Origin of the sequence: Actinophytocola xinjiangensis (assembly GCF_001921215.1) — a bacterium.
In the GTDB taxonomy this organism is placed as follows: Bacteria; Actinomycetota; Actinomycetes; order Mycobacteriales; family Pseudonocardiaceae; genus Actinophytocola; species Actinophytocola xinjiangensis.
The window spans coordinates 1-113722 of record NZ_MSIF01000021.1 but is presented as its reverse complement, the minus strand read 5'-3'; the positions used below and the strand labels follow the sequence as shown (position 1 = coordinate 113722).

107 protein-coding genes and 1 pseudogene (1 of these 108 cut by a window edge) are annotated in these 113722 nt (G+C 72.2%); 51 read left to right on the top strand and 57 right to left on the bottom strand.

The window, feature by feature from the left end; all coding sequences use genetic code 11:
• The 5 genes in view from hutH to hutI are tightly spaced (each overlapping or abutting the next) and all read left to right on the top strand, a layout consistent with a single transcriptional unit that may run on beyond the window.
• Window positions 1–850, top strand: partial view of a histidine ammonia-lyase gene (gene hutH, locus BLA60_RS31680; RefSeq protein WP_075136706.1) — the 3' portion only. 647 nt of this gene lie to the left of the window's left edge; the window shows 850 of its 1497 coding nt (coding positions 648–1497); its start codon lies beyond the left edge, outside the window; it ends in the stop codon at window positions 848–850.
• The gene (gene hutU / locus BLA60_RS31675) at window positions 847–2502 is read left to right on the top strand and encodes a urocanate hydratase (protein WP_075136705.1); all 1656 of its coding nucleotides are present in this window, start codon (window positions 847–849) and stop codon (window positions 2500–2502) included. Before hutH ends, hutU begins: the two co-directional genes overlap by 4 nt.
• Complete coding sequence (locus BLA60_RS31670; RefSeq protein WP_075136704.1) at window positions 2499–3692, top strand: allantoate amidohydrolase; 1194 nt, start codon at window positions 2499–2501, stop codon at window positions 3690–3692. Before hutU ends, BLA60_RS31670 begins: the two co-directional genes overlap by 4 nt.
• Window positions 3689–4999 (top strand): formimidoylglutamate deiminase, encoded by a 1311-nt coding sequence (locus tag BLA60_RS31665; RefSeq protein ID WP_075136703.1) that lies wholly within the window; start codon window positions 3689–3691, stop codon window positions 4997–4999. Before BLA60_RS31670 ends, BLA60_RS31665 begins: the two co-directional genes overlap by 4 nt.
• Window positions 4993–6138 carry an imidazolonepropionase gene (hutI, locus tag BLA60_RS31660; protein ID WP_075136702.1) on the top strand — a complete coding sequence of 382 codons (1146 nt, stop codon included), beginning with the start codon at window positions 4993–4995 and terminating at the stop codon, window positions 6136–6138. Before BLA60_RS31665 ends, hutI begins: the two co-directional genes overlap by 7 nt.
• A gap of 7 nt (window positions 6139–6145) precedes the next feature.
• Here hutI and BLA60_RS31655 read toward each other — a convergent pair whose 3' ends face one another.
• The 3 genes from BLA60_RS31655 to BLA60_RS31645 are packed head-to-tail and all read right to left on the bottom strand — an operon-like array spanning window position 6146 to window position 8609.
• Window positions 6146–6352: a hypothetical protein gene (locus tag BLA60_RS31655; RefSeq protein WP_075136701.1), complete on the bottom strand. Its 207-nt coding sequence runs from the start codon at window positions 6350–6352 to the stop codon at window positions 6146–6148.
• Window positions 6353–6402: 50 nt separating this feature from the next.
• On the bottom strand, window positions 6403–6588 hold the full coding sequence (locus tag BLA60_RS31650; RefSeq protein ID WP_075136700.1) for a hypothetical protein: 186 nt from the start codon (window positions 6586–6588) through the stop codon (window positions 6403–6405).
• Between the two features lie 20 nt (window positions 6589–6608).
• Window positions 6609–8609 (bottom strand): glycogen debranching N-terminal domain-containing protein, encoded by a 2001-nt coding sequence (locus BLA60_RS31645; RefSeq protein WP_075136699.1) that lies wholly within the window; start codon window positions 8607–8609, stop codon window positions 6609–6611.
• Between the two features lie 47 nt (window positions 8610–8656).
• On the opposite strand from BLA60_RS31645, the gene BLA60_RS31640 reads away from it, so the two are divergent.
• Complete coding sequence (locus BLA60_RS31640) at window positions 8657–9649, top strand: aldo/keto reductase (RefSeq protein WP_075136698.1); 993 nt, start codon at window positions 8657–8659, stop codon at window positions 9647–9649.
• 38 nt (window positions 9650–9687) lie between these two features.
• Here BLA60_RS31640 and BLA60_RS44650 read toward each other — a convergent pair whose 3' ends face one another.
• The 16 genes from BLA60_RS44650 to BLA60_RS31565 all read right to left on the bottom strand — a co-directional run bounded on the left by BLA60_RS44650 (window position 9688) and on the right by BLA60_RS31565 (window position 33300).
• Window positions 9688–9864: a DUF6104 family protein gene (locus BLA60_RS44650; protein WP_170108424.1), complete on the bottom strand. Its 177-nt coding sequence runs from the start codon at window positions 9862–9864 to the stop codon at window positions 9688–9690.
• Window positions 9865–9867: 3 nt separating this feature from the next.
• Window positions 9868–13668, bottom strand: a complete 3801-nt coding sequence (locus BLA60_RS31635; protein WP_075136697.1) for a multifunctional oxoglutarate decarboxylase/oxoglutarate dehydrogenase thiamine pyrophosphate-binding subunit/dihydrolipoyllysine-residue succinyltransferase subunit — start codon at window positions 13666–13668, stop codon at window positions 9868–9870.
• Between the two features lie 63 nt (window positions 13669–13731).
• The gene (locus BLA60_RS31630) at window positions 13732–17790 is read right to left on the bottom strand and encodes an ABC transporter ATP-binding protein (protein WP_245812264.1); all 4059 of its coding nucleotides are present in this window, start codon (window positions 17788–17790) and stop codon (window positions 13732–13734) included.
• 80 nt (window positions 17791–17870) lie between these two features.
• Window positions 17871–18755 carry an ABC-2 transporter permease gene (locus BLA60_RS31625; RefSeq protein WP_075136696.1) on the bottom strand — a complete coding sequence of 295 codons (885 nt, stop codon included), beginning with the start codon at window positions 18753–18755 and terminating at the stop codon, window positions 17871–17873.
• Complete coding sequence (locus BLA60_RS31620) at window positions 18755–20053, bottom strand: ABC transporter ATP-binding protein (protein ID WP_075136695.1); 1299 nt, start codon at window positions 20051–20053, stop codon at window positions 18755–18757. Before BLA60_RS31620 ends, BLA60_RS31625 begins: the two co-directional genes overlap by 1 nt.
• Window positions 20054–20290: 237 nt before the next feature.
• Window positions 20291–20617 carry a hypothetical protein gene (locus tag BLA60_RS31615; protein ID WP_154814759.1) on the bottom strand — a complete coding sequence of 109 codons (327 nt, stop codon included), beginning with the start codon at window positions 20615–20617 and terminating at the stop codon, window positions 20291–20293.
• A gap of 3 nt (window positions 20618–20620) precedes the next feature.
• Window positions 20621–20824, bottom strand: coding sequence for a hypothetical protein (locus BLA60_RS31610; RefSeq protein WP_075136694.1), 204 nt, complete (start codon window positions 20822–20824; stop codon window positions 20621–20623).
• Between the two features lie 966 nt (window positions 20825–21790).
• Window positions 21791–22906, bottom strand: coding sequence for an alanine dehydrogenase (ald, locus tag BLA60_RS31605; RefSeq protein WP_075136693.1), 1116 nt, complete (start codon window positions 22904–22906; stop codon window positions 21791–21793).
• Window positions 22907–23036: 130 nt separating this feature from the next.
• Window positions 23037–24584: a PucR family transcriptional regulator gene (locus BLA60_RS31600; RefSeq protein ID WP_075136692.1), complete on the bottom strand. Its 1548-nt coding sequence runs from the start codon at window positions 24582–24584 to the stop codon at window positions 23037–23039.
• 4 nt (window positions 24585–24588) lie between these two features.
• Window positions 24589–27627: a S8 family peptidase gene (locus BLA60_RS31595; RefSeq protein WP_075136691.1), complete on the bottom strand. Its 3039-nt coding sequence runs from the start codon at window positions 27625–27627 to the stop codon at window positions 24589–24591.
• Window positions 27628–27644: 17 nt separating this feature from the next.
• Window positions 27645–27950 (bottom strand): transcriptional regulator, encoded by a 306-nt coding sequence (locus tag BLA60_RS31590; protein WP_075136690.1) that lies wholly within the window; start codon window positions 27948–27950, stop codon window positions 27645–27647.
• Complete coding sequence (locus BLA60_RS31585) at window positions 27947–28852, bottom strand: hypothetical protein (protein WP_075136689.1); 906 nt, start codon at window positions 28850–28852, stop codon at window positions 27947–27949. The genes BLA60_RS31590 and BLA60_RS31585 overlap by 4 nt, the downstream gene beginning before the upstream one ends.
• An 84-nt stretch (window positions 28853–28936) precedes the next feature.
• Window positions 28937–29467: a hypothetical protein gene (locus BLA60_RS31580; RefSeq protein WP_075136688.1), complete on the bottom strand. Its 531-nt coding sequence runs from the start codon at window positions 29465–29467 to the stop codon at window positions 28937–28939.
• A gap of 20 nt (window positions 29468–29487) precedes the next feature.
• Window positions 29488–31698, bottom strand: coding sequence for a GGDEF domain-containing protein (locus tag BLA60_RS31575; RefSeq protein ID WP_084735487.1), 2211 nt, complete (start codon window positions 31696–31698; stop codon window positions 29488–29490).
• 79 nt (window positions 31699–31777) lie between these two features.
• Window positions 31778–32578: an SAM-dependent methyltransferase gene (locus tag BLA60_RS31570; protein ID WP_075136686.1), complete on the bottom strand. Its 801-nt coding sequence runs from the start codon at window positions 32576–32578 to the stop codon at window positions 31778–31780.
• A gap of 134 nt (window positions 32579–32712) precedes the next feature.
• A complete protein-coding gene (locus tag BLA60_RS31565) occupies window positions 32713–33300 on the bottom strand; it encodes an SACE_7040 family transcriptional regulator (protein ID WP_075136685.1) in 588 nt (195 codons plus the stop codon).
• A 184-nt stretch (window positions 33301–33484) separates the two neighbouring features.
• Between BLA60_RS31565 and BLA60_RS31560 the strand changes: the two genes are divergently transcribed.
• The 4 genes from BLA60_RS31560 to BLA60_RS31545 all read left to right on the top strand — a co-directional run bounded on the left by BLA60_RS31560 (window position 33485) and on the right by BLA60_RS31545 (window position 39117).
• The gene (locus BLA60_RS31560; protein ID WP_084735484.1) at window positions 33485–34273 is read left to right on the top strand and encodes an SGNH/GDSL hydrolase family protein; all 789 of its coding nucleotides are present in this window, start codon (window positions 33485–33487) and stop codon (window positions 34271–34273) included.
• A 114-nt stretch (window positions 34274–34387) separates the two neighbouring features.
• The gene (locus BLA60_RS31555; RefSeq protein WP_075136683.1) at window positions 34388–36001 is read left to right on the top strand and encodes a carboxyl transferase domain-containing protein; all 1614 of its coding nucleotides are present in this window, start codon (window positions 34388–34390) and stop codon (window positions 35999–36001) included.
• A gap of 5 nt (window positions 36002–36006) precedes the next feature.
• Window positions 36007–37953, top strand: a complete 1947-nt coding sequence (locus tag BLA60_RS31550) for an ATP-binding protein (protein ID WP_075136761.1) — start codon at window positions 36007–36009, stop codon at window positions 37951–37953.
• 3 nt (window positions 37954–37956) lie between these two features.
• On the top strand, window positions 37957–39117 hold the full coding sequence (locus BLA60_RS31545) for an acyl-CoA dehydrogenase family protein (protein WP_075136682.1): 1161 nt from the start codon (window positions 37957–37959) through the stop codon (window positions 39115–39117).
• A gap of 54 nt (window positions 39118–39171) precedes the next feature.
• Here BLA60_RS31545 and BLA60_RS31540 read toward each other — a convergent pair whose 3' ends face one another.
• Window positions 39172–39795 (bottom strand): hypothetical protein, encoded by a 624-nt coding sequence (locus BLA60_RS31540; protein WP_075136681.1) that lies wholly within the window; start codon window positions 39793–39795, stop codon window positions 39172–39174.
• A gap of 211 nt (window positions 39796–40006) precedes the next feature.
• Between BLA60_RS31540 and BLA60_RS31535 the strand changes: the two genes are divergently transcribed.
• From BLA60_RS31535 to BLA60_RS31520, 4 genes are all read left to right on the top strand, one after another.
• Window positions 40007–41839: a Xaa-Pro dipeptidyl-peptidase gene (locus tag BLA60_RS31535; protein WP_154814758.1), complete on the top strand. Its 1833-nt coding sequence runs from the start codon at window positions 40007–40009 to the stop codon at window positions 41837–41839.
• A complete protein-coding gene (locus BLA60_RS31530) occupies window positions 41836–42687 on the top strand; it encodes a hypothetical protein (protein ID WP_075136679.1) in 852 nt (283 codons plus the stop codon). The genes BLA60_RS31535 and BLA60_RS31530 overlap by 4 nt, the downstream gene beginning before the upstream one ends.
• A gap of 141 nt (window positions 42688–42828) precedes the next feature.
• Window positions 42829–44139 (top strand): FAD-binding oxidoreductase, encoded by a 1311-nt coding sequence (locus tag BLA60_RS31525; RefSeq protein WP_084735482.1) that lies wholly within the window; start codon window positions 42829–42831, stop codon window positions 44137–44139.
• Window positions 44140–44155: 16 nt separating this feature from the next.
• Window positions 44156–45385, top strand: a complete 1230-nt coding sequence (locus tag BLA60_RS31520; RefSeq protein WP_075136677.1) for an SAM-dependent methyltransferase — start codon at window positions 44156–44158, stop codon at window positions 45383–45385.
• A gap of 65 nt (window positions 45386–45450) precedes the next feature.
• Here the strand turns inward: BLA60_RS31520 and BLA60_RS31515 are convergent, their stop codons facing one another.
• On the bottom strand, window positions 45451–46263 hold the full coding sequence (locus BLA60_RS31515) for an SAM-dependent methyltransferase (protein WP_075136676.1): 813 nt from the start codon (window positions 46261–46263) through the stop codon (window positions 45451–45453).
• Between the two features lie 42 nt (window positions 46264–46305).
• A complete protein-coding gene (locus BLA60_RS31510) occupies window positions 46306–46629 on the bottom strand; it encodes a DUF6191 domain-containing protein (RefSeq protein ID WP_075136675.1) in 324 nt (107 codons plus the stop codon).
• A gap of 264 nt (window positions 46630–46893) precedes the next feature.
• Between BLA60_RS31510 and BLA60_RS31505 the strand changes: the two genes are divergently transcribed.
• Window positions 46894–47727, top strand: a complete 834-nt coding sequence (locus tag BLA60_RS31505) for an APH(3'') family aminoglycoside O-phosphotransferase (protein WP_075136674.1) — start codon at window positions 46894–46896, stop codon at window positions 47725–47727.
• On the opposite strand, the gene BLA60_RS31500 is transcribed toward BLA60_RS31505, so the two are convergent.
• Window positions 47689–48096, bottom strand: a complete 408-nt coding sequence (locus BLA60_RS31500; protein WP_075136673.1) for a RidA family protein — start codon at window positions 48094–48096, stop codon at window positions 47689–47691. The two genes, BLA60_RS31505 and BLA60_RS31500, sit on opposite strands and share 39 nt — an antisense overlap.
• A 42-nt stretch (window positions 48097–48138) precedes the next feature.
• Here BLA60_RS31500 and BLA60_RS31495 point away from each other — a divergent pair, with 42 nt between their 5' ends.
• Entirely contained in the window at window positions 48139–48774 is a 636-nt protein-coding gene (locus tag BLA60_RS31495) for a TetR/AcrR family transcriptional regulator (RefSeq protein ID WP_075136672.1), read from the top strand.
• Window positions 48775–49206: 432 nt separating this feature from the next.
• Window positions 49207–49692, top strand: coding sequence for a hypothetical protein (locus BLA60_RS31490; RefSeq protein ID WP_245812262.1), 486 nt, complete (start codon window positions 49207–49209; stop codon window positions 49690–49692).
• On the opposite strand, the gene BLA60_RS43805 is transcribed toward BLA60_RS31490, so the two are convergent.
• The gene (locus tag BLA60_RS43805; RefSeq protein WP_162293040.1) at window positions 49680–50279 is read right to left on the bottom strand and encodes a TetR/AcrR family transcriptional regulator; all 600 of its coding nucleotides are present in this window, start codon (window positions 50277–50279) and stop codon (window positions 49680–49682) included. The genes BLA60_RS31490 and BLA60_RS43805 overlap by 13 nt on opposite strands.
• A gap of 64 nt (window positions 50280–50343) precedes the next feature.
• Between BLA60_RS43805 and BLA60_RS44355 the strand changes: the two genes are divergently transcribed.
• The gene (locus BLA60_RS44355) at window positions 50344–50637 is read left to right on the top strand and encodes a hypothetical protein (protein ID WP_075136670.1); all 294 of its coding nucleotides are present in this window, start codon (window positions 50344–50346) and stop codon (window positions 50635–50637) included.
• Between the two features lie 17 nt (window positions 50638–50654).
• The gene (locus tag BLA60_RS31475) at window positions 50655–51188 is read left to right on the top strand and encodes a sugar O-acetyltransferase (RefSeq protein ID WP_211288916.1); all 534 of its coding nucleotides are present in this window, start codon (window positions 50655–50657) and stop codon (window positions 51186–51188) included.
• Window positions 51189–51191: 3 nt separating this feature from the next.
• On the opposite strand, the gene BLA60_RS31470 is transcribed toward BLA60_RS31475, so the two are convergent.
• The 6 genes from BLA60_RS31470 to BLA60_RS31445 all read right to left on the bottom strand — a co-directional run bounded on the left by BLA60_RS31470 (window position 51192) and on the right by BLA60_RS31445 (window position 56973).
• Complete coding sequence (locus BLA60_RS31470; protein WP_075136668.1) at window positions 51192–51710, bottom strand: AAA family ATPase; 519 nt, start codon at window positions 51708–51710, stop codon at window positions 51192–51194.
• The gene (locus BLA60_RS31465) at window positions 51707–51949 is read right to left on the bottom strand and encodes a hypothetical protein (protein ID WP_075136667.1); all 243 of its coding nucleotides are present in this window, start codon (window positions 51947–51949) and stop codon (window positions 51707–51709) included. The genes BLA60_RS31470 and BLA60_RS31465 overlap by 4 nt, the downstream gene beginning before the upstream one ends.
• Window positions 51950–51992: 43 nt before the next feature.
• The gene (locus BLA60_RS31460) at window positions 51993–53195 is read right to left on the bottom strand and encodes an acyl-CoA dehydrogenase family protein (protein ID WP_075136666.1); all 1203 of its coding nucleotides are present in this window, start codon (window positions 53193–53195) and stop codon (window positions 51993–51995) included.
• Window positions 53192–54472: an acyl-CoA dehydrogenase family protein gene (locus BLA60_RS31455; protein ID WP_075136759.1), complete on the bottom strand. Its 1281-nt coding sequence runs from the start codon at window positions 54470–54472 to the stop codon at window positions 53192–53194. Before BLA60_RS31455 ends, BLA60_RS31460 begins: the two co-directional genes overlap by 4 nt.
• 105 nt (window positions 54473–54577) lie before the next feature.
• Window positions 54578–55984 carry an amidase gene (locus BLA60_RS31450; protein WP_075136665.1) on the bottom strand — a complete coding sequence of 469 codons (1407 nt, stop codon included), beginning with the start codon at window positions 55982–55984 and terminating at the stop codon, window positions 54578–54580.
• Window positions 55981–56973, bottom strand: coding sequence for a D-2-hydroxyacid dehydrogenase (locus tag BLA60_RS31445; protein ID WP_075136664.1), 993 nt, complete (start codon window positions 56971–56973; stop codon window positions 55981–55983). Before BLA60_RS31445 ends, BLA60_RS31450 begins: the two co-directional genes overlap by 4 nt.
• Before the next feature lie 162 nt (window positions 56974–57135).
• Between BLA60_RS31445 and BLA60_RS31440 the strand changes: the two genes are divergently transcribed.
• From BLA60_RS31440 to BLA60_RS31425, 4 genes are read left to right on the top strand one after another with little or no spacing between them, the layout of a single operon-like run.
• Window positions 57136–57645: a DUF3830 family protein gene (locus tag BLA60_RS31440; protein ID WP_075136758.1), complete on the top strand. Its 510-nt coding sequence runs from the start codon at window positions 57136–57138 to the stop codon at window positions 57643–57645.
• A gap of 12 nt (window positions 57646–57657) precedes the next feature.
• Window positions 57658–58425, top strand: a complete 768-nt coding sequence (locus tag BLA60_RS31435) for a maleate cis-trans isomerase family protein (RefSeq protein WP_075136663.1) — start codon at window positions 57658–57660, stop codon at window positions 58423–58425.
• Window positions 58426–58445: 20 nt separating this feature from the next.
• Window positions 58446–59168, top strand: a complete 723-nt coding sequence (locus tag BLA60_RS31430; protein ID WP_075136662.1) for a maleate cis-trans isomerase family protein — start codon at window positions 58446–58448, stop codon at window positions 59166–59168.
• Window positions 59169–59185: 17 nt separating this feature from the next.
• The gene (locus BLA60_RS31425) at window positions 59186–59845 is read left to right on the top strand and encodes a GntR family transcriptional regulator (protein ID WP_075136661.1); all 660 of its coding nucleotides are present in this window, start codon (window positions 59186–59188) and stop codon (window positions 59843–59845) included.
• Here BLA60_RS31425 and BLA60_RS31420 read toward each other — a convergent pair.
• Complete coding sequence (locus BLA60_RS31420; protein WP_245812260.1) at window positions 59842–60564, bottom strand: GAF and ANTAR domain-containing protein; 723 nt, start codon at window positions 60562–60564, stop codon at window positions 59842–59844. The genes BLA60_RS31425 and BLA60_RS31420 overlap by 4 nt on opposite strands.
• A 21-nt stretch (window positions 60565–60585) precedes the next feature.
• Window positions 60586–61311 carry a GAF and ANTAR domain-containing protein gene (locus tag BLA60_RS31415; RefSeq protein ID WP_154814756.1) on the bottom strand — a complete coding sequence of 242 codons (726 nt, stop codon included), beginning with the start codon at window positions 61309–61311 and terminating at the stop codon, window positions 60586–60588.
• 218 nt (window positions 61312–61529) lie between these two features.
• Between BLA60_RS31415 and shbA the strand changes: the two genes are divergently transcribed.
• Window positions 61530–62057 (top strand): RNA polymerase sigma factor ShbA, encoded by a 528-nt coding sequence (gene shbA, locus BLA60_RS31410; protein ID WP_245812268.1) that lies wholly within the window; start codon window positions 61530–61532, stop codon window positions 62055–62057.
• Window positions 62058–62077: 20 nt separating this feature from the next.
• Here shbA and BLA60_RS31405 read toward each other — a convergent pair whose 3' ends face one another.
• Together BLA60_RS31405 and kstR are read right to left on the bottom strand one after the other, a co-directional pair.
• Window positions 62078–62695: a class I SAM-dependent DNA methyltransferase gene (locus BLA60_RS31405; RefSeq protein WP_075136657.1), complete on the bottom strand. Its 618-nt coding sequence runs from the start codon at window positions 62693–62695 to the stop codon at window positions 62078–62080.
• 56 nt (window positions 62696–62751) lie between these two features.
• Window positions 62752–63381, bottom strand: a complete 630-nt coding sequence (gene kstR, locus BLA60_RS31400) for a cholesterol catabolism transcriptional regulator KstR (protein WP_075136656.1) — start codon at window positions 63379–63381, stop codon at window positions 62752–62754.
• 144 nt (window positions 63382–63525) lie between these two features.
• Between kstR and BLA60_RS31395 the strand changes: the two genes are divergently transcribed.
• Genes BLA60_RS31395 through BLA60_RS31370 form a run of 6 tightly spaced genes read left to right on the top strand, consistent with a single transcriptional unit; the run spans window position 63526 to window position 70142 of the window.
• Window positions 63526–65601, top strand: a complete 2076-nt coding sequence (locus BLA60_RS31395) for an acyl-CoA dehydrogenase family protein (RefSeq protein WP_075136655.1) — start codon at window positions 63526–63528, stop codon at window positions 65599–65601.
• On the top strand, window positions 65601–66611 hold the full coding sequence (locus BLA60_RS31390; RefSeq protein WP_075136654.1) for an acyl-CoA dehydrogenase family protein: 1011 nt from the start codon (window positions 65601–65603) through the stop codon (window positions 66609–66611). The genes BLA60_RS31395 and BLA60_RS31390 overlap by 1 nt, the downstream gene beginning before the upstream one ends.
• A 3-nt stretch (window positions 66612–66614) precedes the next feature.
• On the top strand, window positions 66615–67763 hold the full coding sequence (locus BLA60_RS31385) for an acyl-CoA dehydrogenase family protein (RefSeq protein ID WP_075136653.1): 1149 nt from the start codon (window positions 66615–66617) through the stop codon (window positions 67761–67763).
• Entirely contained in the window at window positions 67760–68620 is an 861-nt protein-coding gene (locus BLA60_RS31380; RefSeq protein ID WP_075136652.1) for a bifunctional MaoC family dehydratase N-terminal/OB-fold nucleic acid binding domain-containing protein, read from the top strand. The genes BLA60_RS31385 and BLA60_RS31380 overlap by 4 nt, the downstream gene beginning before the upstream one ends.
• A complete protein-coding gene (locus tag BLA60_RS31375) occupies window positions 68617–69012 on the top strand; it encodes a hotdog family protein (RefSeq protein WP_075136651.1) in 396 nt (131 codons plus the stop codon). The genes BLA60_RS31380 and BLA60_RS31375 overlap by 4 nt, the downstream gene beginning before the upstream one ends.
• Window positions 69009–70142 (top strand): lipid-transfer protein, encoded by a 1134-nt coding sequence (locus BLA60_RS31370; protein WP_075136757.1) that lies wholly within the window; start codon window positions 69009–69011, stop codon window positions 70140–70142. Before BLA60_RS31375 ends, BLA60_RS31370 begins: the two co-directional genes overlap by 4 nt.
• On the opposite strand, the gene BLA60_RS31365 is transcribed toward BLA60_RS31370, so the two are convergent.
• The 12 genes from BLA60_RS31365 to BLA60_RS31310 are packed head-to-tail and all read right to left on the bottom strand — an operon-like array spanning window position 70131 to window position 82946.
• Window positions 70131–71366 carry an MCE family protein gene (locus BLA60_RS31365; protein WP_075136650.1) on the bottom strand — a complete coding sequence of 412 codons (1236 nt, stop codon included), beginning with the start codon at window positions 71364–71366 and terminating at the stop codon, window positions 70131–70133. The genes BLA60_RS31370 and BLA60_RS31365 overlap by 12 nt on opposite strands.
• On the bottom strand, window positions 71366–72487 hold the full coding sequence (locus BLA60_RS31360) for an MCE family protein (protein ID WP_075136649.1): 1122 nt from the start codon (window positions 72485–72487) through the stop codon (window positions 71366–71368). Before BLA60_RS31360 ends, BLA60_RS31365 begins: the two co-directional genes overlap by 1 nt.
• Window positions 72484–73671 (bottom strand): MCE family protein, encoded by a 1188-nt coding sequence (locus BLA60_RS31355; protein ID WP_075136648.1) that lies wholly within the window; start codon window positions 73669–73671, stop codon window positions 72484–72486. Before BLA60_RS31355 ends, BLA60_RS31360 begins: the two co-directional genes overlap by 4 nt.
• On the bottom strand, window positions 73668–74690 hold the full coding sequence (locus BLA60_RS31350) for an MCE family protein (protein WP_075136756.1): 1023 nt from the start codon (window positions 74688–74690) through the stop codon (window positions 73668–73670). The genes BLA60_RS31355 and BLA60_RS31350 overlap by 4 nt, the downstream gene beginning before the upstream one ends.
• Window positions 74687–75727, bottom strand: a complete 1041-nt coding sequence (locus BLA60_RS31345; protein WP_075136647.1) for an MCE family protein — start codon at window positions 75725–75727, stop codon at window positions 74687–74689. Before BLA60_RS31345 ends, BLA60_RS31350 begins: the two co-directional genes overlap by 4 nt.
• Window positions 75724–77034: an MCE family protein gene (locus BLA60_RS31340; protein WP_075136646.1), complete on the bottom strand. Its 1311-nt coding sequence runs from the start codon at window positions 77032–77034 to the stop codon at window positions 75724–75726. The genes BLA60_RS31345 and BLA60_RS31340 overlap by 4 nt, the downstream gene beginning before the upstream one ends.
• Complete coding sequence (locus tag BLA60_RS31335) at window positions 77031–77819, bottom strand: MlaE family ABC transporter permease (protein WP_084735512.1); 789 nt, start codon at window positions 77817–77819, stop codon at window positions 77031–77033. Before BLA60_RS31335 ends, BLA60_RS31340 begins: the two co-directional genes overlap by 4 nt.
• A gap of 46 nt (window positions 77820–77865) precedes the next feature.
• On the bottom strand, window positions 77866–78651 hold the full coding sequence (locus tag BLA60_RS31330) for an MlaE family ABC transporter permease (RefSeq protein WP_075136755.1): 786 nt from the start codon (window positions 78649–78651) through the stop codon (window positions 77866–77868).
• Window positions 78652–78692: 41 nt separating this feature from the next.
• A complete protein-coding gene (locus BLA60_RS31325) occupies window positions 78693–79454 on the bottom strand; it encodes an SDR family oxidoreductase (RefSeq protein ID WP_075136644.1) in 762 nt (253 codons plus the stop codon).
• Between the two features lie 8 nt (window positions 79455–79462).
• Entirely contained in the window at window positions 79463–80971 is a 1509-nt protein-coding gene (locus BLA60_RS31320) for an aldehyde dehydrogenase family protein (RefSeq protein WP_075136643.1), read from the bottom strand.
• A complete protein-coding gene (locus BLA60_RS31315) occupies window positions 80968–81846 on the bottom strand; it encodes a 3-oxoacyl-ACP reductase (protein WP_075136754.1) in 879 nt (292 codons plus the stop codon). Before BLA60_RS31315 ends, BLA60_RS31320 begins: the two co-directional genes overlap by 4 nt.
• 14 nt (window positions 81847–81860) lie before the next feature.
• Window positions 81861–82946, bottom strand: a complete 1086-nt coding sequence (locus tag BLA60_RS31310) for a Zn-dependent alcohol dehydrogenase (protein WP_075136642.1) — start codon at window positions 82944–82946, stop codon at window positions 81861–81863.
• 73 nt (window positions 82947–83019) lie between these two features.
• On the opposite strand from BLA60_RS31310, the gene BLA60_RS31305 reads away from it, so the two are divergent.
• The 4 genes from BLA60_RS31305 to BLA60_RS31290 are packed head-to-tail and all read left to right on the top strand — an operon-like array spanning window position 83020 to window position 87203.
• Window positions 83020–84210 carry an acyl-CoA dehydrogenase family protein gene (locus BLA60_RS31305; RefSeq protein WP_075136641.1) on the top strand — a complete coding sequence of 397 codons (1191 nt, stop codon included), beginning with the start codon at window positions 83020–83022 and terminating at the stop codon, window positions 84208–84210.
• A gap of 19 nt (window positions 84211–84229) precedes the next feature.
• Window positions 84230–85342 (top strand): acyl-CoA dehydrogenase family protein, encoded by a 1113-nt coding sequence (locus tag BLA60_RS31300; protein WP_075136640.1) that lies wholly within the window; start codon window positions 84230–84232, stop codon window positions 85340–85342.
• Between the two features lie 15 nt (window positions 85343–85357).
• Window positions 85358–87001, top strand: coding sequence for an AMP-binding protein (locus BLA60_RS31295; RefSeq protein ID WP_075136639.1), 1644 nt, complete (start codon window positions 85358–85360; stop codon window positions 86999–87001).
• A 4-nt stretch (window positions 87002–87005) separates the two neighbouring features.
• Window positions 87006–87203 carry a DUF5302 domain-containing protein gene (locus BLA60_RS31290; RefSeq protein ID WP_075136638.1) on the top strand — a complete coding sequence of 66 codons (198 nt, stop codon included), beginning with the start codon at window positions 87006–87008 and terminating at the stop codon, window positions 87201–87203.
• A 4-nt stretch (window positions 87204–87207) separates the two neighbouring features.
• Here the strand turns inward: BLA60_RS31290 and BLA60_RS31285 are convergent, their stop codons facing one another.
• From BLA60_RS31285 to BLA60_RS31275, 3 genes are read right to left on the bottom strand one after another with little or no spacing between them, the layout of a single operon-like run.
• Entirely contained in the window at window positions 87208–87765 is a 558-nt protein-coding gene (locus tag BLA60_RS31285; protein WP_245812259.1) for an NUDIX domain-containing protein, read from the bottom strand.
• The gene (locus tag BLA60_RS31280) at window positions 87758–88867 is read right to left on the bottom strand and encodes an NAD(P)H-dependent flavin oxidoreductase (protein ID WP_075136752.1); all 1110 of its coding nucleotides are present in this window, start codon (window positions 88865–88867) and stop codon (window positions 87758–87760) included. The genes BLA60_RS31285 and BLA60_RS31280 overlap by 8 nt, the downstream gene beginning before the upstream one ends.
• Window positions 88848–90494 (bottom strand): acyl-CoA synthetase, encoded by a 1647-nt coding sequence (locus tag BLA60_RS31275; protein ID WP_075136637.1) that lies wholly within the window; start codon window positions 90492–90494, stop codon window positions 88848–88850. The genes BLA60_RS31280 and BLA60_RS31275 overlap by 20 nt, the downstream gene beginning before the upstream one ends.
• A gap of 56 nt (window positions 90495–90550) precedes the next feature.
• On the opposite strand from BLA60_RS31275, the gene BLA60_RS31270 reads away from it, so the two are divergent.
• A complete protein-coding gene (locus BLA60_RS31270; RefSeq protein ID WP_075136636.1) occupies window positions 90551–91327 on the top strand; it encodes a crotonase/enoyl-CoA hydratase family protein in 777 nt (258 codons plus the stop codon).
• A 435-nt stretch (window positions 91328–91762) separates the two neighbouring features.
• On the opposite strand, the gene BLA60_RS31265 is transcribed toward BLA60_RS31270, so the two are convergent.
• Entirely contained in the window at window positions 91763–93277 is a 1515-nt protein-coding gene (locus BLA60_RS31265) for an acyl-CoA synthetase (RefSeq protein WP_084735476.1), read from the bottom strand.
• Window positions 93278–93298: 21 nt separating this feature from the next.
• Window positions 93299–94339: an LLM class F420-dependent oxidoreductase gene (locus BLA60_RS31260; protein ID WP_075136634.1), complete on the bottom strand. Its 1041-nt coding sequence runs from the start codon at window positions 94337–94339 to the stop codon at window positions 93299–93301.
• A gap of 89 nt (window positions 94340–94428) precedes the next feature.
• Between BLA60_RS31260 and BLA60_RS31255 the strand changes: the two genes are divergently transcribed.
• From BLA60_RS31255 to BLA60_RS31225, 7 genes are read left to right on the top strand one after another with little or no spacing between them, the layout of a single operon-like run.
• Window positions 94429–94695, top strand: coding sequence for a hypothetical protein (locus BLA60_RS31255; protein WP_154814754.1), 267 nt, complete (start codon window positions 94429–94431; stop codon window positions 94693–94695).
• On the top strand, window positions 94695–94991 hold the full coding sequence (locus BLA60_RS31250) for a DUF6247 family protein (protein WP_281257492.1): 297 nt from the start codon (window positions 94695–94697) through the stop codon (window positions 94989–94991). Before BLA60_RS31255 ends, BLA60_RS31250 begins: the two co-directional genes overlap by 1 nt.
• A 50-nt stretch (window positions 94992–95041) precedes the next feature.
• On the top strand, window positions 95042–96049 hold the full coding sequence (locus BLA60_RS31245; RefSeq protein ID WP_075136631.1) for a Zn-ribbon domain-containing OB-fold protein: 1008 nt from the start codon (window positions 95042–95044) through the stop codon (window positions 96047–96049).
• Window positions 96046–97083 carry a thiolase domain-containing protein gene (locus BLA60_RS31240; RefSeq protein ID WP_075136630.1) on the top strand — a complete coding sequence of 346 codons (1038 nt, stop codon included), beginning with the start codon at window positions 96046–96048 and terminating at the stop codon, window positions 97081–97083. Before BLA60_RS31245 ends, BLA60_RS31240 begins: the two co-directional genes overlap by 4 nt.
• Entirely contained in the window at window positions 97084–98238 is a 1155-nt protein-coding gene (locus BLA60_RS31235) for a thiolase domain-containing protein (protein ID WP_075136629.1), read from the top strand.
• Window positions 98235–99104 (top strand): TIGR03619 family F420-dependent LLM class oxidoreductase, encoded by an 870-nt coding sequence (locus BLA60_RS31230; protein ID WP_075136628.1) that lies wholly within the window; start codon window positions 98235–98237, stop codon window positions 99102–99104. Before BLA60_RS31235 ends, BLA60_RS31230 begins: the two co-directional genes overlap by 4 nt.
• Window positions 99105–99139: 35 nt before the next feature.
• The gene (locus BLA60_RS31225; protein ID WP_075136627.1) at window positions 99140–99568 is read left to right on the top strand and encodes a nuclear transport factor 2 family protein; all 429 of its coding nucleotides are present in this window, start codon (window positions 99140–99142) and stop codon (window positions 99566–99568) included.
• On the opposite strand, the gene BLA60_RS31220 is transcribed toward BLA60_RS31225, so the two are convergent.
• Window positions 99569–100210, bottom strand: a complete 642-nt coding sequence (locus BLA60_RS31220; protein ID WP_075136626.1) for an NAD(P)-dependent oxidoreductase — start codon at window positions 100208–100210, stop codon at window positions 99569–99571.
• A gap of 61 nt (window positions 100211–100271) precedes the next feature.
• Between BLA60_RS31220 and BLA60_RS31215 the strand changes: the two genes are divergently transcribed.
• Window positions 100272–100742, top strand: coding sequence for a MarR family transcriptional regulator (locus tag BLA60_RS31215; RefSeq protein ID WP_075136625.1), 471 nt, complete (start codon window positions 100272–100274; stop codon window positions 100740–100742).
• Here BLA60_RS31215 and BLA60_RS31210 read toward each other — a convergent pair.
• Window positions 100736–101959 carry a cytochrome P450 gene (locus tag BLA60_RS31210; RefSeq protein ID WP_075136624.1) on the bottom strand — a complete coding sequence of 408 codons (1224 nt, stop codon included), beginning with the start codon at window positions 101957–101959 and terminating at the stop codon, window positions 100736–100738. The genes BLA60_RS31215 and BLA60_RS31210 overlap by 7 nt on opposite strands.
• A 107-nt stretch (window positions 101960–102066) precedes the next feature.
• On the opposite strand from BLA60_RS31210, the gene BLA60_RS31205 reads away from it, so the two are divergent.
• The 5 genes from BLA60_RS31205 to BLA60_RS31185 are packed head-to-tail and all read left to right on the top strand — an operon-like array spanning window position 102067 to window position 106570.
• A complete protein-coding gene (locus tag BLA60_RS31205; RefSeq protein WP_075136623.1) occupies window positions 102067–103185 on the top strand; it encodes a steroid 3-ketoacyl-CoA thiolase in 1119 nt (372 codons plus the stop codon).
• A 47-nt stretch (window positions 103186–103232) separates the two neighbouring features.
• Window positions 103233–103967: an enoyl-CoA hydratase family protein gene (locus tag BLA60_RS31200; RefSeq protein ID WP_075136622.1), complete on the top strand. Its 735-nt coding sequence runs from the start codon at window positions 103233–103235 to the stop codon at window positions 103965–103967.
• A 10-nt stretch (window positions 103968–103977) separates the two neighbouring features.
• Entirely contained in the window at window positions 103978–104811 is an 834-nt protein-coding gene (locus BLA60_RS31195; RefSeq protein WP_075136621.1) for a CoA transferase subunit A, read from the top strand.
• The gene (locus BLA60_RS31190) at window positions 104808–105509 is read left to right on the top strand and encodes a CoA-transferase subunit beta (protein ID WP_075136620.1); all 702 of its coding nucleotides are present in this window, start codon (window positions 104808–104810) and stop codon (window positions 105507–105509) included. The genes BLA60_RS31195 and BLA60_RS31190 overlap by 4 nt, the downstream gene beginning before the upstream one ends.
• A complete protein-coding gene (locus BLA60_RS31185) occupies window positions 105509–106570 on the top strand; it encodes an NAD(P)H-dependent flavin oxidoreductase (protein WP_075136619.1) in 1062 nt (353 codons plus the stop codon). The genes BLA60_RS31190 and BLA60_RS31185 overlap by 1 nt, the downstream gene beginning before the upstream one ends.
• Here the strand turns inward: BLA60_RS31185 and BLA60_RS31180 are convergent.
• The 3 genes from BLA60_RS31180 to BLA60_RS31170 are packed head-to-tail and all read right to left on the bottom strand — an operon-like array spanning window position 106542 to window position 109875.
• Entirely contained in the window at window positions 106542–107927 is a 1386-nt protein-coding gene (locus BLA60_RS31180; protein ID WP_075136618.1) for a WS/DGAT/MGAT family O-acyltransferase, read from the bottom strand. The genes BLA60_RS31185 and BLA60_RS31180 overlap by 29 nt on opposite strands.
• 38 nt (window positions 107928–107965) lie before the next feature.
• Window positions 107966–108736, bottom strand: coding sequence for an SDR family oxidoreductase (locus tag BLA60_RS31175; protein ID WP_075136617.1), 771 nt, complete (start codon window positions 108734–108736; stop codon window positions 107966–107968).
• Window positions 108733–109875: an acyl-CoA dehydrogenase family protein gene (locus tag BLA60_RS31170; protein WP_075136616.1), complete on the bottom strand. Its 1143-nt coding sequence runs from the start codon at window positions 109873–109875 to the stop codon at window positions 108733–108735. Before BLA60_RS31170 ends, BLA60_RS31175 begins: the two co-directional genes overlap by 4 nt.
• 41 nt (window positions 109876–109916) lie before the next feature.
• Here BLA60_RS31170 and BLA60_RS31165 point away from each other — a divergent pair, with 41 nt between their 5' ends.
• Genes BLA60_RS31165 through BLA60_RS45830 form a run of 3 tightly spaced genes read left to right on the top strand, consistent with a single transcriptional unit; the run spans window position 109917 to window position 113121 of the window.
• Window positions 109917–110753, top strand: coding sequence for an enoyl-CoA hydratase (locus tag BLA60_RS31165; protein ID WP_075136751.1), 837 nt, complete (start codon window positions 109917–109919; stop codon window positions 110751–110753).
• Complete coding sequence (locus BLA60_RS31160; RefSeq protein ID WP_075136615.1) at window positions 110750–111832, top strand: acyl-CoA dehydrogenase family protein; 1083 nt, start codon at window positions 110750–110752, stop codon at window positions 111830–111832. The genes BLA60_RS31165 and BLA60_RS31160 overlap by 4 nt, the downstream gene beginning before the upstream one ends.
• Window positions 111829–113121, top strand: a complete 1293-nt coding sequence (locus BLA60_RS45830; protein ID WP_075136614.1) for an acyl-CoA dehydrogenase family protein — start codon at window positions 111829–111831, stop codon at window positions 113119–113121. The genes BLA60_RS31160 and BLA60_RS45830 overlap by 4 nt, the downstream gene beginning before the upstream one ends.
• On the opposite strand, the pseudogene BLA60_RS44350 reads toward BLA60_RS45830, so the two are convergent.
• Window positions 113099–113722 (bottom strand): annotated as a pseudogene (locus BLA60_RS44350) (hypothetical protein); the annotation flags it as partial. The gene BLA60_RS45830 and the pseudogene BLA60_RS44350 overlap by 23 nt on opposite strands.

The window sequence follows — 113722 nt, the reverse complement described above, 5'->3', positions numbered from 1 at the left end:
CGCCGACCTCACCGCCGCGATGAGCGTCGAGGCCCTGCTGGGCACCGACCGCGCGTTCGGGGACGACCTCCAACGGCTGCGGCCCCACCCCGGCCAGGCCACCAGCGCCCGGCGGATGACCGACCTGCTCGCCGGGTCGGCGATCGTCGCCTCGCACCGGGGGCCGGACTGCAACCGGGTGCAGGACGCCTACTCGCTGCGGTGCGCGCCGCAGGTGCACGGGGCCGCGCGGGACACGGTCGCGTTCGCGCAGGTCGTGGCGGACCGGGAGCTCGCGTCGGCGATCGACAACCCCGTGGTGCTCGGCGACGGGCGGGTGGAGTCGAACGGCAACTTCCACGGGGCGCCGGTCGCCTACCCGCTGGACTTCCTGGCCATCCCGGTCGCCGACCTGGCCAGCATGGCCGAACGGCGCACCGACCGTATGCTCGACGCCACCCGCAGTCACGGGCTGCCCCCGTTCCTGGCCGACGACCCCGGTGTCGACTCCGGACACATGATCGCCCAGTACACCCAGGCCGCCATCGTCTCCGAGCTCAAGCGCCTGGCCGTCCCGGCCAGCGTGGACTCCATCCCCAGCTCGGCCATGCAGGAGGACCACGTCTCCATGGGCTGGTCGGCCGCCCGCAAACTCCGCACCGCCATCGACGGGCTGACCACCGTCCTGGCCGTCGAACTGCTCACCGCCGCCCGCGCGCTGGACCTGCGGGCACCGCTGACCCCCGCGCCGGCCACCGCGCGGGTCGTCGCCGCACTCCGGGAGCGGGTGCCGGGGCCGGGACCCGACCGGCACCTCGCCCCCGAGATCGCCGCCGCCGAGGACCTCATCCGAGAGGGGAACCTGCCGTGACCACGCCAGGACCACGACCCGTCCGCGCCGCCAGGGGCACCGCCAGGACCGCGAAGTCCTGGCAGACCGAGGCCGCGCTGCGGATGTTCCACAACAACCTCGACCCGGACGTGGCCGAACGCCCCGACGACCTGGTCGTCTACGGCGGCACCGGCCGCGCCGCCCGCGACTGGGGCAGCTTCGAGGCCATCACCCGCGAGCTGACCACACTCAGTGAGGACGAGACGCTGCTGGTGCAGTCCGGCAAACCCGTCGGTGTGATGCGGACCCACGAGTGGGCGCCGCGCGTGCTCATCGCCAACTCGAACCTGGTCGGCGACTGGGCGACCTGGCCGGAGTTCCGCCGCCTGGAGTCGCTCGGCCTGACCATGTACGGGCAGATGACCGCCGGCTCGTGGATCTACATCGGCACCCAGGGCATCCTGCAGGGCACCTACGAGACCTTCGCCGCCGTCGCCGCCAAACGCTTCGGCGGCAGCCTCAAGGGCACGCTCACGCTGACCGCCGGCCTCGGCGGCATGGGCGGCGCGCAACCGCTGGCCATCACCATGAACGAGGGCGTCGCGCTGTGTGTCGAGGTCGACCCGGCGCGGGCGCACCGACGGGTGGCGACCCGCTACCTCGACGAGGTCGCCGACGACCTCGACGACGCCGTGCGCCGCGTCGAGCAGGCGAAACAGGCCGGGCGGGCGCTGTCGGTCGCGGTCATCGGCAACGCCGCCGAGGTGCTGCCGGAACTGCTGCGCCGAGGCGTGGAGATCGACGTCGTGACCGACCAGACCTCCGCGCACGACCCGCTCGCCTACCTGCCCAAGGGCGTGGGCCTCGACGACTGGCACGACTACGCCGCGCGCAAGCCCGACGAGTTCACCGACCGGGCCCGCGACTCGATGGCCGAGCACGTCGACGCCATGATCGGCTTCCTGGACGCGGGTGCGGAGGTGTTCGACTACGGCAACTCGATCCGGGGCGAGGCCAAGCTCGGCGGCTGCGAGCGCGCGTTCGACTTCCCCGGGTTCGTGCCCGCCTACATCCGCCCGATGTTCTGCGAGGGCCGGGGGCCGTTCCGCTGGGCGGCGCTGTCCGGCGACCCGGCCGACATCGCGGCGACCGACCGGGCGATCCTGGACCTGTTCCCGGACAACGACTCCCTCGCCCGGTGGATCCGGCTGGCCGGCGAACGCGTTGCCTTCCAAGGACTTCCGGCGCGGATCTGCTGGCTCGGCTACGGCGAGCGGCACCTGGCCGGGCTGCGGTTCAACGAGATGGTCGCCAGCGGCGAGCTGTCCGCGCCGGTCGTCATCGGCCGCGACCACCTCGACTGCGGCTCGGTCGCCTCCCCGTACCGCGAGACCGAGGCGATGGCCGACGGCTCGGACGCGATCGCCGACTGGCCGCTGCTCAACGCCATGGTGAACACCGCGTCCGGCGCGAGCTGGGTGTCGATCCACCACGGCGGCGGCGTCGGCATCGGCCGGTCGATCCACGCCGGGCAGGTCACCGTCGCCGACGGCACGCCGCTGGCCGGCCAGAAGATCGAGCGGGTGCTCACCAACGACCCCGGCATGGGCGTGATCCGCCACGTCGACGCCGGCTATCCGGAGGCGGTCGAGGTCGCCGACGCCCGCGACGTCCGCGTCCCGATGCGATGACCGGGTCCCTGGACGCGCTGGCCGGCGTCGGCGCCGACCCCCGGCGCGGCGGGTACTCCCGGCACGGGTTCGACCGCGCCGACCTGGAGCTGCGCGAGTGGTTCACCGAGCAGGCGACCCGCCGGGGCCTGGACGTGCACACCGACCGCAACGGCAACCTGTGGGCGTGGTGGGGGGCGCCGGGGCCGGACGCGGTCGTCACCGGCAGCCACCTCGACTCGGTGCCCGGCGGCGGCGCGTTCGACGGTCCACTCGGCGTGGTGAGCGCCCTGGAGGCCGTGGATCTGATGCGCGCCAACGGGTTCACGCCCGGTCGGCCGTTCGCGGTGGTGGTGTTCGCCGAGGAGGAGGGCGGCCGGTTCGGGGTGCCGTGCCTGGGGTCGCGGCTGCTTGCCGGCACGATCGACCCGGACGCCGCCCGCCGGCTCACCGACCCCGACGGCGTGACCCTCGCCGAGGCGGTGGCCGCCGCCGGCCTCGACCCGGCCCGCCTGGGCCGTGACGAGCAGGCCCTGGGCCGGCTGGGCCGGTTCGTCGAGCTGCACGTCGAACAGGGCAAGGGCCTGGTCGACCTGGCCGCGCCGGTGGGGGTCGCCAGCTCGATCCTGGCGCACGGCCGCTGGCGGTTCCGGTTCACCGGCGAGGGAAACCACGCCGGCGCCACCCCGATCGGTGACCGCCGCGACCCGATGCTGCCGGCGGCGGCGCTGGTCGGTGCGGCTCGCCGGGCCGCGCGGGCGGTGGACGGCGCGCGGGCCACCGTCGGGCGCCTGGTCCCCAACCCCGGTGGCAGCAACGTCATCGCGTCCACCGTGGACGTGTGGCTGGACGCCAGGGCGGCCGACACCCCGCGCGCGCGGGCCGTGGTCGACGAGATCACCGCGCTGGCCACCACGGCAGCCGCCGACGAGGGCTGCGAGGTCACGGTGACCGAGGAGTCCTACGGCGACACGGTGTACTTCGACCCGGCTCTGCGTGACCGCCTGGCGGGCGCGCTCGGCGGCGTGCCGGCGTTGCCGACCGGCGCCGGGCACGACGCCGGCATCCTGGCCGGCGCCGTGCCGACCGCGATGTTGTTCGTCCGCAACCCGACCGGCGTGAGCCACGCGCCGGCCGAACACGCCGAACCACGGGACTGCGCGGCCGGTGTCACCGCCCTGGCCACGGTCCTCACGGACCTGACGGCATGAGCGCCGCGTACTGGTGTGAGTACGCGTGGCTGCCGGCGGGGCCGGTGGCGGGGGTCGTCGTGCGGTGCGCGGACGGGCGGATCGTCGAGGTGTCCCTGGCCGAGACGGCGCCGGCCGGGGCGCGGGTGCTGCGAGGGCTGGTGCTGCCCGGGTTCGCCAACGTGCACTCGCACGCTTTCCACCGGGCCCTGCGGGGCCGTACGCACGGCGGCGGCGGCACGTTCTGGACCTGGCGTGACGCCATGTACACCCTCGCCAACCGGCTCGATCCCGACTCCTACCTGCGGCTCGCGACGGCCGCCTACGCCGAGATGGCCGTCGCCGGGGTCAGCGTCGTCGGGGAGTTCCACTACCTGCACCACCCGCCGGGCGGCGGGCGCTACGCCGAGCCCAACGCCATGGGAGAGGCGTTGGCCGAGGCCGCCGCCGTCGCCGGGATCCGGTTGACGTTGCTGGACACCTGTTACCTGGCCGGGGGGATCGGCACCCCGCTCGGACCCGAGCAGGCCCGGTTCAGCGACGGTGACGCGCACGCCTGGGCCGACCGTGCCCGGCCCGGTGTCGACCGGGGCGGCGTGCGGGTCGGCGCGGCCATCCACTCGGTGCGGGCGGTTCCCCGGGGCGCGCTGGCCACGGTCGTCGAGGCCGCCCGGGGGCATTCCCTGCATGTGCATGTGTCGGAGCAGCCGGCGGAGAACGAGGCCTGTCTCGCCGCCTACGGGCGCACGCCGGTCGAACTGCTCGACGAGGCCGGGGCGCTCGGACCGCGCACCACCGCCGTACACGCCACCCATCTGTCCACACAGGACATCGGGTTGCTGGGACGGTCACGGACGGCGGTCTGCCTGTGCCCGACCACCGAGGCCGACCTCGCCGACGGGCTCGGGCCGGCCGGGGACCTGCGGGCCGCCGGGTCGCCGCTGTCACTGGGCAGCGACCAGCACGCGGTCGTGGACCCGTTGGTGGAAGCCAGATCCCTCGAACTCGGCGAGCGTCTGCGCACCGGCCGGCGCGGGCACTTCACCCCCGGCGAACTCGTCGACGCCGCCACCGCCGCCGGCAACGACGCGCTCGGCTGGCCGGGCGGGGGACGCCTGGAACCCGGCGCACCGGCCGACCTGGTGGCGCTCGGCACCCGGTCGGTGCGCACCGCCGGCTGCCGGCTCGACCAGATCGTCCTGGCCGCCACCGCCGCCGACGTGGGCACCGTGGTCGCCGGAGGGCGGGTGATCGCCGTCGACGGGCGGCACGAGACACTCGGCGACGTCGGCGCACTGCTGGACGAGGCGATCGGAGACCTGTGGTGAGTACCCTGATCACCGGTATCGGCGAGCTGACCACCAACGACGAGCCGCCGCCGGCCGACCCGGCGCTGGTCATCGACGGTGACCGGATCGCCTGGATCGGCGAGGCCGGCCAGGCACCGGCGGCCGACGACCGGGTCGACGTCGAGGGCCGGGCGGTCCTGCCCGGCTGGGTCGACAGCCACACCCACCTGGTCTTCGCCGGTGACCGGACCGCCGAGTTCGCCGCCAGGATGGCCGGAAAGCCTTACACGGCAGGCGGAATCGCGGTCACCGTGGACGCGACGCGCGCCGCGTCGGACGAGCAGCTCGCGGGCGTGCTGCGCCGGCACGTCGCCGAGGCGCTCGCGCAGGGCACCACCTACCTGGAGACCAAGACCGGCTACGGCCTGACCGTCGCCGACGAACTGCGCTGCGCCGAGATCGCCGCGCGGGAGGCCGACGAGGTCACCTTCCTCGGCGCGCACCTCGTCCCCCCCGGAGAGTCCACGGAGGACTACGTGGACCTGGTGCGTGGCCCGATGCTCGACGCCGTCGCGCCGCACGTGCGGTGGGCCGACGTGTTCTGCGAGACCGGCGCGTTCGACGAGGACGCCTCGCGCGCGGTGCTCACCGCCGCCGCGCGGCGCGGCCTCGGCCTGCGGGTGCACGGCAACCAACTCGGCTACGGACCCGGCGTGCGGCTGGCCGTCGAACTCGGCGCGGCCAGCGTCGACCACTGCACCTACCTCACGCGGTCCGACGTGGACGCCCTGGCGCAGTCGGACACGGTCGCCACCCTGCTGCCGGCCTGCGACCTGTCGACCCGCCAGCCGCTGCCCGACGCGCGCGCCCTGCTCGACGTCGGCGCCACCGTCGCGCTCGCGTCGAACTGCAACCCCGGCTCGTCCTACACGTCGTCGATGGCCTACTGCGTGACCACGGCCGTGCTGCAGATGCGGATGTCAGTGGCCGAAGCCGTGCGCGCCGCCACCTGGGGCGGGGCGCGTGCACTCCGACGCGAGAACGAGGTCGGACTGCTGCGCACAGGTGCACGCGCTGACGTGCACGTACTCGACGCGCCGTCAGTGACGCACCTGGCCTACCGGCCGGGTGTGCCGCTGACGCACGCCGTGTGGCGGGCCGGGCGGCGAGCCCGCTAGAAGACCGCTAGAAGACGTAGACCCCCATCGCCGCGACCATCATCGTCACCACGATGACGATCAGGGCGATCACCGGCCAGCGCGGACGCGGACCGTAGGTTGGCTCGTCGTCGTCCCAGTCGCTCTCCGGCTGACCGGCGAACGGATCGGTCCCGAACAGGACGGGATCCGGGGTGTCGGAGTGCTGGTGCCTGGACAGTTCTCTGTTGGCCATCGCGCAACCTCCTCGTACCCGGTCAAACGAGTCAGCCGCCGCGATTGTTCCTACCGCCCGACCAGCACCACCACGACGACCAGCAGGACCGCCGCCACCCCGATGCCCAGGGCGATCTGGATCAGCCGGCGGAACGGCAGACCCTCACCCGACGGATCCAGCACGTCACGCTTGTCGTCGGCGTGCGGATTGGCGTCCAGCGGAAGCCACTCGTCGTTCGGATCGGTGTCGGCCACGCCTGGCATTGTCGCGCAGATCAGCCCTCGATCTCCAGGTGGGCCGACGTGTGGACCCGCGCGCGCCCGTCCCCGTCGACCTCGACCGCCAGGTCGTGCCCGGCCACCGACAGCCCCTCGACCCGCAGCGGGAACCACGCCGCGAACTCGGCCGGCGGGGCGACCCGCAGCCGCCCGTTCGGCACGTCGGCCGACAGGCCCAACGCGGCCCGCAGCAGCACCACCGCCGACGCCGCGGCCCACGCCTGCGGCCGGCACGCCGACGGGTAGGCCAGCGGCGGGCCGGCCTGCGCCGGCCAGCCGCCGTACAGTTCGGGCAGGCGGTGGCCGAAACGGGTGCCGGCCGCGACCAACCCGCGCGCCAGCGAGGCCGCCGGCCCGGGATGCCCGGCGCGCACGAGCCCGTCGACCGCGATCGCCGTGTCGTGCGGCCAGACCGAGCCGGTGTGGTAGCCGACCGGGTTGAACGACGGGTGCCCCGGATCCATGGTGCGCAGACCGAAACCACTGTCCAGCAAGCCGATCCGACCGGCCACGGTGGACTCCTCGACGGCGTCCAGCAGCCCGGTCCCGAGCAGGTGCCCGACGTTCGAGGCGAACGTGTCGACCGCCCGCCCGTGCCCGTCCAGGGCGATCGCCGGGAACCCGTCGACCCAGAACTCCCGCCGGAACCGCTCCCGCAGCCCGTCGGCGAACGCGACCGCCGCCCCGGAACCGGGCTCGTTGAACGCCGTCAACAGCGCCGCGCCGTCCAGCGCCGCGCGATGGGCGTAGGCCTGCGCCTCGGACAGCACGATCGGCGGGGCCGCGACGGTGCCCGTACTGTCCTGAATGGAGTCAGGGGAGTCCTTCCACCCCTGGTTGGCCAGGCCACGACCGGTGACATCGCGGTAGGTGAGGAACCCGTCGCCGTGGGCGATCACCCAGTCCACCGCGCGACGCAACGCCGGCAGCAACGGCTCGACCTCGGCCGGCGGCAGACCCCAACGCCACGCGTCGTGCAGCAGGCTGATCCACAGCGGCGTGGCGTCGACCGTGCCGTAGTAGCAGGGCGGCAGCCCGGGCTGGCGGGGCAGGCCGGTGGCCAGCTGGCGGATCTCGTGCAGGATCTTGCCGGGCTCCTCGGCGGTCTCCGGATCGTGCCGCGTGCCCTGGCGGCGGGCCAACGCCCGCAACGTCCCGGCCGCAAGACCGGTCCCCAACGGCAGCGCGAACCTGGCCGCCCACAACGAATCCCGCCCGAACAACGTGAAATACCACGGCGCCCCGGCCCCGGCGAACCGATCGGCCGGCGCGGCCGGGTCGGCGAGCAGCAGCCCCCGCAGGTCGTCGAGCCCCCGCGCGGCCAGCAGCGCCAACTCCGGCTCCCGGCCGCTGACCCGTAACGCCCCGAGATCCCGCGTGCGCGGCGCCGCCACCACGGCGTCCTCGGTGGCGCTGGTGGCCCGGCAGGTGAGCGTCACACTGACCGCACCCCGCGCCGGAACCACCAGCTCCCACTCCACCACCACCCCGTCCGGGTGCGGCTCCACCCGATCCGCCCCCCGATCCACGGCGACCGACGTCGTGACCGCCCCCACGGCCCACTGCGCGACCACCGCGCCGGTGGGGGTGGCTGGGGTGACGGCTGGGGTGGGGTGGTCGTGGCGGATGGCGAGGATGGGGGCGAGGTCGGCCGCCAGGGCGGTGCGCAGGGTCCTGCGGGTGGGGGCGGCGGTGTCGTTGTGCAGGCGGAACGTCTCGGTGAGGGTGGTGGGGGTGAGGGTGCGGTGGCGTTCCAGCCGGACCGACTGGTCGCCGGTGGTGGCGACGAACACCAGCGTCGCCGAGGAGGGCTGCCAGTGGCCAAGGGGGTGCGGCGGGTCGTTGTCGACCGTGGCCGTCAGCTCGCAGAGGTGGCGGACGTCGGCCACCAGCCAGCCCTGGACACCGGACCGGCGCAGCTGCCCGTCGGGGGCGGACAGGACGGCGGCCGGCGCACACACGCCGGTGACGAGATCGGGTGGGAACAGGCGGCTCACGTCGTCGACCTCCGGGGCGGGAGTTGGTCCGGGCCTATGTTGGCATCATGGAGTACACCCAACTCGGCCGTAGTGGTCTGTCCGTGTCCCGGCTCGTACTCGGCACCATGAACTTCGGGCCCGAGACGTCCGAAGAGGACAGTTACGCCATCATGGACCGGGCGCACGAGTGCGGCCTGAACTTCTTCGACACCGCCAACACCTACGGGCAGCGGCGCGGTGAGGGCGTCACCGAGCAGATCATCGGACGCTGGTTCGACCTCGGCGGCGGGCGGCGCGACCGCACCGTGCTCGCCACCAAGCTCTACGGGCCGATGGGGGACTGGCCCAACGACAACCGGCTCTCCGCGCTCAACATCCGGCGCGCGGCCGACGCCTCGCTGCGCCGGCTGCGCACCGACCACATCGACCTCTACCAGATGCACCACGTCGACCGGCGCACGCCGTGGGAGGAGATCTGGGAGGCGTTCACCGTGCTGCGCCAGCAGGGCAAGGTGCTGTACTTCGGCTCGTCGAACTTCGCCGGGTGGCATCTCGCGCAGGCCCAGGAGTACGCGCGGGAACGGCACCTGCTCGGGCTGGTCAGCGAACAGTCGATCCACAACCTGCTCAACCGGTGGATCGAGCTGGAGGTGCTGCCCGCCGCCCGCCACTACGGCATCGGGGTCATCCCGTGGTCGCCGCTGGGCGGCGGGCTGCTCGGTGGGGTGCTGCGCAAACAACGCGAGGGCAGCGCGTCACGCGGGGTGTCCGGGCGGTCGGCGGAGTCGCTGGAAACCCACCGCGCGGCCATCGAGGCCTACGAGGAACTCGCCGCCGACCTCGGGGTCGACCCGGCCGACCTCGGCGTCGCCTGGCTGCTGCACCAGGACGGTGTGACCGCGCCGATCATCGGACCCAGGACCATGGCGCAACTCGACGGGTCGCTGCGCGCACTGGACATCGAGCTGGACGCGGAGGTCCTGGCCCGGCTGGACGACCTGTTCCCGCCGCCCGGCCCCCACGGCGCCAAGCCAGCCCCGGAGGCCTACGCCTGGTGACGAGGAACGGGGCGCCCCCGCTTGGGGCGCCCCGTTCGTCAGTCGTCGTCCTCGTCGTCCCTGGCCAGGTAGGTGGCCAGGCGTTCTACGGCGGTCTCGAACTCCGGGTTGGTGTCGACGAAGTCACGCAGCTTGGCCGCGAGCCAGGCCAGCGTGACCTCCTCGTCGCCTCGGCGGTCCGCCAGCTCCTCCAGGCCCCTGTCGGTGAAGTACATGGGTCAGGAGAACGCCTTCTCGATCAGCTCCCGCTGCTCCACCTCGTGCACCTTGCCCGAACCGGCCGACGGCGCCGACATCACCCGGCGCGAGACCCGCGCCAGCTTCGGCACCTCCGGGAACAGCTCCGGCAGGTGCAGGCCGTAGAACGGCCACGCGCCCTGGTTGGCCGGCTCCTCCTGGACCCAGCGCAGATCGGTGATGTTCGAGTAGCGCTCGAAGATCGCGCCGAGCCGCTTGAGCGGGACCGGGTACAGCTGCTCGACGCGCACCAGCGCCACGTCGGTCAGGCCGCGCTTGGCCCGCTCGGCCGCCAGCTCGTAGTAGAGCTTGCCGGACACCAGCAGCAGCTTGCGCACCGCCGACGGGTCGGTGATCGCCGGGTCGTCGATGATCGAGTTGAACCTCGACTCCTCGGTGAAGTCGGCCACCGACGACGTCGCGGCCTTGTTGCGCAGCATCGACTTCGGTGTGAACACCACCAGCGGCCGGGCGACCCCGTCGAGGGCGTGGCGGCGCAGCAGGTGGAAGTAGTTCGCCGGCGTCGACGGCACCGCGACGGTCATCGAACCCTCGGCGCACAGCTGCAACCAGCGCTCGATGCGCCCCGACGTGTGGTCGGGGCCCTGGCCCTCGTGACCGTGCGGCAGCAGCATCACCACGTCCGAACGCTGGCCCCACTTGGCCTCGCTGGAGGAGATGTACTCGTCGATCACCGACTGCGCGCCGTTGACGAAGTCGCCGAACTGGGCCTCCCAGAGCACCAGCGCGTCCGGGTTGGCCACCGAGTAGCCGTACTCGAAGCCCAGCGCCGCGTACTCGGACAGCGCCGAGTCGTACACCATGAACTTGCCCTGGCCGCCGGACAGGTTCTGCAACGGCAGATACTCCCGACCCGTCCTGCGGTCGATGAGCACCGCGTGCCGCTGCACGAACGTGCCGCGCCGCGAGTCCTGGCCGGCGAGGCGGACCAGGTGGCCCTCCAGGTTCAGCGAACCGAACGCCAGCAACTCGGCGAACGCCCAGTCGATGTCGCCGTCGCGGGCCATCTTGGCGCGCCGTTCGAGGACCGGCTTGACCCTCGGGTGCGGGGTGAACCCGCTGGGCAGGTTGACGTGCGCGTCGGCGATCCGCTCCAGGACCTGCTGGGTGATGGAGGTCGGCAGCTTGGCCGGGACCTGCTGCTCGGACTCGACCGACGGGCTGACCGTGATCGGGTGCCGCTCCAGCTCCCGCACCTCGTTGAAGACGTGCTCCAGCTGGCTGGAGAAGTCCCGCAGCGCCTTCTCGGCCTCCTCGACGGAGATGTCGCCGCGGCCGATCAGCGCCTCGGTGTAGGTCTTGCGGACACTGCGCTTGGCGTCGATGATGTCGTACATCGCCGGCTGGGTCATCGAGGGGTCGTCGCCCTCGTTGTGGCCGCGCCGCCGGTAGCAGACCATGTCGATCACGACGTCCTTGTTGAACGTCTGCCGGTAGTCCATGGCCAGCTGGGCGACCCAGTAGCAGGCCTCCGGGTCGTCGCCGTTCACGTGGAACACCGGCGCCTGGATCATCTTCGCCACGTCGGTCGCGTACTGCGAGGAGCGCGAGTGCTCCGGCGCGGTGGTGAAACCGACCTGGTTGTTGATGATCACGTGCACGGTGCCGCCGGTGCGGTAACCGCGCAGCAGCGCCAGGTTCAGCGTCTCGGCGACCACGCCCTGGCCGGCGAACGCGGCGTCGCCGTGCAGCGCGACCGGGAGCACGGTGAAGCCGGCGCCGCCCTTGTCGAGCAGGTCCTGCTTGGCGCGGACGATGCCCTCCAGGACCGGGTCGACGGTCTCCAGGTGCGACGGGTTGGCCGTCAGCGTCACCTTGGTCTCGCCGTCGCCGAACATGCGGAAGTACTTGCCCTCGGCGCCCAGGTGGTACTTCACGTCGCCGGAGCCGTGGGCCTGGCCCGGGTCGAGGTTGCCCTCGAACTCCTGGAAGATCTGCGAGATCGGCTTGCCGACGATGTTGGCCAGCACGTTGAGCCGGCCCCGGTGCGGCATGCCGATGACGACCTCGTCGAGCTCGTACTCGGCGGCCTTGTCCAGCACGGTGTCCAGCAGCGCGATGACCGACTCGCCGCCCTCCAGCGAGAACCGCTTCTGGCCGACGTACTTGGTCTGCAGGAAGGTCTCGAACGCCTCGGCCGCGTTGAGCTTGGACAGGATGTACTTCTGCACGGCCTGCGGCGGCTTCTCGTGCCGGACCTCGACGCGCTCCTGGATCCAGCGGCGCTCGGTCGGGTCGAGGATGTAGGTGTACTCGACGCCGACCGTGCGGCAGTAGGAGTCGCGCAGCACGCCCAGCACGTCGCGCAGCTTCATCCGCTCCTTGCCGGCGAAGCCGCCGACGGGGAACTCGCGGTCCAGGTCCCACAGGGTGAGCCCGTGGGACAGGATGTCGAGGTCCTCGTGCTTGCGCTGGCGGTAGTTCAGCGGGTCGACATCGGCCATCAGGTGGCCGCGCGTGCGGTAGGTGTCGACCAGACCGATGACGCGGGTGGTCTTGTCGATGTCGCCCTCGGGGATGTCCTCGACCCAGCGCACCGGCTCGTAGGGCAGGCGCAGCGAGGTGAAGATGTCGTCGAAGAAGTTGTCCTCGCCGAGCAGCAGCTGGTGGATGCGGCGCAGGAACTCGCCGGACTCCGCTCCCTGGATGATCCGGTGGTCGTAGGTCGAGGTCAGCGTGATGATCTTGCTGACGCCGAGGTCGACCAGTGCGCGCTCGCTGGTGCCCTGGTACTGGGCGGGGTACTCCATCGCGCCGACGCCGACGATCGCGCCCTGGCCAGGGGGGAACCGGGGCACCGAGTGGTTGGTGCCGATGGTGCCCGGGTTGGTCAGCGAGATCGTGGTGCCGGCGAAGTCGTCGGTGGTCAGCGCGTTGTTGCGGGCCCGGCGGATGATCTCCTCGTAGGCCTGCCAGAACCGGGTGAAGCTCATCCCGTCGCAGTGCTTGATCGACGCGACGACCAGGTTGCGCATGCCGTCCTTGCCGGGCAGGTCGATCGCCAGGCCGAGGTTGACGTGCTCGGGGGTCAGCAGCGCCGGCTTCCCGTTGACCTCGCCGTAGTGGCGGTTCATGCCGGGGAAGTCGGCCAGCGCGCGGACGACCGCGTAGCCGATGAGGTGGGTGAAGCTGACCTTGCCACCCCGGGTGCGGCGGAGGTGGTTGTTGATCACGATGCGGTTGTCGAACAGCAGCTTCGCCGGCACGGCACGGACGCTCGTCGCGGTCGGGATGGTGAGCGAGAGGTCCATGTTCTTGGCGATGATCGCCGACGCGCCCCGCAGCGGCTTGCTCTGCTCGCCGTCGGCCTTGGCGGCTGCCTTGGCCGGTGGCGTCTTGGCGGGTGGTGTCTTCGCCGGTGCCTTGGTGGCGGCGGGCGGCTTGGCGGCGGCGCCGGTGCCGGCCTTGGCGGTGGTCCCGGTGGATCCGGTGGATCCGGTGGTCTGCCGGGGGGCCGCCTTGCCGTCTCCGTCGGCCTTGCCGTCGGTCCGGGTCGGCTTGGTGGTCGTGCCGCCGGCGGGCTTGGTGGCCTGGCCGTTGGCCGAACCGGACTGGGCCACTGTTGTGGGCTTGGTCACGGTGGTGTCGGTGGTCGCCTTGCTCGGGGCCTGTGTCGCGACTCGCTGGGTCGGCTTGTAGTCGGCGAAGAAGTCGTGCCACGCGTCGTCCACGGACGACGGGTCGGCGAGGAACTGTTCGTACATCTCCTCGACGAGCCACTCATTGGGGCCGAACTGCGACGCAGGGCTGCTGCTGGACACGGCAGGCACTCGCCTCTATCTATCTCGATCTGTTACTTAACCGCTGCATGTTCAGGCTAGTCCTCATGGGTGATCGGTGACGCCCCCCATTGAACTGTCGCCAGATACTCGCACTTCCGATGAACGTACCCGCACTCGGTCCGGATCAAGTACTCCGCCACGGTCGAAACCGCCCGAAGCGGACACCGGGTTGGTAGGGTCGGCGGTGGCCGTGTCGACAGTGTCACCGGCTCCGTTGTTGTTGGCTGGTGCGGGTAACGACGCGGGTAGCGTCTCGGTGCCGTGGCGCCACAGTCGCGCGTAGCGCCCGTCCGCGTCGAGCAGGTCGGAATGGGTGCCCTGTTCGACGATCCGGCCGCCGTCGAGCACGACGATGCGGTCGGCGCGGGCGGCGGTGGCCAACCGGTGCGCGACGACGAAGGTCGTTCTGGGGCGGGCGAGTCGTTCGCTCGCGGCCAGGACGAGGGACTCGGTCGCCGGGTCGAGCGCGGCCGTCGCCTCGTCGAGCAGCAGGATGTCCGGGGCGACGAGTTCGGCGCGGGCCAGGGCGATGAGTTGGCGTTGCCCGGCCGAGAGTCCCTGCCCACGTTCGCCGACCTGGTGGCGGAAGCCAGCGGGCAGCGTGGCGACCATCGGCAGCGCGCCGACCGCGCGGACCGCCGCCTCGACCGCCGCCGGATCGGCAGGGGTGTCGGTGTCGGTGTCGGTGTCCCGCTCGCCCACTGAATCGTTCTCTGAACCGGTGCGGACGTCGGTGTGGGCGTCGGTGCGGTAGGCGTAGGCGACGTTGCTCGCCACGTCCCCGGTGAACAGGTGGGCCTCCTGCGGGACGACCCCGAGGTGCTGGCGGTAGGTGGTCGGGTCGTAGTCGCGGATGTCGACGTCGTCGACGAGCACCCGGCCGCCGGTGGGGTCGTAGAAGCGGGCGATCAGCTTCACGACGGTGGACTTGCCGGCGCCGGTCGGGCCGACCAGGGCGATGGTCTCCCCCGGGGACACCGACAGGGTCAGGCCGGTGACGGCGTCGGTCGTGGCGCCCGCGTAGCGGAAGGACACGTCGTCGAGGGCGACCGCGCCGGTGAGCGTGGCCGGTACCGGGGTGGGGCGGGCCGGCGGTTCGACCGACGACGGGGTGGCCAGCAGGTCGGCGATGCGGCGCAGGCCGACGCGGGCCTGCTGGTAGCCGTCGAAGACACCGGAGAGTTGTTGTACCGGCGCGAAGAACAGGTTCAGGTAGAGCATGAAGGCCAGCAGGATGCCCGGGGTGAGGGTGCCGGCGGCCACCCGGGTGGCGCCGACGGCGAGCACGGCCGCCTGGGCGACCCCGGCCAGCAGCGCCACGAAGGGGAAGTAGGTCGCCACGTAGCGTTGGGCGCGCAGCCGGGTGCGGCGGTAGGTGTCGCTGCGCTGCTCGAACGCCTTGGCCGAGTGCTCCTCGCGGGTGAACGCCTGGGCGACGCGCAGGCCGGAGACGTTCTCCTGCATGTCGGCGTTGACCGCGCTGACCTGTTCCCTGGCCTGCGTGTAGGCCACTGTGGACAGTCGCTGGAAGATGACGGTGGCGATCACCAGGACCGGCAGCACGGCCAGCGCCACCAGCGCCAGGCCGGGGTCGGTGACCAGCAGGGCGACGGTGATCGCCACGACGGTCAGGATGCTGGCCAGCGCGCTGCTCAGCCCGGTCTGCAGGAACGTGGACAGCGCGTCGACGTCGGTGGTCATCCGGGTCATGATCCGGCCGGCCATCTCGCGCTCGAAGTAGTCCAGGCCCAGGCGTTGCAGGTGGGCGTAGCTGCGCACCCGCAGCAGGTACAGCAGCCGTTCGCCCAGGCGCGCGGTGAGCACGGTGGACGCGGCGGTGTTGACGAACGCGATCGCCACCACGACGGCGGCCACGGCGGTGACCGTCCACAGGGCGGTGGCGTCGCGGTGGACCACGCCGTTGTCGACGCCGGCCCTGACCAGCGTCGGCAGGGCCATGGTCAGCACGGCGTCGAGGATGACCAGCGCGGCGACCACCGCCAGCGGCAGGCGGACCAGCGTCAGCAGCTTGCGCAGCCGGAAGCCGGGGTCGGGGGCGGTCGGGTCCTCGCCGTGCAGGTGCGGGACCTCGCCGGCCGGTGGCAGGGCACGTACCCGTGCCAGGAGCTCGGGGGTCGCGGCCGCGCCGGACAGGGCCCCGGACAGCCCGCCGCCGCCCATACCGCCACGGCCGGGCCGGGGCCCGGTCACCGACGTCGCGGCGGTCCGGGCGCCGGCCCCGGCACTGGCCGCGACCTCGGGCTCGTCGGGGTTGTCGTCGGGGGCCGGCCACAGCGCCGGGGTGAAGCCCTCCGGACCCGGGGTCAGGTCGGCGGCGGCGCGGCGGGTCGGGTCCTCGATGGCCTCGCCGGGGCCGGCCAGCAGGGCCCGGTACAGCTCGCAGCGGTCGGTCAGCTCCTCGTGGGTGCCGGTGTCCACGACCGTGCCCTTGTCGAGCACGGCGATCCGGTCGGCCAGGGCCAGGGTGGAGCGGCGGTGGGCGATCAGCAGCGTGGTGCGGTCGCGGGTGACCGCGCGCAGCGTGTCGTGGATGGCGGCCTCGGTGGCGGTGTCGACCGCCGAGGTCGCGTCGTCGAGGACCAGCACCCTCGGGTCGGACAGCAGCGCCCGCGCCAGCGCCACCCGCTGGCGCTGCCCGCCGGACAGGGTCAGGCCGCGCTCGCCGACGACGGTGTCGTAGCCGTCGGGCAGGGCGGAGATGAACTCGTCGGCCTGGGCGGCGCGGGCGGCGGCCCGGACCTCCTCGTCGCCGGAGCCGGGCCGGCCGTAGGCGATGTTGGCGCGCACGGTGTCGGAGAACAGGAACGCCTCCTCGAACACCACGCCGACCGTGCCGCGCAGCGACGCCATCCGCAGGTCGCGCACGTCGACCCCGGCGACGGACACCGAGCCACCGTGCACGTCGTAGAAGCGCGGCAGCAGCAGCGAGACCGTCGACTTGCCGGAGCCGGCCGTGCCGACCAGGGCGAGCGTCTCGCCGGGGCGCACGCGCAGGGAGATCCCGTCGAGCACCGGCTCGCTGCGGGTGTAGCCGAAGCGCACGTCGTCGAGGCGGACCTCGACCGGGCCGGCCGGCACGTCGACCGCGTCGGGCTTGTCGGTGACCGTGGGGTTGGAGTCGATCAGCTCGTAGACCCGTTCGACGCCGGCCCTGGCCAGCTGCACGTTGACCAGCAGGCTGGAGATCATCCTGGTGGGGCCGACGAGGTTGGCGACATAGCTGGCGAAGGCCAGGAACGTGCCGAGGGTGACCTGCCCGTTCATCGCCAGGAAGCCGCCGAGGGCCAGCACCGCGACCTGCCCGGCGGCCGGCATCGCCACCATCGTGGCCGCGGGTCGGGAGGTGAGCGCGGCGGTGCGCATCCGCTCGCCGAACAGCGCCCGCGCGGTCCGTTCGAGGCGGCGGATCTCCCGCGACTCCTGGCCGAAGCCCTTGACCACCCGCACGCCGGTGACGGTCTCCTCGACGTGCTGGGCGAGGTCGGCGGCGCGTTGCTGGGCGGACCAGGACGCGGGGAACAGCGTGTGCCGGCTGCGCACCGCGACCATGGCCACGACCGGTGTGATCACCAGCGCGATCAGCGTGAGCAGCGGCGAGAGCCACAGCATCGCGCCGAGCGCGCACAGCGCGAACACGACCGTGCCGATGGACAGCGGGACCATCATCAGCAGGCCCTGCACGAGTTGCAGGTCGGTGATGGAGCGGGAGACGACCTGGCCGGTGCGCAGCACGTCCTGTTTGGCGCCGTCGAGGCGCTGCACGGCGGCGAACACCTGCTGGCGCAGGTCGTGCTGGACGTCCAGCGCCAGCCGCCCGCCCAGGTAGCGGCGGACGAACGCGGTGCCGAACGTGGACAGCTCCATGACCAGCAGCGCGGCCACGAGCCAGCCCAGCCGCGAGGTCACGCCGTCGACGGCGTCGTCGACGACGAACTTGACCAGCAGCGGACCGGCGGCCTGGAAGCCGACGCCGACGACCGAGGACAGCACGGACAGCACGACCAGCCGCCGGTGCCGCCAGCAGGTGGCGGTCAGCCGGCGGATCCAGCCTGGCGAGGGTTCGACGGTCGTCTCTGGCACGGGATCCAGATTAGGTCGAACCCCCGACAAGCCTCTGGAGTTGTCCACAGGGGTGACGCCGAACGGGCGTCAGAGGTGCGTCAGGTGATGTCGCGCTTGTTGTTGCGCACGATGCCGAAGCCGAAGAACAGCGTGGTCCAGCCCAGGAAGATCAGCCCGGAGATCCAGGTGGAGAACGCGCCGGGGGCACCGGCCGCCGCCCGGACCGCCATGTCGAAGGCCTCCTTCTCGGTCTCGCTCGGGTTGCCGCCACCGATCTCGACGATCTGGTTGTACAGCAGTTCGGCGGCCGTGGAGCCGGTCAGCCCGTTGGCCGAGCCGTTGGGCAGCACACCGGCGACGTTGGAGCCCTCGCTGGACACCCACAGGATCAGCTCGGAGACCGGGCCGACCAGCGCCGCGTACAGCAGCAGGATGACCAGGGTGGCCACCGGCGAGCCGAGCAGCGCGCCGACACCCATGCCCAGCAGCGTCCACAGCATGCAGGCCAGGACACCGGTGAGCAGGATGAGGATCCAGTCGCCGGCGTCGGGCACCAGGTCGCCGCCGCTGCCGATCAGCACGCCCAGGCTCGCCGCACCGGCGACGACCAGGCCGTAGATGACGCCCCACAGCGTGTACACGATGGCCTTGGCGCCGAGCACCGACGAGCGGCTGGCGGCGGTCAGGAAGCTGGTGGTGATCGTCTTGCGGTTGATCTCGCTGGCCAGCGCGAGCGCGCCGAAGACCATCGGGAACAGCGTCGCGAAGTTCATCGCCCTGGTCAGGGCGATCGAGTTCACCGCGATCTCGGTCTCGGAGATGGAGACGTTGAGGGCGTCGCCGATGTCGTTGGCGATGTCGGTGAAGGCCAGCGAGGACAGCCAGGCCCAGCCCAGCGCCAGCGCGATGGCCGGGATGAGCAGCGCCCACCACAGCCGGGTGGTGAGGATCTTGAGGAACTCGGCCCTGATCAGGTTGCCCATCAGGCGTTACCTCCGATTCCACCCTGACCGGGCTGCTGGTCCTGCGGTGGCTCAGGGGCCTGGGGTGGCTGCGTTTGCTGGGGTGGTGGGGTCTGTTGCGGCGGCTGCACCGGCTGGGGCTGCTGCGGCTGTTGAGGTTGCTGCGGTTGCTGTTGCTGGGGCTGGCCCCACGGGTTGGGCTGCTGGGGCTGACCCCACCCGCCGGGCGGGGTGCCCTGCTGCGGCGCCATCGGCTGTTGCTGCTGGTAGCCGGGCGGCGGTGCGGTGTACCCGGACTGCTGACCCGGCTGCTGGTAGGGCTGCTGCTGGTAGCCCTGGGGTTGCACGGGTTGGGCGTAGCCGCCGGGGGCGGCGCCGTAGCCGGGCGGCGGCTGCTGGGCCAGGCCGGGGGCGGCGTACTGGCCGCTGGTCAGGCGGAAGAACAGCTGTTCGAGGTCGGCCCGCTCCTCCTGCACGCCGTAGAGCGCGACGCCGGCCTTGGCGGCGATGTCACCGATCTGCTGGACGGTGGCGCCGACGACCGACACCTTGTTGTCCGGCAGCGGCGTGACGTTGGTGATCTTCTCCTCGTACAGGGCCGCGACCAGCTTGTTCGGGTTACCCGGCTGCACGATGACCCGGCTCTCCTGCGAGTTGCGCAGGTCGTCGAGCTTGCCGTAGTACATCGTCTGGCCGTGGCTGATGATCACGACCTGGTCGATGGTCTGCTCGACCTCGGCCAGCAGGTGGCTGGAGATCAGCACCGTGCGCCCGCTGGCCGCGAAGGCCTTGAGGAACGTACGCAGCCAGGCGATGCCCTCGGGGTCAAGGCCGTTGGCCGGCTCGTCGAGCACCAGGACCTGCGGGTCGCCGAGCAGCGCGGTGGCCAGCGCCAGGCGCTGCTTCATCCCGAGGGAGAACCCGCCGGCCGCGCGGGTGCCGGCGGCGCCCAGCCCGACCAGGTTCAGCTTCTCGTCGGCCTGGTGCTGGGGCACGCCCATCGCCGCGCAGTACACCCGCAGGTGGTCGCGCGCGCTGCGGGTCGGGTGGAACCCCTGGGCCTCCAGCACGGCACCGACCACGCGGGCCGGGTTGCCCAGCTGGTGGAAGGGCGCGCCGTTGATGGTCGACCAGCCGGCGGTCGGCGTGACCAGGCCGAGCATCATCCGCAGGGTCGTGGTCTTGCCGGAGCCGTTCGGGCCGAGGAACCCGGTCACCGAGCCCGGCTCGACCTGGAAACTCAGGTTCTGTACCGCGGCCACCGGACCGAAGTTCTTGGTCAGGTTCTGTACCACGATGCGGCCGCTTCCGTCGTGCACTGGCCCCTCCTGCCTGCCGAGTCGTGCGGGCCATCTTGCCCCATGGGTTTCGTCCGGTGGGGTGAACCGGTCGGTTCGACACGACATCGGTGTTGGCAGGCCGGCGGGCGGGTCGGGGAACGCCGACGGGCGCCCGCCCAGGACGCCCCGCCCGACCGTGTCCAGCGTGATGTCCAGCGTGGTGTCCACCGCGGTGACCGTCGCGCCCTGCCCGGGCCGACGGGGTGGGCGGCGGTGTCAGGCGGGGCCGCGTCGGGTGCGACGCGGGAGGCTCTCGCCGAGCAGTTGTTCGTGGGCGGTGCGCCACACCGGGCACGGCCAGCGGCGGGCCAGCAGGCCGGGCCGGCAGGCGGCGCAACGGCCGGACTCGTCGGCGTGGTGGGCGCGCAGCAGGCGGCGCCAGCCGTCGGCTAGGCGGTTCAGCTCGGCGCGGGCGAGCGGGAGCAGGGTGGCGGGGTCGGCGTGGCCGGCGGCCCGGTCGAGCAGGTCGAGCCGGTGCAGCACGGCGGCGCGCAGGACGTCGTTGCCGGGGGAGCCGCCAGGGGCCGGGAGCAGGGAGGTCACGGGTCAGCTGGCCCGACGGGCTCGTCGGGTGCGGGTGGCGGCCTGGTCCAGGGCGATGCTCAGGCCCCTGGCCTGGTTGGCGGAGAGCACGGCGGCTGCCCCCGGCGGCGGGACCAGCACCACGTGCTCGTCCTCGACCAGCAGGGTCAGGGCGCGGTCCCGACCGAACGGGTCGTGGCAGCGAACGGACCATCGTGGTTCAGTCACGTACCCCCATCGGCCCCCGCCGTGATCGACCGAAGTGGTAACGACGAGCTTCACTCCAATGCCGGCATTCTCACTCGATCGAGCGGTCGTGTCTCCACTCCGGTAGCAAGTTGCTGATCGCATACTCGTGAACGATCCTCGGGATCCGGGCCTCATTCGGTCCAAAGAAACGAAACTCGCCGACCCCCGGTATGTGTCGACAGGCCCGCAATCGCATATCCTTGACGTGGCGGCCCGCTCCCAGTGACCCCCAGGCTGGTTGAGCGGGCCGCCGCCTAGCTCCGCCTGTTCAGTCGTTGTGACGACTTTCCCCCTCTCCTTGTACGACCTGGGGGGCGACCCCCCAGACCCCCACGGTGCGAGCTTCTGCTGACCCAGCGTGGTTGTCATCGCTTTGACCAGCGGGTTCTTGCCGCTCAGCGACCTTTCAGCGACCGTCTTCCCCGTGGGTTGGGTGCTTCTGTCGCTGTGGCTGTCGTGTTGTGTGGGTGAAAAGAGACCGGTGTGTCTGGGGTGGTTGTGGGGGTTGGTGGTGGGGTCGAGGTAATGGGGGACGGGGGCGTACCCCCTACTCGGTAAGTGGTAGTGGATGGGGGGCTGGGTGTCTCCTTTGAGGGGTTTGGCTGAAGTTTGGGTTGAGGGTGGGTGGAGCGCTTGATCGATTCTGTCGGGTGTGGTGGGGGTGAAGTGTTTGTGCTGGTCAGTTCGGTGGGCGGACGTTTGTGTGCGCTGGGTGAGTAATTTTAGATGTCTGTTATGGGGGTGTTGTCTGATTTGCTGGGAGCGTGATTGTTTGTGTCCCAACCCCGGTTGACCTGGGGTTTCGGTGGCCGGGGTTGGGAGACGGGGGTGGGTTTTCTGGTGTGCTACAGGGGAAAGAAAGGGGTTTTGGGGTGGGGTAAGCGATTTCCTGAGATTTTTGGGGAATGGGGGGAAGTGTTTCGGGTGGCGGGGTGGGAATGTTGATTAGTTGAGGAAATTGGTCAACGGGGTGTGGGGGAGGTCGTGGGCCTCGGCCACCGGGGCGTTGGTCAGGGCGTTGGCGTGGGTGTTCAGGCCCGGAGCGAGGACGGGGTCGTCGGACAGGGCCCGGTGCCAGCCCTTGTCGGCGATCGCCAGCGCGTACGGGAGGGTGACGTTGGTGAGGGCGTAGGTACTCGTGCGGGGAACGGCGCCCGGCATGTTGGCCACGCAGTAGAAGACCGACTGGTGGACCTCGTAGGTCGGCGCGTCGTGCGTCGTGGGGTGGGAGTCGGCGAAACAGCCGCCCTGGTCGATCGCGATGTCCACCAGCACCGAGCCGGGACGCATCTGCTTGACCAGATCGTTGCTGATCAGCTTGGGGGCCCGGGCGCCGGGAACCAGGACCGCGCCGACGACCAGATCGGCCTCGGTCGCGGCCTCCTCCACCGCGTAGGTGTTGCTCGTGACCGTGCGCAGCCGGCCCCGGTACTGGTGGTCGATCTGGCGCAGGCGGTCGACGTTGGTGTCCAGGACCTGGACGTCGGCGCCCATCCCGACCGCCATCGCGGCGGCGTTGACACCGGCCACACCGCCGCCGATGACCACCACCCGCGCCGGCAGGACACCGGGCACACCGCCGGGCAGCACACCCCGCCCACCCGACGGGCGCATCAACGCGTACGCGCCGACCTGCGGGGCCAGCCGGCCGGCGACCTCGGACATCGGAGCCAGCAGCGGAAGCGCGCCGGACGCCGTCTGGACCGTCTCGTAGGCGATCGCCGTCGTCCCTGACTCCATCAACGCCCTGGTCAGCGGCTCGTCGGCGGCCAGGTGCAGGTAGGTGAACAGGACCTGGCCCGCCCGCAGTCGCGGGTACTCCTGGGCCACCGGCTCCTTCACCTTCAACACCAGGTCGCCCTCGGCCCACACGTCGTCGGCGTGCGGCAGCACCCGCGCGCCGGCCGCCTGGTACTCGTCGTCGGAGATCGCCGAACCGAGGCCGGCGTTCGCCTCGACCAGGACCTCATGGCCGTGGGTCACCAACTCGTGCACGCCGGCCGGGGTCAACGCCACCCGGTACTCGTTGTTCTTGATCTCGCGGGGAACGGCGACCTTCACGACTTCCTCCCGATTGCGCCAGATGGGTGTCTCAGACCACAGTGGAGTAACGATGTGTCCACCGTCATCGTCCTGAGGGCACCATGATGCGCTGGTTCGCTCGTGCCACGGGCACAGCCGGCCTGGAGACCTACCCCCAGCGCAACGCCGTCAGTTGGGTGAGCAGCGCCAGGCGGACGTCCGGGTCCTCCAGGTCCACGGCCACCAGCTCGGTCAGCCGGGCCACCCGGTACCGCAGCGTGTTGGGGTGGATCCGCAGCGCTCGGCTCGCCGCCCGCGGATCCCCGGGGTGACGCAGCCACTCGTACAGGGTGTCCACGTAGGAGGTACCCGAACCCTCGTCCTGCGCGCGCAGCAACGGCAGTGGGCCGAACTCGATCGCGCCCGCCCCGGTGGCGGCGACCGCCGCGCGGTGCAGCACCAGCACCGGCCAGGCCTGCTCGTGACTGGTCATCGGGCCGGGCACCAGGCCGGCGCGCAGCAGCGCCAGCAGTTCCTCGGCCCTGGCCCGGGACTCGGCCAGGTCAGCCAGCCGCACCGGTGGACCGGCCGCGACCAGCGGCGGCGTGCGGTCCCCGGCGAGCGCGGCCCGCAGCGAGGGCCAGCCGCCGTCACCGTCGCGGTCGGGGACCACCGCGTAGAGCACGTCCCGCAGCTCGGCGACCGCCGGGTGGCGGCCGACGCCGGTGGTGATCCGCTCCCACAGCGCCAGCCGCTGGCCCTCGGCGCCCAGCGTGTCCTGGGTCTGGGCGGCGATGGCCACCACCCGGTGCGGCACGTCGGCCAGGTTCAGCTCGGCCGCCGCCAGCCGCACACTGCCCTGCCCGTCGAGCACCGAACGCACCAGCTCGGCCGAGCGGCGGCGCTCGGCGTCCTCGGTCGCCCGGCGGCGCAGCAGGTGCAGCGCCACCACCGGTGCGGTGTCGGCGAACGCGGCGGCCCGCTCGTCGGACACCGGGCCGGGGACCACCGCCCACATCGAGCCGAGCAGCTCGCCGCCCATCCGGATCGGCACGATCAGCCGGGGCAGCGTCCCGTCCTTCTGCGCCGGCACGAAGATCGTCGTGCGGCCCCGGGACAGCTCGCGGAACACGCCCCGCGAGCGGAACCTGGCCAGCACGTCGTCGGGCACCCGGCGGCCCATGATCGTCGAGACGCGCGCCGGGTCGGTGCGGTCCTGGCGCGCCGAGTAGGCCAGCACCCGGGAGTTCGCGTCCTCGATGGTCACCGGCGCGTCGATCACCGAGGCCGCCGCGTCGGCCAGCCGGAACAGGTCGCCGAGACCGCCGGAGGGCGCGTCCCCCAGCTCGGACTCGTCGGCGGCGGCGTCGAGCACCGACCGCAGCAGCCACACGACCTGCGCCCAGGCGGCGCTCGTGTGCACCTCGACCAGCGCCAGCTGGCAGGTGCGGATGGCGTCACGGACCGCGGCCCTGGTCGGCAGCGGCGGCTTGAGCAGCACGGCCGCCGCGCCCTGCGCACCGCAGTGGCGGACCAGCTCGACCGCGTCCCGGGCGGTGCGCACCGACACGCCCAGGACCAGGTCGCCGTCACCGACCTGGTCCCGCCGCCCCGGCTCGGCGATCACCACGTCGCTCACGTGCTGGTCGGCGCCACCGAGACGCACGTGCAGCAGCGTCGGGCCGACCCGGTCCACGACGCCCTGCACGGTGATCACCGGTTCATCCTGCCCCGCCGGCCACCAGGTACGCGCGCACGATCGTCACCTCGACGCTCGTGTCCCCGGTGCGGGCCGACGCCCGCAGCGACACCGCGCCGCCGGCCGGCTGGTCCAGCCGGACCGCGCCGCCGACCACCGGCACGGCCCGCCAGGACGCGCCGTCGTCGTGGGACACCGCGACGGTGAGCCGGTGTGGCCGGACCGGGCGGCCGTCGGCGCCGGTCAGCACGACCGGCACCGTGAACCGGCCGGCCGGGGCGGTCCCGTCCTCGGTCACCGCCGGGCGGAAACCGAGGGTGGGCAACGGGATCCGCCGGCTGTCGGGGGTGTGCGCGGAGCGGAACGTCCAGGCCGCGTCGACCCGCGTGCTGGTCGGGAACCCGGACCGGGTGGCGGTGGTCGTCAGCCGGTAGGTGCCCGGCTCGGGCGGCACCAGGTACTGCCCACCGCCGGCCCACGGCTGTTCGTCGATCAGTGAGCCGTCGCGGTGGAGCGCCGAATGGCCGGAGTCGTACGTGGAGTCACCGGTGTTCCCGGCGGTATCACCGAAAAGAGGGATGGCTGCGGTGAGCCAGTCGCCGGTGCGGGACACCCCGGGCATGGCGTGGCGCGAGGGCGGCAGCGCCGGCCCGATCACCGGGTGGCCCAGCGTCAGCCGGTACGCCCGGCCGGCCAGGTAGTGCCGTTCGCCGGTCGTCAGGACGGTCGCGCCGCCGGAGGTCTCCTGGTCGAGGGAGGCGCTCCACTCGGCGCCGCTGTTGACGTGAACGACCCGGTCGGCCGGAAGCTCCGGCAGGTCCACCCGCACCCCCATGGGCGCTCCGTCGTGGATCGGGTCGAAGCCGCCGGGCGGCGAGGGCCGCAGCAGCAGCGCCCCCAGCGCGCCAGGGGCCGCCGGGACCAGCCGGAGGGTGATCTCGGCGAGGTCGCTCCGGCGCACGGTCTCGGTCAGCCCGGTGGACGCGCGACCCAGCAGGAACCACGACAGGTTGTACCGCAGGTCGCCCCACTGGCCGGTCATCCAGGTGATCACCGAGTCGTCGTCGAGCACCGGGCCGGCGTGCGCGACCGCGAGGTCGGCCGGCGAGCCGAACATCACCGAGTGCGAGTTGGACTCCCCGTTCGGCCGCTTCGCCGCGTAGCCGATGTCGAACCCGTCCGGCGACACGTCCTCCGGCAGGGTGACGTCGACGGGTCGGGCGGTCCGTGCGTCGAGCGTGATCCGGGTGTCCCGCGAGACCGTCAGCCCGGGGTGGGTCACCAGCAGGTAGCGGCCGGTCTCGGGGTCGCGCACGGTTGCCTTCACCGGGGTCAGCCCGGCCCGCATCCTGGTCTCGACGGTGCCGTCCGGGTCGTACAGGAACTCGAAGCCGATCTCGCCGAAGCCCATCCGCAGCACGTCGTAGTTGGTGGCCGGGCGCCCGTCCGGCCCGATCACCTCGATCGTCACGTCGTAGCTCTCCGGCTCCCACTCGACGCCCACCGGCGTGCGCACCGACATCCCGTCCGCCGACGCGACGATCGTCCCCGACGAGGTCCCCGGCGCGGCGGTCACGGTCACCGGTGCCGACCCGCCGGCCGGCACCCGCACCCGCTCGGCACCCAGGGCGAACCCGGCGACGGCCAGGTCGAGGGTGATCTCGGTGTCGCCGTCGTTGTGGTAGGTCAGGGTCCGGGTGACCGGCCCGTCGTGGGGCCAGCGCTCGACGCCGAAGTCGAGCGTCGCCGGGGTGGCGTACACGCCGGCGGACAGCGCCCGGGGCACGTCGACCTGCCCTGCGCCCTGCGAGAACACGTCCGCGTCGCTGGTCGGCACGGCCGACCCGGTCAGCGCGGTGCGCAGCCGCTCGCCGGTCCAGCCGGGGTGCTTCTCGGCCAGCAGCGCCGCCGCGCCGCTCACGTGCGGGGCGGCCATCGAGGTGCCGGACATGGTCTCGTACCCGCCGCCGGGCGCCGCCGCCGTGATGTCCACGCCGGGGGCGGTGATCTCCGGTTTGACGACGTTGTCCAGACCGGGGCCCCGGCTGGCGAAGTCCGCGACGACGCCGTCGAGGTCGACCGCGCTGACCGCCAGGGCGGCGGCCGCGCTGGCCGGCGAGTCGATCGTGCGCGGCCGGTAGGAGTTGCCGGCGGCGGTCACGAACAGCATGCCGTGTTCGGCGGAGAGCCGGTTGACGGTCTGCTCCAGCGGGTCGATCCCGGGGGTGTCCTCGCCGCCCAGGCTCAGGTTGACGATCCGCGCGCCGTGCTCGGCGGCCCACTCCATCCCGGTGATGATCGACGAGTCGCTGCCCCAGCCGTTGTCGTCGAGGACCTTGCCGTCCAGCAGTCGCGCGCCCGGCGCGACGCCCCGGTACCGCTCGCCGGCGCCGGCCACGGTCGACGCGACGTGGGTGCCGTGCCCGGCGCGGTCGGTGTTGTCCGGCGAGTCGCTGAAGTTGGCCTCGGCGACCTCACGCCCGGCCAGGTCGGGGTGGGTCTGGTCGACGCCGGTGTCCAGCACGGCGACGGTGACGCCGGCGCCGGTCAGCCCGGCCGCCCACGCGGCCGGCGCGCCGATCCGGGGCACGCTGCGGTCCAGGCTCACGTGCCGCCGGCCGTCGAGCCAGACCTTGCGTGCGGCGCCCAGGGCCGACCAGTCGCGGCCGTCGGTGTGCACCGAGGTCAGCCCCGGCAGCCGCCGGTGCACGGTGAGCCCGGCCGTCGGTCCCTCGACCAGCAGCGGGACCGTGTCGCGGTAGCCCGACGCGCGTAGCAGCGCCACGTCGAACAGTCGGGGGTCGAGCCGGTCGGTGGCGAGGCGGCGGGCGGCGTCGTCCGGAACGACGTGGGTGGTGCCGTCGCGGCGCAGCACGTGGATCGGGACGTGCTCGCGCCCGGCGCCGGGCAGCACGTCGAGGACCTCGTCGTGCTCGCCGAGGACGACCCGGTCGCCGGTGATGAGGGTGACGGTGCCGGTGGGTGTGGTGGTGGCCGTCGCGGGTGCCGGTAAGCCGGACAGGGCGACGGCGGCGGCGGTCAACGTGATGACGATGCGCATGTGTTCTCCCCAGGTGGTCAGTCGTCGTGCCGGGCGACCAGGGCTCGCAGGGCGGCGATCTCGTCGGCCAGCGCGGTGCGGCCGGCGCGGGTGATGCTCACCCAGGTCCTGGGCCGGCGGCCGTCGTAGCCCTTCTCCATGTCGAGCAGGCCGGCGTCGACCAGGACCGTCAGGTGGCGGGACAGGTTCCCGCCGGTGAGGTCGAGGGCTTCCTTGAGGTAGCCGAACTCGACCCGTTTGGACTCGGCGGCGATGGTGAGGATGCCCAGCCGGTGGCGCTGGTGGACGACGTCGTTGAGTCCGTTGGTGGGGTGCTCGCTCATCGGCGGGTTCCGTGGCGGGTCAGCAGGGCGATCACGCCGCCGCCGACCAGCAGCAGGCCGGGGATCAGCAGTGTCTGCCAGGCGTGGACCCGGGCGTCGTGGCCGGCGGGGCCGTACGGGGTCTGCCAGCCGAGGTCGGAGAAGAGGTTGGGCAGGTCCCAGTACCACAGGGAGTGGTTGGCCGGCACCGACGCGATGGTGAACAGGGTCGCGACCACGCCGAGCAGCACGCTGCGTTCCCACCAGGCCAGGGCGAGCAGGCCGACGGCGATCACGATCAGTTGGGTGAAGCTCCTGAAGTACACGCACAGCGCGGCGAACGCGACGGCGGCCAGCAGGGTGCCGGCGGCCATCGCCACGCTGCGCGACCTGGCCGGCCGGGCGGGTCGGGAGCCCCAGCGGAACGTGATGGCCGAGAGCGCCGCCGCGCCGAACAGGATCGGCAGGTTGAGCCAGGGTGCGGAGTAGAGCCCCAGGTCGGCGCTGAGCGTGAGCCGCAGCAGGTCCGGTCCGACCAGCAGCCCGGCCAGCGCCACCCCGGCGGCGATCAGGGTGACCGACAGGTCGGCCTCGACCCCGAGCCGGCGCGCCCGGTGCCGGTACCACCAGGCGGTGGCGGCGAACCCGCCGACGATCACCGTGACCCAGTAGTACCCGACCAGCCACGGGTCCTCGACGTTGGTGGGGGCCGGGGTGAACTGCGGGAACGGGCCGGTCGGGGCGGGGATGAAGTAGCTGCCGTCCCCTTGCTGGATCACCGTCGTGAACGGGCTGTAGAGGACCGGCGCGACCAGGATCAGGCCGCCGAACAGCAGCAGTGGGAAGGCGAAGCCGCGCCGGTCGGCCCGGGTGCGGTCGCGCAGCGTGCGTAGGTCACCGAGTAGTTCCTGGGGTTCGGTCATTGTTCCCCCAACTTGCTTGTCATGCACACAGGTTTGCATTGCAAACCTCAGGGCGTCAAGAGGCACCGATCGGAACCGGGTGGCTCAGGACAGGGCGCTGGTGATCCAGCCGGCGACCGGGACGTCGCGGGTGTCGCACTCCTCGAACAGGCGGATCGTCCAGCGCAGGGCCTGGATCATCAGCGTGACCATCTCCGCCGGGGCCGCGTTGGCCAGCGCGATCTCGATGTGGGTCCGCGCGGCCTCGCGGTCGCCGTGGACCTCGGCCAGCAGGGTCCGCACGGCCGTGCGCACCGGCGGGTCGGCCTCGTCGATCGGGATCTCTCGGCCGTAGTCGTCGTAGACCTGCATCTTGACCGGGGGTGGGCCGCCGAGCGGGCCGAGGCCGTCCTTGTTCAGCGCGGTGACCATCGCGCTGCACTCCTGGAACAGCAGGAGCATCACGTCCTGCGCGTCCGCCTGGTGTGTCGGGTTCGCCGCGACAGCCTCGGAGACCCGGTCGACCGCGCCCTCCTCCGAACCGGCGTTCATCGCCGCGAGCGCGAGGCGCGCGGTGTCGACGATGCGCTGCCGGTTCTCCGGATCGGGTTGCGGGTCCACTGCCCCATCTTCCATCAATGTCGGTCGAACTGGACTCAACTGGTGACGACGCGTTTGCTCGGGTCCGGCAGCGTGGCCAGGTCCTCGGCGCTCACCGCGGCCCCGAACAGGCCGCCCTGCGCGGTGACCGCGCCCACCGAGGTCCACCAGCGGACCTCCGCCGCGACCCGCTGGTCGAGCACCGAGCACTCACGTCCGCTCTCGACGATCGTGCGCACCAGCCGCGCCACCTCCGTCCGCAGAACCTCACTCGTCCCCACCTGGCCGGCGTCCCCGATCCCGACCCGCGACAGCGTCACCGACCGCACCGGCGAGGCCGCCATCAGCTCCAGCTCCCTCGGCCCGCCCTGGAACCCGCACAGCCCGGTCGACACGCCGATGTCGGCCAGCACGTCCAGGTTGTCCCGCGCGTCGCCGACGTCGTCGAGCAGCGCGCCGGTGTGCAGCGAGACCTCCAGCAGGCTCGGCGCGTCCACCCCGCGCAGCGCCCGGTCCACCGCGCGGGACAGGTCCGCGTCGCCGGACTGCGCGCGGGTCAGCTGCACCCGCACCAGCGGCCCGGTCACGTCACCGAACAGCTCCCGCAGCCGCGGCAGGTGCTCGCACGCCTGCGCCAGCAGCAACGGACCCAGCGCCAGCGACAGGCCGGTGCGCTCGGCCAGCTCCGTACAGAACCGGTGGTCGTACACGACGTCCTCGCCGCGCTCCCACACCAGGACCGGCCGCGCGGCGACCACCGGGCCGCTGCCGACCTCCGGACCAAGGGCCACCACCGGCTCGTAGCCGACGGTCAGCTGGCCGGTCTCCCACGCCGAGGGCAGCTCCGCGGCCAGCGCGTCCCGCTCACGGGCCTGCCGGTCCTCCTGCTCGTGGTAGCCGGCCCACTGCCGGCGGCCGGTCGCCTTGGCCTTGCGCAGCGCGGTGTCGGCCGCGCGGAACAGCTCGGCCGGCGCCAGGTCACCGGCCCGGCAGCGGATCGCGCCGACCCCGGCGCCGATCGCCACACCGCGCCCGTCGAGGTAGTCCGGCTCGGCCAGCTCCTCGTTGATCCGCTCGATCAGCTCGCCGATGTCCGGGGTGGCCGGCCGGTCCTCGATCAGCACCGCGAACTCGTCGCCGCCCAGCCGGGCGACCATCGCCCGCTCGTCGGACACCGCGGCCTCCAGCCGCCGGCCGATCGTGCGCAGCAACCGGTCGCCGGCCTCGTGGCCCAGGGCGTTGTTCACCATCGCGAAGCCGTCCAGGTTCACGAAACACAGCGTCACCGGCGCGTCCGGCGCGGCCTGGCCCAGCGTGGTCTCCAGTTTGGACTGGAAGTGCTGGCGGTTGGGCAGCCCGGTCAGCGCGTCGTGCAGCAGCTGGTGGCCCAGCCGGTCGCTGAGCAGCTGGAGTTCGCTGACGTCCTGGACCATCGTCACGAAGAACGCCGGGGCGCCGGAACCGTCGCGCAGCAAGGAGATCGCGACGTAGGCCCACGCGGTCTCGCCGTCGCCGGTGCGCAGCCGGCGCTGCTCGTGCACCCGCTCGACCTCGCCGTCGAGCACCCGCCGGTAGGACTCGGCCAGGTCGCCGGGCACCGGGCGCGGACCGGACAGCCCGGCGGTGGGCATCGGGTCCTCGGTGACGAAGAACTCCGGCAGCATGCGCCCGGCCAGGCGCACCGGCGGGCAGACCAGGATCCGGCTCAGCGCCGCGTTGGTCTCCACGCACATGCCGTTGAGGTCGGTGATCGCGATGCCGACGGCCGAGGCGGTGAACACCTCGCGGAAGCGGTTCTCGGTGGCGCGCAGGTTGTGTTCGGCGCGCACCATCGCGTTGAACAGCGCCTGTTTGAGCCGTTCCTGCTGGCTGAGGGTGTAGTTGCGCAGGCCGTCGGCGAACCCGGCGGACATCGCGCCGAGCAGCGCGACGGTCCGCCTGGCCAGCTCGCTGTCGGGCGAGTCGCGCAGGTCGCCGAGCAGTCCCCGGGCGAGCACGTCGATGGTGGCGCGCATGGCGTACGGGTCGATGAAGCCCTCGCCGACCAGCCGGCCGCCGATGCTCGTCCCCACGTTCTGCTGGGCGTCCTCGTCGTCCTGGCGCAGGGCCACCAGCATCTCGTCGACGAGGTCCAGCAGGGAGGACTCGAGGTCGTCGACGGAGCGGGGGATGTAGGCCGACGCGGTCGCCGCGGTCACCCACGCACGCGCCAGCTCCTCCCGGCGCGCGGCCGGGGGTTGGGTGGCTGGTACTGGATTCCTGTCCATCACTCTGAGATCACGACGGTACTAGGAGGGCGCCGATCCCGACAGTGGTCGATCCACTCACCGACCGATCCGGGCGGTCTCACACCTTGCGGGCGACGCCGGCGTAGAGCCCGTCCTTGTCCGGGGTCTGCGCGTCGGACGCCCGCTCGGGACGCCACTGGGAGGTGGTCACCAGTCCCGGCTCGACGAGTTCGAAGTCACCGAACAGTGCGGTGACCTCGTCCCGGTCGCGCGCCATGATCCGGTTCTGTGACTGCTTCATACCCTCGGTGACGTTGGTCAGTTCGAGGAAGTCGTTGGTGAGGTGGGTGATCGCCAGACAGCTGCCCGGGCAGACAGCGTCCCGGTAGGCCCCGAACACCCCGTCGGGGTCGTGTTCGGTCAGGACGTAGTGCCCGATGGTGATGGCCAGAATGCCGATGGGCTGGTCGAAGTCGAGTAACTGTCTGGTGCGCGGGTCCTGCAGGACGAGCAGCGGCTTGACGATGTCCGCGTGCACCATGGCCGCGTTCTCGTTGTCCTTCAGGATGAGCTGGCTGTGCGCGACGGCGACGTGTTCGTTGTCCACGTACACCACGCGCGTGGCCGGGTCGATCTCCTGGGCGATCTCGTGGACGTTGCCGACGGTGGGGATGCCGGAGCCGAGGTCGAGGAACTGGCGGATTCCCTGGTCGAGCATGAAGAGCACGGCCCGGCGCAGGAACGCGCGGTTGACTTGCGCGAACCGCTTCACCTCCGGCTGGACGGCCAGCATCTTCTCCACGAACGCGCGGTCGACGGCGAAGTTGTGGTTCCCGTCGAGCAGGTAGTCGTAGGACCGTGCCGCACTGGGTTTCTCCAGGTCGACAGTGGTCGGAACCCAGTCGGTCTGCTGTGCCACCGTTCACCTCTCCGTTTCGGATCCGTGACCGAAACACTACTGACCGGTGCCTGCCGCCCGGGGGCGGGTTCACTCGGATGTACCAGCGTTTCGGCGCGGCGGAGCCGGGTCGGGATCGGTGCTGATGGCGGGGGTCAGCTGGCGGTGGACAGGTCCGAGTCGGGCAGTCCGGTGGCCATCCCGGCCAGGGCGCCGGTGGCCATCTCGCGCAGCATCGTCGCCATCCGGTCGCGGCCGAGATGGCGGCTGTGCGGGGTGGAGTTGATGAGGCCGAAGGCGGCGTGCGCGGCGGCGCGGGCGGTCGGCTCGTCGAGATCGGGCCAGGCGTCGCGGATCGCCCGCACCCACACCTCGACGTAACGCCGTTGCAGGGCACGGACCCGGCGCCGGTCGGGGTCGGTGAGGTTGCCGAGGTTGCGTTCCTGGACGGTGATCAGCGACGGGTTGTCGAGGGCGAAGTCGACCTGGAAGCGGATCAGTTCGCGCAGGACGTCGGTGGGGGCGGCGGCGTCGCGTCGGCGTTGGCCGCCGTCGAGCAGGGTCTCGCTGATGGAGGTCAGCATCTCGCCGAGCATGGCGTCCTTGCTGCGGAAGTGTCGGTAGAGCGCGGGGCCGGAGACGCCGACGGCGGCACCGATCTCGTCGATGCCGACACCGTGGAAGCCGTGGCGCGCGAACAGTTCCGCCGCCGCTGCGAGGATCTGCTCCCGGCGAGTCACCATCCGCCCAGCCTACCGACCCCCTTAACGACCGCTAACCCCGAGGCGGTACCGGCCTGCCGCTGGGCGGAGCAGTGAGCTGGGCCGAACGCGCCCATCTGGCAACGGTTAACGACTAACGAACTAATTTCCTACTTCGTGTGCGAATGGTGAGATGAGGGGTCGGGATTCCCTGCTGGAGGTAATAATGCGCCTCTCTCGTTCACTCGCCGTGGCTGTGTTCGCGGCCCTTTCGTTAGTCGGAATTGCCGCGCCGGCCTCCGCCGAGGCCGCCGGAAAGTACGTCGCTCTCGGTGACTCCTACGCCTCGGGCACCGGTGCCGGCAGCTACGGCGACTCCGGCGGCTGCAAGCGCAGTGCCAACGCCTACGCACAGTTGTGGGCCAACGCCAACTCCCCGTCGGCCTTCTCGTTCGTCGCCTGCTCGGGCGCGGTGACCTCGGACGTGCTGAACAACCAGGTCAGCGCCCTGACCTCGGACACCGCGCTGGTGACGATCTCCATCGGCGGCAACGACGCCGGCTTCGCCGACGTGATGACCGACTGCAACCTCGGCTCCGACGCCAGTTGCGTGAGCCGCAACAACGAGGCGCAGGCCTTCGCCCGCAACACGCTGCCGGGTCGGCTGGACAACGTGTACGCCCAGATCGACAGCCGGGCGCCGAACGCGCAGGTCGTGGTGCTCGGCTACCCGCACATCTACGAGCTGGGCGGCTCCTGCTCGGTCGGCCTGTCCGAGACCAAGCGCGCGGCCATCAACTCCTCCGCCGACGTGCTCGCGCAGGTCATCTCGGCGCGGGCCGGCGCCTACGGGTTCACCTTCCTGGACGGTCGGACGGCCTTCGACGGTCACGAGATCTGTGCCAGCGGCACCCGGTGGCTGCACAGCCTCACCTGGCCGATCGGCGACTCGTATCACCCGAACGTGGCCGGTCACCGCGACGGTTATTACGCCGCGCTCAACCGGGTGGCGTGAGGGTCGAAAAGCGTTTCGGTGCGGCTCGCACGGTGCTGGAGCCGGGTGGACGGTCACGTTAGAGACCGCTAACATTGCCTCCGTAGGTTAACGATGACTAACCTGTGGAGCGAGATGGACGCACCCGTCCTGCGCAGCGCGGCCGACCCGGCCGACCCCGCGTTCCAGCGGTACGTCAAGGAGCACGCTGCCCTGGTCGACGACCTGGCGGCCCGATCCGCCACCGCCGCACGCGGCGGTGGCGAGAAGGCCCGCCAGCGCCACGTCGACCGGGGCAAGCTCCTGCCGCGCGACCGGGTCGAGTCCCTGCTCGACCCGGGATCGCCGTTCCTGGAGCTGTCCCCGCTGGCCGCCACCGGCATGTACGCCGACGAGGCGCCCGGTGCCGGGATCATCACCGGCATCGGCCGCGTCAGCGGCCGCGAGTGCGTCGTGGTCGCCAACGACGCCACCGTCAAGGGCGGCACCTACTACCCGATGACGGTCAAGAAACACCTGCGCGCGCAGGAGGTGGCGCTGCACAACCACCTGCCGTGCGTCTACCTCGTCGACTCCGGCGGCGCGTTCCTGCCCCGCCAGGACGAGGTCTTCCCCGACCGCGAGCACTTCGGCCGCATCTTCTTCAACCAGGCCACCATGTCCGCGCGCGGCATCCCGCAGGTCGCCGCCGTGCTCGGCTCGTGCACCGCCGGTGGCGCCTACGTCCCGGCGATGAGCGACGAGGCGGTCATCGTCCGCGACCAGGGCACCATCTTCCTCGGCGGCCCACCGCTGGTGAAGGCCGCCACCGGTGAGGTCGTCAGCGCCGAGGACCTCGGCGGCGGCGACGTGCACGCCCGCCGCTCCGGGGTCACCGACCACCTCGCCGAGGACGACGCGCACGCGCTGCGCATCGTCCGCTCGATCGTGAGCACGCTGGGCCCGCGCGCCCCCCGCCCGTGGGAGGTCGCGCCCACCGAGGAACCCGCCGTCGACCCCGCGCAGCTCTACGGGGTGGTCCCCACCGACTCACGCACCCCCTACGACGTGCGCGAGGTGATCGCCAGGGTCGTGGACGGCAGCCGGTTCCGGGAGTTCAAGAAGGAGTACGGGACCACGCTGGTCACCGGCTTCGCCAGGATCCACGGCCACCCGGTGGGCATCGTGGCCAACAACGGCGTGCTGTTCGGCGAGTCCGCGCTCAAGGGCGCGCACTTCATCGAGCTGTGCGACCAGCGCTCCATCCCGCTGGTGTTCCTGCAGAACATCACCGGGTTCATGGTCGGCCGCGCCTACGAGGAGGGCGGCATCGCCAAGCACGGCGCCAAGATGGTCACCGCCGTGGCCTGCGCGCGGGTGCCGAAGTTCACCGTGATCGTCGGCGGCTCGTTCGGCGCCGGCAACTACTCGATGTGCGGGCGCGCGTACTCGCCCCGGTTCCTGTGGATGTGGCCCAACGCGCGGATCTCGGTGATGGGCGGCGAACAGGCCGCCTCGGTGCTGGCCACCGTGCGCCGCGACCAGCTCGAGGCGCGTGGCGAGGCGTGGCCGGTCGAGGACGAGGAGTCCTTCAAGGACCCGATCCGCGAGCAGTACGAGGACCAGGGCAACCCGTACTACTCCACCGCCCGGCTCTGGGACGACGGCGTGATCGATCCGGCCGACACCCGCCAGGTGCTCGGCCTGGCGCTGTCGGTCGCGGCCAACGCTCCCCTGGAACCGGTCCGCTACGGCGTCTTCAGGATGTGACGATGGTGTTCTCCACGGTGCTGGTCGCCAACCGGGGCGAGATCGCGGTGCGGGTCCACCGGACCCTCGCCGGCCTCGGTGTGCGCGCGGTCGCGGTGTACACCGACGCCGATGCCGGCGCGCGGCACGTGCGTGAGGCCGACGAGGCGGTGCGCGTCGAGAGCTACCTGTCGATCGAGGCGATCCTCGACGCCGCACGGGAAACCGGCGCGCGGGCGGTGCACCCCGGCTACGGCTTCCTGGCCGAGAACGCCGAGTTCGCCAGGGCCTGCGCGGCCGCCGGGCTGGTGTTCGTCGGCCCGCCGGCCGGCGCGATCGACGCCATGGGCGACAAGATCCGTGCCAAGCGCACGGTCGCCGAGGCCGGGGTGCCGGTGGTGCCCGGCCGCACGCTGTCCGGCATGTCCGACGCCGACCTGGTCGAGGCGGCCGCCGAGATCGGCTACCCGGTGCTGGTCAAGCCGTCGGCCGGCGGTGGTGGCAAGGGCATGCGCCGGGTCACCGACCCGGCCGAGTTGCCGGCGGCGCTGGAGTCAGCGCGGCGCGAGGCCCGTGGCGCCTTCGGCGACGACACGCTGCTGGTCGAGCGGTTCGTGCGCAACCCCCGGCACATCGAGATCCAGGTCCTGGCCGACGCCCACGGCACGGTCGTGCACCTCGGCGAGCGCGAGTGCAGCCTGCAACGGCGCCACCAGAAGATCGTCGAGGAGGCCCCGTCCCCGCTGCTGTCCGATGTGGACCGTGAACGGATGGGCGCGGCGGCCGTCGAGGCGGCCCGCGCCGTCGGCTACACCGGCGCCGGGACCGTCGAGTTCATCGTCGCCGGTGACCGGCCGGACGAGTTCTTCTTCATGGAGATGAACACCCGCCTCCAGGTCGAGCACCCGGTCACCGAACTGGTCACCGGCCTCGACCTGGTCGCCGAGCAGCTCAAGGTCGCCGCCGGCCACCCGCTGGCCTTCGGCCAGTCCGACGTCGTCCTCGACGGGCACGCGGTGGAGGCCCGCGTCTACGCCGAGGACCCGGCCCGCGACTTCCTGCCCACCGGCGGCACCGTGCTGGCCCTGACCGAACCGACCGGCCCCGGCGTACGGGTCGACTCCGCGCTGGCCGCCGGCACGGTCGTCGGCTCGGCCTACGACCCCATGCTGGCCAAGGTGATCGCCTGGGCCCCCGACCGGGCCTCGGCGCTGCGCCGGCTGTCCGTCGCGCTGGCGCACACCACCGTGCTCGGCGTCGGCACCAACATCGCGTTCCTGCGCGCCCTGCTCGCCGACGACGACGTGGTCGCCGGCCGCCTGGACACCGGCCTGGTCGAACGCGGCCTGCCCCGGCTGACCCGCGCCGAGGTCCCGGACATCGTGCTGGCCGCCGCCGCCCTCGACGAACTGCTCGACCTGCGCCCGACCGGCGCGGTCGTCGACCCGTGGACCGTGCCCGACGGCTGGCGCCTCGGCGCACGCGCTGGCATCCCGTTCCGCCTGGCCTGCGGCGACCGTCAGGTCACCGTGCTGGTGCGGGGCGGGACCGTCGAGGTCGACGGCGGCGACCCGGTCCCGGCCTCCGCGCGCCGCGACGGCGACGTCCTGGAGGTGTCCTTCGCCGGCCGCACGACCACGTTCCGCCGGGCCCAGTCGGGCGACACGCTGTGGCTGGCCGCCGGCGGACACACCTGGGCGGTGGCCGAGCACTCGCTGCTGGAGGGCGAGTCGGCCGCGTCGGCCGCTGGCGGCCCGGTGACCAGCCCGATGCCGGGCACCGTGCTGGTGGTCAAGGCCGCCGTCGGCGACCTGGTCACGGCGGGCACCCCGCTGGTGGTCGTCGAGGCGATGAAGATGGAGCACACCGTCACCGCACCGGTCGACGGTGTGCTCACCGAACTCGCTGTGCGCGCCGGCCAACAGGTCGCGCTCAACCAACCCCTTGCCGTGGTGACCCCACCGGAGGAGTAAGCCATGATCGACTTTCGGCTGGACGACGAGCACGAGACCCTGCGCAAGACCGTCGAGGAGTTCGCGCACGAGGAGGTCGCGCCGGTCATCGGCGGCTTCTACGAGCGCGAGGAGTTCCCGTACGACCTGGTCGCCACGATGGGCCGGATGGGCCTGTTCGGCCTCCCGTTCCCGGAGACCTACGGCGGCATGGGCGGCGACTTCACCGCCCTGTGCGTCACCCTGGAGGAGCTGGGCCGGGTCGACTCGTCGGTCGCCGTGACCCTGGAGGCCGGCGTGTCGCTGGGCGCGATGCCGCTGTACCGCTTCGGCACCGAGGAGCAGAAGACCGAGTGGCTGCCGCGACTGTGCTCGGGTGAACGCCTCGGCGGCTTCGGCCTGACCGAGCCCGGCAGCGGCTCGGACGCCGGCGCCATGCTCACCACCGCGCGCCTGGACGGCGACGAGTGGGTGATCAACGGGACGAAGTCGTTCATCACCAACTCCGGCACCGACATCACCGCGCTGGTGATCGTGGCGGCCGTCACCGGCACGAAACCCGATGGTGGCAAGGAGATCTCCACCATCATCGTGCCGTCGGGCACCCCCGGTTTCACCGTGTCGAGGAAGTACTCGAAGGTCGGCTGGAACGCCTCGGACACCCGCGAGCTGTCGTTCAGCGACTGCCGGGTGCCGGCGGCCAACCTGCTCGGCGAGCGCGGCCGGGGCTACGCCCAGTTCCTGTCCATCCTGGACGAGGGCCGGATCGCGATCGCCGCGCTGGCGGTGGGTCTGGCCCAGGGCTGCGTCGACGAGTGCCTGCGGTACGTGCACGAGCGGGAGGCGTTCGGGCACAAGATCGGGGAGTACCAGTCGATCCAGTTCAAGATCGCCGACATGGAGGCGCGGGCGCACACCGCGCGGCTGGCCTACTACGCGGCGCTGGCGAAGATGGGGCGCTCCGAGCCGTTCAAGAAGGAGGCGGCCGTGGCGAAGCTGACCGCGTCCAACGCGGCCATGGACAACTCCCGCGACGCCACCCAGATCTTCGGCGGCTACGGCTTCATGAACGAGTACCCGGTGGGCCGCTTCTACCGCGACGCCAAGATCCTGGAGATCGGCGAGGGCACCAGCGAGGTCCAGCGCATGCTGATCGCCAGGGAGTTGGGCCTGGGCGTCGGCTGAGGGACCCCTCCCCGGGCCCGGCGGTAGAACCCCTGTCGGTGCTGGCCGTGCTGGTCAGGGGGCTGACGTGGCGGTGCGGAGCCGGTCGTCGATGTCGGGCAGCCAGAAGCACAGCTCCAGGGTCTTGATGGTGGCCCAGCGGGCGTGCTTGCGGCTCTGGGTCACCAGCACGACGGCGGTGACCACGAACAGCGCCGCGCACACGGCGGCGACCGCCGGCCGGGGTCCGGCGACGGCCTCGACCACCGCCGCCACGGCGCCGGCGAGCAGCGGTGGGGTGCAGTTGCGCAGCATCACGCCGGTGGCGCGGGTCCGGTTCACGTGCGTCGCGGCCTCGTCGTCGTGCAGTTGCAGGGCGGCGAGCAGCAGGAACGGGTCGGCGCGAACGTAGTCACGGTCCCGGGCGGCCGGGGTGCGGCCGATGAACTCGGCCAGGGCGTCGTGGCGGCGCCGGTTGGGCACGAGCCGGGACACCAGCGCGCCGAGCGGGTAGGCGAGGTAGCCGAGCAGGTAGCTCAGCAGCACGGCGCCGACGACCACCAGGAAACCCGGCAGGCCCAGCACCGCGGCCGGTTCGAGCAGGTTCAGCCGAAAGGCGAGATAGCCGAGTAAGGAGAGGTAGAGCGACCCGGGGATGGAGTAGGCGAACAGGTCGAAGACACCGACGGCGATGGTCACCGGGGTGACGATATGAGGGCCCCGGCGGTGGCGGCCGCCGAGGCCGGTGCAGCGCCGGCCGATGGCCGGGTTTGCGTTGGCAATGCTAGACCAATTCGGTCCCGGGACCAACGGGTGGACGGGAAATCACCATCTGGTGTGAATCCAGGCTTAGGATGATCGTCACTTGCCCTGCGCTCCCCCGGAGGCCCCCATGCGCCGGTCACGTCGGATGTTTGTTCTTGTCGCGGCTGTCGTGCCCCTGGTCGTCCCCCTGGTCGTCGCGACACCGGCCAGCGCCGAGCCCCGAGGCTCGGACCTACCGGAGACACCGTCGTGGCTGCGGTTCGCCGACGGGGTGAGCGCCCCCCAGTTCGACCTCGCCGACGCCGTCGAGGAGACGCTGTTCGTCGAGACCGAGGTGGACAGTGATCACGACGGGCAGCGTGACCGGGTGCGGATCCAGCTGTCCCGGCCGGGGGAGACCGAGACCGAGGGCATCAAGGTCCCGGTGATCTTCGAGCACAGCCCCTACCGGTACGACCTCGGCGACGAGCCGAACCACAACGTCGACTTCACGGTGTTGCCGCAGGAAGGGCTCCAGGGCAGGAGCGTCGCCGCCGCCTCGGCCACCACCGGCCCCCGCCCGGACCTGGACAGCGTGCTCGACGACGACTGGGTACCGCGCGGGTACGCGGTCGTGCTCGGCGAAAGCATCGGCACCGGTTACTCCGACGGGTGTCCGTCGGTCGGGGGAATGAGCGAGACGCTCGGTGGCAAGGCGGTGATTGACTGGCTCAACGGCCGGGCGCGCGCCTGGACCGAGGCCGGCGACCCGGTCGACGCCGACTGGACCACCGGCGACGTCGCGATGACCGGCGTCTCCTACAACGGGACGCTGCCCAACCAGGTCGCCACCACCGGTGTCGACGGCCTGCGCACGATCGTCCCGATCTCGGCCATCGCCAGCTGGTACGACTACTACCGGGCCAACGGCCTCGTCCGCGCGCCGCACTCCGCCAGGAGCGCCGTCGGCGTCAACCGGTACCAGGGGGAGGACCTCGACGTCCTCGCCTACCTGATCGAGGGTGAGAAGCGGCGGGACAAGTGCTCCTTCATCACCGAACCGATGCTCCAGTACTCCGATCGAACCACCGGTGACTACAACGAGTACTGGCACGAGCGGGACTACCTGCACCGCGCGGGCGGCATCGAGGCGAGTGTGTTCGTGGTGCACGGCCTGGAGGACTACAACGTGATGCCCAGGGCGTTCGCGTCCTGGTGGTCGCAGCTGGAGCGTAACGACGTGCCGCGCAAGATCTGGCTGCACAAGGACGGCCACGGCGGCCCGCGAGGCGTGACGAACTACCAGCACACGCTCAACCGCTGGATGGACCACTGGCTGTTCGGTGTGGACAACGGCGTCATGGACGACCCGATGGCCGACGTGCAGCGCCCCGACGGCGCCTACGTTCAGTACGCCGACTGGCCGGCCCCCCAGGCCCGCGACACCCGCCTGCGCCTCGGTGCGACCAACGCCACCGACCCCGGCACCCTCACCACACGTCCGACGAATGGCCCGCGCCAGTCGTTCGTGGACGCCGGTCGCGAACTGGCGATCGACACCGCGCTGCTGCCCGGTCCGGACACCGCCAACCCCCACCGTCTCGTGTACACCACCGCCCCGCTGACCGAGGACGCGTTGCTGAGCGGAACGCCGTCGGTGTCGCTGCGCGCGTCGGTCGACAACCGTAACGCCGCCAACCTGACCGCCGTCCTGGTCGACTACGGTCCGTCCGGGCCGGTGATGGTGACGCGCGGGTGGATGGACGTGCAGAACCGCCTGTCGGACGAGCGCAGCACCCCGATCCGCCAGGGCAAGGAGTACACGTTCACCTGGGACCTGGAACCCGACGACCACGTCTTCGCCGCCGGACATCGCGTCGGCCTGGTCATCGCGTCGACCGACCAGCAGTTCACGCTGCGCCCACTGCCCGGCACGGCGCTGACGGTCAACCCGTCGAAGAGCACCATCACCCTGCCGATCGCCGGAGGGCTGCGATGAAGCGCCTGGCGGTCCTCACCCTGGCCTTCGCCCTGGCGCTGCCGGCGGCGCCCGCCGCGGCCGACACCCCGACCTCCTGCGCGGTCACCCTGGACTGCACGGCCGAGGACATCAACCGGATGACGATGAACGAACGACTGACGTTCGTCCGCGCGATGCAGTCCGGCCACGGCGCCGAACTGGGCGTGAGTGACAGCTGGCGAAACATCGAAGGCGTCATCACCTTCTTCCGCGACAAGGGCCTGGGCGCGCCCGGCACCTGGGTCTCCTATGTGGACGCCGGAATCGTGGAAGGAATCGAACGCGGCCTGGCCATCGCCCGGGATCCCTCCGCCGACGATTTCGGCAACCCCGGCTCACAGCTGTGGGCGGACTACATCACCGGATCACACCCGAACCGGGCCGCCCACGACCGGGCGTGGAGCCTGGCGGAGCAGGCTTCCACCGAGCACGGGGTGGCGCTGGCCGAGGGGCACGGGCAGTACGCGACGGCCGTGGAGGAACGGTTCTACCTGTTCTCGGAGACCTACCGGTGGGCGCTGCGGAACCGGCCGGTGGGGTTGGATCTGTTGCTGGTCTACGGGTGGCTGATCGATCCCGGGCTGGCGGGGCAGCGGATTCCGTTCTACGACTGGTTCACCGATGTCCGGGAGTCCGCGCCTTCCTATCGTGGGTGCGAGATGGCCTACGGTTTCGCCCAGCTGCATCCGATCGAGGGTGTGTTCGGGTTCGCCGGACTGTTCCTTTCCTATGTGACGTCACTGTTCGAGGCGTATTCGGCGGAGGGTGTCCCAACCCCGGCCGGCCAACACCCACCCAGGCCGGTCGGGTCCGGCCCGAACGGCTAGGGCCACCCGCCGAGCTGGCCGGACGACACCACCACCCCACCCCCCACTGGTTAGCGACGCGAACTTTTCTCAAATCGGGGTTAGCATCGAGGTGTGAGCCGCTCACCTGCACTGATAACCCACGACGATGCTCTGCGCGTCTTGCGGGCACAGCTCGTGGGCCTCCCCGACGGTAGTCCCATCCGACTGGCCAAGCCGACCTCCAACCTGTTCCGCTTCCGTGATCCGGCCCCGGTCAACGCGCTGGACGTGAGCGCCTTCACCCGGGTCCTGCACGTTGACCCGACCACGCGCACGGCCGACGTGGGCGGCATGACCACCTACGAGAACCTCGTCGACGCGACGTTGCCGCACGGGCTGATGCCGACGGTCGTCCCGCAGTTGCGGACGATCACGATCGGGGGCGCGGTCGCGGGCCTGGGCATCGAGTCCTCGTCGTTCCGGGCCGGGATGCCGCACGAGGCCGTCCTGGAGCTGGAGATCCTGACGCCGGACGGGGACATCGTCCTGGCCACTCCGGACAACGAGCACCGTGACCTGTTCTTCGGATTTCCGAACTCCTACGGCACCCTGGGCTACGCACTGCGGCTGCGGATCGAGCTCGCGCCGACCCGGCCGTTCGTCGCGTTGCGGCACATCGGGTACGGATCGGCGGCGGAGTGCGCGTCCGCGATCGACGAGGTGTGTGCCGATCCGGAGATCGACTTCGTGGACGGCACGGTCTTCGCCGGCAACGAGATGTACCTGACGTTGGGCCGGTTCACCGACTCGGCACCGAGGGTGTCCGACTACACCGGTGGGCGGATCTACTATCACTCGGTCCGGGACCGCGCAGAGGACTACCTCACCACGCGTGACTATCTCTGGCGGTGGGACACCGACTGGTTCTGGTGTTCGAAGGCGCTGGGGGCGCAGCACCCGCTGGTCCGGCGTCTGTGGCCCCGGCGGTACCTGCGGTCGGACGTCTACCGCCGGATCGTCGCCCTCGACCGGCGGTACGAGTTGTCCGCGCGGGTGGACCGGGTGCTCGGGCGACCGGTGCGGGAGCCCGTCATCCAGGACATCGAGGTGCCGCTGGGCCGGCTGGCCGAGTTCCTCGAGTTCTTCGATGACGAGATCGGCATCCGACCGGTCTGGCTGTGCCCGGTCCGGCTGCGCGAGTCGCACGGCTGGCCGCTCTACCCGATGCCACCCGGGGAGCTGTTTGTCAACGTCGGATTCTGGGCAACCGTCCCGTTAGGACACGGGGAGGGGCCGGGGCACCACAATCGCCTGATCGAGAGGAAGGTCACCGAGCTGGGGGGTCACAAGTCGCTGTACTCCGATTCGTACTTCACCGAGGATGAGTTCTGGCTGCGGTACGACGGCGGGACCTACCGCAAGCTCAAGGAGATCTACGACCCGCGCGGTCGGCTTCCTGACCTGTACGCGAAGTGCGTCGGCAACCAATAGACGGGAAGGAGTGACCATGCAGCTGGCTGACATCTTCGAACGCGCGATCGGTCGTGATGCTCCGCTGGAGTTCAAGGCCTTCGACGGCAGCCGGGCCGGTGATCCGGACGCCCCGGCGCGGGTGGTCGTGCGATCGCCGCTGGCGATGTCGCACCTCGCCTCCGCACCGGGCGAGCTTGGTCTGGCCAGGGCCTACATCTCGGGCACGTTGGACATCGACGGTGACATCTATCAGGCGCTGCGCAGCATGTCCGCGGCGACGCTGGAACACGTTCCGGTGTCGCTGCGGGTGGAGATGGCCGCCCGCCTCGGCGGTTACCGGCTGTGGTGGCCGACCGGCCGGCCGGCGGCCGAGGCCAGGATCCACGGCCGCCGCCACTCCAAGTCCCGTGACCAGGACGCGATCTCCCACCACTACGACGTGTCCAACAAGTTCTACGAGTGGGTCCTCGGCCCGTCGATGGCCTACACCTGCGCGGTCTACCCGCACGCCGACTCCTCGCTGGAGGACGCGCAGTGGACCAAGCACGACCTCATCGCCCGCAAGCTCGGCCTCGGCGAGGGCATGCGCCTGCTGGACGTCGGCTGCGGCTGGGGCGGCATGGTCATGCACGCCGCGCGCCACTACGGCGTTCGGGCCCTCGGCGTCACCCTGTCGCGCAAGCAGGCCGAGTGGGGCCAGAAGGCGATCGCCGAGGCGGGGCTCACCGAACTGGCCGAGATCCGGCACCTGGACTACCGCGACGTCGCCGAGTCCGGGTTCGACGCCGTCAGCTCGATCGGTCTCACCGAGCACATCGGCAAGGCCAACCTCGGCGCGTACTTCCAGTCACTGCACGACAAGCTGCGGCCCGGCGGCCGGCTGCTGAACCACTGCATCACCCGGCCGTCCAACCTCGAACCGACCAGGGTCGGCGGCTTCCTCAACCGGTACGTGTTCCCCGACGGTGAGCTGGAGAGCCCGGGACACCTGGTCTCGGCCATGCACGACAACGGTTTCGAGGTGCGGCACGAGGAGAACCTGCGCGAGCACTACGCGCGCACCCTCACCGCCTGGTGCGCCAACCTGGACGCCCACTGGACCGACGCGGTCGGCGAGGTCGGATCGCAACGGGCACGCGTGTGGCGGCTGTACATGGCCGCGTCGCGGTTGGGCTTCGAGCGCAACACCGTGCAGTTGCACCAGGTTCTCGGCGTACGGCTGGACGGGTCGGACGCGGACATGCCCCTGCGCCCGACCTGGTGAACACCCGAGGTGCCGTCGTTGATCGTGTCGCAGCGAGGTGCCCTGGGGCCACCGCCGGGGTTCGTTCAGGGTTTGTGACCGACGCCGGCCTGGACGAGGGAGGTCTCGGGGTGGTCGCCGGCGCCCCCGGGGGTCTCCGGGCGCCACTGCGGTGTCCACAGTAGACCGGGCGGGACCAGGGTGGTGCCGGTGAAGAACGCGGCGATCTCCTCCGGGGGGCGGCCGATGCCGGGGTTGGTGCTGCGCTCGTAGAGTTCGTTGACCGTGTCCGCGCGGGTGCTGTCCTGGCGCACGGCGTGCGAGAGCACCAGGTGGCTGCCGGGCGCCATGGCCTCGACGTACCGGGCGACGGCCCGGTGCGGCTGGGCGTCGTCGGGGATGAAGTGCAGGACGGCGACCATCAGGACGGCCACCGGCTGGCTGAGGTCGATCAGGCGTTGGGCGGCGTCGGAGCCGAGGACCGACTCGGGGTCGGTCAGGTCGGCGCGGATGGCCTCGGCGTTGGCGTTGCCGCGCAGGATCAGCTCGCTGTGCGTGACGGCGACCGGCTCGCTGTCGACGTAGAGGATGCGGCTGTCCGGGTCGAGGGCCTGGGCGATCTCGTGCACGTTGCCGGCGGTGGGGATCCCGGAGCCGACGTCGATGAACTGCCGGATGCCGGTCTCCACGCAGAACCGGACGGCGCGCCGGAGGAAGGCCCGGTTCAGCCGGGCAGCGGACCGGGCCTCGGGCATGGCTTCGAGGACCTTCTCCGCGAAGATGCGGTCCTGCTCGAAGTTGGCGGCGCCGCCGAGCAGGTAGTCGTAGACCCGCGCGGCGTTCGGGAGGTCAAGGTCGATGGATTCCGGCGCCCAACTGGGCCGTTCCGTGGACGACATATACGCATAGTAGCCACGTCCGAGATTTATCCCCCGACCGGTTTAACCGGTAGTGGAAGCTCGGCGCGGGCGGTAAACGGTTTCGCCGGTTTCCGGGTCGACGGAGATCTCCGGCGGGTCCCCGCTGGTCTCCGATTCGGGCAGGACCAGCTCGGATTTCCGGTGTTCCAGTTCGTCGCGTTTGCCGGCGTAGAAGAAGGCGCCGAACTCCTCGATGCCGACCCCGGAGATCGACGAACGGGTGCGGTCTCCCCGCCCGGGCAACCAGCTCCGCCGGCCGCCCCACAGCCCGAACCTCTCCAACGCGGCCAGCACGACGAGCAGGCACACGATCCCGGGGATCGACATCGCCCACAGCCAGCCCATGCACGCCCAACGCACCAGACGGCCGGCCGGTTCCCCGTGGTCGCCGGCCTCGGCCGGTGACGGTCCCGCCGCTGACGGACCGGCAGCCGGTGATCCGACGGGCTCGTCGTTGACCGATCGGCCACGCGCGGCCCGTTGGCCCGGAACGGGGCTGGCGGCTGTCGTCGCCCTGGTGCCGCCGCGCCGGTCGCGGGCGCGGTGGCCGCGTCCAGCGGCTGGTGGTGATGGGTACGGTTTGTCCGGTGTCGAGTGGAGGGTGCGTCCATGGGTGTGTCACCTGAGTCGTTGCTGGCGCGGTGTGCTCCCGGTGAGTGGGTGCCGGTCACGAGCGGCGAGTCCGGTGCTCGGGTGTTTCGCAGCGTCGACGGTTCGCGCTATGCCAAGTGCGCCCAGGCCGATCCGCTGGCGCGGGAGCGGGATCGGATCCAGTGGCTCAGCGACGCCGGCGTGCCGGGGCCGTCGGTGCTGGAGTGGATCGCCGGCGACGACGGTGCGTGTGTGGTGACCAGTGCTGTGCGGGGGGTGTCGGCCGAGGCGTTGCCGGCCGAGACGCTGTGGCGGGCGTGGCCGGCGATTACCGAGGCCGTGCGCCAGTTGCACTCGTTGCCGGTCGAGGACTGCCCGTTCAGCCGTGATCTGACGGAGATGTTCGCGATCGCCGAGGACGTCGTCGCCCGGGGAGCCGTCGATCCGGAGTTCCTGCCGGTGGACCAGCAGCGGACCTCGCCGGCCGAACTGCTCGGGCGGCTGGCGCCGCAGGTCGGTCAGCGCGTGGCGGAGGAGGCCGCTGACAGCGTCGTGTGCCACGGCGACCTGTGTCTGCCCAACATCGTTCTCGATCCGGACACGGTCACCGTCGCCGGGTTCATCGATCTCGGTCGGCTGGGGCGGGCGGATCGGTATGCCGACATCGCGCTGCTGCTGGCCAACGCGCGGGAGATCTGGGGGGACGAGAGCCAGGCGGTCGCCGCGGACGCGGTCTTCGCGGACGGGTACGGCGTCACGCTGGACACCGAGCGGCAGCGGTTCTACCTCCACCTGGATCCGTTGACCTGGGACTCAGTCCAGGACAGCGGTGGCCTCGACCTCAACGAGTAGATCCGGCTCACCCAGTGCGGCGACACCCAACAGGGTGATGGGCTTGACGGGGTCGCAGCCCAGCGCCGTGGCCGCGCGGCCGATGCCCTCGCCGAGCAGCGGCATCTTGTCGGGTGTCCAGTCCACGACGTAGACGGTCAGCTTCGCGACGTCGTCGAACGAGCCGCCGACCGCGGCCATGGCCGTGCCGATGTTGAGGTAGGCCTGCTCGACCTGCGCCGCCAGGTCACCGGCGCCCACCGGGTTCCCGTCGCCGTCCCGCGCGACCTGGCCGGCGAGGAACACCAGCCTCGACCCGGTGGCGATCGACAGCTGCCGGTAGACGTCCGGCTTCGGCAGCCCGTCGGGGTTGACCAGTTCCACGGCCATCGCATCCTCCTAAACATAGCGTTGCCATGTATTGTGGCACAGGTGGTCAGGACGAAGAACCCGGCGGTCCGCACCCGGCTGATCGAACGCGCCGCCCAGATGCTGCGCGCCCGCGAGCCGGTGACCCTGCGCTCGGTCGTCCGGGACACCGGCCTGTCGACCATGGCCGTCTACACCTACTTCGGCGGCATGGAGGGCCTGTGGCAGGCCGTGCGCCAGGAGGGCTTCACCCGACTGGCCGCCGAACTCGGGACCGTCACCCGTACGAAGGACCCCGTTCGTGACCTCACGGCGTTGGGCGCCGCGTACGTGACCAACGCCCTGGCCAACCCCGACCTCTACCGCGTCATGTTCGACGCCACCGTCGACCTGGAGAACCCCACGGCCGCCGACGACACCCTGCACATCCTGGTCACCACCATCGAGCGCGCCCAACAGGCCGACCGCTTCGCCCCGGGCGCCGACGCCCGGTCCCTGGCCACCCAGTGCTGGGCCATCGGCCACGGACTGGTCTCCCTGGTCGCCACCGGCCCGCTGCCCCACGACACCCTGGCCCTCGGCGCCCCCATGCTCGTCGCCCTGTTCGTCGACGCCGGCGACACCCCCGCCACCTGCCGTGACTCGGTCGGCCGAGGCTGGCCCTTCCGGCCGCCCGGCCACGACGCCGGGAAACCCTGACGCCCCAAGGCCGTCCCGGGCACGACAGCGGGTCGTGGCTTGCGCGGAACCGGCCTCGTCGGGCCACGAAGACCGGCCGGCACACGCGCACGTCACCGGCGGTGGTCCCCCTCGTGAGGTCAGGATCGGACCATCCCATCGATGGCCAACCGGAGCTGTCGCGCGCGCAGCGGCAGGCCGTGGAACAGTTCAGGTCCGAGATCAGGAGCGCGGTCCGCGGGCTCGGCAGGCGAAACCAGGCGCAGGTGCGAGCCGAGCGGGAGGAACGGGAACGGCGTGCGGCGGCCAGGAACCGGCCCTGTGACGGGTGATGAGCCAATGACTGAGCCAACGACTGAGCCAACGACTGAGCCAACGACTGAGCCAACGACTGAGCCAACGACGCTGCGTACGGACCTGATCGGGTTGGTCGCGCGGGTCGGTGTCGACGACGTGAACGTCGACGATGCCGTGGCGGACGAGCACGTGCGGTCCGCCGTGTACCGGCGCGTCGTCGAGGCGACCGCCGATGCGGCGAGCCGCGAGGACGACCGCGTGGTCGTGGCCACGATCCTGCGTGACCCCGTCGAATCGGTGTCCAGGACGGCGGTGGTCGATCTCGTCGACAGGATCGCGACCGGGGCGACCGATGCCGCGTGGTTCCGGCGGTGGGCGGCCGAACTACAGCCGGTCCTGGACGAACTCCGGTCGGAGGGCAACCGCGAGTTCCTCCGGCGCCGCGTCCGGGACCGGGTGTTCTGGCTGTCCATCAAGGACGGTCGAACGCCGGTCCCGGCGGATCTGGGGGACGTCACGGACTGGATGCAACGCCTTCTCGCCGACGAGTCGACCTCGCTGCCGGTGCTCACCGAGCACGGCAGCACCAGGAAGATTCGCAACGTCGCGAAGCACCGGGCCGGTCGTGGTCAGCAACCGTGATCCACGAGCAGCCGGGTGACCTGGTCGTCGTCCCGGGTGGACGCGCCGGTGAGGCCGGTGATGACGACGGCGAGGACGGCGTCGAACGTGTCGGTCCGGTGGCGGTTCCTGGCGCGTTCCTGTGACAGGGAGCCGACGACCGTGGTCAGGACGGCGTGCCAGGCGAGATGGGCGACCGCGCGGGTCAGCCCGCCGGCTTCGAGCCGGTCGATGACGCCGTGCAGGAGCGCGGGGCCGGCGGCGGTCCGCGGTGCCCTGGCGAGGACCAGCCCGGTCAGCTCCGGTTGGGCCGACATCCGCTGGTAGAGCGTCGAGGCGACGGTCCTGAGCCAGTCGGCCCAGTGGGTGTCGGGCTCGGTGAGGTGGAGGTCGAGGTCGGCGACGAAGCGGCCCGCGACGGCGTCGAGGAGGTCGGCGAGGCCGGTGACGTGGTTGTAGAGGGCGGCCGGCTGGACGTTCAGGTCCTTCGCGAGGGCACGCAGGCTGAAGGTGTCGCCGCCGTCGCGCTCGATGAGGTCGCTCGCCCTGGCGACCACGGTGTCCCTGGTCAGCCGTTCTCCGGCCGGTGGGGCGCCCCGCCTTGTCATATGACCACCGTTCATATAGTGTCGTGTCGCCCTTAATGTACACCGTTCATATAGGTGGCCCGCGATGAAACGTGACTTCCTGACAGGGGTTCTGCTCGTCAACACGATCCCGCACACCGTCATGGGCCTGGCCGGCAAACGCTTGCTCACGCCTCTCGGCGGCCCGGGGTCGTCCCCACGCACCAACCTGGTCTGGGCCGCGACGAACCTGGCCGGCGCCGCGCTGCTGTTCCGCGGCTGGCGCACCACCGACCAGCCCGACGCCGAACGCCGGCTGCGGACCGTGCAGCACGGCATGCTCGCCATGACCGTCTTCGGTAGCTGCTACGAACTGCTCGCGTCCCGCCGGCGCCCGTGAACGACCAGCGCACCCGCATGCTGCGCGGCGAGTGGTACCAGGACAGCGACCCGGTGCTGGTGGCCGAACGTCAACGGTGCCAGTCACTCCTGGACCGGTTCAACCGGGCGGACGCCGAGGACCGCCAGCCGATCCTGCGCGACCTGCTCGGCGGGATCGGCCCGTCGTCCTGGATCATGCCCCGCTTCCAGTGCGACTACGGGTACCTGATCCGCCTGGGCGACAACAGTTTCCTCAACTACGACGCGATCCTGATGGACTGCGCCCCGATCACCATCGGCGACGACGTGTCGATCGGGCCGCGGGCCCAACTCCTCACCGCCCTGCACCCGCTCGACGACCACGAGTTGCGCCGCCAACGCTGGGAACGCGCCGAACCCATCACCATCGGCGACAACGTCTGGTTCGGCGGCGGCGTCATCGTCTGCCCCGGCGTCACGGTCGGCGACAACACGGTCGTCGGCGCCGGCAGCGTCGTCACCCGCGACCTCCCGCCCGGGGTCCTCGCCGCCGGCAACCCGGCACGGGTCATCCGCGAACTGAAACGCTGAGACTCACAGCAGGAAGTCCCCACCGGCCACCGCGTCCGCGACGGCCCGCAGCGTGTCGGCCGGCGAGTGCCGGCTGGTGTCGATCACGTGGCGTTCCAGGTCGCCCAGGTCCGCGAACTGGTCCCAGAGCGACAGAACCGGCCCTTCGTCCACCAACGCGTCCGACCCGGTACGCGCCTGCGCCCGCCGCAGCGTCTCCTGGCGGTCGGGCCGCAGCACCAGGTAGTGAACCGGCGGCCCAGTACGGAAATGGCCCAGCATCCACGGGCCGACGACCCCGTCGACCACCACCGTGTAACCGCCCTCGGCGTAGCGGAAGGCCGCAACGGCGATCACCCCGAGGACGGTCTGGTTCTGGTCGTTCGACTCGGGGAGGTAGGGCGGGATCGCCCCGGACACGATGTTGTGCCAGAAGTCATCGGTGTGCAGGTGCACGCCCCGGGGGAACGTCCGCGCCAGCGCCCGCGCGGTCGTGGACTTACCCGCCCCGGGCGGCCCGCTGACAACGATGACGGCGCTCATCCGAGTTCCGCCGAACCACGGTGGGCGATGACCTCTCGAACACCCACGACAATGCCCATCGTCTCGCGCAGGGTCGTCACCGGCCTGTCGCTCGGTCTTGGGAGCCGCTGACCTGCCTCGACGTCGTCCAACAGTTCTCCCTGATTCTCGGTCGTCCCCACCCTCTCACGACCTGGAGGCGGCCTGATCTTGGAGATCCGGCCGATGGAGATCGACAAGAACGTGGCGGACCCGGTCATCAGGTCCGATGTTGATGACGATGACCGGGTCTGTTGTCGCAGGTCACTTAAGCTCTGCGGAGGTCTTCCCGAGTAGCCGGCGGGCGATGATGAGTTGTTGGATCTGTTGGGTGCCCTCAAAAATGTCCATGATTTTCGCGTCGCGGGACCATTTTTCGAGGAGGGATTGTTCGTTGTAGCCGACGGTGCCGCAGAGTTCCACGCAGCGGAGGGTGATGTCGGTGGCGCTGCGGCCGGCTTTGGCCTTGGCGTAGGAGGCCTGGAGGGAGTTCGGTTTTCCGTTGTCGGCCATCCAGGCGGCCTGGAGGGTCAGCAGGTAGGCCGATTCGTAGTCGGCTTCCATGGTGAGGAAGGCGGCGGCCGCGGCTGGCTGGGTGTGGGGCGGACGGTCGTAGTCGATGGTGATGCCGGCTTCGGTGAGGAGTTCTCGGGTTTTTTCGAGGGCTGCCCTCGTGATTCCGACGGCCATGGCGGCCACCAGGGGCCGCGTGTTGTCGAACGTCTGCATCACGCCGGCGAAGCCCTGGTCGGGGAGGATGTCGGGGGTGCCCAGGAGGTTCCTGGCGGGGACTCGGGCGTTGGTCAGGCGGAAGTGCGCCGTGTCGGAGGCTCTGATGCCGAGTTTGTGTTCCAGGCGGACCAGTTCGAAACCCGGCGTGTCGCGGTCGACCACGAACGACTTGATGGCGGCTTTTCCCTTGGTGCGGTCCAGGGTGGCCCACACGACCACGCAGTCGGCGCGTTCTCCGGAGGTGACGAAGATCTTCTCGCCGTTGAGGACGTAGTCGTCGCCGTCGCGGACCGCCGTCGTTCGGATGGCGCCGGAGTCCGAACCCGTGTCCGGCTCGGTGATGGCCATCGCCGCCCACTTGCCCTTGTAGCGGGCCACCTGGTCGTCGTTGCCGACCGACGCTATGGCGGCGTTGCCCAGGCCCTGCCTCGGCATCGCCAGGAGCAGGCCGGCGTCGCCCCAGCACATCTCCATGGTGCCGACGGCCAGGGACATGTTGGCGCCGTTGACCACGCCCTTCGACGTCTTCTTCGCCTTGCGGACGCCGGCGGCTCCGGCGCCGCCGCCCGACGCGCTGAGGCCGTCGAGCAACGACGCCAGGGTGTCCAGTTCCGTCGGGTAGGTGTGCTCGGCCTGGTCGTACTTGCGGGAGTTCGGGCGCAGGAACGCCAGGGCTGCCTGCCGGGCCTGGTCCACCAGGGTGGCCAGCTTCGGGGAGATCTCCAGGTTGATCACACCAGCACCGCGCCTTCCATCACACCGACCGCCCTCAGGTCCCGGTACCAGCGCTCGACCGGATGTTCCTTGACGTACCCGTGACCGCCCAGCAGCTGGACGCCGTCGCTGCCGATGGTCATTCCCTTGGTGGCGCACAGGGTTCTGGCCAGCGCCGCCTCGCGGGCGAACGGTTTTCCCTGCTCCGCCCGGGACGCCGCGCGGTAGGTCGCCAGGCGCATGCCGTCCAGCTCGGTGCCGATGTCGGCCACCCGGAACGCCACGCCCTGCCGGTGGGACACCGGCTCGCCGAACGCCTCCCGGGTGTTGACGTAGTCCGTGACATACGCCAGGACCGCCGCGCCGGTGCCGACGGCCAACGCGCACCAACCCAGCCTGGACAGGCGGACACAGTCGGCGTACGCGGCGCTGTCACCCAACAGCGCCGTCGCCGGAACCGCCACCTTCGACAGGGTGAGACGGCCGGTGGCGGCGGCGCGTAACCCCATCGCCGGCTCCGGATCCACCGACAGGCCCTGGCTGGACGACTCGACGAGGAACAGCGCCGGGCCACGCCCCGCCAGCTCCGCCGCCACCACGAACAGCTCCGCCGACGACGCGAGCGGCACCATCGACTTCTCGCCCGACAGCACGAAACCGCCGGTCGTGCGGTGGGCCGTGGTGCGCAGGGCGAACGGGTCGAACAGCGGCCTTGCCTCCTGCACCGCCAACGCCGCCGCCGGCACGTCCTCACCGGTGAACGACGGCAGGTAGGTCGCCTGCTGGGTCTGGTCGCCCCACAGGACCAGGGCGTTGGACACCGCCGCCGGGGCAAGGCACGCCACCGCCAGACCCAGGTCGCCGTGGGCCAGGGCCTCCGCGACCAGCACGTTGGTCACCGTGGAGCGTTCGGTGGCCACGCCGCCCAGGTCCTCCGGGACGCCGATCAGGGTCACGCCCAGCGCCGCCGCCGTGGCCAGCAGCTCCGGGGGAGCGGCGCACTTCTCGTCGGCCTCGGACGCCGACGGGCGCAGCCGCTCGGCGGCGAACTCGCGGACCGTGTCCGCGATCATCGCCTGCTCCTCGGTCGGCGTCAGGTCGAACACGGCCCGCTCGGGTGCCGCCGGCAGGCGCCGGGGCGCCGACAGTGTCCGCGTCGCGGCGAACGTGCGGTTCACCGCGGTGAACCCCGTTCTCGTCACCTGGTACAGCGCGCGGTCCACCGGCGCCTTCACGCCGAGTCTGGCCACCAGCCGCGACCCGGCGACCCGGTTGAGTACCGACATCGTCACGCCCAGGGCGCCCTGCCGGTGTGGTCTGGCGCCAAGGCCCTCACCTGACACCGTGCATCACCTCAACCTACTCGGGAGTAGTTACGGAGCTACCCTAGAGTAGGCCACGGCTCAGCCGCTGGCGACGCCCGGCCGCGTCGACTGCCACGGGTGCGCCTGCTCGAACGCGTGACAGGCCGTCAGCACCCGCGCGTCGGCGTGCTTGGGCCCGACGATCTGCAGCCCGACCGGCAGCCCCGCCGAGGTGAACCCACACGGCACGCTCGCCGCCGGCTGCTGGGTCATGTTGAACGGATAGGTGAACGGCGTCCACTCCGTCCACCGGTGCGCCGCCGACCCCGCCGGCACCTCGACGCCCGCCTCGAACGCGGCGATCGGCATCGTCGGGGTCACCAGCAGGTCGTAGTGGTCGTGGAACTCGCCCATGATCCGGCCGACCTCCGCGCGCACCGCCGTCGCGGCCACGTAGTCCAGCGCCGAGTACCGCGCCCCCTGCTCGCAGACCTCCCGCAGGCCGGGGTCGAGCATCGCCAGCCGCTCCGCCGACAGCCCCGCCACCGACGCCGCCGCCCCGGCGAACCACAGCACGTGGAACGCCTCCACCGGGTCGTCGAACTTCGGGTCGGCCAGCTCCACCCGCGCGCCGAGCTCGGTGAACGACCGGGCCGCCGACGCCACGATCGACGCCACCTCCGGGTCGACCGAGGCGAAGCCCAGCGTCGGGCTGAACGCGATCCGCATGCCGGCCACCCCGGCCCGCAGCGTCGAGGTCACCGAGCGCTCCTGGCGCTGGCCGGCGGTCCAGTCGCGGTTGTCCTGGCCGGACAGCACGTCCAGGGCCAGCGCGCTGTCCTCGACCGTCCACGACAGCGGCCCGACGTGCGCGAGCGTGCCGTAGGGGCTCGCCGGGAACAGCGGGACCAGGCCATAGGTCGGCTTGATGCCGAACACGCCGCTGAACGACGCCGGGATGCGCACCGAGCCGCCGCCGTCGGTGCCGATGGAGATCGGGCTGGTGCCGGTGGCCACCGCGGCCGCCGCGCCGCCGCTGGACCCGCCGGCCGTGCGGTCGGTGTCCCACGGGTTGCGGGTGACGCCGGTGAGCGGGCTGTCGGTCACGCCCTTCCAGCCCAGCTCGGGCGTGGTCGTCTTGCCGACCAGGACGGCACCGTGCTCGCGCAGCCGGGCCACGGCCGGCGCGTCGGCGTCCCACGACTGGTCGGGGTCGACGGTCCGCGAGCCACGCAGCGTCGGCCAGCCCCTGGTGAGCAGGATGTCCTTGACCGACACCGGGACACCGTCGAGCAGGCCGTGCGCCTCGCCGTCGCGGTAGCGGGCCTGCGCGGCGGCGGCCATGGCCAGCGTCGCCTCCCGGTCCACCAGGCAGTAGGCGTTCACCGCGCCGTCGACGCGCTCGATGCGGTCCAGCGCGTCCCGCGCGACCTCGACCGGGGAGAGCGTGCCGGCGCGGTACCGCTCCATCAGCTCGGTCGCGGACAGCTCCGACGTGCCGGTCATCGTGCTCCTTCCCGGACGTAGCCGTGCTGCTTGTCGACCACGTTGCGCAGCGGGCGGCCGTCCAGATACCTGGTGAGGTTGTCCACGAACAGTGCTACCAGTTCCTCCCGCCACCCCACCACGTCCCCGGACATGTGCGGGGAGACGATCACGTTCGGCATCGTCCACAGGGGTGAGTCGGGCGGCAGCGGTTCCTCGGCGAACACGTCCAGCGCGGCACCGGCGATCTCACCCGCGCGCAGGGCCGCCACCAGGTCGTCCTGCACCACGAGCCCGCCCCGGCCGACGTTGACCAGCCGGGCGGTCGGCTTCATCGCGGCCAGCGCGGCGGCGTCGACCATGCCGGTGGTGGTGTCGGTCAGCGGGGCGGCCAGCACGACGTGGTCGGCGTCGGCGGCGGCCTCGGCCAGCCGTTCGGTCGGCAGGATCGAGCCGAGGTCGGGGTCGCGGTCCACGGCGGTGCGGCCCAGGCCCGTGACCCGCACGCCGACGGCGGTGAGCTTGCGGCCGATGGCCCGGCCGATCGGGCCGGTGCCGGCGACCAGCGCCCGGGAGCGCCCCAGGGTCTCGCTCTCGCGGTGGTGCCAGCGGCGCTCGTGCTGGAGTCGAAGGGTGCTGGGCAGGTCCTTGGCCATGGCCAGCACGAGCGCCAGGACGTACTCGGCCATCGGCTCGTCGAACACTCCGCGTGAGTTCGTGATGACGACGTCGTTCGCCCGAACGCCAGCGGAGAGCAGGTGGTTGACCCCGGCGCTCGCGGCGTGGACCCAGCGCAGGTTCTCGGCGCGCTCGATCGCCGCCGAGGCGGTCTGGGAGCGGAAGTCCCAGGCCAGGAGCACGTCCGCGTCACGAAGAGCGTCGGTCAGGCCGTCCTCGGTGACGTACCGGACGGTGCCCAGCGCCTCGATCTGGTCGGTCGCGGGGGGTTTGCCCGTGCCGCCGGACTCGGCGTGCAGGACCACGATGGTTGCGGAACGTGTTGGGCTCATGCCCTGATGCTCCCCTCTTCGAATGAAGCTGTCGCGGGGAGCCGCGAGGGATTGACACGCTAGAAGTCGCTCGTATGATTGTCAACAATCGGCGCGGTCGCTGCAGCCCGCGGGAGAGCTAGACAACGAACTACAGGTGCTGCATGACCGTGGAGAATGCTGATGTCCAGGTTGATGACGATCACGTTGGAGCGCCGCGGCGTCTCCTGTGTGGCACAGCTGCTCGACAAGGACGCGCCGCGCACGTGTGAGGCCGTGTGGCGGTCGCTGCCCCACGCGGGGCCCGTCCATCACGCCAAGTACGCCCGCAACGAGGTGTACACGATGGTCGAGCGGTTCATCGACGAGCCGATCGGCCTGGAGAACCCGACGGTCACCCCCATTCCCGGTGACGTGGTCTTCTTCGACTTCCACGGCGGCATGCTCGACCGGGAGTTCAAGGAGGAGAAGGGCCTGGAGGCGCTCCCCGGCGTGATCGACCTGGCCATCTTCTACGGCCGCAACAACATCCTGCTCAACGGCGACGTCGGCTGGGTCCCCGGCAACGTCTACGCGACGATCATCGAAGGCCTGCCGGCCATGGCCGAGGCGTGCAACGACGTCTGGCGTTCGGGCAGTGTCGGTGAACGTCTGGTCTACCAGCGCCACCCCTCGCACTCCGACGCCGGCTGACGGGCGGGCGGCATGTACCCGAGAGACAGGGCCGTGGAGATCATCGGCCCGGAACTGGTCACCCAGCGCGGAGTCGGCGTGGTGGCGCCGTTCGACTTCGCGCTCGACCGCGAGCTGTGGCGCTGGGCGCCCGACGACATCTCGCTCTACCTGACGCGGCTGCCGTTCGTGCCGGTGCCGGTGACCATCGAGATGGCCAGCGAGCTGAGCGACCCGGACCGGGTCCGCCGGGCGACCGCCGACGTGCTGGCGCCGGAGCCGCTGGTGGTCACCTACGCCTGCGCGTCGGGCAGCTTCATCGACGGCGCGGTCGGCGAGCAGGCGCTGTCGGCCAGCATGCTCTCGGCCGGGGCGCCGATGGCCACCACGACCTCCGGTGGGCTGATCGCCGCGCTGCGCGCGTTGAACCTGCGCCGGATCGCGGTGGTGACCCCGTACATCGACAGCGTCACCGAACGACTGTTGACCTTCCTCGACGAGCATCGGGTGGAGGTCGTCTCGAGTGTGGGTCTCGGTCTGTTGGACCACATCTGGAAGGTGGGCTACGCCGAGATCGTGCAGGCGGTCACCGCGGTGGATGTCGCGGAGGCCGAGGGATTGTTCATCAGCTGCACGAATGTGCCGACCTACGACATCATCGGCCCGCTGGAGCGGTGGCTCGGCAAGCCGGTGTTGACCGCGAACCAGGTCACGATGTGGTCGGCGCTGTCGGCGATCGGCTCCCCGATGATGGCCACCGGCCAGTGGTTGGCGGAGACGACGCGGACGCACGCGGCCTGACGGGTAGGATTGTCTCACTCATGAGTCACGTCGTCGGTTTCCTCTATCCGGGCTACAGCGCGGAGGACGAGTACCCGACCATGGAGCGGCTGCTGGCTGCCTCTGGCCGGGCCGCCAGTCTGCCGGTGGTCCACACCCTGATGCGCGAGGACGCCCACCGGGTGGACGCGCTGCTCGACATCGGCGGCGCGGACGTGCTCGCCGACGGGGCGCGCGCGTTGCGCGAACAGGGGGTCCAGGCCGCGGTGTGGGCGTGCACCAGCGGCAGTTTCGTGTTCGGTTGGGACGGCGCGAAGTCCCAAGTGGACGGTGTGCGGGACGCGGCCGGGGTGCCGGCGTCGAGCACGTCGTTCGCGTTCGTCAACGCGGCCAGGCATCTGGGGCTGCGCCGGGTCGCGGTCGCGGCGACCTATCCGCGGGATGTGGCCGACCGGTTCGCCGAATTCCTGGCGACCGCTGATATCGACGTGGTCTCGTTGTCCTGCAAGGGAATCATCACCGCGGCCGAGGTCGGTACCCTGGGCCGCGAGGACGTCATCGAGTTCGTCGCGGCGAACGACCACGCCGACGCGCAGGCAGTGCTGGTGCCCGACACCGCACTGCACACGGTGGCCTGGCTGGCCGATCTCGAACAGCGTCTGGGAAAGCCCGTGCTGACCGCCAACCAGGTCAGCGTGTGGGAAGGTCTGCGGCTGGTCGGCGACGCCGGTCCGCGACCCGGGCTGGGCACCTTGTTCGCCTGAACGGAGGATCACTGGGGATGAGCGAGCTGGGCGAGCTGGAGCCGGTTGCCAGGCAGTCGACCGCTGAGCTGATCGCCGACCAGCTGCGTTCAGCGATCATGTACGGGGTGTTCGCCCCGGGAACCCAGCTCGCCGAGGCGGAACTGGCGGCGCGCTTCGAGGTCAGCCGGGGGCCGCTGCGCGAGGCGATGCAGCGGCTGGTGCAGGAGGGCCTGCTGCGCGGCGAACGCCACCGGGGCCTGTTCGTCATCGACCTCGACGAGCAGGACGTCGCCGACATCTACCTGGCGCGGCTGGCGATCGAGCGGATGGCCTGCGAGCTGATCATGCACGGCAACCGGGGCGAGGCCGTCGCGCACCTGACCGAGGCGCTGACCGAGCTGGTCACCGCCGCCGAGTCCGGTGACCGGCACGCGATGAGCGACGCCGACCAGGCCTTCCACCTCGCGCTGGTGACCTGCTCGGGCAACTCGCGGCTGGAGCGGATGGCCCAGACCCTGTTGGTGGAGACCAGGATGTGCCTCGCGGCGTTACAGGACCACTACCCGCGACCGCAGGACCTGGTGGCCGAGCACCGCATCCTGGTCGACGCCATCGCCGACGGCGACGAGGAACGGCTGCTCGGCCTGATCGAGTCGCACATGCGGGACTCGATCGTGCGCCTGCGGCCCGCCTAGCGTCGGCGTCGCCGGAGCAGGGCCACGTCGAACTCGCCGGCCACCACCGACGCGGACAGCTCGGCGATGCGGTTGTTGTTGCTGCGCGCGTAGTGCCGCAGCGCCGTGAACGCGACGTCCACGCCGATCCCGAGGCGTTCGGCGATGATCCCCTTGGCCTGTTCGATCACCACCCGGCTGGTCAGCGCGTGCTGGAGCTGCGCGGCCAGATCGGTCTGCCGGCGCAGCGAGCGCGCCTGGGACAGGCCGATGGCCGCCACGTCCGCCAGCGCCTGGGCCACCCGCAGGGTGCGTTCGTCGGGGCCGACGGGTTCGGTGCGGAACAGCGACGTTGCCCCGAGGACCTGGTCGCGCAGGCGCAGCGGCAGGGTGTGCACCGAGGCGAAACCGACCGCCACGGCGGCCGCGGTGAACTCCGGCCAGCGGTGCGCGGTGGCCGGGGCGGACAGGTCGACGGCGACCGGCGCACCGGCCCGGCAACACTCCCGCAGCGGGCCGTCGAGCTCGCACAGGGCCGCGACCCGGTCGTCGGAGGCGCCGCTGGCCTGGGGCACGCCGGCCTGGTCCACCAGCAGCAGCCCGGCCGCGGCGATGGTCAGCAGCCGAACCGAGCGGTCGGCCAACAGGATCAGGACGTGATCGAGATCGGGCTCGACGGCCACGGCGTCGGAGAGCTCCACGAAGGTTTCAGCCAGCTCTTCCACTGGTGTGCTGGTCACGGGATAAGCCTACGACCGACACTATGAGTTAGGTGCGTCGTTCGGGCCGGTTTGCGAAAGCTGTTCAAAACGTAGCCGTCGGTGGACGACCTCGCCGGCGATTTCCATTAGCGGCCGGCCCCGGGAGAAGGCGTGGGCGCGCAATCGGTCGAGTGCCTCGTCGACATCGACACCGAGTTGTACGGAGATTATTCCGCTCGCCTGGTGGACCAGCGCCTCGGCCGCGAACCAGCCCGGCAGGTCCTCGTGCGGCGGGAGTTCCCGGTCGAGCAACAACCCGAGCGCGAGGTCGGCGAACACCGCGACCTCTCGTCGTCGCAGGTCGCACAGGGCCACCGGGTCGGTCGAGTACAGACCGAACAGTCCGACAACCGACCGTCCCACCCGTAACGGGAAGGCCGCCACCGCCCGCGCCCCGGTCGCCTGGGCGGTCGCGGAGAACACCGGCCAGGACCGGTGTGCGGCCACCGAACCCAGGTCCGCCACCGGGATCGGTCGACCCTCGCGGACGGCGTCGGTCCCGGGGCCCTGACCGAGCAGGACGTGCAGGTCGGCCAGTCGCGCGGCGACCGGATCGGTGGCGTGCGGACGATCCCGTGGCGGGTTACCCCACGCGAGCCACGCGCCGCTCATCCCCACCCGTTGAACACACGCCCCGCACACCGTGGAGATCGAGACGGAACCGTTGTGAGCGGACGCGTACTCTGCGATACATTGCCACACGGCCAGAGTTCGATAGTCGATCACGGTGATTCAATTCGGATCCGCGCGAGTCGCTCCGCGGGCGCGGTCGACTTCGGGGTGAGTGCCGGTGCAACCGCACTATCGACGTAGGGCCTTTGGACCCTGGTGGAGATCCGCCCACATTTACGAGTATCACTCACATGCAGGCCATCTCGTCCGATGCCACGGAAATCTTCGCGAGGCTGAAGAGCGCGGCGTTCCATGAGCTCGTCGTCTCCTCCATGGCCGGCGAGCGGGACGCGATCGCGACCCTGTTCACCTGGATCCGGCCGGCGATCGTGCGGTACTGCCGCTCACGTATCGGGCGCAGCGGCTCGGCGTACTCCTCGGCCGACGACGTCGCCCAGGAGATCTGTGTGGCCGTGCTCGGCGCGCTGGGCCGCTACCGCGACGAACCGGAGTCGTTCCTGCCCTTCGTGTACGGGATCGCCGCGCACAAGGTCGCCGACCACTACCGGCGGGCGGGGCGGGACCGGTCGGACCCCGCCGCCGACGTGCCGGACGGCGTGGACGTGAGCGCGAGCCCCGAGCAGCAGATCATGGCCGCCGACCTGCGAGACCGTCTCGCCGGACTGCTCGACACCCTTCCGCCGCGCCAGCGCGAGATCCTGCGTCTGCGGCTGGTCGTCGGCCTGTCCGCCCAGGAGACCGCGACCGCCGTCGGTCTCACGCCCACCGCGGTCCGCGTTACCCAGCACCGCGCCCTGGCAAAACTGCGGACGGCCCTTCAACGGCACGAGTGGGTGTGACGTCGGTCAACCCCCGCGTTCTATGACGCGCGGGCTCGCAGGTAGAGCTGGACCTCGATGCGGTTGGGCTCGGCCTCCGCGCTGACCTCGCGCAGCTCGAACTGGTCGAACCCGGCGTCGGTGAGGACCCCGCGCAGCTCGTCGGGCGGGTAGGCGCTGACCCGGGTTGGCACGCCGAGGAAGCTGATCGGCAGCAGGTCGAAGTCGCCGAGCACCATCGACACCAGCAGCAGCTTGGGTCCGCGCAGCTGGCCGCGCAGTTGGCGCAGCAGCGGCGGGATGTCGGCCTTGGGCAGCATCAGCAGCGAGAAGAACGCCACCGCCGCGTCGAACTCGCCGAGGTCGTCGATCTGGCGCAGGTCCCGGTGCAGGTAGGTGCCGCCGGGGGCCTGTTCGCGGGCGAGGTCGAGCATCACCGCCGACTCGTCGGTGCCGACGACCTCGATGCCGGCGTCGAGCAGTTGTTTGGCGGTTGGCAGCCCGCTGCCGCAGCCGAGGTCGAGGACTCGGGCGGGGCGCTGGTCGACCAGCCACGCCCCTTCGGTCAGCTGTGCGTCCCGCTCGACGAACGAGTCGTCGTAGCGGCGACCGATCAGGTCGAACGCGACGGCGTCCTCGGCGGCTTTTTCCGTACCCACGAACGCATCGTCCCCCGTTCGTGGCGGCCGCGTCCACCGACCATCCGGGTAGTGATCTAGGCGCCGGGGTGCTGGATGAGTAGCCGTACGGTCAGCTCCAGTCGTGTGGCGACGTCGGAGGCCGAGGCGCGCCGGGTGACCCAGGCGACCAGGTTGGACAGCCACACGTCGCCGATGACCCTGGCGATGGCGCGGTCCTCGTCGGTCGGCTCGCCGTCATGCAGGGCCCGGGTGAAGATCCGTTCGATGAGCGCGGCGACGGTGTCCACCTCGGAGGAGGCGGAGGCGTCGGCGAACATGAACGCGCGGGTCATCGCCTCGGTGAGGTTGGGGTCGCGCTGCATGGCGCGGGTGATCCGGCCCAGGACGGCCAGCAGCCGGTCGTAGGGGGTGTCGCCGGGGATGGGGCTGCGTTCGGAGCGTTCCTGGCCGCGTTCGAGTTCGCGGGCCAGTCCGGAGACCAGCAGGTGGATCTTGGACGGGAAGTAGCGGTAGAGGGTGCCGAGCGCGACGTCGGCCTTCTCGGCGACGGCTCGCATCTGGACGGCCTCGAAGCCGCCCTTGGACGCCAGGGCGATGGTGGCGTCCAGGATGCGCTTGCGGCGGTCGCGTTGGGCCGCCGAGCCGAGTTCGTCGTCGGTCAGGACGGTGAGCGCGTTGGCCCCCGAGGTGCGCGGTCGTGCCATGGGTAGGGATCCCCTGTCGAAACGTGTTCCAGCCTGTGAGCTGTAGTTTATCCGATGGGCTCGGGCGGTATGTGGCAGACGTGTGTCCACGGCGTTGCGGGCGGTTCTGGTCGCAAAACTGAAACACGTTCTATACTCGGCGGCGTGGCGACGACCGAGCGACTGGCCATCCAGGACGCCCTCCGGGACTCCGTGGCGGCGGCCTGCGCCCGCGCCGGACTGCCGGGCGCGGTGCGCGCGCTGGAACCGGGAGCCGGCGGCGACTGGCGCACACACTGGCCCGGCCTGGCCGACCTCGGCCTGCTCGGCCCCGGTGTGCCGGCACGCCTGGGCGGAGCCGGCGGCGACCTGGCCGACACCGCCGCCGCGCTCGAACGGGCCGCGTGGAGCCTGGCCCCCGGCCCGGTCCTGCCCACCGTGCTCGCCGCGCTGGCCCTGACCGGCACCGACGCCCAGGACCTCGTCCCGGCTCTGGTCGCCGGGCGGGCCAGCGCCGGCGTCGCGCTCGAACCCGGCACGCTCACGGTCACCGGCGGGCGGATCAGCGGCCGGGCCGAGGCCGTGCTCGGCGCCCACGACGACGCCCACCTGCTGCTGGCCGCCCGCGACGGCGACCGGACGGTGTGGGCCGTGGTCGAACCCCGGACCGTCGAGGCGCTGACCCCACTGGACTTCTCCCGCCCGCTGGCCTCGGTGGACCTCGACGGCGTGCCGGTACGGACCGTGCCGGAGCTGGCCGGGACGGCGGCGGTGCTGCTGGCGGCCGAGTCGGTCGGGGTGGCCCGCTGGTGCCTGGACACGGCGGTCGCCCACGCCGCCGTGCGCGAGCAGTTCGGCCGGCCGATCGGCGCGTTCCAGGCCGTCAAACACCTGTGCGCGGAGATGCTCTGCCGGGTCGAACGGGCCGCCGCGCTGGTCTGGGACGCGGTCCGCGAGCCGGAGTCGCTGTCCGCGCCGGCCGCCGTCGCGCTCGCGCTGGACGCCTCGGTCGCCAACGCCAAGGACTGCGTCCAGGTGCTCGGCGGGATCGGCTTCACCTGGGAGCACGACGCCCACCTGTACCTGCGGCGCGCCCTGGCCACCCGCCAGCTGGCCGGCGGCACGGCGCTGTGGCGGCGGCGGGTGGCCGCCCGCGCGCTGGCCGGCGAGCGCCGCACCCCCGGGGTGGCCGCCGAGGACGAGCCGGCCCGGCGCGCGGTCCGGGAGTTCGTCGCCGGAGTCGCCGGACTGTCCGAACAGGACACCCGGGTGCGGCTGGCGGACTCCGGCTACCTGGCACCGCACTGGCCGAGGCCCTACGGCCTGGACGCCACACCACGAGCCCAGCTGGTGATCGACGAGGAACTGGCCGCCGCCGGGATCCGGCGCCCGGACCTGGTCGTCGGCGCGTGGGCGGTGCCGACGATCCTCGCGCACGGCACGCCCGAGCAGCGGGAACGGTTCGTCCGCCCGACCCTGCGCGGCGAGCTGCGCTGGTGTCAGCTGTTCTCCGAGCCCGACGCCGGCTCGGACCTGGCGTCGCTGCGCACCCGGGCCCGACCGGCCGACGGCGGCTGGGTGCTCGACGGGCAGAAGGTGTGGACCTCCCAGGCCCGCGAGGCGGACTGGGCGATCTGCCTGGCCCGCACCGACCCGGACGCCGCCAAACACGCCGGCATCAGCTACTTCCTGGTCGACATGCGCGCGCCGGGGATCACCACCCGGCCGCTGCGCGAGATCACCGGCGAGGCCCGGTTCAACGAGGTGTTCCTCGACGGCGTGTTCGTGCCGCACGAGCGGGTCGTCGGCGAGATCGGCGGCGGGTGGCGGCTGGCCAGGGCGACCCTGGCCACCGAACGGGTCGCGCTGGGCACCTCGACCGTCGACGAACTGGTCGCGCTGGCCACACCGGACGCCGACCGGGAACGGCTCGGCGCGCTGGTGGCCAGCGGCCTCGCGGTCGGCATGGTCGACCTGCGCGAGACCGAACGCCAGGTCGACGGGCGGGAACCCGGGCCGGGCGCGAGCGTGCGCAAACTGCTGGCCACCCGCCAACGCCAGGACGTCGCCGAGTTCGGCGTCGAGGTACTCGGGCCGGCGGGGGCGGCGGTGACCGGCGAGACCGGCGACCGGCTGCGGGAGCTGCTGCTGTCCCGCTGCCTGACCATCGCCGGGGGCACCACCCAGGTCCTGCTCACGCTGGTCGGCGAGCGGGTGCTCGGGCTACCGAGGGAGTCGTGATGGACTTCGGGTTCGACGACACGCAGCAGGCGGTCGCGCGGCTGGCCGGTGACGTGCTGGCCGGCCAGGCCGACCCGGAGTCGGCGTGGAAGGCGTTGGCCCAGGCGGGTCTGCTGGCGCTGGCGGTCCCCGAGCGGCTGGGCGGCGACGGGCTCGGGCCGGTCGAGGTGGCGGTGCTGCTGGCCGAGACCGGGCGGGTCGCCGCGCCGCTGCCGGTGCTGGAGACCCTCGCGCTGGGCGTGCTGCCCCTGGCCCGGCACGGCACCGGCGACCAGTGCGAGCGGCTGCTGGACGGGGTCGTCGCCGGGAACCGGGTGCTGACCGCCGGCACCCGTGGCGAGGTGACGGTGTCCGGGGACCGGGTCAGCGGCACGCTGGTCGGCGTGCGGTACGCGCAGCGGGCCCACCGGGTGCTGGTGCCGGCCGGCGAGCACGTGTACCTGGTCGACCCGGCCGACGCCACCCTGACCGCGACCGGGACCTCCGGCGGGGAGCCCGAGTGCACGGTGACCGTGCGCGGGGTCGCGGCCGAGCGGGTCGACGGGGCCGCCGCCGACCTGCGGCGGCTGGCGCTGGCCGGGGCGTGCGCGCTGGGCGGCGGGCTGGTGGCCGGGGCACTGGCGCTGACCGCCGGACACGTGCGCGGGCGCGAGCAGTTCGGCCGGCCGCTGGCGACGTTCCAGGCGGTGGCCCAGCGGATCGCCGACGTGTACGTCGGCGTGCGGACGCTGCACCTGGCGACCTGGTCGGCGTGCTGGCGGCTGGGCGCCGGGCGCGACGCCGACGCCGACGCCGACGCCGACGCCGACGCCGACCTGGACGTGGCCGCCTACTGGCTGGCGCAGGAGGCGCCGCCGGTGATGGAGGCCTGCCACCACCTGCACGGCGGGCTCGGTGTGGACGCCGGGTACCCGCTGCACCGGTTCTCCAGCGCCACCAAGGACCTCGTGCGGTTCGTGGGCGGCGTGGAGCACCGGCTGGCCAGGCTCGCCGACCGGATCGCGGGGTGACACGTGCACATCGACCTGACCGCCGACCAGCGCGCGCTCGCCGCCGAGCTGCGCGCGTACTTCGCCGGCCTGCTGTCCACGGCGGACAGAGCGGAGCTGGTGACCGACCGGCACGGTGAGCGCTACCGGGCGCTGGTGCGGCGACTGGGCGGTGACGGCTGGCTCGGCGTCGGCTGGCCGGTCGAGTACGGCGGGCGCGGGTTCGGGCCGGTCGAACAGCAGATCTTCGTCAACGAGGCTGCGCGCGCGGACGTGCCGCTGCCCTACGTCACGTTGCAGACCGTCGGCCCCACCCTCCAGACCTTCGGTACTCCCGAGCAGCGGGAACGGTTCCTGCCGGCCATCCTCGCCGGCCGGACCCACTTCGCCATCGGCTACACCGAGCCCGACGCCGGCACCGACCTCGCGGCGCTGCGCACCACGGCCACCCGGGTCGAGGGCGGCTATCTGGTGAACGGCCAGAAGATCTTCACCACCGGCGCGCACGACGCGGACTACGTGTGGCTCGCGGCCCGCACCGACCGCGACGCCCCGCGCCACCGGGGGATCTCCATCCTGATCGTCGACACCCGCGACCCCGGGTTCACCTGGACACCGATCATCACCTGCGACGGCGCCCACCACGTCAACGCCACCTACTACACCGACGTGCGGGTGCCGGCCGAGTCGCTGGTCGGCGAGGAGAACGCCGGCTGGCGGCTGATCACCACCCAGCTCAACCACGAGCGGGTCATGCTCGGCCCGGCCGGGCGGATCGCCGCGCTGTACCACCGGGTGCTGGACTGGGCCGCGGCCCGGGACCTGCTCGACCGGCCGGAGCTGCGCCGCGCGCTGGCCAGGACCTACGCGTCGCTGCGGGTCAACGAGCTGCTGAACTGGCAGGTCGCGTCGACCGGGGCGGCGGTGTCGGTGGCCGACGCGTCGGCGACCAAGGTGTTCTCCTCCGAGCGGGCGCAGTGGATCGGCCGGGAGCTGGAGCAAGCCGTTGGCGCGCACGGGGATCCGGCCGACCCGGAGACCGGCGCGCTGCTGGGCTGGCTGGACGTGGCCGCCAAACGCAACCTGGTGCTGACCTTCGGCGGCGGGGTGAACGAGATCCAGCGGGAGCTGATCGCCGTGGCCGGTCTTGACCTGCCGAGGGTGCCGCGATGATCGAGGAGGCCGCCCGCGAGCTGGCCGCGCGCGGGGAGTCGGCGCGCCGGGTCGCCCGGGATCCGGTGAACCTGCCGATGATCCGCAACTGGACCGAGGCGATCGGCGACGACAACCCCACCTACGAGCACTACGCGCCACCGGCGATGGCGCAGGTGTGGACGATGCCCGGGCTGGCCGGGCAGCGGCCGGCCGACGACCCGCTGGGCGCGATGGTCGCGGTGCTCGACGAGGCCGGCTACACCTCGGTGGTGGCCACCGACAGCGAGCAGACCTACCACCGCTACCTCAGTCCCGGTGAGACGGTCGAGGTGTCGTCCCGGTTGGACGGTGTGACCGGTCCGAAGAGGACGGCGCTGGGCGAGGGCTGGTTCGTCACGACCCGCAGCACCTGGTACGTCGGCGACGAGCCGGTGGCGGAGATGATGTTCCGGGTGCTGAAGTTCCGGCCGTCGGGGGTGGCCGGCACGGCGATCCGGCCGGCGGTCAGCTCCGACACCGAGTTCTTCTGGGCCGGTACGGCGCTGGGCGAGCTGCGGATCCAGCGGTGCGGCGGGTGCGGGCGGCTGCGGCACCCGCCGGGGCCGATGTGCCCGTCGTGCCGACAGACGCGGCCCGGGTACGTGGTTGCCGCCGGGGAGGGCACGGTGTACAGCTACGTGGTGCACCACCATCCGCCGGTGCCGGGGCGGGCGGCGCCGTTCGTGGTGGCGCTGGTGGAGTTGACGGAGGGTGTGCGGATGCTGGCGGAGCTGGTCGGGGTGCCGCCCTCGGAGGTCCACATCGGACTTGAGGTGCGGGTCGGGTTCTCCCGTGTGGACGGTGAGCTGACGCTGCCGGTCTGGCGGCGGCGATGACCGGGATCGGGGAGGTGTTGCCGGAGCTGGTGATCGAGGTGACTCCGACGTTCGTGATCAGCACCGCCCTGGCGACCCGCGACTTCCAGGACGTGCACCACGACCCCGAGCTGGCCAGGGAACGCGGGTCGGCGGGGATCTTCCTCAACATCCTCACCGACACCGGCCTGGTGTCGCGGTTCGTGACCGACTGGGCCGGCCCGGACGCGCTGGTGCGCCGGATCTCGCTGCGGCTGGGGGTGCCCTGCCACGCGCACGAGACGCTGCGGCTCACCGGCCGGGTCACCGGGCACGCCGTCGCCGACGGCGAGGACCGCTGGGAGGTGTCGGTCGTCGGCGCGAACAGCCTCGGTGACCACGTCACCGCCACGGTGTGGGTGGTGCGCCGGTGACCGCCGCGATCGCCGGGATCGGCGCGACGGAGTTCTCCAAGGACTCCGGCCGCAGCGAGCTGGCGCTGGCCGCGCACGCCGGTCTCGCGGCCATCACCGACGCCGGCCTCCGGCCGTCCGATGTGGACGGAATGGTGACGTTCACCATGGACGCCAACGCCGAGACCGCCCTGGCCCGCGAACTCGGCGTGCCGGAGCTGACGTTCTTCGGCCGGGTCCCCTACGGCGGCGGCGCGGCCTGCGCGGTCGTCGCGCACGCGGCGATGGCGGTGGCGACCGGGGCGGCGTCGACCGTGCTGTGCTACCGGGCGTTCAACGAGCGGTCCGGCCGCCGCTTCGGCCAGGTGCACACCCCCGACGGCGTGGACAACGGCTGGCACTACCCGATGGGCCTGGTCACCCCGGCGGCCTCGGTGGCGATGTTCGCCCGGCGCTACCAGCACGAGTACGACGTCACCAGCGAGGACTTCGGCCGGGTCGCGGTCCTGGACCGCCGGGCGGCGGCCACCAACCCGAACGCCTGGTTCCACGGCCGCCCGATCACCCTGGCCGACCACCAGGCCTCCCGCTGGATCGTGGAACCGTTGCGGCTGCTGGACTGCTGCCAGGAGACCGACGGCGCCGTCGCGCTCGTCGTGACCACCGTGGACCGGGCGCGGGACCTGCCGCGACACCCGGTGGTCATCGCGGCGGCCGCCCAGGGCAGCGCGGCCGACCAGTTCACCATGCACAGCTACTACCGCGACGACCTGACCGGCCTGCCAGAACTCGGCCTGGTCGGGCGGGCTCTGTGGGCGGGCTCCGGGATCGGCCCGGAGGACCTGTCGGCGCTGGTGCTCTACGACCACTTCACGCCGTTCGTCCTGGTACAGCTGGAGGAACTGGGGTTCTGCGCGCGCGGGGAGGCCCGCCACCTGCTGGCCGACGGCACCCTGGAACTGGACGGCCGGCTGCCGCTCAACCCGCACGGCGGCCAGCTGGGCGAGGCCTACGTGCACGGGATGAACGGCATCACCGAGGCCGTCCGCCAGCTGCGCGGCACGGCCGCCAACCAGATCCGCGACGCCGAGCACGTGCTGGTCACCGCCGGAACCGGGGTGCCGACCAGCGGCCTGGTGCTATCCCGGTGACAGGCCGAGGAGATCGGCCAGGGGACGCGGGACCAGACCGGAGGCGGTGAGGGTCCCCGGGAAGGCCGCCACCTCGGGGCGGGTGCGGGGCGTGGTGGCCGGCGGGGGAACCTCGACCGGGCGGCCACCGAAGGGCGCGTTCTGCGAACCCCGCACACCGATGGGGCTGCCCGGCGGCTCGGCGCAGTAGGCCAGCGAGTTCGGGGCGACGTCCCGGACGTCGTCGCCGGGGCGCTGGCGGGTGCCCTCGTAGCCGCGCGTGCAGGAGAACGGGTCGTTGAACGTCAGCACCAGCCCCAGGTGGCCGGTGCCGTCGGGGTTGGCGCCCGGGGCGGTCGCGGTGATCATCGGGAAGGCCACCAGCAGGTGCTCCAGGGCGCTGGTGCGTGTGCTGGCGACCCTGGTGGTGGTCAGCAGGTTGGCCGTCACCTCGCTCAGCGCCTGGCCGGAGTCACGCAGGAACGTGTTGAGCTGGACCGCCGCGCCGGGGGCGGTGGTGATGACCTGGCGCAGCGCGGGGTCGGACTCGCGGAGCTGGGCGGCGAACAGGCGCAGGTCGTGGGCGTAGGCGGTGATCAGGTCGGACTGCGCGGCCTGGGTCTCCAGCACCGTGCGACCGCCTGCCAGCAGGGACAGCGTGCGCGGGAGGTGCTCGACGGCGGCCTCGGTGAGGGTGGTGGCGTTGGTGAGCAGCCGGCGCAGCGCCGGGCCGGTGTCCCGGAACGCCTTGTCCAGCTCGTCGACCGTGACCCGCAGCGACTCGCGGGGGACGCTGGCCACCAGGGAGTCCAGGTTGGCCAGCAGGGTCTCCGGGGCCGGCGGCAGGTGGGTGCGGGAGCGGGGGATGACCGAGCCGTCGGTCAGGTAGGGGGCGCCGGGCCGGTCGGGGACCAGGTCGACGTACTGCTCGCCGACCGCCGACCGGTTCGCCACGAACGCCCGCGCGTCGGCCGGGATCGGCGGGGAGTCCTCCAGGTCGAGGACGGCGTCGACCCCGTCGGGCGACAGGCGCAGGGCCGCCACCCGGCCCACCGCCACACCCCGGTAGGTGACCTCGGCGTTCGGGAACACGCCGCCGGAGTCGGCCAGGTTCACCGTCACCCGGTAGCCCCGCTGGCCGAACAGCCGGTCCAGGCCGGCGTAGGTCCCGCCGACGTACACCACGCCGACCACGGCGATCAGCACGAACACCAGCAGCCGGATCCTGGTGGGCCGCGACAACATCACGCACCTCCCAGCAGCGAGCCGAGCCACCCGGTGAGGCCGCCGGAGGGCCGGGGCGCCACCACCGGCACCGGCAGCGGCGGCGCGGCCGGCGTCGAGGTGGCCGGTGGCGGGGCCCCGGCGGGCGGGAGGACCGGGGTGCTGGCGTTGCCCACGTTCTCCAGCAGCACGCTCAGGTCCAGGTCGAACGTCACGTCCACGTTGACGTAGTCGCCCTTGACGGCGTTGAGGAAGTAGTCGGTGAACGGGTAGGTCACCAGGAACTGCAACGCGTTGGGCAGGTCGGCGCCCGCGTCGGCCAGCTCACGCAGGGTCGGGGCCAGCGCGCGCAGGTCGGCCACCAGGTCGTCGCGGCTCCGGTTGACCGTGTCGACGGCGACCGTGGACAGCCGGTCCAGGGCGCCGAGCATGGTCACCAACTGGTTGCGTTGCTCGTTGAGCACCCGCAGGCCGGGGCCCAGGTGCTCGATGGCCCGCGCCAGGTCGTCGGTCTGGCGGGCCAGGGCGGTGGACAGCCGGTCCATCGCGTCGATCGCGGCGACGACCGTGCCCTTCTCCTCGTCCAGCACGCCGACCACGGTGTCCAGGTTCGCCAGCGCGGCGCGGATCCGCTGCTCGTCGCCGTCCAGGGCGGCGTTCAGCTCGCCCACGATCGTCCGCAGCTGCTCCACCCCACCGCCGTTGAGCAGCAACGACAGCGCGCCGAGCACCTCCTCGATCTCCGGGTTGCGGCCGGTGCGCGCCAGCGGGATCACCGCGCCGTCGCGCAGCCGCCCGGCCGTGGACCCGCCGGTGTTCAGCTCGACGAACTTCTCGCCGAGCAGGCTCGACTGGCGCAGCTCCGCCCCCGCCCCGGCCGGCAGCGAAACGTCCCCGTTGACCAGCATGGTGACCACGGCCGTCGTGTTGTCCCCGGCCAGTTCGATGCGTTCCACCCGGCCGACGGCCACGTCGTTGACCTTCACCCCGGCCTGGGGCACCAGGTCCAGCACGTCACCGAAGTGCGCCACCACCCGGTACGGGTGCTCGCCGAGGTCCGCGCCGCCGGGCAGCGGGACCTCGTAGAGGCCCGAGGTGCAGCCGGTGGCCAGCAGTGCCAGCGTGACCACCAGGCGCCTCACCGGACACCGGCCAGGTTCGGGTTGAGCAGCGGCAGGGGCAGCGGCGGCAGTTCACCGCGGCTGATGGCCGCGAGGATCTCGGCGGCGGTGGGCAGGTTCAGGGTGCCGTCGAGGTAGGGGGCGAGCTGCTGGCACAGGTCGGACAGTGTCCTGGGCAGCTGGGTGGGGGTGCCGGCGGCGATGGTGCGGCACAGCATCAGGACCGGCGGGTAGCTCAGCTCGTTGAGGTTGCCCCGGATGGCGAAGGACGCGGACGCGGCGTCGTAGGTGGACAGGAAGTTCGACATCGCCAGCGGCGCCACGTCCAGCACCTCGGCGACCGCCGCGCGCTGGTCGACCAGTGCGCGGGTGATCCCCACCAGTTTGTCCACATTGGACGACAGGGCGCCCCGGTTGGCCTCGACGAAACCCTGGACGTCGGCCAGCGCCGGCCCCAGCGCGCCCAACGCGTCGGCCAGCTCGTCGCGGTCGGCGGCCAGGTAGTCGCTCACCCCGGCCAGCTCGTCGTTGAACGAACGGACCTGCTGGTCGCTGGCCGCCAGCGCCTCGGTGAACCGCGCCAGGTCGTCGACCGTGGAGAACAGGTCGCCGCTGGAGCCGGCCAGGGTCTCGGTGGCGGCGCTGAGCTCGTGGATCGTCGCGTTGAACAGCTCGCCGTTGCCGGACAGGTTCGCCGCGGCGGTGTCCAGCACGTCCGACAGCGCGCCGTCGGCGTTCGCGCCGGTCGGCCCCAGCGCGGTCGCCAGGTCGTTGACGCTGGCCGTCAGGTCGTCCAGCTCGACCGGGGTGTCGGTGCGCGCCAACGGGATCCGCGCGCCGGAGGCCAGCAGGGGGCCGGACTCGTAGGCCGGCGCCAGCTGCACGTAGCGGTCGCTGACCAGGCTCGGCGCGACCACCATCGCGTGCGCGTCGGCCGGGATCGGCACGCCCGTGTCGACGGTCATCGTGACCCGCACCCGGTCGCCGGCCGGTTCGACCGCGCTGATCCGGCCCACGCCCACGCCCAGGACCTTCACCTCGGAGTCGGGGTAGACGCCGACGGCCTTGGTGAAGTAGGCGGTGATCGTGGTGCCGGCGGCCGGCGCGGCCAGCCACCACAGGGCGCCGGTGAGCACCAGCGCCAGGACGCTGGCCAGTACGGCGATCCGGTACACGTCGCGCTGGGTCCTGGTCCGGAACGTCACCGGCCACCTCCCTGGGGTGTGAGCGGGACCGAGCAGCCCTGCGGGTTGATGTCGATGATCCCGACGTCGGTCGGCGGCGGGATCAGCCCGCAGATGTAGCCCTCGAACCAGCGGCCGTTGCCCACGACGTTGTTGAACATCCGCACGTACGGGGCGAGCGCGGCGAGTGAGGCGCTCAGGTTCTCCTGGTTGCGGGACAGGATGTCGGTGACCCTGCCCAGCTCGTCCAGCGCCGGTTTCAGGTGCCGCTGGTTGTCGGCGACCAGGCCGGACAGTTCGCGGGCGAGCGCGGTGGTGCCGGTGAGCAGGCGGTGCACGGCCTCGCGGCGGGTGTTCAGCTCGGCCAGCAGCAGCGAGGCGTCGGCGAACAGGGCGCGCAGCTGGGCGTCGCGGTCGGCGACCGTGCGGCTCAGGCCGGCGGTGTTGGCCAGCAGCCTGCGCAGCTCGGTGTCGCGTGTGGACAGTGTGCGGGACAGGGCGCTCAGTCCACCCAGGGCGTCGGACAGGTGCCGGGGGCTGGTGGCGAAGGTGTCGGCGACGACCTCGAAGCTGTCCGCCAGCTGACCGGTGTCGATCTTCTCGACGGTCCGGGACAGCTCCCCGACGGCCGGCACGATGTCGAACGGGGTGGCGGTGCGGTCGGTCGGGATCGGCTCGTCCGGACTCTGTGGACCGTCCCCTTCGGACCTGACGGCCAGGTACTTGTCGCCGAGCAGCGTCTTGATCTCGATCGACGCCCGGCTGCGGTCGCCCAGCGGGGTGTCACGCAGCCGGAAGTCCACGACGACCTTCGCGCCGGCCAGCTCCACCGAGCGCACGTCGCCGACCTTCACCCCGGCCAGCCGCACCTCGTTGCCAGGGCGCAGCCCGGCGGACTCGGTGAACTCGGCGGTGTAGGTGGTGCCGCCGCCGATGATCGGCAGGTCGTCGGCGTTGAACGCGACCAGCACCGACAACGTCAGCAGCACCAGGGTGACCGCGCCGACCCCGGCCTGGTTCCGCTCCCGCAACGGTGTCATGGCCGGCACCGGTCCACCATCGGCGTGCCGGCCAGCGGCAGCAACGGCAGGTCAACGACGATCCCCAGGTCCGACACCCCGACCCGGCCCGACGCGGAGCACAGGTAGTAGTTGAACCAGCCGCCGTAGCTGGAGACCCGGTTGATCGTGCGCAGCTTGTGCGGCAGGCCGGCCAGGAACCGGTCGACCGTGTCGCCGTGGTCGGCCAGGTTCTTCGACAGGGCACCGAGTTCGGTGATGTTCTCGCGCAGCGGCTGGCGGGCGACGCCGAGCAGGCCGGCGGTGGCGTCGGTCAGCTCGCCCAGCGCGGCGATCGCGTCGCCGATCGGCTGGCGCTGCCCGGCCAGGCCGGTGGCCAGCGCCTGGAGCTGGTCGATCAGGCCGGTGACCTCGGCCGTGCGGTCGTTGACGGTGGTGAGCACGGTGTTCAGGTTGTCCACCACCCGACCGACCACCTCGTCCTTGCCGGCGATCGTGCTGGTCAGCGAGGCCGTGTGGGCCAGGACGCTGTCGATCGTGCCGCCCTCGCCCTGCAGGACCTGGATCAGCTGGGCGGCCAGCTGGTTGACCTGCTCGGGGTCCAGTGCCTCGAACAGCGGCCGGAACCCGTTGAACAGCACCGTCAGGTTGAGCGCGGGGCTGGTGCGGGCGAGCGGGATCTCCTCGCCGGGGTCCAGGGTGGCCGCCGGGTCGTCGCCGGTGCCCACCGCCAGCGACACGTAGCGCTGGCCGATCAGGTTGCGGTACTTGACGGTCGCGGTCGTCGACGCCGGCAGCACGCGCCCGGCCTCCACCTCGAAGCGCACCCGCGCGTGCGAGCCGGCGACCTCGATCCCGGTGACCTGGCCGACACGCACCCCCGACATGCGCACGTCGTCGCCCTCGCCCAGACCGGTGACGTCGGTGAACCGGGCGGCGTAGCCGGCGGTCGCGCCGACCGTCGAGTTGGCGATCGTCAGACCAAGCAACGCGGTCAGCGTCACGGTGACCGCCGCGAACACCGCCAGCTTGAGCAGCGGCGCGACCCAGCCCCTCATCGCAGCTCCACCTCCGCCCCCCGGTACAGCGGCCCGACCAGCAGGCTCGCCCAGCGCGGCACGGCCGCCGGCTCGACCCCCAACTGCGGCGCGAGCAGCGCCGCCAGCAGGTCCCGCTCGGCCGGGGAGTTCGCCAGCGCCGGCGCGGACGCGGCGGCCTGGGGTCCGGTCGGCAGGAAGTCCTGCGGCCGGTCCGAGCGGGGCGGCGGCGGTTTGGTCGAGCCGTCGGCCAGCGGGCCCCCGGCCGGGTACTGCGGGAACCGCGCCGGGGGCTTGGCGACCGGGTAGCAGCGCGGGCCCCGGCGGTCGTCGTAGCGCGGGGTGTCCCGGCCGGGCACGTACTTGCCCCGGCTGGCGGTGATCTCGATGGTCACCCGGGTGACGTTCGGGTGCGCGGTGCCCTTGCCGAACGCGCGGTCGGCCGCCGGGATCGCGTCCACCAGCTGGCCCAGCACGCACGGGTACTCCGGCGCGTACTTCGCGAGGACCTCCAGGGTCGGTCGGGCGGTGGCCACCAGGTCGATCAGGTTGTCCTGGTTGGCGGCCAGGAACGAGCGCAGGTCGACCGAGGCGTTGGTGACCTCGCCGTAGAGCGACGCCAGGGTGGAGCGCTGCTCGGCGATCGTGCCGGTGGTCGTGGTGAGGTCGCGCAGCGCGGTGACCAGTTCGGGGCCGGCCACGGCGTAGGTGTCGGCGACCGTGGCCAGCGCCCGCAGGTCCGCGCGCAGGTCGGGCAGCGCCGGTTCCAGCTCACCCAGGTGGTCGCCGAGGCTGGCGATCGTGTCGCCCAGCCGCGCGCCCTGACCGTCCAGCGCGGTCGACACGGCACCCAGCGCACTGGCGAGCTTGTCCGGGCGCACCGTCCGCAACAGCGGCATCAGGTTGTCCAGCACCTGTTCCAGCTCGACGGCGGTACTGCTGCGGTCCTGGCCGATGACCGCGTTCGCCCCGATCGGCGGCGCGGGCCCGGCCGGGGCCTGGAGGGCGACGTACCGTTCGCCGAACAGCGTCTTGGGCAGCAGCCGGGCGGTCACGTTCGCCGGGACACCGGCCACCGTGTCCGGGTCCAGCGCGAGGTCGAGCACGGCGAGGTCGCCCTCGGCCCGCACCGCCCGCACCTCGCCGACGACCACCCCGCGCAACTTCACGTCCGAGCCGACGCGCAGCTGGTTGCCGGCGTGCGAGGTCTCCAGCCGCACCGGCACGACCTCGACGAACGTCTTGCGGTAGAAGGCGATCGACAGCGCCACGAACAGCGCCGCGATCACCAGGAACACGACCCCGTACAGCGGGTACCTGACCTTCATCCGGCGATCCTCACCGTCGTGGTGGCGCCCCAGATGGCGAGGCTGAGGAAGAAGTCCAGCAGCATCTGGACCACGATCGCGGCCCGCACCGCGCGGCCGACGGCGACGCCGACGCCGGCCGGCCCGCCGGTGGCGGTGTAGCCGTAGTAGCAGTGCACCATGATCACCACCACGCTGAAGACCATCACCTTGAGGAACGACCAGAGCACGTCCTGCGGTGGCAGGAACAGGTGGAAGTAGTGGTCGTAGGTGCCGCCGGACTGCCCGTAGAACCACACGGTCACCTGTCTGGACGCCATGTAGGAGGACAGCAGCCCGACCAGGTACAGCGGCACGACCGCCGCCACCGCCGCCAGCACCCGGGTGGTCACCAGGTAGGGCAGGCTCGGGACGGCCATCACCTCCAGGGCGTCGATCTCCTCGGAGATCCGCATCGCGCCGAGCTGGGCGGTGAACCCGCAGCCCACCGTCGCCGACAGGGCGAGCCCCGCGGCGAGCGGGGCGACCTCGCGGGTGTCGAAGTAGGCGGCGATGAACCCGGTCAGCGCCGAGGTCCCCAGCTGGTTGAGTGCCGAGTAGCCCTGGAGTCCGACGATCAGGCCGGTGAACACGGTCATCCCGATCATCACGCCCAGCGTGCCGCCGATGACCGCCAGCGCCCCTGACCCGAAGAACACGTCCGAGAGCAGCCGCAGGACCTCCCGGGGGTAGCGGGCCAGCGTGTGCGGCACCGAGGCGAGCACCCGGCCGTGGAAGGCGAGCTGTTCGCCGAGGGTGGCCAGCATGGTCAGCGGCCGCTCGCCGGCGGCGATCACCCGGTTGGCCACGGCGTCACATTCCCTTCGGGGGAACGATCTGCAGGTAGATCCCGGTGATCACCACGTTGATCAGGAACAGCAGCAGGAAGGTGATCACCACGGTCTGGTTGACCGCCTCGCCGACCCCGCGCGGGCCCCGCCCGGGGTGCAGGCCCCGGTAGGCCGCGACGATCCCGGCGACGAACCCGTAGAGAACGGCCTTCACCTCGCTGATCCACAGGTCCGACAGCTGTGCGAGCGCGTTGAACGAGGACAGGTACGCGCCGGGGGTCCCGCCCTGCATGACGACGTTGAAGTAGTAGCCGCCGACCACCCCGACCACGCTGACCAGCCCGTTGAGCAGGACCGCCACCACGATCACGGCCAGCACGCGCGGCACGACCAGCCGCTGCACCGGCGAGACGCCCAGCACCTCCAGCGCGGCGATCTCCTCGCGGATGGACCGCGAACCCAGGTCCGCGCACATCGCCGAGCCGCCGGCGCCGGCGATCAGCAGCGCGGTGATCAGCGGGCTGGCCTGTTGCACGATGGCCAGCGCGCTGGCCGCGCCGGTGAACGACTGGGCGCCGATCTGGGTGGTCAGCGAGCCGAGCTGCAACGCGATGACCGCGCCGAACGGGATGGACACCAGCGCGGCCGGCAGGATCGTGACGCTGGCGAAGAACCAGCACTGCTGGACGAGTTCGCGGAACTGGAAGGGCCGGCGCGGCAGGTGGCGCAGAACCTCCCAGGCGAGCGTGGCCAGCCGGCCGACCTGGGCGAGGCCGCGCACCGGCGCCGGTTGCGGACGCTGGACCATGAGCATCACCCGTCATGACAAACGACCAAGCGCCTGCTCGGTTACCCGAAACTGGACAACGCGTGGCCCGCGGTCACTCCGCCGTCGGCCACGAACTCCGCGCCGGTGCAGTAGGAACTCTCGTCACTGGCCAGGAACAGGACCAGCTCGGCGATCTCCGCCGGTTGCGCCACCCGCCGCAGCGGCACCCGCTTGGCGACGAACGACAGGTCGACGTCCACCCCGCCCAGCGCCGTGGGCAGCAGCGGGGTCGCCACCACCCCCGGGTGCACCGAGTTGACCCGCACCCCGGCCCCGGCCAGCTCCAGCGCCGCCACCTTGGTCATCCCGCGCACGGCGAACTTGCTGGCGGTGTAGGCGGTCAGCAGCTGCCCGGCGCCCAGACCCTCCACAGAGGACACGTTGATGATCGAGCCGCCGCCGGCCGCCACCATTCCCGGCGCCACCGCGCGCATACCGAGGAACACCCCGGTCTGGTTGACCCCGATCACCCGCTGGTAGTCGGCCAGCGTGGTCTCCGCCAGCGGCGCCAGGTGCAGCACCCCGGCGTTGTTGACCAGCACCGTCACCGGGCCGTGCTCCCCGGCGATCCCGGCGACCACCTCGGCCCAGCCCGCCTCGGCCGACACGTCCAGGTGGCGGTAGTGCGCGCCGAGTTCGTCGGCCAGCGCCCGGCCCGGCTCGTCGACGACGTCGGCGAGCACCACCGTCGCGCCCTCGGCGGCGAACCGGCGTGCGGCCGCCGCGCCCTGCCCGCCGGACGCCCCCGTCACCAGCGCGACCTTCCCCGCCAGCCGTCCCATGTCCCGCCTCACATCAGCTCGTCGGTCAACGGCATGAGCACGGTCTTCAGCTCGGTGTAGGCCTCGAAGGCACCGCGCCCACCCTCGCGGCCAAGGCCCGACTGCTTGAACCCGCCGAAGGGCAGGTGCGGCTCGACCTGGAAGCCGTTGATCCCGACCGTGCCCGCCCGGATCCGCCTGGCCAGCCGGAACGCGCGCCGGGCGTCGGCGGTGTACACGCCGGCGCCCAGGCCGTAGTCGGTGTCGTTGGCCAGCGCCACCGCCTCGTCCTCGTCGGTGAACGGCACCACCGCCAGCACCGGCCCGAAGACCTCCTCGCGGGCGATCTCCATGCCGTTGTCGACGTCGGCGAACACCGCCGGGCGCACGAAGTTCCCGGCCGCCAGGTCACCGTCGGCCCGTTCGCCGCCGCACACCAGCCGCGCCCCGGCCGCCTGGCCGCGCTCGATGAACCCCAGCACCCGCGCCAGCTGCCGCTCGTTGATCAGCGGGCTGGAGGTGGTCCCCGGCTCGAACGGGTCGCCGTAGGTGATCAGCCCGGCCATCAGCTGCGCGGCCGTCACGAACTGGTCGTAGACGTCGCGGTGCACCAGCGCGCGGGTGTGCGCGACACAGGCCTGGCCGGACAGGCCCATGGTGACCGTGCCCATCGTGGTCATCGCCGCCAGGCCGACGTCGGGCGCGTCCGGGAACACCAGCGTCGGGCTCTTGCCGCCCAGCTCCAGCGACACCCGCTTGAGTGTGGCGGCCGACGCCTCGACGATGCGCCGGCCCACCGCGCGGCTGCCGGTGAACGAGACCTTGTCCACGCCGGGATGGGTGATCAGCGCCTCGCCGGTCGGCGTGCCGGGGCCGGTGACCACGTTGACCACGCCGTCGGGCAGGCCGGCCTCGGCCAGCAGCGCGACCATCCGCAGCACGGTGAACGACGCGAACTCCGACGGCTTGAGCACCACCGTGCACCCCGCCCCCAGCGCCGGCGCGAGCTTCTGCGCGAACAGCAGGAACGGCGCGTTCCACGGCAGGATCGCGGCCACCACGCCGATCGGCTCGCGGAAGGTCATCGCCAGGTGGTCGCCGCCCTGGTAGGGCGGCAGGGTCTGCCCGCCGACCTTGTCGACCCAGCCGGCGTGGTGGTCGAACACGTCGGCCGCCGCGCCGACCGAGGTGGCGTAGATGCCGGAGCTGAACGACAGCGGCACGCCGTTGTCCAGCGCCTGCACCGCGCGCAGCTCGGGCGCGTGGTCGCGCAGCAGTTCGGCGAAGCGGTGCAGCACCTGGATCCGGGTGGTGGCCCGGGAGTTGGCCCAGCCGTCGAACGCCGCGCGGGCCGCGCGGACCGCGTCGTCCACATCGGACCCGGTGGCGACCGGGAACTCGCCGATGACCTCGCCGGTGGCCGGGTGGCGGTGCGACCAGGTCGCGCCGTCGGCGGCCGGGCGCCAGGCGCCGTTGACGAGCAGCTGCCCGTCGGTCAGGCCCACCTCGTCGCGGTGCTGGCGCAGGCTCAGCGTCATTGCTCCTCCTCCGTGGCCGTCAGGGTGGTCGCGGCGAACGTCGCCTCGCGGCCGGCCAGGTACGCGCCGACCGTGTCGTGCAGTTCCCGTGGTGTCCACGAAGGACTGTCGAACCGGCGCTCGACCGTCGGCGGGGCGAGCAGCGCCACCATCCCGGAGTGGACCAGGAACACCTGGCCGTGCACCCCCGCCGACGCCGGCGAGGCCAGATAGGCCACCAGCGGCGCCACCTGGTCCGGCGAGAGCGGGTCGGCGCCCTCGGGGGCCGGCCCGAACACGTGCGCGGTCATCGCGGTCCGCGCGCGCGGGCAGATCGCGTTGGCGGTCACGCCGTGGCGGGCCATCGCCCGGTCGGTGGCCAGGGTCAGCGCGGTGATGCCGGCCTTGGCCGCGGCGTAGTTCGCCTGCCCCGGCGGGCCCAGCGCGAACGCCTCCGAGGACGTGTTCACCACCCGGCCGTAGGTCGGCCCGCCGGTGGCCCGCGCCCGGTCGCGCCAGTACGCGCAGGCGTCCCGGGAGAGCAGGAAGTGGCCGCGCAGATGCACCCGCAGCACCTCGTCCCACTCCTGGTCGCTGAGGTTGAACAGCATCCGGTCACGGGTCAGGCCGGCGTTGTTCACCACCACGTGCAGCCCGCCGAAGTGCTCGACCGCCGCGTCCACCAGCGCCCGCGCGGTGGCCGCGTCCCCGACGTCCCCCTCCACCGCCAGTGCCCGGGCGCCCAGCGCCTCGACGTCGGCGACCGTGTCCGCCGCGCGCCCCGGCAGGTCGTTGACCACCACCCCCGCGCCGGCCGCCGCCAGCGCCAGCGCCTCCGCCCGGCCCAGACCCGCGCCGGCCCCGGTCACGATCGCGGCCGTACCGGCCAGGCTCAACGGATCCACGCGGCTCAGCCGAACGTGACGATCTGGCGGATCAGGTCCCCGCCGGTGCGCAGCGCGGCCAACCCGTCGTTGATCTCGTCGAGGGTGATCCGCCGGCTGATCATGCCGTCGAGGTCCAGCCGGCCCGCCCGCCACAGCGCCAGCAGCCGGGGGTAGTCGCGGTGCACGTCGGCGCCGCCGTAGAACGAGCCGAGCAGGCGCTTGTCGTGCAGGAACAGCTCCTGGGCGGAGAAGGACACCATGGCGTCGCCGCGCCCGGCGCCGACCACGACGACCGTGCCGCCGCGCCGGGCGTTGTCCCAGGCGCAGCGGATCGTGGCCGGCGCGCCGACGACGTCGAAGGCGTGGTCGAAGCCCTGGCTGCCGGTCAGCGTCGCGTGGGTCTCGGCGAGCTGGTCGGGGGTGATGGCGTGCGTGGCGCCGAAGTGCCGGGCGGTCCCGTGCTTGCCGACCACCGGGTCCACCGCGACGATCATCGCCGCGCCGGCCAGCCGCGCGCCCTGGATGGCCGAGATGCCGACCCCGCCGCAGCCCAGCACCAGCACGGTCGCGCCCGGTTCGACCCGGGCGGTGTTGACCACCGCGCCGACCCCGGTCATCACCCCGCAGGCGACCAGTGCGGCGATCTCGAACGGGACGTCGGCGGGGATCTTCACCGCGCCGTCGGCCGGCACCACGAGTTCCTCGGCGAAGGTTCCGGTGCCGGCGTAGCCGAAGGCCGGGGTGTCGCCGACGAGGAAGCGGGGGGTGACGAACGCGGCGATGGCGTGGATCGAGCACAGGTGCGGGCGCCGGCCGACGCAGTTCACGCAGGTCCCGCAGGGCGGCACGAAGGTCAGGGCGACGTGGTCGCCGACCGCCAGGCGCTCCACCTGATCGCCGGCGGCCACGACCTCGCCGGCGCCCTCGTGGCCGATGATCCCCGGCGCGAGCGCGGGCAGCGTGCCGTCCATGGCGGACAGGTCGCTGTGGCAGACCCCGGTGGCGCGGACCCTGACCCGGATCTCGCGCGGCCCGACGTCGGTGGTGGTGACGTCGTCGCGGAGTTCGAGGGTGGTGTCCCCGACCTGGTTCAGCACGGCTGCCTTCATCGCGCGACCTCCTCGTCCCGCTCGGACTCTAGTACATTTCTAGAACGCGTTCTAGCTCTAGTCGGGAGGACGAATGCGCGTCGGCTACACACCCGAGCAGGAGCGGCTGCGCTCCGAGCTCCGCGAGTACTTCGCGACCCTGATGACCCCCGACCGCCGCGAGGCGCTCGCCCTGGAAGGCGGTGAGGGCTCCGGCGACGGTTCGGGCGGGGTCTACAAGGACACGATCAGGCAGATGGGCAAGGACGGTTGGCTCACCCTCGGCTGGCCGGTCGAGTACGGCGGCCAGGCCAGACCGATGCTCGACCAGCTCGTCTTCGCCGACGAGGCGGCGGCCGCCGGGGCCCCCGTGCCGTTCCTGACGATCAACACCATCGGCCCGACGATCATGCGCTACGGCACCGAGAACCAGAAGGCGTTCTACCTGCCGAGGATCGCCGCCGGGGAACTGCACCTGTCGATCGGCTACTCCGAGCCGGAGGCCGGCACCGACCTCGCGTCGCTGCGCACCCGGGCGGTGCGCGAGGGCGACGAGTACGTGGTGAACGGCCAGAAGATGTGGACCAGCCTGATCGAGCACGCCGACTACGTGTGGCTGGCCGCTCGCACCGACCCGGACGCGCCCAAGCACAAGGGCCTGTCGATTCTGATCGTGCCCACCAGCGCGCCGGGCCTGTCGTGGACGCCGGTGCACACGCTCACCGGCGTCACCACCAGCGCCACCTACTACCAGGACGTCCGCGTGCCGGCGGCGAACCTGGTGGGCGAGGTGAACCGGGGCTGGCCGCTGATCACCAACCAGCTCAACCACGAGCGGGTCGCGCTGACCTCGTCCGCGCCGGTGCGCTCGGCGTTGCGCCAGGTCACCGAATGGGCCCGCCGGACCCCCGCGCCCGAGGGCGGCCGGGTGATCGACCAGGAGTGGGTGCGGGTGCACCTGGCCCGCGTGCACGCCAAGGCCGAGTTCCTCAAGCTGATCAACTGGAAGATCGCCTGGGGCGTCGGCCAGGGCCTGAGCCCGGCCGACGCCTCGGCGACCAAGGTCTTCGGCACCGAGTTCGCCATCGACGCCTACCGGCTGCTGATGGAGGTCCTCGGCCCGGCCGCCACCGTCCGCGCCGGCTCGCCCGGTGCCGTGCTGGCCGGCCACGTCGAGCGGCTGCACCGAACCGCGCTGATCCTCACCTTCGGCGGCGGCACCAACGAGGTCCAGCGCGACATCGTCGCGGCCGTTGGCCTCGGGCTGCCGGTGGCCAAGCGGTGAACGGAAGGGACTGACCACGATGGACTTCGAACTGGACGAGGCCGACCGGGAACTGGCGGCGCTGGCCGCGACGATCGCCGCCGACCACACGCCCACCGGACCGGTCCACTTCGACCGGGCGTTGTGGAGCGACCTGGCCGGGGCCGGGGTGCTGGCCGCCGCGCTGCCCGAGCGGGCCGGCGGCAGCGGGCTGGGGGTGCTCGCCCGGTGCGCGGTGCTGGTCGAACTGGGACGGGTGGTCGCGCCGGTGCCCTATCTCGCCTCGGTCGCGGTCGGCGCGGCCGCGCTGGCCGAGTTCGGCACCGAGGAGCAGTGCGCGCGGTGGGCGGTGCCGGCCGCCGCGGGGTCACTCGTGGTGACGGCGGCACTCACGGCGGCACTGACGGCGGCACTCGCCGAAGCCTCGCCGATCCGGGCTGAACGGGCATCTGCAAGTGCATCTGCACTTTGGCATCTGCAAGGCGCATTTGCGGTCGTGCCGTTCGGAACGGTCAGCGACCTTTTCCTGGTGCCCGCGCGGACGGCCGACGGACTGACTGTGTTTCTTATCACTCCGGATGATTTCGGCGTCACCGTGCACCCGCAGACCGTCTCCGACGGAGGCGTCGACGGGCTCCTGGAGCTGGCCCAGGTGCCTCTCGGCGCCGACCGGGTGCTCGGCCGGCCGGGGGAGGGCGCGCGGGTCGTCGAGTGGCTCACCGCACACGCCACGGTCGGACTGTGCGCCCACCAGCTGGGTGTTTGCGAGGCGGCGATGCAGCTTACGGCCTCGTATGCAAATCGCAGAGTGCAATTTGAACGACCGATTGGGACATTTCAGGCGGTGGGACAACGGCTCGCCGACTGTTACATCGACGTCGAGGCGATCCGGCTGACGCTCTGGCAGGCCGCCTGGCGAGTGTCGGAAAACCTTCCTTCCCACAAAGAGATTCACACCGCGAAGTACTGGGCGTCCGATGGCGGACACCGAGTCGCTCATACGGCGGTACATATTCACGGCGGCCTGGGTATTGACGTGGCGTACCCGCTCCACCGATTCTTTGGTGCCGCGAAACGCAACGAGTTCAGCCTCGGCGGGTCCACCACTCACCTGCGCCGGATCGGCGCCATCTTGAGCGTGGAACCCGCCTGACCACAGGAGGTCCGGATGGCCACGCCAGGGGATACGTTCCCCACCGTCACCGAGCTGCTGCTCGCCCGTGCGGAGGACGTGAACCCCGGCCTGATCTACGAGGACATCAGATGGACCTGGGCGCACCACGTCCAGGAGAGCGCCAACCGGGCCGCGCTGCTCAACGAACTGCGCCGCCCCGGCCCGTTCCACGTCGGCGTCCTGCTCGACAACGTGCCCGAGTTCTCCTTCCTGCTCGGCGGCGCGGCACTGGCCGGCGCGGTCCTCGTCGGCCTGAACACCAGCCGCCGGGGCGAGGCGCTGGTCAGCGACATCCGGCGCACCGACTGCCAGATCGTGCTGACCGACAGCCGCTACGTCGAGCTGTTACAGGGCCTGGACATCGGCGCCAGGGTGCTCGACATCGACTCCGCCGCCTGGCACGTCACCTCCTTCCGGCACACCCACAGCCCGCTCGACCCGGTCCCCGCCACCCCCGACGACCTGCTCATGCTGCTGTTCACCTCGGGCACCGAGGGCGAGCCGGTCCCCGTGCGCTGCACCCACGCCAAGATCGCCGGACCGGGCCGGATCCTGGCCGACCGCTACGGCCTCGGCGCCGGAGACACCGCCTACGTCTCGATGCCGATGTTCCACTCCAACGCGGTCATGGCCGGCTGGGCCACCGGCCTGGCCGCCGGCGCGGCCATCGCCCTGCGCCGCCGGTTCTCCGCCTCCGCGTTCGTCGACGACATCCGCCGGCTCCGCGCCACCTACGCCACCTACCTGGGGAAACCGCTTTCCTACATCCTCAGTACGCCGCCGCGCGAGGACGACGCCGACAACCCGCTGCGGGTGATGTTCGGCAACGAAGGCACCCGCCACGACATCGCCGCGTTCGCCGACCGCTTCGCCTGCCAGGTCCACGACGCCTACGGCTCCACCGAGGGCGGCATCGTCCTGGAACGCCCACCCGGCCTGCCCGCCGAGGCCATCGGCCGCCTCGGCGCCGACCTCGCCGTGCTCGACCCGGCCACCGGCGTGCCCTGCCCGCCGGCCGTCCACGACGAACACGGCCGGCTCACCAACGAGGCCGACGCCGTCGGCGAACTGGTCAACACCCGGGGCACCGGCCTGTTCGCCGGCTACTACGGCGACACCGAGGCCGACGCCGACCGGCTGCGCGACGGCCTGTTCTGGAGCGGCGACCTCGCCTACCGCGACCAGGACGGCCACTGCTACTACGCCGGCCGCACCGCCGAACTGCTGCGCGTGGACGGCGAACCACTGGCCGCCGCGCCCGTCGAACGGATCCTGCAACGCCACCCCGACCTGGCCGAGGTCGCCGTCTACGCCGTGCCCGACCCGCGGGCCGGCGACCAGGTGATGGCCGCTCTCGTCCTGCGCGAGGACCTGGAGTTCGACGCGGCCGAGTTCGCCGCGTTCCTGACCGGGCAGGCCGACCTCGCGCCCCGGCAGGTGCCCCGGTTCGTCCGCGTCACCACCCGGTTACCCCGCACCGCCACCTACAAGGTGCTCAAGCGCACGCTCACCGCCCAGCACTGGCGAACCCCTGACCAGGTGTGGTGGCGCCCCGGTGACGACCTGCGATTCGAGCCACTCACGCCGGCCAGCGACCCAATTAGACTCGACTGGGGCGCCCGATCCGTGCGACGCTGACGGTATGCCTGACACACCCGAGCCCGCCATCGAGGACGACAACGAGCCCGAGGCCGACGTGAAGCAGCGCTTCCGTGAGGCGCTGGAGCGTAAGCAGGCGTTGACCCGCAGTGGTGAGGAGCACGCGGACGCCAGGTCCAAGGTGCGCGACGCGCACGGTCCGGTCTCCGCCAAGCGCACCTTCCGCCGCAAGTCGGGCTGACCCCTCACCGATCCGACGGTGGCCGCCGCATCGTCAGCAGCAGGTAGGCGGCCAGCGTCGAGTCGTCGGTGATCTCGCCGTCGCACACCATCCGCTCGAACTCCGCGCGCGGAAACCACTGCTGACGCATGTCCTGTTCCTCGACCTCGCGGTGCGGCGTGCCCGGCGTGAGATCGGTGGCCAGGAAGACGTGATACCCCTGGCCGGTGAATCCCTGCGCACAGTTGAGGTAGCCCAGCCGCTCCAGCCGCCCGGCGGTGAACCCGGTCTCCTCACCGAGCTCGGCCACCGCCAACTCCTCCGGCGTGCCGTCGCGGCCCTGCGGGAACGCCCCCTGGGGGAACTCCCAGCGGCGCGTGCCCAGCGGGTACCTGTACTGCTCGACCAGGTGGAAACCGTTGTCCTCCAACGGGATCACCACGGCGAAGTCGGGTTTGTCGATCACGGCGTAGAGGCCGGGCGTGCCGTCGGCGCGCTCGATCCGGTCCTCGCGCAGGGCCAGCCACGCGTTCTCGTAGACGAGCCGGCTGGACAGGGTCCGGATGGCGGGTTGGTCAGTCACCGCCCCAGTGTGCCCGCCACACCCGCGAGCGCGCGTCCTCGACCTCGGCCAGCAGCCTCGCCATCACCTCGGCCACCGGACGCACCTCGTTCATCCGGCCGACGACCTGCCCCACCGGCATCGCCACCACGTCCGGGTCGCTGGCCAGCATCATCCGCCGGTGCGCCTCGCCGACCAGCAGGTTCTGCAACGGCATCGGCAGCGGCTCCGGCGCGCCGGGCTGCGCCCACGCCTCGGTCCACCGGGTACGCAGCAGCCGCGCCGGTTTCCCCGTGTACACCCGCGACCGGACGGTGTCGCCGGAACCGGCCCTGACCAGCGCGCGCTGCACGGTGTCCGGTCCGTCGCCCAGCCGGTACTCGGTGGTGGTCAGCCAGTAGGAACCCAGCCACACGCCGGACGCGCCCAGCGCCAGCGCCGCCAGGATCTGCCGGCCGCTGCCGATCCCACCGGCGGCGAGCACCGGCACCCGGTCACCGACCGCGTCCACCACCTCGGGCACCAGCACCATCGACGCGATCTCGCCGGTGTGCCCGCCGGCCTCGTAGCCCTGCGCCACCACCAGGTCCACGCCGGCCTCGACGTGGCGCAGCGCGTGGTCGGCCCGCCCGGCCAGCGCCGCGACCGGCACCCCGGCGTCGTGCGCGCGGCCGATCACGTCCGGCGGCGGCGGGCCGAGGGCGTTGGCGATCAGCGCCGGCCGGTGCGCCAGCGCGACGTCGACGTGCGAACGGGCGACCGAGTGCAGCCAGCCCAGCACCCCCGACCCGGCCGTCCCCGGCAGCGGCGGGACCCCCAGCGCGAGCAGCGTGCGCTCCACGAAGTCCTTGTGGCCGGGGGGAATCAACGCGGCCAGGTCGGTCGGGGTGCCCTCGTCGGGGACCGTGGCCGGCATGACGACGTCCACGCCGTAGGGGCGGCCGTCGGTGTTCTCGTCCATCCAGGACAGTGCGGCGTCCAGGTCGGCCGGGTCGTTGTACCGCACGCAGCCCAGCACGCCCAGGCCGCCGGCGCGGCTGATGGCGGCCGCGACGTGCTCGGAGGGGGTGAAGCCGAAGATCGGGTGCTCGATGCCGAACCGGTCAGCCAGGGAGTTGCGCATGGACGCCACCGCCCGTCGTTCCGCTGCTCGCCCGCCAGTCGGGCGGGTGGGTCTCGGTGTGCGCCCTGGCCCAGCGGTAGTCGGGTTTCGCGCTCGGCGCCCGGCCGACCCGGTCGACGACCCACAGGCTGCGCGGGGTCTTGTAGCCGGCGATCCGCTCGCGGACGTGCGCGTCCAGGGCGGCGAAGTCGATCACCGCGCCGTCGCGGGGCTGGAGCAGCGCGGCGACCCGCTGGCCGAGCCGGTCGTCGGGCACACCGACCACGAGCGCGTCGAACACGTCGGGGTGGGACTTGAGCGCGGCCTCCACCTCCTCGCCGAACACCTTCTCCCCGCCGGTGTTGATGCTGACGTTTCCCCGGCCCAGCAAGGTGATCGAGCCGTCGGTCTCCAGCCGGGCGAAGTCGCCTGGCACGACGTAGCGGGCGCCGTCGACCTCGACGAAGATCCGCGCGCTCTTGGCCTCGTCCTTGTAGTAGCCCAGCGGGACGTGCCCGCCGCGCGCGATCCGGCCGACCTCGCCGGGCGCGACCGGCCGGTCGTCCTCGCCGATGACGATCGTGCTCGGTCCACCGCGGACCCGGGGGCCGCCGCCGGTGCGCGGCGAGTCCCTGGTGATCATCGCCAGCCCGTTGAACCCGGACTCCGAGGAGCCGATCGCGTCGGTGATCACGACATTGGGCAGCAGGGCCAGGTACTGGTCCTTGACCGACGGCGAGAACAGCGCGGCGTGGCTGGAGATCGCGACCAGGGTGGTGGCGTCGTAGGAGCCGCGTTCGTAGGCCTCGATCAGCGGCCGGCCCATCGCGTCGCCGACGATCGTCATCACCTGGACCCGGTGGCGGCCGACCGCCCGCCACACCGCGTCCGGGTCGAACCGGGGCAGCAGGACGACCTTGTCACCGCTGAACAGCGAGGGCAGGGCGGCCCACTGCGCGGCGCCGTGGATCAGCGGCGCGCAGACCAGCCGGGTCAGGCCGGGGTTGGCCGCGCCGCGCCGCGACTGGGCCCACTCGTCGGGCAGGACCTCGCCGGTGACGTAGTCGATGCCGCCGCCGAGGGTGCGCCAGACGTCCTCGTGGCGCCACATCACGCCCTTCGGGTAGCCGGTGGTGCCGCCGGTGAACAGCAGGTAGAGGTCGTCGGCGCTGCGCTCACCGAAGTCGCGTCCGCCGGGCTGGGCGGCGAGCGCGGGCTCGTAGGGGGTGCTGGCGCAGGCGGTGTCGGTGCCGTCCTCGACGACGATCCGGTGCCGCACGGCGGGGGTGTCCGGGGCGACGGCCTCGACCAGCGGCGCGTAGCGGCGTTCGTGGACCAGGCCGGTGAGGTCGGCGTCGGTGAACAGGTAGCGCAACTCGTTCTCGACGTACCGGTAGTTGACGTTGACCGGCACGGCCCGCAGTTTGTAGGTGGCGATCATGGTCTCGACGGCCTGGATCGAGTTCCGGCTGTAGAGCCCGAGGTGGTCACCGGCCCCGAACCCTTGTGCTGCCAGGTGATGGGCGAGTTGGTTGGATCGCCGTTCCAGTTCGGCGAACGTCGCGGTCCGGTCTCCGCAGGCGATCGCGACCCGCTCCGGAAAAGCGTCGGCGGCATGCTCGAAAAGGTCAGCGATGTTGAGTGCCACCAGACCAAACTAGAACGTGTTATCGTTCCTGGCAATCCCCTCTCCCGGAGCCGCCGATGCCGCAGGACTGCCTGGTGGAGCAGGACGGACCCGTCCTGGTCGTGACGATGAACCGCCCACACGCCCGCAACGCCCTGTCCGCCGAGATGCTCACGGTCATGCGCGAGGCCTGGGACCGCGTCGACCGCGACACGGCCATCCGCGCCTGCGTCCTCACCGGCGCCGGCGGCGCCTTCTGCGCCGGCGCCGACCTCAAGGCCATGAGCGCCACCCACCCCGGCGACACCCCCACCCGTGACCTGTCGGTGATCGAACCCCTGCTCAAGGGCCGCCGCCTCACCAAGCCACTGATCGCCGCCGTCGAAGGCCCCGCGATCGCCGGCGGCACCGAGATCCTCCAGGCCACCGACATCCGCATCGCCGGCGAATCCGCCCGCTTCGGCGTGTCCGAGGCACGCTGGGGCCTGTTCCCCCTGGGCGGCTCCGCCGTGCGGCTACCCCGCCAGATCCCCTACACCCTGGCCGCCGACCTGTTGCTGACCGGCCGCCACATCACCGCCCCCGAAGCCCTGTCGATGGGCCTGATCGGCCAGGTCGTCCCCGACGGCCACGCCCTGGGCCGCGCACTGGAAGTGGCCCGCTCGATCGCCGCCAACGGCCCGGTGGCCGTCCGCGCGATCCTGCGCACCATGCGCGACACCGAAGCCCTCCCGGAAACCGAGGCGTTCGCGATCGAGTCACGCATCGGCCTCCCGGTCTTCGCCACCGACGACGCCCGCGAAGGCCCCCGCGCCTTCACCCAGAAACGCCCCCCGAACTTCCACGACCGCTGACCCGCCACCTCAGTTGTCCACACCCCCTTCGCTCACCACCGAGAACTGTCGGCGCTGCGCGATAGACTGGAAATCGGGGGGATCCCCGTGGCCTGGCAAGGGAAACTGTGGAATCAGTTGCTCGCCGTTGTCCACAGTGGGCTTGTTCGTCGCCGGGAACTGTCGGTGCTGGTCGGTAGACTGGACAACGGGGGGATCCCCCGTGGCCTGACCCCGGTCAAGCTCTGGAATCGGTGCTGGCTGCCTGCGGTCGCCGACGGGTACGGACGGCGGGCGCGGGGCGCCAGCGCTGTTCGCGGTTGTCCACAGCCGCCCTGTTCCTGGCCAGGAACTGTCGGTGCTGCGCGATAGGCTGGAAAACGGGGGGATCCCCGTGGCCTGACCTGGGGAAATCAGAGGACCGCGGCCGCTGGTATCGGGTGTGGGGCGGGCTGTTCAGCGGAGTTTTCTCTTGTACAGCTTGCCGTTCGGGTCGCGGGGGAGTTCGGTGACGTAGTCGACGGTGCGGGGGAGTTTGAACCGCGCCAGGCGGGTGGCGGCGAAGGCCAGCAGTTCCTCGGTCAGCGCGGTGCCCGGGGTGGCGTCGGGGGTGGGCGCGACGATGGCCTTGATCTCCTCGCCCCAGTCGGCGTTCGGTACGCCGATGACCGCGACGTCGGCGACCTTCGGGTGGCAGGACAGTTCGTTCTCGATCTCCGCCGGGTAGATGTTCACGCCGCCGCTGATGATCAGGTCGGCCTTGCGGTCGTGCAGGTACAGGTAGCCGTCCTCGTCGAGGTGGCCGAGGTCGCCGAGGGTGAACAGGTCGCCGACGTGGGACTCGCGGGTCTTGGCCTCGTCCTGGTGGTACTCGAACGTCGAGGTGCCCATGCGCAGGTAGACCAGGCCCGGCTCGCCGGGGCCCAGTTCGCGGCCCTGGTCGTCGAGGACGCGGACCACCGAACCCGGCCACGCCCGGCCGACCGACCCGGGCCGCGCCAGCCACTCGTCGGCGGTGATCGCCGTGCCGCCGCCCTCGGTCGCGGCGTAGTACTCGGTGACGACCGGGCCCCACCAGTCGAGCATCCGCCGCTTCACCTCGGGTGGGCACGGTGCCGCGCCGTGGATCGCGACCCGCAGCGACGACACGTCGTAGGCCGCCCGGACCTGCTCGGGCAGCGCCAGCAGGCGGCGGAACTGGGTCGGCACCAGGTGGCTGTGGGTCACCCGGTGCCGCGCCACCAGCGCGAGCATCCGCTCGGCGTCCCAGCCGTCCATCAGCACCGCGGTGTGTCCCAACTGGACGGAGTTGACGACGAAGTTCAGCACGGCGGTGTGGTACATCGGCGACCCGCACAGGTGCACGTGTCCGTCGAAGGGGTGCAGGCCGAAGATCCCGAAGAACCAGGTGGCCGCCGGCGGCACCTCGTCCGGGTCGGCGCCCGACAGCGCCCGGCGCACGCCCTTGGGCCGCCCGGTCGTGCCGGAAGTGTAGAGCATCGGCGACCCGGCGGTGCGCACGTCCGGTCGGCCGGTCTCGCCCTCGCCCAGCGTGGCCAGCGGCGCGAACCCCGGCACGTCGCCGACCGCGAACCGGGCCCCCGCCGGCAACCCGGCGCGCGCGGCGGCCTCCGTCGCGACCTCGCCGTGGCGTTCGTGCGCCACGAACGCCTTCGCGCCGCTGTCCTCGATCAGATAGGCGACCTCGGCGCCGACCAGGTGCCAGTTGACCATGACGACGTACAACCCGGTCTGGAACGCTCCGAAGTAGACGGAGGTGAGGTCGAACCCGTTGGGCAGCATGACGACCACACAGTCGCCGGGCCGCAGGCCCAGCGACTGGAAGCCCCGCCCGTACCGGTCGGCGGCCCCGGCGAGGTCACGGTAGGTCGCGGTGTGCCCGCCGGGATCGACCACGGCGGGGTGGTCGGGCCGATCGCGGGCGATGTTCCACAGTCCGATCGAGGCCACCGCCCCAATCTAGAACGCGTTTCAGTTCTCGGCAAGGACCGTGGCGATCTCCCGGACCTGCCCGGCGTCGCGCGCGCCGACCATCAGCATGGTCACGCCGAGATCTCCCCACTCGGCGACCCGCCGCCGGATCGTCGCCGCGTCACCGATGATCGTCGTCTGCGCCACCAGCTCGTCCGGCACGGCGGCCGCCGCCTCGGCGCGGCGCCCCTCCCGGAACCGCGCCCCGATCTCGTCGACGACCTCGCCGTAACCCATGCGCCGGAACAGGTCGGCGTGGAAGTTCTTCGTCGCCGCGCCCATCCCGCCCGCGTACAGCGCGATCACCGGCCGGTGCCGGTCGTACTCCGCCGCCGGATCGTCGGTGACGGTGACCGTCGCGCACGCCGCCACCTCGAAGTCCGCGCGCGACCGGCGCGCGCCCGCCCGCGCGAACCCGTCGTCCAGCCAGGTGTTGTACTCCTCGGCCAGCGCCGCGGTGAAGTACACCGCCTGCCACCCGTCGGCGATCTCGGCGGCCAGCGCGACGTTGCGCGGCCCCTCGGCGCCCAGCCAGATCGGCAGGTCCGCCCGCAGCGGGTGGGTGATCGCCCGCAACGGCCGGCCCAACCCGTCGGCCCCGGAACCGTTGTAGGGCAACGGATAGTGCGGGCCGGCACTGGTCACCGGAGCCTCCCGGGCGAGCACGTCCCGAATGATCGAGACGTACTCCCGGGTCCTGGCCAGCGGCCGGCCGAACGGCGCCCCGTACCAGCCCTCGACGACCTGCGGTCCGGACACGCCCAGCCCCAGGACGACCCGCCCGCCGGACAGGTGGTCCAGCGTCAGGGCGGCCATGGCCGTGGCCGTCGGCGCCCGGGCGGACAGCTGCGCGACCGCCGTCCCGAGGCGCACCCGGGTGGTCGCCGACCCCCACCAGGCCAGCGGCGTGAACACGTCCGACCCCCACGACTCGGCGGTGAACACGGCGTCGTACCCGGCCTCGTCGGCGGCGACCACCATCTCGGCCGCGTGCGGCGGCAGGCCGGCACCCCAGTACCCGAGCTGAAGTCCAAGTTTCATGCGGGCATGGTAGGGCGGGACACGGCGACCCGAATAGTTCACCCGTTCGATACCGTGACCTGTTCGGGCTGGTCACCTAGGCTGTGGACATGGTCCCCAATCCGTCGGTTCGTCACGATTTCCACGCCGCCTCGCCTGACGAGGTCCGGGCGGCACTGATCCCTGAGGAGCGGGCGGAGTTCGACCGGTCCGGCGGCGAGGACCTCGACGACTGGCGGCGCATCGCCTGGCTGACGGTGTCGTCGGGCCATCATGACTATCGCGAGATGTGGCGGCGTGCGGCCGCTGCCTACGCGGGAAAGGAGGTGCCTATGGCTGAGCCGTTCGTGGTGACCAAGGCGCGTCTGGGCTGCTGATGCGGTCGCACGATTTTCGGGCTGCCTCACCCGGCGAGGTTCTGGTGGCCCTCGTTCCGGAGGAGCGGGCGGAGTTCGAGCGTCAGTGGTGCCGGGCGGTGGAGATCGGTGATCCGGTGGAGGTGTCGCGGGTACTGGACTCCGGGCGTCGTCGAGCCGTGCTCGCTTCCCAGTTGGGGTATGACGGCTACCGGCGGATGCTCGAACGTGCCGAGCGCACCCTGCGCACCGGGGAGTCGATAGCTGGTGCCGTGTCGTGGGACGACCTCAAGGTGGAGCTGGGGTTGTCGGGGTGACGACGTGATCGGCCCTTGCCCGTCAAAGTAGAACCTGTTTCACTTGAGGGGTGACGTCCAGTCTGCCGCCGTTGTCCGCGCCGTTGGACATCGAGTTCGACTACACCCGGTCGCTCGGGTCGACGTTGGGGCGGTTCGCGACCGGGCTGGCCCAGCGGCGTGTGCTGGGCGCCCGGGGCAGCGACGGGCGGGTGCACGTCCCGCCGCCCGAGTACGATCCGGGCACCGGGGCGCCGTTGACCGAACTGGTCGAGGTCGGGCAGGTCGGCACCGTCGTCACCTGGGCCGCGCAGCCGCAACCCCTTGAGGGGCAACCACTTCGGCATCCGTTCTGCTGGGCGATGATCCGGCTCGACGGGGCCGACACGCCACTGGTGCACGCCGTGGACGCACCGCGCGTCGCCACCGGGATGCGGGTACGGGCGCACTGGGCTGACACCCAGGGCAACGGGATCCGCGACCTGGCCTACTTCGTTCCCGACGACGGTCAAGGCGACGGTCAAGGCGACGGTCAGAGCGGCGGTCAGGGCATTGGTCAGGGCGGCGGTCGAGGTGACGTGCGGACGCGGCAGGCGGAGGTCGTCACGACCGTCACCACGCCGATCCGGTTGCGGTACCGGCATTCCGCCTCGCCCGAGGAGAGCCGGTATCTGCGCGGGTTGGCGCAGGGGCGGATTCTCGGGCAACGCTGCCCTGCGTGTGACAAGGTCTACCTGCCGCCCCGGGGTGCCTGCCCGACCGACGGCGTGCCCACCGTGGACGAGGTCGAACTGCCGGACCGGGGCATCGTCACCACCTTCTGCATCGTCAACGTGCCGTTCCTCGGGCAGCGGATCACACCCCCCTACGTCGCCGCCTACGTTCTGCTCGACGGGGCGGACATCGCGTTCCTGCACCTGGTTCTCGGGTGCCCGGCCGACGAGGTGCGGATGGGCCTGCGCGTCGAAGCCGCCTGGAAACCCCGCGACCAGTGGGGAACCACCCTGGAGAACATCGACCACTTCCGGCCGACCGGCGAACCCGACGCCCCCTACGAAACCTATGCGGGGCACCTGTGAGTGAGGTCAGCGTCGTCTCCTACGCCGCGGCGCCGGACGTGCGGGAGACCGCCGGGACCACCAACGGCGTCGAGATGCTCGTACCGATCATCGGCGAGGCGCTGCGGGCAGCGAACCTCACCAAACACGACATCGGGTTCTGGTGTTCGGGATCCTCGGACTACCTGGCGGGGCGGGCGTTCTCGTTCATCGCCGCCGTCGACGCGATCGGCGCGTATCCGCCGATCAACGAGTCCCATGTGGAGGCCGACGCGGCCTGGGCGCTCTACGAGGCGTGGATCAAGATCCGGACCGGGGAGGTCGACACCGCCCTGGTCTACGGCTTCGGCAAGTCCTCGGCCGGCGAGCTGCGGCGCGTCCTGAGCCTGCAACTCGACCCGTACACCGTCGCCCCGCTGTGGCCGGACCCGGTGAGCCTCGCGGGGCTCCAGGCGCGGCTGGGCCTGGACCGGGGACTGTGGAGCGAACGGGACCTGGCCGAGGTCGCCGCCCGCAGCCGGGGTGCGAACCCGGCGGCGCCGGTGCACGAGCGGGTCACGGCCGAGGAACTGTTGCGCCGGCCCTACCTGGCCGACCCGCTGCGCCGGCACGACTGCCCGCCGGTCACCGACGGCGCGGCCGTCGTCGTCCTGGCGCAGGCCGGGCGGGCGCGTGACCTCACCGACCACCCGGCGCGGATCACCGGGCTCGCCCACCGCGTGGAGACCGCGCACCTCGGCGCCCGGGACCTCACCGCCTCACCCTCCACGGTGGACGCCGCCCGGGCGGCCGGGGTGGACGGGGTCGCGCTGGCCGAGCTGCACGCGCCGTTCACCCACCAGGAGATCATTCTGCGGCGGGCGTTGGGGATCGCCGGTGACGTCGACGTCAACCCGTCGGGGGGAGCGTTGGTCGCCAACCCGATGTTCGCCGCCGGGCTGGCGCGGATCGGTGAGGCGGCGCGGCGGGTCGCGCCGGGACAGCGGGCGCTCGCCCACGCCACCAGCGGGCCGCTGCTCCAGCAGAACCTCGTGTGCGTACTGGAGGGCGAGTAGATGACCCGCCACCTCGCCGCCGTCATCGGGGTCGGGCAGACCCACCACCGCGCGCGGCGCACCGACGTGTCGATGGCCGGGCTGTGCCGCGAGGCCGTCGACCGGGCGCTGGCCGACGCGGACCTGACGTTCGACGACATCGACGCCGTCGTGCTCGGCAAGGCCCCCGACCTGTTCGAGGGCGTCATGATGCCCGAGCTGATGCTCGCCGACGCCCTCGGCGCCACCGGGAAACCGTTGCTGCGCGTGCACACCGCCGGTTCCGTCGGCGGCTCGACGGCCAACGTCGCCGCGAGCCTCGTGCACGCGGGGGAGCACCGGCGGGTGCTGGCGGTCGCCTTCGAGAAACAGTCGGAGTCCAACGCCATGTGGGCGCTGTCGATCGCGCCGCCGTTCAGCCTGCCGGTCGGTGCCGGCGCCGGCGGGTACTTCGCGCCGCACGTGCGGTCCTACCTGCGCCGCTCCGGCGCGCCCGGCCACGTCGGGGCCGTGGTCGCGGTGAAGGACCGGCGCAACGGCGCGCTCAACCCCTACGCCCACCTGCGGCAGGCCGACATCACCCTCGAGTCCGTGCGGGCGTCGCGGATGCTGTGGGACCCCATCCGCTACGACGAGACCTGCCCGTCCTCCGACGGCGCCTGCGCGGTCGTCATCGGCGACGAGCCGGCCGCGCGGGGCCGGCCGGCGGCGTGGATCCACGCCACCGTCATGCGCACCGAGCCGACCACCTTCGCCGGGCGCGACCAGGTCAACCCCCGGGCCGGGCGGGACGCGGCCGCCGCGCTGTGGCGGGCGGCCGGCATCGCCGACCCACTGTCCGAAGTGGACGTCGCGGAGCTGTATGTGCCGTTCTCCTGGTTCGAGCCGATGTGGCTGGAGAACCTGGGCTTCGCCGCCGAAGGGGCCGGGTGGAAACTCACCGAGGCCGGCGAGACGGCCCTCGGCGGGCGGCTGCCGGTCAACCCGTCCGGCGGCGTGCTGTCGTCCAACCCGATCGGCGCCTCCGGGATGCTGCGGTTCGCCGAGGCGGCGATGCAGGTCATGGGCCGCGCCGGTGACCACCAGGTCGACGGCGCGCGGCGGGCCCTTGGCCACGCCTACGGCGGCGGGTCGCAGTACTTCTCGATGTGGGTCGTGGGAGCGCAGAGGCCATGAAGTTCACCGTCGCCGTCGCGATGAGCCCGCTCGACCAGCTCGGCGAGCTGGCGCGGACCGCGCAGGAGTGCGGGTTCGCGTCGGTGGCGCTGCCGGACTCGCTGTTCTACTCCGAGGCCGTGTCCGCGTCCTACCCGTACACCGCCGACGGCAGCCGGTTCTGGGACGAGACCACCCCGTGGGTCGACCCGTTCGTGGCGGCCGCGTCGATGGGCGCGGTGACGTCCACCATCCGCTTCTACACCCAGGTCCTCAAGCTCAACCCGCGCAACGCGCTGCTGCTGGCCCGCCAGGTCGGCTCGGTCGCGGTGCTCACCGGCAACCGGTTCGGGCTGGGGGTCGGCCTCGGCTGGTCGCCGGAGGAGTCCCGGTGGTGCGGCGGGCGGTTCGACCACCGAGGCGCCCGCGCCGACGAGGCCGTCGAGGTGCTGCGGCTGGTGCTCGGCGGCGGGATGGTCGAGTACCACGGCCGCTTCCACGACTTCGACCGCCTGCGGATGAGCCCCGCGCCGACCGAACCGGTGCCGGTGTACGTCGGCGGGCACACCGAGGCCGCGCTGCGCCGCGCCGCCCGCACCGGCGACGGCTGGACCTCGGCGATGATCCGCTTCGACGACCTGCGCGAGACCGTCGAACGGCTGCGGGCGCTGCGCGCCGAGTACGGCCGCGCCGACGAGCCGTTCGAGATCCAGGCGGTGTGCGTCGACCGGTTCGGCGTCGACGGGTACCGCGCACAGGCCGACCTCGGCGTGACCGACGCGATCGTCGTGCCGTGGGTGTTCCACGGCGTCGGCCTCGACGGCCCGCTGCGGGAGAAGAAGGACGGCATGAAGCGGTTCGCCGAACAGATCATGGAGAAGCTGTGAGTGAGCGTGTGGGCGAACCACCAACTCAGGGCGCGGTGACCTGGAACGGCCCGCAGGCCGCGCATCCGGCGCGCACGGCGGCGCGCCGGTCGATGGACGCGGTGTCCCGGGGCGCCAAACGTGACTGGCTCGCCCTGTTCGCCGACGACGCGGTCGTCGAGGACCCGATCGGCGTGTCGATGTTCGACCCCGAGGGCACCGGCCATCACGGCCGCGAGGCCATCGGCGCGTTCTGGGACAGGGCCATCGCCGGTGTGGAGCGGTTCGAGTTCGTCATCCGCGACTCGTTCGCCGCCGGGAACGAGGTGGCCAACGTCGGCACGATCACCGCCCACCTGCCCGGCGGGTCCGTCGTGGACACCGAGGGCGTGTTCACCTACCGCGTGGACGAGGCCGGGAAGCTGCTGTCGGTGCGGGCGTTCTGGGAGACCGACCGCGCGGCCGCGACATTCCGGCGGAGCTGATCAGCGGGCGATACCGACTGGTTGGCTGACGGTGGCCGGGTTGGTGAGGGCGGCGAGCATGGCGTCGGCGACGTCGGCGCGACTGGCGGACAGGCCGTTGGGGACGTTGGCGCCGATCGTCGTGCGGTAGTGGTGGGACAGGGGTTTGTCGGTCAGGCGCGGGGGGCGGATCACGGTCCAGTCGGTGCCGCTGGCGCGCAGGTCGGCCTCGACGGTGGCCAGGTCGTCGTAGACCGGGCGCAGGACGCGGGTGATCAGGGGGTAGGCGATCCACCGGCCGACGATGCTCTCGCCCTTCGGGGGTGGGCCCACCGGCATGGCGCTGACCACGACGATCCGGCGCACGCCGGTCGTGGCCATGGCGGCGAGGATCGTTCTGGTGGCGACCGTCGTGATTCCGGCGTCCCGGCGGCCGGCGGGGCCGATGCCGGACAGGACGGCGTCGGCGCCGTCGACGGCGCCGACCAGGGCGGCGGGGTCGGTCAGGGCCGGGACGACGGCGACGGTCAGGGACTCGTGGTCACCGACCGTGAACCGGGAGCGGTCGCGGACCACGGCGGTGACCTGGTGGCCCTCGTCCAGGGCCTGGCGCACGAGGTGGCCGCCGATCCTGCCTGTCGCGCCGAAAACTGTCAGCCTCATGGGTCACTCCCGTGCGGGTACATTGGGCTCTGCCACACATACAATATGAAAGTCATACTATATGAACAACGTACCAGAGGGGCGGTGGCGGCGCGGCGTCGTGGACGTGATGGGTGCGCTGCGGGAGATGAACAGCCAGCTCTCCCTGCTCAACCACCACGTCGGCCTGCGTCTCGCGCTGCGCGACGTCGACCTGGACTGCATCGACCTGCTCGCCCGCAACGGATCGCAGAGCCCCACCGCCCTGGCCAGGCTCGCCGGCCTGCACCCGGCCACCATGACCGGCATCCTGGACCGCCTCGAACGCGACGGCTGGGTGGTCAGGGAACGCGACCAGCGCGACCGCCGCGCCGTCACCATCGTCCTGCGACCCGAGCGCGGCGGCGAGCTGTACCGCCTGTTCGGGGGGATGCGCGCCGCCGTCGATGACATCTGCGCCGACCTCGACCCCGAGCAGCTCGCGCTGATCGCCGGGTTCCTCACCCAGGTCGCGGCCGCCGGCGGGCGGGAGGCCGAGGCGCTCGGTCAGTAGCGGACCAACAGCTCCTTCACGCCGTTGATCCAGCCCGACCGCAGCCGGCGCGGCTCGCCGGCGGCGCGGATGTTCGGCAGGTGGTCGGCGACGGCGTTGAAGATCAGGTCGATCTCCACCCTGGCCAGGTTCGCGCCGATGCAGTAGTGCGCGCCGGTGCCGCCGAAACCCAGGTGCGGGTTGGGGTCGCGCAGGATGTCGAAGCGCTGTGGGTCGTCGAACACCTCGGTGTCGAAGTTCGCCGAGCTGTAGAACATGCCGACCCGCTGGCCCCGGCGGATCTCCACGCCGCCGAGGGTGGTGTCGCGGGTCGCGGTGCGCTGGAAGGACATCACCGGCGTGGAGTAGCGCACGATCTCGTCGGCGGTGGTCGGTGGGCGCCGCTGTTTGAACAGCTCCCACTGCTCGGGGTTGGTCAGGAACGCGTGCATGCCGTGGGAGATGGCGTTGCGGGTGGTCTCGTTGCCGGCGACCGCCAGCAGCAGCACGAAGAACCCGAACTCGTCGGAGCCCAGCGCGTCGCCGTCGATGTCGGCGTGCACGAGCTTGGTGACGATGTCGTCCATCGGGCACTGTTTGCGCTGCTCGGCCAGGTGCCAGGCGTAGCCGATCAGCTCGGCGGAGGCGGCCTCCGGGTCGATCGAGTACTCCGGGTCGTCCGAGGCGATCATCTGGTTGGACCAGTCGAAGATCTTGTGCCGGTCGCCCTGGGGGATGCCGATCAGCTCGGCGATCGCCTGCAGTGGCAGCTCGCAGGCGATCTGGGTGACGAAGTCGCCGCCGCCCTTGGCCCTGGCCTCGGCCGCGATCCGCTCGGCCCGTTCGGCGAGCCGTTCGCGCAGGCGGTCGACCGCCTTGGGGGTGAAGCCCCGGGACACGATGCCGCGCACCTTGGAGTGCTGCGGCGGGTCGATGTTGAGCATGATCATCCGCTGGGCCTCGATCTTCTCCCTCGGCATGTCCGGGGTGAAGCGGATGATCGCGGTGTTCTCCGCGCTGGAGAAGACCTCGCTGTTGCGCGAGACCTCCTTGACCTCGGCGTGCCGGCTGACCACCCAGTAGCCGTCGTCGCCGAAGCCGGCGACGCCGTGGGGCTGCGCGTTCCACCACACCGGCGCCGTGGCGCGCAGCTCGGCGAACTCGGCGACCGGGATGCGTTCGGCGTAGAGGTCGGGGTCGGTGAAGTCGAAGCCGTCGGGAAGCCGCGGTCGCGCCACAGATGCCTCCAGCATAGTAGAACGCGTTCTATTTGATTGAAACACAGGCTCAGCCAGTAAGTGAAGTGCGCCTTGTTCGGTAAAGGAACTGGTTCTACTTTGGGTAGATGCGCACCCCGGTGATCGTCGCGGCCGTACGAACCCCGATCGGCCGTCGGCGCGGTGTCCTGTCCGGACTGCACGCGGCGGAGTTGCTCGGCGCCGCGCAACGCGCCGTCCTGGACCGGTCGGGTGTACCGGAAGAAATCGTCGAACAGGTCGTCGGCGGGTGCGTCACCCAGGCCGGCGAGCAGGCCGGCAACGTCACCCGCAACGCCTGGCTGCACGCCGGACTCCCGCCCGCCGCCGGCTGTATGACCGTCGACGCGCAGTGCGGGTCGGCCCAGCAGGCCGCGCACGTGGTCGCCGGACTGATCGCCGCCGGCGCCATCGACGTCGGCATCGCCTGCGGGGTCGAGGCGATGAGCCGGGTGCCGCTGCGGTCCAACGTCGGCGTGGACGTCGGCCGGCCCCGGCCGGACTCGTGGACGGTCGACCTGCCCGACCAGTTCACCGCCGCCGAGCGCATCGCCCGCCACCGGGGGCTGTCCCGCGCCGACCTCGACCGGTTCGGCGAACGCTCCCAGCGGCTGGCCGCGCTGGCCTGGGACGCCGGGCACTTCGCCGCCGAGGTCGTGCCGGTCGCCGGGGTGGAGCGGGACGAGGGCCTGCGCGCGACCACCCTGGACGGGCTCGCCGGCCTGCGCCCGGTCCTCGACGACGGCCTGCACACCGCCGGCACGTCCTCCCAGATCTCCGACGGCGCCTCGGCCGTGCTGCTGGTCGAGGAAGGGCGGGCGCGGGAGCTGGGGCTGAGGGCCCGGGCGCGGATCGTGGCCCAGTGCCTGGTCGGCGCGCGGACCCACTACCACCTGGACGGGCCGGTCGCGGCCACCGAGCGGCTGCTGGCCAGGACCGGGATGGCCATCGGCGACCTGGACCTGTTCGAGGTGAACGAGGCGTTCGCGTCGGTGGTGCTGTCCTGGATGTCGGTGCACGAGCCGGACCCGGACCGGGTGAACGTCAACGGCGGGGCGATCGCGCTGGGTCACCCGGTCGGCGGCACCGGCACCCGGCTGCTGACCACCGCGCTGCACGAGCTGGAGCGCCGGGGCGGGTCGCGGGCGCTGGTGGCGATGTGCGCGGGTGGGGCGTTGGCGACCGGGACGGTCATCGAGAGGTGCTAGGCTCAACCAAGCAAATGCTAGGTTAGGCGGCTAGGTTAGGCGGTCGCATGGGTGTGTCGAGCGGCTCCGGCGGGCCGGGAATCGTCGTGGTGACCCTGGACTTCCCGCCGGTCAACGCGGTGCCGGTGCGCGGCTGGTACGACCTGGCCGACACGGTCACCGCCGCCGGCCACGACCCCGACACCAGGGTCGTGGTGCTGCGGGCGGCCGGGCGCGGGTTCTGCGCGGGCGTCGACCTCAAGGAGATCCAGCGCGAGGACGCCATCGTCGGCGCGAACACCGGCTGCCACGCGGCCTTCGGCGCGGTCTACGACTGCGCGGTCCCGGTCGTCGCCGCCGTGCACGGGTTCTGCCTCGGCGGCGGGATCGGGCTGGTCGGCAACGCCGACGTCGTGCTCGCCGCCACCGACGCCACCTTCGGCCTGCCCGAGGTCGACCGGGGCGCGCTGGGCGCGGCCACCCACCTCGCCCGGCTGGTGCCCCAGCACCTGATGCGGGCGCTGTACCTCACCGCCTCGACGGTCACCGCCGCGCAGCTGCACCACCACGGGTCGGTGTACCAGGTCGTCGAGGCGTCCGAACTGGACGGTGCGGCGCTGGCGCTGGCCGGGGTGATCGCCGCCAAGGACCCGAGGGTGATCCGCGCGGCCAAGGCGGCGCTCAACGGCATCGATCCGCAGGACGTGCACCGCAGCTACCGCTACGAGCAGGGCTTCACCTACGAGCTCAACCTCACCGGTGCCGCCGGGGCGGCCAGGGCGGCGTTCCTGGAGCAGCGGTGAGGGAGAACCGGTGAGGGACAAGCGGATGACCGCCGACGAGGTGGCCGGCACGCTCACCGACGGGATGACCGTCGGCATCGGCGGCTGGGGCTCGCGGCGCAAACCGATGGCGCTGGTGCGCGCGATCCTGCGGTCGCCGGTGCGGGACCTGACGGTCGTGTCCTACGGCGGCCCGGACGTCGGGCTGCTGTGCGCGGCCGGCAAGGTCGCCGAGGTGGTGTACGGGTTCGTGTCGCTGGACTCCATCCCCTACGACCCGTGGTTCCGCCGGGCGCGGGAGACCGGCGCGGTGCGCGCGCGGGAGATGGACGAGGGCATGCTCCAGTGTGGACTCCGCGCGGCCGCGCACCGGTTGCCGTTCCTGCCGATCCGCGCCGGGCTCGGCTCGGACGTGCTCGCCGTTGATCCCGGCCTGCGGACCGTCCGCTCGCCCTACGGCGACGAGGAGGTGCTGGCCATGCCGCCGATCCCGCTGGACGTCGCGCTGGTGCACCTCAACCGGGCCGACCGGTACGGCAACGGCCGCTACCTCGGGCCCGACCCGTACTTCGACGACCTGTTCTGCCTGGCCGCCACCCGCCGCTACCTGTCCTGTGAGTCCATTGTGGACACAGCGGAGCTGGCCGGTCTCGGACCGCCGCAGTCGTTGCTGCTCAACCGGATGATGGTCGACGGCGTCGTCGAGACCCCCGGCGGCGCGCACTTCACCAGCTGCGTGCCCGACTACGGCCGCGACGAGCACTTCCAGCGCGCCTACGCCCAGGCCGCCGCCGGTGACTGGCCCGCGTTCGCCGACCGCTACCTCGCCGGCGACGAGGCCGCCTACCAGGCGGCCGTGTCGTGACCAGGGCCGAGGTCTGTGTGACCGCGTGCGCCGACCTGTTCGCCGGCGACGGCGAGATCCTGGCCAGCCCCATGGGACCCGTGCCGGCACTGGGCGCGCGGCTGGCCAGACTCACCACCGCACCGGACCTGCTGCTCTCCGACGGCGAGGCCACCCTGCTCGACCCGGCCGGCACCCCCGAGGGCTGGCTGCCCTACCGCGCGGTGTTCGACGTCGTGGCCCACGGGCGCCGGCACGTCGTCATGGGCGCCAACCAGCTCGACCGGTACGGCAACCAGAACATCTCCGGCATCGGCCCGCACGCCCGGCCCACCCGGGCACTGCTGGGGTTCCGGGGCGCGCCGGGCAACACCGTCAACCACCGCACCAGCTACTGGGTACCCCGGCACACGCCCCGGGTGTTCGTGCCGGCCGTCGACGTGGTCTGCGGCGTCGGCCACGACCGCGACGGCGGGCCCTTCCACGACCTGTACCGGGTGGTGACCGACCTGGCCGTGCTGGACTTCGGCGGGCCGGACCGCACCATGCGGCTGGTCTCGGTGCACCCCGGCGTCACCGTCGACGACGTGCTGGCCGCGACCGGCTTCACCCCGCACGTCGACGAGGTCGCGGTGACCCGCGAGCCCAGCGCCGCCGAGATCGCGCTGATCGGCGACCTCGACCCGGCCGGCGAACGCGACCGGGCGGTGCCCGGCTGATGGAGACCGCGCTGACCCGCCTGGTCGGGATCCGGCACCCGGTGGTGCAGACCGGGATGGGCTGGGTCGCCGGCCCGCGCCTGGTGTCGGCCGTCGCCCGGGCCGGCGGGCTGGGCATCCTCGCCTCGGCCACCATGACCCTCGACGAACTGCGCGCCGCCGTCGCCGAGACGAAGGCCCGCACCACCGCGCCGTTCGGGGTCAACCTGCGCGCGGACGCCACCGACGCCCCCGACCGGGTGGCCCTGCTGATCGACGAGGGCGTCGCGGTGGCCTCCTTCGCGTTGGCGCCCCAGGAGTCCCTCGTCGGGCGGCTCAAGGACGCCGGGGTGCTGGTGATCCCGTCGGTCGGCGCGGTGCGCCACGCGCGCAAGGTCGCCGGCTGGGGCGCGGACGCGGTGATCGTGCAGGGCGGCGAGGGCGGCGGACACACCGGCGGCGTGGCCACCACCCTGCTGCTGCCCTCGGTCGTGGACAGCGTGGACCTCCCGGTGGTGGCCGCCGGCGGCTTCTACGACGGCCGGGGCCTGGCCGCCGCCCTGGCCTACGGCGCCGCCGGGGTCGCCATGGGCACCCGGTTCCTGCTGACCGAGGAGAGCACCGTCCCCGACCAGGTCAAACAGGCCTACCTGGACAGCGACCTGACCGGCACGGTCGTCACCACCCGCGTCGACGGCGTGCCGCACCGGGTGCTGCGCACCGACCTGGTGGCCGCCCTGGAACGCTCCGGCCGGCTCACCGGCCTGCCCCGCGCGCTGCGCAACGCCGCCCGCCTGCGCCGGCTGACCGGCCTGACCTGGGCGGACCTGCTGCGCGACGGCCGAGCCATGCGCCGGGGCCGCGACCTGAGCTGGGCGCAGGTCCTGATGGCCGCCAACACCCCGATGCTGCTGCGCGCCGGGCTGGTCGAGGGCCGCACCGACGCCGGGGTGCTGGCCGCCGGTCAGGTCAGCGGCGCCATCACCGACCTGCCCGCCTGCGCCGAACTGGTCGCCGGGATCGTGGCCGACGCGGAGGCGATCATCGCCGGGCTCAGCACAGGGCCTTCTCCAGGTCGGTGAGCGACTCCTCCAGCAGGCCCAGCAGCCGTTGCAGGTGCGGGACCGTGCGCCGGCAGCCGGTCAGACCGAACTCCAGACTCTCGGCGTAGCTGGTGACGGTGATGTTGAGCGCCTGGCCCTCGTAGGGGATCGACAGCGGGTACACGCCCTGCATCCGCGCGCCGTTCCAGTACAGCGGCCGGCGCGGGCCGGGGACGTTGGAGATCATCACGTTGAACGCCGGCGGGGTGACCGTCGTCAGGCCCGGGATCGTCCCGATCGCCAGCGGCACCAACGGGATCGCGCTCAGCGCGGTGACCTGGAGGCGGCTCATGCCGTGGTAGACGGCCTTGCCGCGCAGCATCGACTCGTGGATGGTCCGCAGCCGGGCGGTGGGGTCGGGGTCGGTGGTGGCCAGGTCGCACAGGATCAGGCCGATCGCGTTGCCGCCCAGCGCGGTCTCGCCGGCCGGTGTCCGGGTGCGCAGCGACATCGGCACGGCCGCGACCAGCGGCCTGTCCGGCAGCCGGCCCAGGTCGATCATGTACTGGCGCAGCGCGCCCGAGCACATCGCCAGCATGACGTCGTTCACCGTGGTGCCCGAGGCGCGGCCAACGGCCCGGATCCGCTCCAGCGGCCAGCCCTGCGCGGCGAACCGGCGGGCGCCGGTGATCGGCACGTTGAACATCGACTTCGGCGCCTGGAACGCCAGGGTCGCCGACTGCTCGCGGAACGCCTCGTTGACCACCCGCGCGGCCGCCGAACCCAGCCCGGCGACCTCCTTGACGAACGCCGACACCGCCGCGAACGGGTCGGGCGGGTCGGCGTCGCGCCGGCCGGGGCGGTCGAACACGTCGGTGCGCACCGGCGGGGACCACGGCGGGCGCACACCGCGGTCGTCGGGGTCCTCGGACAGCGTCGACCCGAGCAGGCGTAACGCCGACACGCCGTCGAGCAGCGCGTGGTGGATCTTGCTGTAGGTGGCGAACCTGTTGTCCCCCAGGCCCTCGATGATGGTGAACTCCCACAGCGGGCGGTGCCGGTCGAGCAGCGTGCCGTGCAGCCGCGAGGTCAGCTCCAGCAGCTCGCGGATCCGGCCGGGCCGGGGCAGACCCGAGTGCCGCACGTGGTACTCGACGTCGAGCTGGTCGTCGTTGGTCCAGGCGAACTGGCCGAGCACACCGACCGGGCCGCGCGGTCGGCGGCGGAACAGCGGCCGGACGTCGACGGTCTCCAGCAGCTGGCGGTGCAGGTCGCTGACGTAGTCCGGGCCGGCGCCGTCGGGGAGCTCGAAGAGCTGGAGGCCGCCGACGTGCATCGGGTGTTCGCGGGCCTCGGCGAGCAGGAACATCGAGTCCGTCACGGGCATGATGGCCATCGGGCACCTCCTTGGCGGTGAGGGTAGCCCGAGGCGGGTCACGGGTGCTGGCTGCTCACCGAGATGACCTCGCCGGTCAGGTAGGAGGCGTAGTCGCTGGCCAGGAAGGCCACCACGGTGGCCACCTCCCACGGCAGCGCGGCGCGGCCGAACGCCTCCCGGGCGGCCAGCGTGGCCAGCAGCTCCTCGCTGGTGACCTTGGCCAGGAACGGGTGCGCGGCCAGGCTCGGCGCCACCGCGTTCACCCGGATCCCGTGCTCGGCGACGTCCAGCGCCGCGCAGCGGGTCAGCGCCATCACCCCGGCCTTGGCGGCGGCGTAGTGCGCCTGGCCCCGCTGGGCGCGCCAGCCCACGACCGAGGCGTTGTTGACGATCGCGCCGCCCTCGCCCTGCTCGACGAGGTGGCGCAGCGCGGCGCGGGTGGCGCGCAGCGTGCCGGTCAGCGTCACGTCGATGACCCGCGACCACTGCTCGTCGGACATCTCCAGCACCGACGCCGTCCCGCCGAGGCCGGCGTTGTTGACCAGCACGTCCAGCCGGCCGAAGTGCGCCACCGTGCCGTCGACCAGCGCCTGGACCTGGTCCTCGACGGTGACGTCGCAGGCGATGGCGTGCACCGCGTCCCCGTGCCCGGCGCGCAGCCCGGCGGTCGTGTCGGCCAGGCGGCGTTCGTGCCGGTCGCTGACCACGACCCGGGCGCCCTCGGCCAGGCAGCGGTCCACCACGGCCGACCCGATGCCGGTGCCGGCGGCGGCGGTGACCACGACGACCTTGCCGGACAACAGGTTCCGGCCGGCGGGCGCGTTCATCCGATCACCTCGCGGGGCAGGCGCAGGATCCGCTCGGCGATGACGTTGCGCTGGATCTCGTTGGCGCCGCCGTAGATCGTGTCGGCCCGGCTGAACAGGTACAGCCGCTGCCAGTCGGTCGGCCCGTCGTCGGCGGTGAGCAGGCCGGCGGTGCCGAGCACGTCCATCGCCAGGTCGCCGAAGGCGCGGTGCCAGGTGGCCCACAGCAGTTTGGTGACCGACGACTCGGGGCCGGTGCCGCCGAGGGTGCGCAGGGCGTGCGAGCGCAGCACGTCCAGGTCCAGGGCGGCCCTGGCCAGGCGGTGGCGCAGCAGCGGGTCGTCGGCCGCGCCGGTGGAGCGGGCCAGGTCGACCAGGGCGTCGAGTTCGTGGCGGAAGCCGACCTGCAGGCCGAGGGTGGACACGCCGCGTTCGAAGCCGAGGGTGCGCCTGGCGACCCGCCAGCCGTCGCCGGGTTCGCCGACGACCAGGTCGGCGGCGGTGCGGGCGCCGTCGAAGAAGACCTCGTTGAACTCGGCGCCGCCGGTGAGCTGGGTGATCGGGCGGACGGTGACGCCGGGCTGGTCCAGCGGGACCAGCAGGTAGGACAGGCCGGCGTGGCGCCGCGAGCCGGGGGTGGTGCGGGCCAGGACGAAGCACCACTGGGCGACGTGGGCGAGCGAGGTCCAGACCTTCTGGCCGTCGATCACCCACTCGTCGCCGTCGCGGCGGGCGGCGGTGGTGACCGACGCCAGGTCCGAGCCGGCCTCGGGTTCGGACCAGCCCTGACACCACAGTTCGCCGACCGCGCGGATCGGCGGCAGGAACCGGGCCCGCTGGGCAGGGGTGCCCAGGGCGATGAGCGTGGGGCCCAGCAGTTCCTCGCCGAGGTGGCTGACCCTGGCGGGGCCCCTGGCCCGCGCGTACTCCTCGTGGAAGGCGACCTGGTGGGCCAGGTCCAGGTCCGCGCCGCCGTGTTCGGCCGGCCAGCCGAGACAGGTCCAGCCGGCGGCGGCCAGGTGCCGGTCCCAGGCCAGGCGCCGCCCGAACGACTCGTGTTCGCGGCCGGGGCCGCCGCGCCCGCGCAGGTCGGTGAACTCGCCGGAAAGGTTGTCGGACAGCCATTCGCGCACCGTCGCGCGGAACTCGGCGAGGCCCATAAGTGCTACCCTACCAAGCAATTGCTTTGGAGGTGGTCGACGTGCCGGCCGAGGTCGTCCGCTACGAACGCGACGGTCCGGTCGCGACCGTCACCCTGAACCGCCCCGAGTACCGCAACGCCCAGAACTCCGCCATGACCTACGCCCTGGACGACGCGTTCACCCGCGCCGTGGACGACGACGAGGTGGCGGTCATCGTCCTGGCCGGCGCCGGCGAGCACTTCTCCGCCGGCCACGACATCGGCACCCCCGAACGCGACGTCGACACCAGCTTCCCGCGCCGCGCCGTGCTGTGGTGGGACCACGTCGGCCGACCCGGCGGCGACCAGCGCTACGCCAGGGAGATGGAGGTCTACCTCGGCATGTGCCGGCGCTGGCGGGAGATCCCCAAACCCACCATCGCCATGGTGCACGGCGCGTGCATCGCCGGCGGTCTCATGCTGGCCTGGGTGTGCGACCTGATCGTCGCCGCCGACGACGCGTTCTTCGCCGACCCGGTGGTGGCGATGGGCATCCCCGGCGTGGAGTACTTCGCCCACCCGTGGGAGCTGGGACCGCGCGCCGCCAAGGAGTTCCTGTTCACCGGCAACCGGTTCGACGCCCACCGCGCGCGCGAACTCGGCATGGTCAACCAGGTCGTGCCGCGCGCGGAACTCACCGCGCGGACCCGTGAACTCGCCGGCCGGATCGCCCGGATGCCCCCGTTCGGCCTGGCGCTGGCCAAACGCGCGGTCAACCAGGCCGAGGACCAGATGGGGCTGCGCACCGGGATGGAGTCGGTGTTCGGCCTGCACCACTTCGCCCACGCGCACAACGCCGAGACCTCCACCGACGCCCTCGCCGGGCTCGACGCCCGCGCGATGCGCGAGCGCCGGTGACCGGGCTGGCGGCGCTGGCCCGCACGTGGCTGGCCGCCAACGTGCCGGCCCAACCGTTGCCGCCGATGGACACCGAGGCCGGCTTCGCCGCGCACCGCGCGTGGGAACACCGCCTCGCCGAGGCCCGACTGTCCACAGTGTCCTGGCCGGCGGCCTACGGCGGCCGGGACGCCTCGGTGCGCGAATGGCTGGCCGTCGAACAGGAGTACTGGGCGGCCGGCGCCCCGGCCAGGGTCAGCGGCAACGGCATCGCGCTGCTCGGCTCGACCCTGCTCACCCACGGCACCGCCGAGCAGCGCGCGCGGATCCTGCCGGCGATGTCGCGCGCCGACGAGATCTGGGCCCAGGCCTGGTCCGAACCGGAGGCCGGCAGCGACCTGGCGGCCGTACGCGCCACCGCCACCCGCACCGACGGCGGCTGGCTGCTGTCCGGCCAGAAGACCTGGAGTTCCCGCGCCGCCTTCGCCGACCGTGCGTTCGGCCTGTTCCGCAGCGGGGCGCGGCGCCACCACGGCCTCACCTACCTGATGTTCGACCTGCGCGCCCCCGGCGTCACCGTCCGCCCGATCACCCAGCTCACCGGCACCCCCGGCTTCGCCGAGATCTTCCTCGACGACGTGTTCGTGCCCGACCGCGACGTCATCGGCGAACCCGGCGACGGCTGGCGGATCGCGATGAGCACCGCCGGCCGGGAACGCGGCCTGACCCTGCGGGCGCCCGGCCGGTTCCTGGCCGCCGCCGACCGCCTGCTCGACCTGTGGCGCGCCCGCCCCGACCCGGCACTGCGCGACGACGTCGTCGACGCGTGGATCGGCGCGCGGGCCTACCACCTGCACACCCTCGCCGGCCTCGACTCCGACGCCGCGCCGGGCGCGGAGGCCAGCCTCACCAAGGTGTTCTGGTCGGAGCTGGACCTGACCCTGCACGAGACCGCGCTGAGCCTGCTCGGCGCCGACGCCGAACTCGACGCGCCATGGCGCGACGCCCACCTGTTCGCCCTGGCCGGCCCGATCTACGCCGGCACCAACGAGATCCAGCGGACCGTGATCGCCGAACGCCTGCTCGGCCTGCCCCGATGACGCCCACCGACGAGCACCGCCAACTCGCGGCCAGCCTGCACGACCTGTTGTCCGACACCGACACCGCCGCCCTGACCCGCGACTGGGCCGCCGGCGAGCACGCCGCCGGGCTGGCCCTCCTCGCCCGGCTGGCCGACCTCGGCGCGTGCGGACTGGCCGTGCCGACGCGGTTCGGCGGGCTGGGCGCCGGGGCGGTCGAACTGGCGGTGGTGTTCGAGACGCTGGGCCGCCACGCCGTGCCCGGCCCGCTGGTGGAGTCCTTCGCCGTGGTGCCGGCGGTGGTGGCCGCGCTGCCGGTCGCAGCCGGGCTGCTGCCCCGGCTGGTCGCCGGCGAGCTGGCGACGGTGGCCCTGCCGGCGCTGCCGGTGCTGCCCCCGTGGCCTCCGGCCCCCGGTGACCACGTTACCGACGGGCCCCGACAGTTCCCGGCCCTGGACGGGGCGGCTGTGGACAACGGCGAACAGCTGGCGGCTGGCACCGATTCCCGAGCTCTACCGGGGCCAGGCCACGGGGATCCCCCCGTTTTCCAGTCTACCGACCAGGGCCGACAGTTCCCGGCCACGAACAAGACTCCTGTGGACAACCGCGAACGACCGACGATGGCACCGATTCCACAGTTTCCCGGGTCGGGCCGCGGGGATCCCCCCGTTTTCCAGTCTAGCGGCGGGCACCGACAGTTCTCGTCGGGAAGGCCGGGGGCTGTGGATGCCGGCCTCGCGCCTGACGCCGACGTCGCCACGCCGTTGCTGGTCATCGGCTCGACCGTCTACACAGGACTTGTCGGGGAGCGGTCGGAGTCCGTCGATCCCGCGCGGCGGCTGTTCGCGCTGACACCGGGGGAGGCGCTCGGGCCGGCCGGTGACGGGTTCGGTCTCGGCGTGGTCTGTGTCGCCGCGCGGCTGCTGGGGCTGGGTCACGGGATGCTCGACCTGGCCTGCGCCCACGTCCGGGCGCGGCGGCAGTTCGGCCGGCCGGTCGGGGAGTTCCAGGCTGTCAAACACCAGCTGGCCGACGTCCTGGTGGCCCTGGAGTTCGCCCGGCCGCTGGTGTTCGAGGCCGCCAGGACCCTCGCCGCCCGCGACGTCTCGGCCGCCAAGGTGGCCGCCGCCGACGCCGCCTACCTCGCCGCCCGCACGGCCCTGCAGGTGCACGGCGCGCTCGGCTACACCCAGGAGTACGACCTGGCCCGGCGGCTGCTCGCGGTGCGGGCGCTGCGCGAGGCGTGGGGCACCCGGTCCTGGCACCGCGCCAGGGTGCTCGACGCGCTCACTGCGCCAGCGAGTCGATGACCAGCTTGCCGTTCTCCCTGGTGACCCGCACGTGCCGCTTGATCTGCTGGGAGCCGTCACCCTTGGTGAAGGTGACGTCGACCGGCACGTTCAGCGAGTTGTCGGCGTTGGGGGTGACGCCGTTGGCGTTGCGGGAGCTGACGTTGGTGTAGGTCGACCAGTACTCGTCGAACGCCTCGCGGCTGCCGAAGAGGTTCTGCGCGTTGGAGGAGAGCATCGCCCAGCGCGCCGCCGGGTCGGTGAACGTGCCGTAGTAGTTGATCACCAGCTGGCCGGCCTCGCTCCAGCCGATCGGCGCGCTGGGCGGGATCGGCGTCGGCGTGGGCGTCGGCGACTCCGAGGACTCCGCCGGCCGCTGCGCCGACGAGCTCACCGAGGACGGCGGCGGACCCGCCTGCCGGTCGTTCCCGTCACCGGAGGAGTTGATCATCAGGACCGTGGTCACGGCCGCCGCCAGCACCACGACGGCCGACACCGCGACGATCATCAGGTTGCGCTGCGGGGCCGCCTTCGGGCCGGGCACCGGCCGTGACGCGACGGCGGCGGTCGGCAGCGCGGCGGTGGCCGTGGCGGCCGGCGGCGGCGGGAGCACGGCGACCGG

Bases quoted from the DNA above. Each gene is read 5' to 3' on its own strand.
- BLA60_RS31325 (WP_075136644.1), bottom strand. From the start codon at position 79,454: ATGGGACGGCTGGCGGGGAAGGTCGCGCTGGTGACGGGGGCGTCCGGC.
- BLA60_RS31375 (WP_075136651.1), top strand. From the start codon at position 68,617: ATGACCGGGATCGGGGAGGTGTTGCCGGAGCTGGTGATCGAGGTGACT.
- BLA60_RS31665 (WP_075136703.1), top strand. From the start codon at position 3,689: ATGAGCGCCGCGTACTGGTGTGAGTACGCGTGGCTGCCGGCGGGGCCG.
- BLA60_RS31295 (WP_075136639.1), top strand. From the start codon at position 85,358: ATGGCCACGCCAGGGGATACGTTCCCCACCGTCACCGAGCTGCTGCTC.
- BLA60_RS31320 (WP_075136643.1), bottom strand. From the start codon at position 80,971: ATGACGCTGAGCCTGCGCCAGCACCGCGACGAGGTGGGCCTGACCGAC.
- BLA60_RS31185 (WP_075136619.1), top strand. From the start codon at position 105,509: ATGGAGACCGCGCTGACCCGCCTGGTCGGGATCCGGCACCCGGTGGTG.
- BLA60_RS31305 (WP_075136641.1), top strand. From the start codon at position 83,020: ATGCGCGTCGGCTACACACCCGAGCAGGAGCGGCTGCGCTCCGAGCTC.
- BLA60_RS31345 (WP_075136647.1), bottom strand. From the start codon at position 75,727: ATGAGGGGCTGGGTCGCGCCGCTGCTCAAGCTGGCGGTGTTCGCGGCG.
- shbA (WP_245812268.1), top strand. From the start codon at position 61,530: ATGGCCGGCGAGCGGGACGCGATCGCGACCCTGTTCACCTGGATCCGG.
- BLA60_RS31640 (WP_075136698.1), top strand. From the start codon at position 8,657: ATGGAGTACACCCAACTCGGCCGTAGTGGTCTGTCCGTGTCCCGGCTC.
- BLA60_RS31555 (WP_075136683.1), top strand. From the start codon at position 34,388: ATGGACGCACCCGTCCTGCGCAGCGCGGCCGACCCGGCCGACCCCGCG.
- BLA60_RS31380 (WP_075136652.1), top strand. From the start codon at position 67,760: ATGATCGAGGAGGCCGCCCGCGAGCTGGCCGCGCGCGGGGAGTCGGCG.
- BLA60_RS31250 (WP_281257492.1), top strand. From the start codon at position 94,695: ATGCGGTCGCACGATTTTCGGGCTGCCTCACCCGGCGAGGTTCTGGTG.
- BLA60_RS31300 (WP_075136640.1), top strand. From the start codon at position 84,230: ATGGACTTCGAACTGGACGAGGCCGACCGGGAACTGGCGGCGCTGGCC.
- BLA60_RS31560 (WP_084735484.1), top strand. From the start codon at position 33,485: ATGCGCCTCTCTCGTTCACTCGCCGTGGCTGTGTTCGCGGCCCTTTCG.
- BLA60_RS31670 (WP_075136704.1), top strand. From the start codon at position 2,499: ATGACCGGGTCCCTGGACGCGCTGGCCGGCGTCGGCGCCGACCCCCGG.
- BLA60_RS31450 (WP_075136665.1), bottom strand. From the start codon at position 55,984: ATGACCGGCACGTCGGAGCTGTCCGCGACCGAGCTGATGGAGCGGTAC.
- BLA60_RS31270 (WP_075136636.1), top strand. From the start codon at position 90,551: ATGCCGCAGGACTGCCTGGTGGAGCAGGACGGACCCGTCCTGGTCGTG.
- kstR (WP_075136656.1), bottom strand. From the start codon at position 63,381: ATGGCACGACCGCGCACCTCGGGGGCCAACGCGCTCACCGTCCTGACC.
- BLA60_RS31470 (WP_075136668.1), bottom strand. From the start codon at position 51,710: ATGAGCGCCGTCATCGTTGTCAGCGGGCCGCCCGGGGCGGGTAAGTCC.
- BLA60_RS44355 (WP_075136670.1), top strand. From the start codon at position 50,344: ATGAAACGTGACTTCCTGACAGGGGTTCTGCTCGTCAACACGATCCCG.
- BLA60_RS31390 (WP_075136654.1), top strand. From the start codon at position 65,601: ATGGACTTCGGGTTCGACGACACGCAGCAGGCGGTCGCGCGGCTGGCC.
- BLA60_RS31510 (WP_075136675.1), bottom strand. From the start codon at position 46,629: ATGGGCTGGCTGTGGGCGATGTCGATCCCCGGGATCGTGTGCCTGCTC.
- BLA60_RS31330 (WP_075136755.1), bottom strand. From the start codon at position 78,651: ATGGTCCAGCGTCCGCAACCGGCGCCGGTGCGCGGCCTCGCCCAGGTC.
- BLA60_RS31350 (WP_075136756.1), bottom strand. From the start codon at position 74,690: ATGACACCGTTGCGGGAGCGGAACCAGGCCGGGGTCGGCGCGGTCACC.
- BLA60_RS31365 (WP_075136650.1), bottom strand. From the start codon at position 71,366: ATGTTGTCGCGGCCCACCAGGATCCGGCTGCTGGTGTTCGTGCTGATC.
- BLA60_RS31180 (WP_075136618.1), bottom strand. From the start codon at position 107,927: ATGGCCATCATGCCCGTGACGGACTCGATGTTCCTGCTCGCCGAGGCC.
- BLA60_RS43805 (WP_162293040.1), bottom strand. From the start codon at position 50,279: ATGACAAGGCGGGGCGCCCCACCGGCCGGAGAACGGCTGACCAGGGAC.
- BLA60_RS31625 (WP_075136696.1), bottom strand. From the start codon at position 18,755: ATGGGCAACCTGATCAGGGCCGAGTTCCTCAAGATCCTCACCACCCGG.
- BLA60_RS31655 (WP_075136701.1), bottom strand. From the start codon at position 6,352: ATGGCCAACAGAGAACTGTCCAGGCACCAGCACTCCGACACCCCGGAT.
- BLA60_RS31220 (WP_075136626.1), bottom strand. From the start codon at position 100,210: ATGAGGCTGACAGTTTTCGGCGCGACAGGCAGGATCGGCGGCCACCTC.
- BLA60_RS31465 (WP_075136667.1), bottom strand. From the start codon at position 51,949: ATGACCGGGTCCGCCACGTTCTTGTCGATCTCCATCGGCCGGATCTCC.
- BLA60_RS31520 (WP_075136677.1), top strand. From the start codon at position 44,156: ATGCAGCTGGCTGACATCTTCGAACGCGCGATCGGTCGTGATGCTCCG.
- BLA60_RS31290 (WP_075136638.1), top strand. From the start codon at position 87,006: ATGCCTGACACACCCGAGCCCGCCATCGAGGACGACAACGAGCCCGAG.
- BLA60_RS31175 (WP_075136617.1), bottom strand. From the start codon at position 108,736: ATGAACGCGCCCGCCGGCCGGAACCTGTTGTCCGGCAAGGTCGTCGTG.
- BLA60_RS45830 (WP_075136614.1), top strand. From the start codon at position 111,829: ATGACGCCCACCGACGAGCACCGCCAACTCGCGGCCAGCCTGCACGAC.
- BLA60_RS31505 (WP_075136674.1), top strand. From the start codon at position 46,894: ATGGGTGTGTCACCTGAGTCGTTGCTGGCGCGGTGTGCTCCCGGTGAG.
- BLA60_RS31255 (WP_154814754.1), top strand. From the start codon at position 94,429: ATGGTCCCCAATCCGTCGGTTCGTCACGATTTCCACGCCGCCTCGCCT.
- BLA60_RS31565 (WP_075136685.1), bottom strand. From the start codon at position 33,300: ATGGTGACTCGCCGGGAGCAGATCCTCGCAGCGGCGGCGGAACTGTTC.
- BLA60_RS31435 (WP_075136663.1), top strand. From the start codon at position 57,658: ATGTACCCGAGAGACAGGGCCGTGGAGATCATCGGCCCGGAACTGGTC.
- BLA60_RS31200 (WP_075136622.1), top strand. From the start codon at position 103,233: ATGGGTGTGTCGAGCGGCTCCGGCGGGCCGGGAATCGTCGTGGTGACC.
- BLA60_RS31205 (WP_075136623.1), top strand. From the start codon at position 102,067: ATGCGCACCCCGGTGATCGTCGCGGCCGTACGAACCCCGATCGGCCGT.
- BLA60_RS31545 (WP_075136682.1), top strand. From the start codon at position 37,957: ATGATCGACTTTCGGCTGGACGACGAGCACGAGACCCTGCGCAAGACC.
- BLA60_RS31280 (WP_075136752.1), bottom strand. From the start codon at position 88,867: ATGCGCAACTCCCTGGCTGACCGGTTCGGCATCGAGCACCCGATCTTC.
- BLA60_RS31430 (WP_075136662.1), top strand. From the start codon at position 58,446: ATGAGTCACGTCGTCGGTTTCCTCTATCCGGGCTACAGCGCGGAGGAC.
- BLA60_RS44650 (WP_170108424.1), bottom strand. From the start codon at position 9,864: ATGTACTTCACCGACAGGGGCCTGGAGGAGCTGGCGGACCGCCGAGGC.
- BLA60_RS31595 (WP_075136691.1), bottom strand. From the start codon at position 27,627: ATGCGCATCGTCATCACGTTGACCGCCGCCGCCGTCGCCCTGTCCGGC.
- BLA60_RS31590 (WP_075136690.1), bottom strand. From the start codon at position 27,950: ATGAGCGAGCACCCCACCAACGGACTCAACGACGTCGTCCACCAGCGC.
- BLA60_RS31575 (WP_084735487.1), bottom strand. From the start codon at position 31,698: ATGGACAGGAATCCAGTACCAGCCACCCAACCCCCGGCCGCGCGCCGG.
- BLA60_RS31535 (WP_154814758.1), top strand. From the start codon at position 40,007: ATGTTTGTTCTTGTCGCGGCTGTCGTGCCCCTGGTCGTCCCCCTGGTC.
- BLA60_RS31335 (WP_084735512.1), bottom strand. From the start codon at position 77,819: ATGCTGGCCACCCTCGGCGAACAGCTCGCCTTCCACGGCCGGGTGCTC.
- BLA60_RS31310 (WP_075136642.1), bottom strand. From the start codon at position 82,946: ATGAAGGCAGCCGTGCTGAACCAGGTCGGGGACACCACCCTCGAACTC.
- BLA60_RS31580 (WP_075136688.1), bottom strand. From the start codon at position 29,467: ATGGAAGATGGGGCAGTGGACCCGCAACCCGATCCGGAGAACCGGCAG.
- BLA60_RS31235 (WP_075136629.1), top strand. From the start codon at position 97,084: ATGACCCGCCACCTCGCCGCCGTCATCGGGGTCGGGCAGACCCACCAC.
- BLA60_RS31230 (WP_075136628.1), top strand. From the start codon at position 98,235: ATGAAGTTCACCGTCGCCGTCGCGATGAGCCCGCTCGACCAGCTCGGC.
- BLA60_RS31260 (WP_075136634.1), bottom strand. From the start codon at position 94,339: ATGAAACTTGGACTTCAGCTCGGGTACTGGGGTGCCGGCCTGCCGCCG.
- BLA60_RS31340 (WP_075136646.1), bottom strand. From the start codon at position 77,034: ATGAAGGTCAGGTACCCGCTGTACGGGGTCGTGTTCCTGGTGATCGCG.
- BLA60_RS31440 (WP_075136758.1), top strand. From the start codon at position 57,136: ATGTCCAGGTTGATGACGATCACGTTGGAGCGCCGCGGCGTCTCCTGT.
- BLA60_RS31585 (WP_075136689.1), bottom strand. From the start codon at position 28,852: ATGACCGAACCCCAGGAACTACTCGGTGACCTACGCACGCTGCGCGAC.
- BLA60_RS31445 (WP_075136664.1), bottom strand. From the start codon at position 56,973: ATGAGCCCAACACGTTCCGCAACCATCGTGGTCCTGCACGCCGAGTCC.
- BLA60_RS31425 (WP_075136661.1), top strand. From the start codon at position 59,186: ATGAGCGAGCTGGGCGAGCTGGAGCCGGTTGCCAGGCAGTCGACCGCT.
- BLA60_RS31500 (WP_075136673.1), bottom strand. From the start codon at position 48,096: ATGGCCGTGGAACTGGTCAACCCCGACGGGCTGCCGAAGCCGGACGTC.
- BLA60_RS31170 (WP_075136616.1), bottom strand. From the start codon at position 109,875: ATGGGCCTCGCCGAGTTCCGCGCGACGGTGCGCGAATGGCTGTCCGAC.
- BLA60_RS31515 (WP_075136676.1), bottom strand. From the start codon at position 46,263: ATGTCGTCCACGGAACGGCCCAGTTGGGCGCCGGAATCCATCGACCTT.
- BLA60_RS31530 (WP_075136679.1), top strand. From the start codon at position 41,836: ATGAAGCGCCTGGCGGTCCTCACCCTGGCCTTCGCCCTGGCGCTGCCG.
- BLA60_RS31215 (WP_075136625.1), top strand. From the start codon at position 100,272: ATGAACAACGTACCAGAGGGGCGGTGGCGGCGCGGCGTCGTGGACGTG.
- BLA60_RS31475 (WP_211288916.1), top strand. From the start codon at position 50,655: ATGCTGCGCGGCGAGTGGTACCAGGACAGCGACCCGGTGCTGGTGGCC.